This window comes from Alloiococcus otitis ATCC 51267 (assembly GCF_000315445.1).
GTDB lineage: Bacteria > Bacillota > Bacilli > Lactobacillales > Carnobacteriaceae_A > Alloiococcus > Alloiococcus otitis.
On the sequence record NZ_JH992959.1, the window covers coordinates 122,035 to 235,749 of the forward strand.

112 protein-coding genes, 5 tRNA genes, 1 rRNA gene, 1 other RNA gene, 1 pseudogene and 1 other annotated feature (1 of these 121 only partly in view) are annotated in these 113,715 nt (G+C 44.7%); of the genes and pseudogenes, 25 read left to right on the plus strand and 95 right to left on the minus strand.

Annotated features, from left to right (window positions below):
- Positions 1-360 precede the first annotated feature (360 nt).
- The 4 genes from HMPREF9698_RS05360 to HMPREF9698_RS05375 form a co-directional block, all read right to left on the minus strand.
- On the minus strand, positions 361-2,220 hold the full coding sequence (locus HMPREF9698_RS05360; RefSeq protein ID WP_003778075.1) for an ABC transporter ATP-binding protein: 1,860 nt from the start codon (positions 2,218-2,220) through the stop codon (positions 361-363).
- Positions 2,220-3,938 (minus strand): ABC transporter ATP-binding protein, encoded by a 1,719-nt coding sequence (locus HMPREF9698_RS05365; protein ID WP_003778077.1) that lies wholly within the window; start codon positions 3,936-3,938, stop codon positions 2,220-2,222. The genes HMPREF9698_RS05360 and HMPREF9698_RS05365 overlap by 1 nt, the downstream gene beginning before the upstream one ends.
- On the minus strand, positions 3,938-4,561 hold the full coding sequence (locus HMPREF9698_RS05370; RefSeq protein WP_003778079.1) for a TetR/AcrR family transcriptional regulator: 624 nt from the start codon (positions 4,559-4,561) through the stop codon (positions 3,938-3,940). The genes HMPREF9698_RS05365 and HMPREF9698_RS05370 overlap by 1 nt, the downstream gene beginning before the upstream one ends.
- A 171-nt stretch (positions 4,562-4,732) precedes the next feature.
- On the minus strand, positions 4,733-5,887 hold the full coding sequence (locus HMPREF9698_RS05375) for an AI-2E family transporter (RefSeq protein WP_003778080.1): 1,155 nt from the start codon (positions 5,885-5,887) through the stop codon (positions 4,733-4,735).
- 127 nt (positions 5,888-6,014) lie between these two features.
- On the opposite strand from HMPREF9698_RS05375, the gene HMPREF9698_RS05380 reads away from it, so the two are divergent.
- The gene (locus HMPREF9698_RS05380) at positions 6,015-7,049 is read left to right on the plus strand and encodes a lactonase family protein (protein WP_003778082.1); all 1,035 of its coding nucleotides are present in this window, start codon (positions 6,015-6,017) and stop codon (positions 7,047-7,049) included.
- Positions 7,050-7,122: 73 nt separating this feature from the next.
- Here the strand turns inward: HMPREF9698_RS05380 and HMPREF9698_RS05385 are convergent, their stop codons facing one another.
- Positions 7,123-7,653 (minus strand): PTS sugar transporter subunit IIA, encoded by a 531-nt coding sequence (locus HMPREF9698_RS05385; protein ID WP_003778084.1) that lies wholly within the window; start codon positions 7,651-7,653, stop codon positions 7,123-7,125.
- A gap of 192 nt (positions 7,654-7,845) precedes the next feature.
- Here HMPREF9698_RS05385 and HMPREF9698_RS05390 point away from each other — a divergent pair, with 192 nt between their 5' ends.
- Complete coding sequence (locus HMPREF9698_RS05390; protein ID WP_003778087.1) at positions 7,846-8,670, plus strand: undecaprenyl-diphosphate phosphatase; 825 nt, start codon at positions 7,846-7,848, stop codon at positions 8,668-8,670.
- Between the two features lie 73 nt (positions 8,671-8,743).
- On the opposite strand, the gene HMPREF9698_RS05395 is transcribed toward HMPREF9698_RS05390, so the two are convergent.
- On the minus strand, positions 8,744-9,988 hold the full coding sequence (locus HMPREF9698_RS05395) for an NCS2 family permease (RefSeq protein ID WP_003778089.1): 1,245 nt from the start codon (positions 9,986-9,988) through the stop codon (positions 8,744-8,746).
- 293 nt (positions 9,989-10,281) lie between these two features.
- On the opposite strand from HMPREF9698_RS05395, the gene HMPREF9698_RS05400 reads away from it, so the two are divergent.
- From HMPREF9698_RS05400 to spxA, 4 genes are all read left to right on the plus strand, one after another.
- Positions 10,282-10,899: an NfeD family protein gene (locus HMPREF9698_RS05400; protein WP_003778091.1), complete on the plus strand. Its 618-nt coding sequence runs from the start codon at positions 10,282-10,284 to the stop codon at positions 10,897-10,899.
- A 3-nt stretch (positions 10,900-10,902) separates the two neighbouring features.
- Positions 10,903-11,892 (plus strand): flotillin-like protein FloA, encoded by a 990-nt coding sequence (gene floA / locus HMPREF9698_RS05405; RefSeq protein ID WP_003778093.1) that lies wholly within the window; start codon positions 10,903-10,905, stop codon positions 11,890-11,892.
- Positions 11,893-11,900: 8 nt separating this feature from the next.
- Positions 11,901-12,317, plus strand: coding sequence for a hypothetical protein (locus HMPREF9698_RS05410; protein ID WP_003778095.1), 417 nt, complete (start codon positions 11,901-11,903; stop codon positions 12,315-12,317).
- A gap of 603 nt (positions 12,318-12,920) precedes the next feature.
- Positions 12,921-13,331 (plus strand): transcriptional regulator SpxA, encoded by a 411-nt coding sequence (gene spxA / locus HMPREF9698_RS05415; RefSeq protein ID WP_040292658.1) that lies wholly within the window; start codon positions 12,921-12,923, stop codon positions 13,329-13,331.
- 664 nt (positions 13,332-13,995) lie between these two features.
- Here the strand turns inward: spxA and HMPREF9698_RS05420 are convergent.
- Positions 13,996-15,177 (minus strand): MalY/PatB family protein, encoded by a 1,182-nt coding sequence (locus tag HMPREF9698_RS05420; RefSeq protein WP_003778100.1) that lies wholly within the window; start codon positions 15,175-15,177, stop codon positions 13,996-13,998.
- Positions 15,178-15,367: 190 nt separating this feature from the next.
- On the opposite strand from HMPREF9698_RS05420, the gene HMPREF9698_RS05425 reads away from it, so the two are divergent.
- Positions 15,368-15,452: transfer RNA gene (locus HMPREF9698_RS05425), tRNA-Leu, on the plus strand.
- Between the two features lie 162 nt (positions 15,453-15,614).
- On the opposite strand, the pseudogene HMPREF9698_RS05430 reads toward HMPREF9698_RS05425, so the two are convergent.
- A pseudogene (locus tag HMPREF9698_RS05430) lies at positions 15,615-17,781 on the minus strand (Tex family protein).
- Between the two features lie 188 nt (positions 17,782-17,969).
- Here HMPREF9698_RS05430 and HMPREF9698_RS05435 point away from each other — a divergent pair.
- From HMPREF9698_RS05435 to HMPREF9698_RS05445, 3 genes are read left to right on the plus strand one after another with little or no spacing between them, the layout of a single operon-like run.
- Complete coding sequence (locus HMPREF9698_RS05435) at positions 17,970-18,884, plus strand: efflux RND transporter periplasmic adaptor subunit (protein WP_003778106.1); 915 nt, start codon at positions 17,970-17,972, stop codon at positions 18,882-18,884.
- Between the two features lie 51 nt (positions 18,885-18,935).
- A complete protein-coding gene (locus HMPREF9698_RS05440; RefSeq protein ID WP_003778108.1) occupies positions 18,936-19,649 on the plus strand; it encodes an ABC transporter ATP-binding protein in 714 nt (237 codons plus the stop codon).
- On the plus strand, positions 19,646-20,866 hold the full coding sequence (locus HMPREF9698_RS05445) for an ABC transporter permease (RefSeq protein WP_003778110.1): 1,221 nt from the start codon (positions 19,646-19,648) through the stop codon (positions 20,864-20,866). Before HMPREF9698_RS05440 ends, HMPREF9698_RS05445 begins: the two co-directional genes overlap by 4 nt.
- A 73-nt stretch (positions 20,867-20,939) precedes the next feature.
- On the opposite strand, the gene gorA is transcribed toward HMPREF9698_RS05445, so the two are convergent.
- Positions 20,940-22,298: a glutathione-disulfide reductase gene (gorA, locus tag HMPREF9698_RS05450; protein WP_003778112.1), complete on the minus strand. Its 1,359-nt coding sequence runs from the start codon at positions 22,296-22,298 to the stop codon at positions 20,940-20,942.
- Positions 22,299-22,467: 169 nt separating this feature from the next.
- On the opposite strand from gorA, the gene HMPREF9698_RS05455 reads away from it, so the two are divergent.
- Both HMPREF9698_RS05455 and HMPREF9698_RS05460 read left to right on the plus strand, forming a co-directional pair.
- Positions 22,468-23,031 (plus strand): chromate transporter, encoded by a 564-nt coding sequence (locus tag HMPREF9698_RS05455; protein WP_003778114.1) that lies wholly within the window; start codon positions 22,468-22,470, stop codon positions 23,029-23,031.
- Positions 23,028-23,591, plus strand: coding sequence for a chromate transporter (locus HMPREF9698_RS05460; RefSeq protein ID WP_003778116.1), 564 nt, complete (start codon positions 23,028-23,030; stop codon positions 23,589-23,591). Before HMPREF9698_RS05455 ends, HMPREF9698_RS05460 begins: the two co-directional genes overlap by 4 nt.
- A gap of 211 nt (positions 23,592-23,802) precedes the next feature.
- On the opposite strand, the gene HMPREF9698_RS05465 is transcribed toward HMPREF9698_RS05460, so the two are convergent.
- The 6 genes from HMPREF9698_RS05465 to HMPREF9698_RS05490 form a co-directional block, all read right to left on the minus strand.
- Complete coding sequence (locus HMPREF9698_RS05465; RefSeq protein WP_003778118.1) at positions 23,803-24,870, minus strand: RnfABCDGE type electron transport complex subunit D; 1,068 nt, start codon at positions 24,868-24,870, stop codon at positions 23,803-23,805.
- Between the two features lies 1 nt (position 24,871).
- Positions 24,872-26,206, minus strand: coding sequence for an electron transport complex subunit RsxC (gene rsxC / locus HMPREF9698_RS05470; protein WP_003778119.1), 1,335 nt, complete (start codon positions 26,204-26,206; stop codon positions 24,872-24,874).
- A 381-nt stretch (positions 26,207-26,587) separates the two neighbouring features.
- Complete coding sequence (locus HMPREF9698_RS05475) at positions 26,588-27,694, minus strand: RnfABCDGE type electron transport complex subunit D (protein WP_003778121.1); 1,107 nt, start codon at positions 27,692-27,694, stop codon at positions 26,588-26,590.
- A 2-nt stretch (positions 27,695-27,696) separates the two neighbouring features.
- A complete protein-coding gene (gene rsxC / locus HMPREF9698_RS05480; RefSeq protein WP_003778123.1) occupies positions 27,697-29,025 on the minus strand; it encodes an electron transport complex subunit RsxC in 1,329 nt (442 codons plus the stop codon).
- A gap of 220 nt (positions 29,026-29,245) precedes the next feature.
- Entirely contained in the window at positions 29,246-31,048 is a 1,803-nt protein-coding gene (gene pepF / locus HMPREF9698_RS05485; protein ID WP_003778125.1) for an oligoendopeptidase F, read from the minus strand.
- A 10-nt stretch (positions 31,049-31,058) separates the two neighbouring features.
- A complete protein-coding gene (locus HMPREF9698_RS05490) occupies positions 31,059-31,985 on the minus strand; it encodes an NAD(P)-dependent oxidoreductase (RefSeq protein WP_051011797.1) in 927 nt (308 codons plus the stop codon).
- 230 nt (positions 31,986-32,215) lie between these two features.
- Here HMPREF9698_RS05490 and HMPREF9698_RS05495 point away from each other — a divergent pair, with 230 nt between their 5' ends.
- Positions 32,216-32,689: a hypothetical protein gene (locus HMPREF9698_RS05495; RefSeq protein ID WP_003778129.1), complete on the plus strand. Its 474-nt coding sequence runs from the start codon at positions 32,216-32,218 to the stop codon at positions 32,687-32,689.
- Between the two features lie 135 nt (positions 32,690-32,824).
- Here the strand turns inward: HMPREF9698_RS05495 and HMPREF9698_RS05500 are convergent, their stop codons facing one another.
- The 12 genes from HMPREF9698_RS05500 to ffs all read right to left on the minus strand — a co-directional run bounded on the left by HMPREF9698_RS05500 (position 32,825) and on the right by ffs (position 41,282).
- Positions 32,825-33,523, minus strand: a complete 699-nt coding sequence (locus HMPREF9698_RS05500; RefSeq protein ID WP_003778130.1) for a hypothetical protein — start codon at positions 33,521-33,523, stop codon at positions 32,825-32,827.
- A gap of 18 nt (positions 33,524-33,541) precedes the next feature.
- Complete coding sequence (rsmI, locus tag HMPREF9698_RS05505; RefSeq protein WP_040292662.1) at positions 33,542-34,417, minus strand: 16S rRNA (cytidine(1402)-2'-O)-methyltransferase; 876 nt, start codon at positions 34,415-34,417, stop codon at positions 33,542-33,544.
- Positions 34,418-34,456: 39 nt separating this feature from the next.
- On the minus strand, positions 34,457-34,768 hold the full coding sequence (locus tag HMPREF9698_RS05510) for a GIY-YIG nuclease family protein (RefSeq protein WP_003778135.1): 312 nt from the start codon (positions 34,766-34,768) through the stop codon (positions 34,457-34,459).
- Positions 34,761-35,516 (minus strand): tRNA1(Val) (adenine(37)-N6)-methyltransferase, encoded by a 756-nt coding sequence (locus tag HMPREF9698_RS05515; protein ID WP_003778137.1) that lies wholly within the window; start codon positions 35,514-35,516, stop codon positions 34,761-34,763. The genes HMPREF9698_RS05510 and HMPREF9698_RS05515 overlap by 8 nt, the downstream gene beginning before the upstream one ends.
- Positions 35,517-35,635: 119 nt before the next feature.
- On the minus strand, positions 35,636-36,022 hold the full coding sequence (locus tag HMPREF9698_RS05520) for a DNA replication initiation control protein YabA (protein ID WP_003778139.1): 387 nt from the start codon (positions 36,020-36,022) through the stop codon (positions 35,636-35,638).
- A 107-nt stretch (positions 36,023-36,129) separates the two neighbouring features.
- Entirely contained in the window at positions 36,130-37,119 is a 990-nt protein-coding gene (gene holB, locus HMPREF9698_RS05525) for a DNA polymerase III subunit delta' (protein ID WP_003778140.1), read from the minus strand.
- Positions 37,120-37,145: 26 nt separating this feature from the next.
- Entirely contained in the window at positions 37,146-37,475 is a 330-nt protein-coding gene (locus HMPREF9698_RS05530; RefSeq protein ID WP_003778143.1) for a cyclic-di-AMP receptor, read from the minus strand.
- Positions 37,476-37,522: 47 nt separating this feature from the next.
- A complete protein-coding gene (gene tmk / locus HMPREF9698_RS05535) occupies positions 37,523-38,167 on the minus strand; it encodes a dTMP kinase (RefSeq protein WP_003778144.1) in 645 nt (214 codons plus the stop codon).
- A 16-nt stretch (positions 38,168-38,183) separates the two neighbouring features.
- On the minus strand, positions 38,184-38,780 hold the full coding sequence (gene recR / locus HMPREF9698_RS05540) for a recombination mediator RecR (RefSeq protein WP_040292664.1): 597 nt from the start codon (positions 38,778-38,780) through the stop codon (positions 38,184-38,186).
- Between the two features lie 115 nt (positions 38,781-38,895).
- On the minus strand, positions 38,896-39,216 hold the full coding sequence (locus HMPREF9698_RS05545) for a YbaB/EbfC family nucleoid-associated protein (protein ID WP_003778148.1): 321 nt from the start codon (positions 39,214-39,216) through the stop codon (positions 38,896-38,898).
- Between the two features lie 14 nt (positions 39,217-39,230).
- A complete protein-coding gene (gene dnaX / locus HMPREF9698_RS05550; RefSeq protein WP_003778150.1) occupies positions 39,231-41,003 on the minus strand; it encodes a DNA polymerase III subunit gamma/tau in 1,773 nt (590 codons plus the stop codon).
- Between the two features lie 187 nt (positions 41,004-41,190).
- Positions 41,191-41,282, minus strand: an RNA gene (ffs, locus tag HMPREF9698_RS08670) — signal recognition particle sRNA small type.
- Positions 41,283-41,598: 316 nt separating this feature from the next.
- On the opposite strand from ffs, the gene HMPREF9698_RS05555 reads away from it, so the two are divergent.
- Positions 41,599-42,357, plus strand: a complete 759-nt coding sequence (locus HMPREF9698_RS05555) for a hypothetical protein (protein ID WP_003778153.1) — start codon at positions 41,599-41,601, stop codon at positions 42,355-42,357.
- Between the two features lie 175 nt (positions 42,358-42,532).
- On the opposite strand, the gene HMPREF9698_RS05560 is transcribed toward HMPREF9698_RS05555, so the two are convergent.
- The 8 genes from HMPREF9698_RS05560 to HMPREF9698_RS05595 all read right to left on the minus strand — a co-directional run bounded on the left by HMPREF9698_RS05560 (position 42,533) and on the right by HMPREF9698_RS05595 (position 51,654).
- A complete protein-coding gene (locus HMPREF9698_RS05560; RefSeq protein ID WP_003778155.1) occupies positions 42,533-43,834 on the minus strand; it encodes an ABC transporter permease in 1,302 nt (433 codons plus the stop codon).
- Positions 43,831-44,727 carry an ABC transporter ATP-binding protein gene (locus HMPREF9698_RS05565; RefSeq protein WP_003778158.1) on the minus strand — a complete coding sequence of 299 codons (897 nt, stop codon included), beginning with the start codon at positions 44,725-44,727 and terminating at the stop codon, positions 43,831-43,833. Before HMPREF9698_RS05565 ends, HMPREF9698_RS05560 begins: the two co-directional genes overlap by 4 nt.
- A 64-nt stretch (positions 44,728-44,791) precedes the next feature.
- Positions 44,792-45,283, minus strand: coding sequence for a tRNA adenosine(34) deaminase TadA (tadA, locus tag HMPREF9698_RS05570; protein WP_003778159.1), 492 nt, complete (start codon positions 45,281-45,283; stop codon positions 44,792-44,794).
- Between the two features lie 39 nt (positions 45,284-45,322).
- Positions 45,323-46,165: an aldo/keto reductase gene (locus tag HMPREF9698_RS05575; protein ID WP_003778161.1), complete on the minus strand. Its 843-nt coding sequence runs from the start codon at positions 46,163-46,165 to the stop codon at positions 45,323-45,325.
- 154 nt (positions 46,166-46,319) lie between these two features.
- Positions 46,320-46,640 (minus strand): hypothetical protein, encoded by a 321-nt coding sequence (locus HMPREF9698_RS05580; protein WP_003778163.1) that lies wholly within the window; start codon positions 46,638-46,640, stop codon positions 46,320-46,322.
- Positions 46,641-46,710: 70 nt separating this feature from the next.
- Positions 46,711-49,221 (minus strand): ATP-dependent Clp protease ATP-binding subunit, encoded by a 2,511-nt coding sequence (locus tag HMPREF9698_RS05585; RefSeq protein WP_003778165.1) that lies wholly within the window; start codon positions 49,219-49,221, stop codon positions 46,711-46,713.
- A 21-nt stretch (positions 49,222-49,242) separates the two neighbouring features.
- Positions 49,243-49,716 (minus strand): CtsR family transcriptional regulator, encoded by a 474-nt coding sequence (locus HMPREF9698_RS05590; RefSeq protein WP_040292627.1) that lies wholly within the window; start codon positions 49,714-49,716, stop codon positions 49,243-49,245.
- Positions 49,717-49,944: 228 nt separating this feature from the next.
- Positions 49,945-51,654 carry a catalase gene (locus HMPREF9698_RS05595; protein WP_003778169.1) on the minus strand — a complete coding sequence of 570 codons (1,710 nt, stop codon included), beginning with the start codon at positions 51,652-51,654 and terminating at the stop codon, positions 49,945-49,947.
- A 651-nt stretch (positions 51,655-52,305) separates the two neighbouring features.
- On the opposite strand from HMPREF9698_RS05595, the gene HMPREF9698_RS05600 reads away from it, so the two are divergent.
- Positions 52,306-52,671, plus strand: a complete 366-nt coding sequence (locus HMPREF9698_RS05600; RefSeq protein WP_003778170.1) for a BlaI/MecI/CopY family transcriptional regulator — start codon at positions 52,306-52,308, stop codon at positions 52,669-52,671.
- Between the two features lie 243 nt (positions 52,672-52,914).
- On the opposite strand, the gene HMPREF9698_RS05605 is transcribed toward HMPREF9698_RS05600, so the two are convergent.
- Positions 52,915-54,084 (minus strand): uroporphyrinogen decarboxylase/cobalamine-independent methonine synthase family protein, encoded by a 1,170-nt coding sequence (locus HMPREF9698_RS05605; protein ID WP_040292628.1) that lies wholly within the window; start codon positions 54,082-54,084, stop codon positions 52,915-52,917.
- A 37-nt stretch (positions 54,085-54,121) separates the two neighbouring features.
- Positions 54,122-54,871 (minus strand): cyclase family protein, encoded by a 750-nt coding sequence (locus HMPREF9698_RS05610; RefSeq protein WP_040292665.1) that lies wholly within the window; start codon positions 54,869-54,871, stop codon positions 54,122-54,124.
- A gap of 73 nt (positions 54,872-54,944) precedes the next feature.
- Positions 54,945-55,186 (minus strand) — a binding site (T-box leader).
- Between the two features lie 263 nt (positions 55,187-55,449).
- Between HMPREF9698_RS05610 and HMPREF9698_RS05615 the strand changes: the two genes are divergently transcribed.
- Both HMPREF9698_RS05615 and HMPREF9698_RS05620 read left to right on the plus strand, forming a co-directional pair.
- Positions 55,450-55,689, plus strand: a complete 240-nt coding sequence (locus tag HMPREF9698_RS05615) for a hypothetical protein (RefSeq protein ID WP_003778176.1) — start codon at positions 55,450-55,452, stop codon at positions 55,687-55,689.
- Between the two features lie 370 nt (positions 55,690-56,059).
- The gene (locus HMPREF9698_RS05620; protein WP_003778179.1) at positions 56,060-56,257 is read left to right on the plus strand and encodes a hypothetical protein; all 198 of its coding nucleotides are present in this window, start codon (positions 56,060-56,062) and stop codon (positions 56,255-56,257) included.
- 98 nt (positions 56,258-56,355) lie between these two features.
- Here the strand turns inward: HMPREF9698_RS05620 and HMPREF9698_RS08495 are convergent, their stop codons facing one another.
- The 40 genes from HMPREF9698_RS08495 to HMPREF9698_RS05810 all read right to left on the minus strand — a co-directional run bounded on the left by HMPREF9698_RS08495 (position 56,356) and on the right by HMPREF9698_RS05810 (position 86,944).
- Positions 56,356-57,297, minus strand: a complete 942-nt coding sequence (locus tag HMPREF9698_RS08495) for an N-acetylmuramoyl-L-alanine amidase (RefSeq protein ID WP_003778180.1) — start codon at positions 57,295-57,297, stop codon at positions 56,356-56,358.
- On the minus strand, positions 57,291-57,524 hold the full coding sequence (locus tag HMPREF9698_RS05630; RefSeq protein ID WP_003778182.1) for a phage holin: 234 nt from the start codon (positions 57,522-57,524) through the stop codon (positions 57,291-57,293). The genes HMPREF9698_RS08495 and HMPREF9698_RS05630 overlap by 7 nt, the downstream gene beginning before the upstream one ends.
- A 14-nt stretch (positions 57,525-57,538) precedes the next feature.
- Complete coding sequence (locus tag HMPREF9698_RS05635; protein ID WP_003778184.1) at positions 57,539-57,835, minus strand: hypothetical protein; 297 nt, start codon at positions 57,833-57,835, stop codon at positions 57,539-57,541.
- 21 nt (positions 57,836-57,856) lie between these two features.
- Positions 57,857-58,264 carry a hypothetical protein gene (locus tag HMPREF9698_RS05640; protein WP_003778186.1) on the minus strand — a complete coding sequence of 136 codons (408 nt, stop codon included), beginning with the start codon at positions 58,262-58,264 and terminating at the stop codon, positions 57,857-57,859.
- Entirely contained in the window at positions 58,257-58,598 is a 342-nt protein-coding gene (locus HMPREF9698_RS05645) for a hypothetical protein (RefSeq protein ID WP_003778188.1), read from the minus strand. The genes HMPREF9698_RS05640 and HMPREF9698_RS05645 overlap by 8 nt, the downstream gene beginning before the upstream one ends.
- Before the next feature lie 12 nt (positions 58,599-58,610).
- Entirely contained in the window at positions 58,611-60,506 is a 1,896-nt protein-coding gene (locus tag HMPREF9698_RS05650; RefSeq protein WP_003778191.1) for a gp58-like family protein, read from the minus strand.
- Between the two features lie 15 nt (positions 60,507-60,521).
- A complete protein-coding gene (locus tag HMPREF9698_RS05655) occupies positions 60,522-62,258 on the minus strand; it encodes a hyaluronate lyase N-terminal domain-containing protein (RefSeq protein WP_003778193.1) in 1,737 nt (578 codons plus the stop codon).
- Entirely contained in the window at positions 62,259-62,525 is a 267-nt protein-coding gene (locus HMPREF9698_RS05660) for a hypothetical protein (protein ID WP_245530966.1), read from the minus strand.
- A 38-nt stretch (positions 62,526-62,563) separates the two neighbouring features.
- Positions 62,564-64,405, minus strand: coding sequence for a phage tail spike protein (locus HMPREF9698_RS08500; RefSeq protein ID WP_003778197.1), 1,842 nt, complete (start codon positions 64,403-64,405; stop codon positions 62,564-62,566).
- Between the two features lie 3 nt (positions 64,406-64,408).
- Positions 64,409-65,170: a distal tail protein Dit gene (locus tag HMPREF9698_RS05670; protein WP_003778199.1), complete on the minus strand. Its 762-nt coding sequence runs from the start codon at positions 65,168-65,170 to the stop codon at positions 64,409-64,411.
- A gap of 12 nt (positions 65,171-65,182) precedes the next feature.
- Positions 65,183-68,746 (minus strand): phage tail tape measure protein, encoded by a 3,564-nt coding sequence (locus HMPREF9698_RS05675; RefSeq protein ID WP_003778201.1) that lies wholly within the window; start codon positions 68,744-68,746, stop codon positions 65,183-65,185.
- A gap of 3 nt (positions 68,747-68,749) precedes the next feature.
- Complete coding sequence (locus HMPREF9698_RS05680; RefSeq protein WP_003778202.1) at positions 68,750-69,067, minus strand: hypothetical protein; 318 nt, start codon at positions 69,065-69,067, stop codon at positions 68,750-68,752.
- Positions 69,068-69,087: 20 nt separating this feature from the next.
- Positions 69,088-69,471: a tail assembly chaperone gene (locus HMPREF9698_RS05685; RefSeq protein ID WP_003778205.1), complete on the minus strand. Its 384-nt coding sequence runs from the start codon at positions 69,469-69,471 to the stop codon at positions 69,088-69,090.
- Between the two features lie 16 nt (positions 69,472-69,487).
- A complete protein-coding gene (locus tag HMPREF9698_RS05690; protein ID WP_003778207.1) occupies positions 69,488-70,045 on the minus strand; it encodes a phage tail tube protein in 558 nt (185 codons plus the stop codon).
- 2 nt (positions 70,046-70,047) lie between these two features.
- Entirely contained in the window at positions 70,048-70,437 is a 390-nt protein-coding gene (locus tag HMPREF9698_RS05695) for a hypothetical protein (RefSeq protein ID WP_003778209.1), read from the minus strand.
- Positions 70,434-70,784: an HK97-gp10 family putative phage morphogenesis protein gene (locus HMPREF9698_RS05700; RefSeq protein ID WP_003778211.1), complete on the minus strand. Its 351-nt coding sequence runs from the start codon at positions 70,782-70,784 to the stop codon at positions 70,434-70,436. The genes HMPREF9698_RS05695 and HMPREF9698_RS05700 overlap by 4 nt, the downstream gene beginning before the upstream one ends.
- Complete coding sequence (locus tag HMPREF9698_RS05705) at positions 70,781-71,134, minus strand: hypothetical protein (protein ID WP_003778213.1); 354 nt, start codon at positions 71,132-71,134, stop codon at positions 70,781-70,783. Before HMPREF9698_RS05705 ends, HMPREF9698_RS05700 begins: the two co-directional genes overlap by 4 nt.
- Positions 71,085-71,420 (minus strand): phage head-tail connector protein, encoded by a 336-nt coding sequence (locus HMPREF9698_RS05710; RefSeq protein ID WP_003778215.1) that lies wholly within the window; start codon positions 71,418-71,420, stop codon positions 71,085-71,087. The genes HMPREF9698_RS05705 and HMPREF9698_RS05710 overlap by 50 nt, the downstream gene beginning before the upstream one ends.
- A complete protein-coding gene (locus HMPREF9698_RS09290) occupies positions 71,420-71,521 on the minus strand; it encodes a HeH/LEM domain-containing protein (protein WP_083861006.1) in 102 nt (33 codons plus the stop codon). The genes HMPREF9698_RS05710 and HMPREF9698_RS09290 overlap by 1 nt, the downstream gene beginning before the upstream one ends.
- A gap of 44 nt (positions 71,522-71,565) precedes the next feature.
- Positions 71,566-72,534 (minus strand): phage major capsid protein, encoded by a 969-nt coding sequence (locus HMPREF9698_RS05715; RefSeq protein WP_003778216.1) that lies wholly within the window; start codon positions 72,532-72,534, stop codon positions 71,566-71,568.
- A gap of 3 nt (positions 72,535-72,537) precedes the next feature.
- Positions 72,538-73,089, minus strand: coding sequence for a DUF4355 domain-containing protein (locus tag HMPREF9698_RS05720; RefSeq protein WP_003778218.1), 552 nt, complete (start codon positions 73,087-73,089; stop codon positions 72,538-72,540).
- Positions 73,090-73,179: 90 nt separating this feature from the next.
- Positions 73,180-74,181 (minus strand): minor capsid protein, encoded by a 1,002-nt coding sequence (locus tag HMPREF9698_RS05725; RefSeq protein ID WP_003778219.1) that lies wholly within the window; start codon positions 74,179-74,181, stop codon positions 73,180-73,182.
- Entirely contained in the window at positions 74,141-75,622 is a 1,482-nt protein-coding gene (locus HMPREF9698_RS05730; protein WP_003778221.1) for a phage portal protein, read from the minus strand. Before HMPREF9698_RS05730 ends, HMPREF9698_RS05725 begins: the two co-directional genes overlap by 41 nt.
- Positions 75,623-75,636: 14 nt before the next feature.
- Positions 75,637-76,935 carry a PBSX family phage terminase large subunit gene (locus HMPREF9698_RS05735; protein ID WP_003778223.1) on the minus strand — a complete coding sequence of 433 codons (1,299 nt, stop codon included), beginning with the start codon at positions 76,933-76,935 and terminating at the stop codon, positions 75,637-75,639.
- Positions 76,910-77,359 (minus strand): terminase small subunit, encoded by a 450-nt coding sequence (locus HMPREF9698_RS05740; protein WP_040292631.1) that lies wholly within the window; start codon positions 77,357-77,359, stop codon positions 76,910-76,912. Before HMPREF9698_RS05740 ends, HMPREF9698_RS05735 begins: the two co-directional genes overlap by 26 nt.
- Before the next feature lie 192 nt (positions 77,360-77,551).
- Positions 77,552-77,977, minus strand: a complete 426-nt coding sequence (locus tag HMPREF9698_RS05745; protein WP_003778227.1) for a sigma factor-like helix-turn-helix DNA-binding protein — start codon at positions 77,975-77,977, stop codon at positions 77,552-77,554.
- Entirely contained in the window at positions 77,974-78,483 is a 510-nt protein-coding gene (locus HMPREF9698_RS05750; RefSeq protein WP_003778229.1) for a hypothetical protein, read from the minus strand. The genes HMPREF9698_RS05745 and HMPREF9698_RS05750 overlap by 4 nt, the downstream gene beginning before the upstream one ends.
- Positions 78,484-78,495: 12 nt before the next feature.
- Positions 78,496-79,065: a helix-turn-helix domain-containing protein gene (locus tag HMPREF9698_RS05755; protein ID WP_040292633.1), complete on the minus strand. Its 570-nt coding sequence runs from the start codon at positions 79,063-79,065 to the stop codon at positions 78,496-78,498.
- Complete coding sequence (locus HMPREF9698_RS05760; protein WP_003778233.1) at positions 79,055-79,288, minus strand: DUF3310 domain-containing protein; 234 nt, start codon at positions 79,286-79,288, stop codon at positions 79,055-79,057. Before HMPREF9698_RS05760 ends, HMPREF9698_RS05755 begins: the two co-directional genes overlap by 11 nt.
- A complete protein-coding gene (locus tag HMPREF9698_RS08970) occupies positions 79,285-79,461 on the minus strand; it encodes a hypothetical protein (RefSeq protein WP_003778235.1) in 177 nt (58 codons plus the stop codon). The genes HMPREF9698_RS05760 and HMPREF9698_RS08970 overlap by 4 nt, the downstream gene beginning before the upstream one ends.
- A 2-nt stretch (positions 79,462-79,463) precedes the next feature.
- Positions 79,464-79,778 (minus strand): VRR-NUC domain-containing protein, encoded by a 315-nt coding sequence (locus HMPREF9698_RS05765; RefSeq protein ID WP_003778237.1) that lies wholly within the window; start codon positions 79,776-79,778, stop codon positions 79,464-79,466.
- Positions 79,778-80,131 (minus strand): hypothetical protein, encoded by a 354-nt coding sequence (locus tag HMPREF9698_RS05770; RefSeq protein ID WP_003778239.1) that lies wholly within the window; start codon positions 80,129-80,131, stop codon positions 79,778-79,780. Before HMPREF9698_RS05770 ends, HMPREF9698_RS05765 begins: the two co-directional genes overlap by 1 nt.
- Before the next feature lie 351 nt (positions 80,132-80,482).
- Positions 80,483-82,777 (minus strand): phage/plasmid primase, P4 family, encoded by a 2,295-nt coding sequence (locus HMPREF9698_RS05775; RefSeq protein WP_003778241.1) that lies wholly within the window; start codon positions 82,775-82,777, stop codon positions 80,483-80,485.
- An 11-nt stretch (positions 82,778-82,788) separates the two neighbouring features.
- A complete protein-coding gene (locus HMPREF9698_RS05780) occupies positions 82,789-83,325 on the minus strand; it encodes a DUF669 domain-containing protein (RefSeq protein WP_003778243.1) in 537 nt (178 codons plus the stop codon).
- Positions 83,326-84,750, minus strand: coding sequence for a DEAD/DEAH box helicase (locus HMPREF9698_RS05785; RefSeq protein WP_003778244.1), 1,425 nt, complete (start codon positions 84,748-84,750; stop codon positions 83,326-83,328).
- The gene (locus tag HMPREF9698_RS05790) at positions 84,743-85,426 is read right to left on the minus strand and encodes an AAA family ATPase (protein ID WP_003778246.1); all 684 of its coding nucleotides are present in this window, start codon (positions 85,424-85,426) and stop codon (positions 84,743-84,745) included. Before HMPREF9698_RS05790 ends, HMPREF9698_RS05785 begins: the two co-directional genes overlap by 8 nt.
- A 12-nt stretch (positions 85,427-85,438) precedes the next feature.
- Positions 85,439-85,915, minus strand: a complete 477-nt coding sequence (locus HMPREF9698_RS05795) for a siphovirus Gp157 family protein (protein WP_003778249.1) — start codon at positions 85,913-85,915, stop codon at positions 85,439-85,441.
- Between the two features lie 61 nt (positions 85,916-85,976).
- Positions 85,977-86,186, minus strand: coding sequence for a hypothetical protein (locus HMPREF9698_RS05800; protein WP_003778251.1), 210 nt, complete (start codon positions 86,184-86,186; stop codon positions 85,977-85,979).
- 194 nt (positions 86,187-86,380) lie between these two features.
- Complete coding sequence (locus HMPREF9698_RS05805; RefSeq protein ID WP_003778253.1) at positions 86,381-86,671, minus strand: DUF771 domain-containing protein; 291 nt, start codon at positions 86,669-86,671, stop codon at positions 86,381-86,383.
- 30 nt (positions 86,672-86,701) lie between these two features.
- Entirely contained in the window at positions 86,702-86,944 is a 243-nt protein-coding gene (locus tag HMPREF9698_RS05810) for a helix-turn-helix transcriptional regulator (RefSeq protein WP_003778257.1), read from the minus strand.
- A 156-nt stretch (positions 86,945-87,100) separates the two neighbouring features.
- Between HMPREF9698_RS05810 and HMPREF9698_RS05815 the strand changes: the two genes are divergently transcribed.
- The 5 genes from HMPREF9698_RS05815 to HMPREF9698_RS05835 all read left to right on the plus strand — a co-directional run bounded on the left by HMPREF9698_RS05815 (position 87,101) and on the right by HMPREF9698_RS05835 (position 90,583).
- A complete protein-coding gene (locus HMPREF9698_RS05815; RefSeq protein WP_003778260.1) occupies positions 87,101-87,541 on the plus strand; it encodes a helix-turn-helix domain-containing protein in 441 nt (146 codons plus the stop codon).
- 4 nt (positions 87,542-87,545) lie between these two features.
- The gene (locus tag HMPREF9698_RS05820; protein ID WP_003778263.1) at positions 87,546-87,944 is read left to right on the plus strand and encodes an ImmA/IrrE family metallo-endopeptidase; all 399 of its coding nucleotides are present in this window, start codon (positions 87,546-87,548) and stop codon (positions 87,942-87,944) included.
- Between the two features lie 12 nt (positions 87,945-87,956).
- Positions 87,957-88,532, plus strand: a complete 576-nt coding sequence (locus HMPREF9698_RS05825) for an Ltp family lipoprotein (RefSeq protein ID WP_003778265.1) — start codon at positions 87,957-87,959, stop codon at positions 88,530-88,532.
- A gap of 237 nt (positions 88,533-88,769) precedes the next feature.
- Positions 88,770-89,309 carry a hypothetical protein gene (locus HMPREF9698_RS05830; RefSeq protein ID WP_003778267.1) on the plus strand — a complete coding sequence of 180 codons (540 nt, stop codon included), beginning with the start codon at positions 88,770-88,772 and terminating at the stop codon, positions 89,307-89,309.
- A 152-nt stretch (positions 89,310-89,461) separates the two neighbouring features.
- Positions 89,462-90,583 (plus strand): site-specific integrase, encoded by a 1,122-nt coding sequence (locus HMPREF9698_RS05835; RefSeq protein WP_003778269.1) that lies wholly within the window; start codon positions 89,462-89,464, stop codon positions 90,581-90,583.
- 95 nt (positions 90,584-90,678) lie between these two features.
- Here the strand turns inward: HMPREF9698_RS05835 and HMPREF9698_RS05840 are convergent.
- The 4 genes from HMPREF9698_RS05840 to rrf all read right to left on the minus strand — a co-directional run bounded on the left by HMPREF9698_RS05840 (position 90,679) and on the right by rrf (position 91,041).
- Positions 90,679-90,752 (minus strand) — tRNA-Arg (locus HMPREF9698_RS05840).
- Between the two features lie 13 nt (positions 90,753-90,765).
- Positions 90,766-90,838 (minus strand) — tRNA-Lys (locus HMPREF9698_RS05845).
- 8 nt (positions 90,839-90,846) lie between these two features.
- Positions 90,847-90,919, minus strand: a tRNA-Val gene (locus HMPREF9698_RS05850).
- A gap of 6 nt (positions 90,920-90,925) precedes the next feature.
- Positions 90,926-91,041, minus strand: a 5S ribosomal RNA gene (rrf, locus tag HMPREF9698_RS05855).
- A gap of 261 nt (positions 91,042-91,302) precedes the next feature.
- Between rrf and HMPREF9698_RS05860 the strand changes: the two genes are divergently transcribed.
- Positions 91,303-92,631, plus strand: a complete 1,329-nt coding sequence (locus HMPREF9698_RS05860; RefSeq protein ID WP_003778271.1) for a C1 family peptidase — start codon at positions 91,303-91,305, stop codon at positions 92,629-92,631.
- A gap of 75 nt (positions 92,632-92,706) precedes the next feature.
- Here HMPREF9698_RS05860 and HMPREF9698_RS05865 read toward each other — a convergent pair whose 3' ends face one another.
- Entirely contained in the window at positions 92,707-93,192 is a 486-nt protein-coding gene (locus HMPREF9698_RS05865) for an ECF transporter S component (RefSeq protein ID WP_003778273.1), read from the minus strand.
- Between the two features lie 168 nt (positions 93,193-93,360).
- Here HMPREF9698_RS05865 and gpmA point away from each other — a divergent pair, with 168 nt between their 5' ends.
- Entirely contained in the window at positions 93,361-94,041 is a 681-nt protein-coding gene (gene gpmA / locus HMPREF9698_RS05870; RefSeq protein WP_003778275.1) for a 2,3-diphosphoglycerate-dependent phosphoglycerate mutase, read from the plus strand.
- A gap of 77 nt (positions 94,042-94,118) precedes the next feature.
- On the opposite strand, the gene HMPREF9698_RS05875 is transcribed toward gpmA, so the two are convergent.
- The 13 genes from HMPREF9698_RS05875 to HMPREF9698_RS05935 form a co-directional block, all read right to left on the minus strand.
- Positions 94,119-94,207, minus strand: a tRNA-Ser gene (locus HMPREF9698_RS05875).
- A 192-nt stretch (positions 94,208-94,399) separates the two neighbouring features.
- The gene (locus HMPREF9698_RS05880; protein WP_040292637.1) at positions 94,400-95,590 is read right to left on the minus strand and encodes a thiolase family protein; all 1,191 of its coding nucleotides are present in this window, start codon (positions 95,588-95,590) and stop codon (positions 94,400-94,402) included.
- 52 nt (positions 95,591-95,642) lie between these two features.
- Complete coding sequence (fadB, locus tag HMPREF9698_RS05885) at positions 95,643-97,928, minus strand: 3-hydroxyacyl-CoA dehydrogenase/crotonase FadB (protein WP_003778279.1); 2,286 nt, start codon at positions 97,926-97,928, stop codon at positions 95,643-95,645.
- Between the two features lie 44 nt (positions 97,929-97,972).
- Positions 97,973-98,620 carry a 3-oxoacid CoA-transferase subunit B gene (locus HMPREF9698_RS05890; protein ID WP_003778280.1) on the minus strand — a complete coding sequence of 216 codons (648 nt, stop codon included), beginning with the start codon at positions 98,618-98,620 and terminating at the stop codon, positions 97,973-97,975.
- Positions 98,621-98,622: 2 nt separating this feature from the next.
- Positions 98,623-99,279 (minus strand): CoA transferase subunit A, encoded by a 657-nt coding sequence (locus HMPREF9698_RS05895; RefSeq protein WP_003778282.1) that lies wholly within the window; start codon positions 99,277-99,279, stop codon positions 98,623-98,625.
- Between the two features lie 1,082 nt (positions 99,280-100,361).
- Positions 100,362-101,552, minus strand: a complete 1,191-nt coding sequence (locus tag HMPREF9698_RS05900; protein WP_003778284.1) for a thiolase family protein — start codon at positions 101,550-101,552, stop codon at positions 100,362-100,364.
- A 54-nt stretch (positions 101,553-101,606) separates the two neighbouring features.
- Entirely contained in the window at positions 101,607-103,892 is a 2,286-nt protein-coding gene (gene fadB / locus HMPREF9698_RS05905) for a 3-hydroxyacyl-CoA dehydrogenase/crotonase FadB (protein WP_003778286.1), read from the minus strand.
- Between the two features lie 27 nt (positions 103,893-103,919).
- The gene (locus HMPREF9698_RS05910; protein WP_003778287.1) at positions 103,920-105,215 is read right to left on the minus strand and encodes an acetyl-CoA hydrolase/transferase family protein; all 1,296 of its coding nucleotides are present in this window, start codon (positions 105,213-105,215) and stop codon (positions 103,920-103,922) included.
- A 138-nt stretch (positions 105,216-105,353) separates the two neighbouring features.
- On the minus strand, positions 105,354-106,559 hold the full coding sequence (gene fadE / locus HMPREF9698_RS05915) for an acyl-CoA dehydrogenase FadE (RefSeq protein ID WP_003778289.1): 1,206 nt from the start codon (positions 106,557-106,559) through the stop codon (positions 105,354-105,356).
- A gap of 791 nt (positions 106,560-107,350) precedes the next feature.
- The gene (locus HMPREF9698_RS05920) at positions 107,351-108,640 is read right to left on the minus strand and encodes a hypothetical protein (protein ID WP_003778291.1); all 1,290 of its coding nucleotides are present in this window, start codon (positions 108,638-108,640) and stop codon (positions 107,351-107,353) included.
- Between the two features lie 254 nt (positions 108,641-108,894).
- A complete protein-coding gene (locus tag HMPREF9698_RS05925) occupies positions 108,895-110,850 on the minus strand; it encodes a purple acid phosphatase family protein (protein ID WP_003778293.1) in 1,956 nt (651 codons plus the stop codon).
- Between the two features lie 197 nt (positions 110,851-111,047).
- Positions 111,048-111,914, minus strand: coding sequence for an NAD(P)H-dependent flavin oxidoreductase (locus HMPREF9698_RS05930; protein ID WP_003778295.1), 867 nt, complete (start codon positions 111,912-111,914; stop codon positions 111,048-111,050).
- A 124-nt stretch (positions 111,915-112,038) separates the two neighbouring features.
- Positions 112,039-112,971 (minus strand): NAD(P)H-dependent flavin oxidoreductase, encoded by a 933-nt coding sequence (locus tag HMPREF9698_RS05935; RefSeq protein ID WP_003778297.1) that lies wholly within the window; start codon positions 112,969-112,971, stop codon positions 112,039-112,041.
- A 649-nt stretch (positions 112,972-113,620) separates the two neighbouring features.
- Here HMPREF9698_RS05935 and HMPREF9698_RS05940 point away from each other — a divergent pair.
- Positions 113,621-113,715, plus strand: partial view of an MFS transporter gene (locus HMPREF9698_RS05940; protein WP_003778299.1) — the start only. 1,204 nt of this gene lie beyond the right edge of the window; only the first 95 of its 1,299 coding nucleotides appear in the window; the start codon lies at positions 113,621-113,623; its stop codon lies beyond the right edge, outside the window.

Here is a 113,715-nt window from a genome sequence, read left to right on the forward strand (position 1 = left end):
TATTGTCCAGTTTCAGCTTCAAAACTTCCTTATTCTGATTTATTGTCCAGTTTCAACTTCAAAACTTCCTTATTTTGATTTATTGTCCAGTTTCAACTTCGAAACTTCCTTATCTTGATTTATTGTCCAGTTTCAACTTCAAAACTTCCTTATTTTGATTTATTGTCCAGTTTCAAGTCCGAAACCACTCTATTTCTAGTCAATCGCTAGCTTGCTTCCAAAGTGGACAAGTCATTCCTAAAGGCTTTCAAATTTAGTTAGGACTAGATTTTTCATAATTCACTTCAAAATCTCTGCATCAAAAAAGGGCAACTTTAACAAGTTACCCTCAAAAAACAATTTCCCTACTGCTTCAATTTTTTAGCTATCCCAAGCAAGGTCGTCTGCTTGGTCATCTGAAGAGGCAAATTGGGCGTAATAAAGATCAGCGTAAAAGCCTCCCTGGTCTAGGAGTTCTTGGTGGGTGCCTGTTTCGATAACATCGCCGTGGTTCATGACAATGATCTTGTCAGCATCCTGGATGGTAGACAAGCGGTGGGCAATGACAAAGGAAGTTCGCTCTTGGATAATATTTTCCATGGCTTCTTGGATTTGTTTTTCAGTCCGGGTATCAACACTGGAGGTGGCTTCATCTAAGATTAAGATCTCAGGATCTGCCAAGAAGGCCCGGGCAATGGTGATCAATTGGCGCTGGCCTTGGGAAACGTTGGAACTTTCCTCGTTAATCACAGTGGAGTAGCCCTTGGGTAGGCGACGGACAAAGTCGTCTACATTGGCCGTTTTAGCAGCTTGGAGGATTTTTTCATCGTCGTCGGCATACTTGTCGTTGCCGTAAGCAATATTTTCCCAGATCGTACCATTAAACAGCCAGGTATCCTGAAGGACCATGGACATGTGTTTGCGCAGGTCTGACCGGTTAAAGTGGCGGGTATCTACCCCGTCTAGGTAAATACTACCGCCCCTGACATCATAAAAGCGTTCCAAAAGGTTGATCAAGGTCGACTTCCCGGCCCCAGTTGGTCCAACGATAGCCACCATTTCACCTGGTTTCACCTGCAAGTTAAAGTCATTCATTAAGAGGTCGGCCTCTGGGTCATCCGCATAACCAAACTGAACGTGTTCGAATTCCACCTTGTAGGGAGTATCTTGCTTGTCCGGGACATCGACTTCCACTTTTTGCATAGGCTCTTCATCAATGATTTCAAAAATCCGCTCAGTAGAAGCAATGGTAACCTGGATGGTATTGGAGAGCTGGGCAATGAAGCGGACAGGCTGGGAGAATTGGTTGACATACTGCATAAAAGCTTGGACGTGGCCGATGGAAATGATCCCGTTAATAACGCCCCAGCCACCAAAGACACCGATCCCAAAGTAACCCAGATCCCTTGCAAAACTAACCAAAGGCATCATGATAATGGACAAGAACTGAGCCTTGGTGGAGGCATCATTTAACTTGGCACTTTGGTCAACAAAGCGGGCATTTTCATCGTCTTCTCGGTTGTAGGTCTTGACAATCGTGTGGCCGGCATAGACTTCTTCCACCTGGTCTGTCAAAATCCCTAACTCTTTTTGCTGGCGGGCAAACTGCTTCTGGGCCCTTGGTGCAATAAAATAAATACAGCCTGCACTGATTGGGAAGGTTAGTAAAACAACCAAGGCTAGCATCCAGTTGACCATAAACATGATCACTAGGACGGTCACAAACATGATCACCCCGTTCACCAATTGGATTAAAGATTGTTGGAGGATGTTAGCGATTTGGTCCATGTCGTTGACGGCCCGGGACATAATGTCCCCATTCCCGTGGGTATCAAAGAACTTAATGGGCAGGGTTTCGATTTTTTCTTTTAGGTGCTCACGCAAGTCGTAAACAGTCGCCTGAGATAAAGCAGCGAGTAAAAAACTTTCTAAGTAGCGCAAAAGTGCTTGGCTGAGGTAAATAATGACGATGGCTATAATGATTTGGATAATTAGGTCATAATTGATAGGCAGGTTGGTTAAGGACAGGTTGTCGCTCATTGCCTCTTGAAAGGCCCGGATGACTTCATTGGTGGCCATAGCCATGACAGAGGGGGCAATGGCATTGAGGATAATGGCTGCTAGCCCGAAGATGACAGCAAAGATGAAGATTCCCTTCCGGCGAGACATATACTGGACTAAGCGCCATACTGTCCCCCAAAAGTCATCAGCGTGGCGTTTTCTGTGGGCTTGTCTGGCCATTAAACTTCCTCCCCTCTCATTTGTGACTGGATAATTTCTTGGTAGACTGGATTCGATTCTTTGAGGTCTTCGTGCTTGCCAGCCCCCACAACTTTACCGTCTTCAAGGACAATAATCTCGTCAGCATTGACAACCGTACTGATTCTTTGGGCAATGATCACCACTGCCTTGTCCCGAGTCACTGGTGTCAAGGCTGCCCTTAAGTTAGCATCGGTTTTAAAGTCTAGGGCGGAGAAGGAGTCATCAAAAACCAGCAAGTCGGCATCGGTTACCAAGGCCCGGGCGATACTCAAGCGTTGGCGCTGGCCACCAGAGAAGTTGCCCCCGCCTTGTTCTACCTTGGCATCTAAACCGTCTTCCAAACCTTCCACAAAGGCCTTCCCTTGGGCGATTTCCAAGGCCTCCCAGAGCTCTTGGTCACTGGCGTCTGGGTGGCCGTAAGTGAGGTTTTCTCGGATGGTACCTGAAAAAAGGATGGCCTCTTGAGGGGCAAAACCAATCCGGTCTCTCAAGTCTTCTTGACTAATGTAGCGGATGTCCTGGCCATTCAGCTTAATGGAGCCAGATTCCACATCGTAAAGGCGGATCATAAGGTTGGCGATGGTAGATTTACCAGACCCGGTCCCCCCAATGATGGCTAAGGTCTGACCAGCCTTGACTTCCATGTTAATCCCTTCTAGGGCTAAATTGTCTGTGTTAGGGTAGCGGAAGTCGACATCTTCAAAGGCAAAATCAATAGACTGGTCGCTGACCTGGTCTGGGTGGTCGTCATCCTTGATAGTAGATTGGTGGTTCAAGATAGCCAAAATCCGTTCAGCAGCAATTTGCCCCCGAGGAATAAATGACAAGACTTGGGCTAGGAGCATAATCCCCATCATGATCAAGCCGGCATAGGTTAAGAAGGCAACTAGGTTCCCTACCTGCATCTGACCAGACCCTACTAGGTTAGCCCCAAACCAAAGGATCATGATATTGGTCAGCATGATAACGACCAAGAAGACCGGCATCATGAGGGCCATGCGGGCATATGCCCCGATGGAAATAGACTTGAAGTCCTGGTTAGAAGAAGCAAAGCGGTCTTCTTCATATTGACTCTTGTTAAAGGCTCGGACAACCCGAACACCGGTCAATCCTTCTCGGAAGATCCGGTTAATTTCATCCGTCTTTCTTTGCAAGCGGCGGAAGAGGGGCTGGGCTGACCGCATAATCAACCAGATAGCTAAGCCCATTAGAGGAGCTGTAATGATAAAGACAAAAGCCAACTGGGGTTCCCGAGTAAAGGCCATAATGGTGGCTCCCAGGATTAAAAAGGGGTCAACCCCTAGCATAATAACCACCTGGAGCATGACAAATTGTAGCTGCATCACATCATTAGTGGTTCGGGTAATCAAAGAAGCTGTCCCGAACTGGTCCAGGTCTTCTTTGGAAAAGTTGACAATTTTTTTAAAGGCCCGGTTACGGACCGTCTCCCCCAATTTTTGGGTTTCCCTAGCAGTAAAAACAGAACTTCCTACCGCAAAGGCTATAACTAAAAGGGCTACACCAATCATCAATAAACCTTGCCTAATAATATAGTCCATATCTTCTTGCAAGACACCGTAGTCAATAATATCCGCTGTCATGGTCGGCAAGAGAATCATGCCAAAAACCCGGCAGGCTGATAAGAATATGGATAGAAGGACATACTTTGTCTCCATCTCTTTAAACAAACGGAACATTAACAATTCTCTCCTTTATCTACTCGGCTAATCCCGTAAAAGACCCAGTCTAGCCGTTTAATAAAATGGTCTTGGGTCACTTCAACCGGTGCATTCTTCCAAAAACCCTCCATAATACTATTGTTCAAAAGTTCGTGGAGAAACTGCAGGACTTCTAGTAACTCAGCCTTAGTCGAAATCTTCAAATTATCTAAGCGAACAACTTCATATAAGGCACTTTTGTGGCTATCCGTAAACATTATGTTGATACTTTCACGGTTTAGAGAATAGTTCATGTTAAGGTATAGTTTTTCAAAAAAGCCAAACTTCTTAGACTTGGTGATATTGTCAATATAATAACGACTATAACTTTTATAAGAGGCATAAAAGTCTCCTTGGTTCTTTTTAAAGCAAGTCATCAGCAAGTTATGGTAGTTCCGCTTAAAAAGACCAATCAAGTGGAGGTACAAGTCTAATTTATCTTCAAAGTATTGGTAAAAACTCCCCCGGGAAATACCAGCCTGGTCCACAATTTCGGCAACAGAGGCCTCATTGAGGGCCTTGGTCGAAAAAACAGCCATAGCCCCTTGGATAATCCGGTCTTTCTTTTCCTCGGGAAGGTTAAAAAAAGTTTGTCTTGGCATGTTTGCCTCCCATCATGACAAGCTGTCATTTTTTATAAGTAATTCCTATTATAGATGACAGTCTGTCACCTAGCAAGGCCAAAAACTCATTATAAAAGAAGCATATAAAAGAGCCTTGCAGTTTAGATTAGACTGCAAGGCGGTTAGGATTGATATTTTGAACGTTCCAGCCTAGTCCTGGTCTTTCAAAACGGCTGCTTGACTGGCATGTCCTTGGTCCTCATGGTACAAGTCCGTTTCTTCTTTGACGTATTCAAAGGCCATGCTGACCACAATCTTGATGATGGCATAGGCTGGCACCCCTAAGAGGAGACCCAAGACACCAAAGAGACTACCGGCGATTAAGAGGATAAAGAGAATGGTAATGGGGTGAATATTCAACTGGCTACCCAGAATATAAGGTTGGATAACCCGATTTTCCAAAATTTGTTCAATGATAAAGAGAATAGCTAAGTAAACGAGGAGGATGGGGTCTTGGAATAAGGCCACTGCTGCAGCTAGTAGGCCTGAAATAAAAGAACCCAAGTAAGGGACTAGGTTAAAGAAACCAGCGATAATAGCCAAGACCAAGAAATAGTTGAGGCCGATAATGGCATAGCCGATTAAAAAGATAATGGCAACGCAGATGGCAACAAAAATCTGGCCACGGACATAAGTACCCAACTGGAGGTTAACATTGGACAAAAATTTACGGACAGTACTCTTCATCTGGGTGGGGGTAACTTTGACCAGTCCTCGGGCAATTTTTGACCCATCAACTAACATAAAGTATAGGATAAAAGGAACGGTAAAGATAGTGATGACCACCTGGGCGGTGACGCTGATCACACTCCCGATCCCACCCAAGGTTGCTGATAGGACGGTTTGAAACTGGTTAGCAGCATTTTCTAAAATATTGGTTTGGGAAACTGTTTCTAAGATTTGGGCCACAAAGTCAGCCCCAATTTCCTCTTCAAAGAAATTAACAGCCTGCTGCCAGTAGGATGGGAACTCTTGGATGATGGCTTCGACCTGGTTGTTGATAATCGGGACAATAAAGACAATGGCCCCGCCAATCAAGGCCAAGATTGCCAGGAAGACAATGATAACGGAAGCCGCCCGGGGTACACCCTTTTTATTCATAAAATCGACAAAGGGTTTAAAGACATAGTAGGCAATGACCGAGGCAATCAAGGGTGCAGACACAATCTGCAAGGCTTGTAAAATCGGACTCAAAAAAGGCCTCATTTGTAAGAGTAGGAAGAGGTTTAAAAGAACCAAAAAAGAGACCAACAGGAAAAAGATAAACTTGTGGTTTTTTCTAAACTGACTTAGACTAAATTTCATTGTCTCACCTCATTAAAAATATTTTAACATATTTTTCCCATTCTGGCGGAACTTTTCGTTCAATACATAAACTAGCCTGGTTTTGTTATAATGACAAGTAGTTAAATGGATGAGAGGAGTAGGAAAGATGATTAAAAAAATTTTACTGGGAACTTACACGAGAGGGGAAAGTCAAGGCATCTACCAAATTGAGCTTGATCCATCCCAAAAAATATTAAACAATTTGCAGCTAGTCCAAGAAATAGACAACCCAACCTACTTAAGCTTAAACCAGGATAAAACCCTCCTATTTTCAGTGGTAAAGGAAGGAGACCAAGGCGGAGTCGCCTCTTTCAAGAAGGAGAGAGATGGTTCCTACCAATTACAAGATAAGGCCCTGCAAAAAGGCCCTGCCCCCTGCTATTTGGCCTATGACCAAGACCGGCACTTGCTTTATTCAGCCAACTACCACCTGGGCAGTCTCCAAGTCTACCGTGTGGACCCCCAGGGGCATATTGGCTTGACCGATAGCCTAAGCCACCAAGGATCCGGACCCCATCCCAACCAGGAGGCACCCCACGCCCATTATTTCGACCAAAGTCCAGACGGCAACTACCTAATCTCTTGTGACCTGGGAACAGACCAGGTCCAGACCTACCAAGTCAACCAGGAAGGAAAGATTAGCCAAATTGCCTGCCTAGACCTTGAGCCCGGTTCTGGCCCCCGCCACTTAGCTTTTCACCCCGATGGTAGCCATGCCTACTTGTTTACCGAACTAACCAGTCAAATTTACCTCCTGAATTACCAATCCGACCAGGGCAGTTTTAAGATTTTAGACCAAGTCTCCAGCCTGCCTGAAGACTTTGAGGGAGAAAATAGCGGGGCTGCCATCAAGCTGACCCAAGACGGTAAATATTTATATGCCTCCAACCGGGGCCACAATTCCCTAGTCGCCTACCAGGTCCAAGACAACTACACCTTGACGGACCCCGCTTGGACCCCAACTTATGGACAAACCCCCAGAGACTTTACCCTATCTCTTGAAGAAGACCTAGTTCTCGTGGGCCACCAAGACCAGAATGTCCTGACCCTCTTTGAAAGAAAGGCCAAGGATGGTCGCTTGAGCCTTCTTGAAAAAGACGTCTACGCCCCAGAAGTTGTCTGCCTCAAATTTTTAAATTAAATCAAATGAAGTTAAAAAAGCTAGCTAGGTTTCTCACTACAAGAAGCCTAGCTAGCCTTTTAACTACCGATCTTTATTCACCCTTGCTGGTCACTTGGCCAAGTTCAGCTCCCTGGCTAGTCTTGCCGGTCACTTGGAGGTCAAAGCCTTCTACCTTATCCATATTGGTAAAGACCACAATAATGGTGTCGTCCTTGCCAGACTTTTCCAAGCCTTGTAAATCGACTGTGGAAATTAGGGTGTCTGGGGTTACCTCGTCGCCTTCTTTGACCACTGTATCAAAAGGGCCCCCATCTAATTCGACCGTATCGATGCCAATGTGGACCAAGACTTCAATGCCATTTTCAAACTCTAAACCAACGGCGTGCTGGGTAGGAAAAACGGATACAACCTTTCCTGTTCCTGGGGCATAAATTTCCCCACTTTCAGGACGGACCCCATAGCCATCCCCCATCATTTTTTGTGAAAAAACTGGGTCATCTACTTCTTCAATGGTTACAACTTCGCCTTCTACTGGGTTGGTAAAGGTTACGGTTTTGGTCTTTTGAGGGTTTTGGTCCTGGTCTTTGCCTTTGTCACCTTTTAGAAAATCAAATAATCCCATTCTTGGTCATCCTTTCCTAAGTTTAAGGAATATCGTGCATAATATAGTTCAATTCTAGCACATCCGGCCATCACATGGATAGCCATCCTACCATTTTCTCTTATTCTTTAATAAACTTTAATCCCCAAGCCTTGTCGATTTGGGGAAATTTTTGTAGAATGCTAGGGTAAATAAATTGGATAGGAGTTACATATGTTTATTGAAATTATTAAAACCATTATCTTAGGTATCGTCCAAGGTATCACAGAATGGCTCCCCATCTCTAGTACCGGCCACATGATCCTAGTAGATGAATTGATCACCTTAAACGTCACCCCCGAATTCCGGGAAATGTTTCTGGTGGTCATCCAGCTGGCCTCCGTCTTGGCCGTCATCCTCCTCTACTTCCATGAGCTTAACCCTATCGCCTTCAGCAAGTCCAAGGACCAAAAGGAAGAGACTTGGAATATTTGGTTCAAGGTTATTGTAGGAGTTATCCCTGCTGGGGTCATGGGCCTGCTATTCGACGATTTGATTGACCGCTACTTCTTCAACTGGTTGACGGTTGCCATCATGTTAATTGTCTACGGCATTGCCTTTATCATTATCGAACACTACAACAAGGGCCGGACCTTCCCTATCCAAACTTGGGAAAGTTTATCCTATAAAACCGCCTTCTTGATCGGGTGCTTCCAAGTCCTCGCCTTGATTCCAGGGACATCCCGGTCTGGGGCTACCATTGTGGGGGCCCTCTTGATCGGAACCGCCCGACCCATTGCCGCTAAATTCTCCTTCTTCCTCTCTATCCCGGTCATGCTAGGGGCCAGCCTACTGAAACTCTTGGGCTTCGGCCTGTCTTTCACCACTGGAGAATTAACCATCCTCCTAGTGGGTTGCCTGGTCTCCTTTGCCGTTTCCGTTATTGCCATTAAGTTCTTGATGGCCTACATTCGCCGCAATGACTTTACCGCCTTTGGTTGGTACCGGATTGTGGTAGGGATTATCGTCATTGCCTACTTTGGCTTTATAGCCGCTTAAATATAGAGATAAAACACAACCACCCCTCCCTGGCCTACAGGCAAGGAGGGGTGGTTTTTTGTGCTTCCTTAGCTTAGAGGAAAATTTCAACGACTAAGAGGAGTAAAAACAAGAAGGAAATGGTCAGGTTGGTGGGGTTCAAACGACCTTTTTGGCCGAAAACAGAGGCAATGATGGGGTAGAGGACAAAGCCATAAGCCATACCGGACACGATACTACCAGTCAAGGGGATGCTTAAGATGATCACAATGGCCGGCAGCCACAAGGACCAGTGGGGCACTTCGATGCTGGTGATAAGTTTGCCCATGGATAAACCGGTAAAGACAATGACCGGGCCTGCTGCAACTGCTGGAATGTAGGAGAAGAGCGGAGTGACAAACAAGGCGACTAGAAAGAGTAAACCAGCCACACTGGTGGACAGGCCAGTCCGTCCCCCTTCTTGGATCCCAGCCCCATTTTCGGACAAGGTAATGGCAGGACTGGTACCGAAGACACCAGAGAGGACACTCATGACTGAAACGACCTGGTAGCTTTTTTTCGCCTCTTCACGGTCTTCCACAAAGGCCTCTACAATGCCCAGTGCTTGGAAGATTAAAAGCATGACAAAGGAAAAAATAGCAATCAGACCATTGATGGAGATCATGTTGGAGAACTGAATGTCTAAGAGGTCAAAGTAGTTGCCAAGTTCCAACAAGGCATTGGTGGAAGAAACTTCCAAGCCATCCGTGAAAATCCAAAAGATAGCCGTAATCAAGGCAATGGCAATCAAGAAGGCCCCTTTAACCTTGAAGAGGGTCAAGACTAAGACGATTAGGAGGCCAATAAAACCAAGCCAAGACCAATTAAAGCCGTCTTCAAGGAGGAAGCCGGCATTCTCAAGCCCTATCCGGACTAGGAAGAGGCCAATCCCAATAGTAATGGCCTTTTTGAGTTCTAAGGGGATGGACAGGCGGAATCTTTCAATAACCCCGGTAAAGGTTAACAAGACAAAGATTAAACTGGAGACAATGGTAATCCCCAAGCTTTCCTGCCAGGTAAAGCCCAACCCCCCAACTAGGGTATAGGCAAAATAAGCCGTCATCCCAAGACCTGGGGCCATGACCAAGGGGGTATTGGCATAAAGTCCCATGGTTAAACTGGCCACGATAGCAATAAAGATAGTGGCCAAGAGACTTAAGACCTGGGGCACGCCAGCTTCGCTTAGCATAACGGGGTGGACAAATAGTATGTAGGAAGAAGAGAAGAAGGTAATCAAACCAGCCAAGATTTCGGTTTGAATACTAGTTCCTTTCTCACTTAATTTGAAATATTGATCCATAAGATCCTCCTTAATAGAAAATGTTAACCCTATCCTACCACATTTAACTGGGGAAATATAGGTTGTTTCCGAACAATCATAGAATTAATTATTCTATCGTTCAGTTTTTACAGACCTAGACTAGGATATTGCGGATTTTCTTGGCCAAGTCCCCCTTCCCTAGCTACAAAGGGCTGACTTGGCCCTATGCAAGGATGGTCGGCTAGAAATCAGTCTCTAGAAGGAGGGCAAGTGGACTAGCAATATGGTAAAATAAGGATAGCTATCGTAAGGGAAAAAGGAAGGAGGATAATATGGAAGGGATTACACTCACCTTTATCTTTATGGGCCTGGCCATAGCGGTCATGACTTCCCACACCAAGGCAGGCATTTTACTATCGGGGTTAGCGACTTTTTTTTACTTCTATCTTGTTGATTTTAACAGCTGGATTCCCCTTGTTCTATTCATCCTAGGCCTACTTCTCATTGTGACGGAGATCTTGATACCAGATTTCGGCTTGATTGGACTCTTAGGGATCGCCTCTGTTATCGGTGGTCTCTACCTTACCTTGGGCGACTTGGGTCAGACCATCCAAGATATGAGTATCGCCATTGTCATTACTGCAGGCTTAGTCCTCTACCTGGCTAAGCAAGGATACTCCCTGGCCAACTTTAGCCGCTTTGTTTTAACCTCATCGGAAGAAAACCAGCAAAGCAAGAAAAAAATCAACCGCAAGTTGCAGGAAGGAAATGAAGGCATTTCAGAAACGACCTTAAGACCATCTGGCAAGGCTATCTTTAATGAAGATGATGGACTCATCTATGATGTCCTTAGCGCAGAAGGCCACATTTCCAAAGGCACCCCTATTGTGATCGAAAAAATAAGCGGAACGAAAATACTCGTCCGTAAATTAAAGCAAAAAGGAGACTAGCTCATGGATTCTACACTTATTGGCGTCATTATTGTTGCACTTCTGGTCATTGTCGCTTTGGCCCTCTTCCTCCGTTTTGTCCCCATCGGCCTGTGGATTTCGGCCTACTTCTCCGGGGTTAAAATTTCAATTGGAACCCTTGTGGGGATGCGGTTCCGTCGAGTCAAGCCCAATTCCATTATCAACCCCTTAATTAAGGCAACCAAGGCCGGCCTAGTCTTAAACACTGACCAGCTGGAGGCCCACTATTTGGCAGGTGGTAGCGTGGATGATGTCATTGACGCCCTCATTGCTTCCCAAAGAGCCAACATCGACCTAGAATTTGAAGAAGCTGCCGCTATTGACCTGGCAGGCCGTAACGTCTTTGAAGCGGTCCAAGTGTCTGTTACCCCGAAAGTTATTGTCACACCAAACATTTCAGCCGTTGCCAAAGACGGGATCGAAATTATTGCCAAGGCCAAAGTCACTGTCCGGGCCAATATTGAACGCTTGGTTGGTGGGGCTGGTGAAGATACCATTATTGCCCGGGTCGGCGAAGGGATTGTCACCACTGTCGGTTCAGCTAATGAACACAAGTCCGTTTTGGAAAACCCCGACTCCATCACCAAGACCGTTTTGGCTAAGGGGCTGGACTCTGGTACCGCCTTTGAAATTCTATCCATTGATATTGCTGACTTAGACGTTGGCCGTAACATCGGGGCCAAACTCCAAAGAGACCAGTCTGATGCAGACAAGAACATCGCCCAAGCCAAGGCTGAAGAACGTCGGTCCATGGCTGTTGCCGAAGAACAAGAGATGCGGGCTGAAGTCCAAAAACAACGGGCTAAGGTTGTGGAAGCCCAAGCCCTAGTCCCACAAGCCATTGCCCAAGCCTTGAAGGATGGCAACTTAGGCGTTTTAGACTACCTCAAAATGCAAAACTTGAATGCCGATACCGACATGCGCCAGGCTATCTCAGGCAAAGACGACAACAATCCACAAGACGGAGAGTAGGGGTTTAAATGCCATTTTTTTACCTCTTTAGCCTCATATTTACCCTCCTGCCCTTTTTGGTCATCGGCTTCATCGTCTTGATTATCGTCCAAGCCACTAGCAAGTCTCCAAAAAAAGTAATGGGTAGGGGCAAGCCCAAGCCTTCCTCCCTACTAGAAAAATACCAGGCTGATTGGGCCAAAAATGCCCAAAACCAAGAAAGACCTAAAGTAAATCCAAGAAGGTCTCCTCATGCAAGACTCGATCAAGACCAAAAAGAAAGCAGGAAGAAAAGAAGTCAAAAAGAAAAGCAAGCTAAAAGAAAGGCAAAACAATCCGGCAAGAGACAGACAAGTCAGCAGGCTGCAGAAAAAAACGGGCCAGACAAGGGTCTAAGACTCAGAACCAAACCAATGGCAACAGCTCGCAAGCAAAATCTGATCTAGACTGGTCTGGTGAAAGTAATTCCAAATCAGGCAACCGGATCTATCAAAGAGAGATTCAGTCAATCTTTGATAAAGAACAAGATGATCATCGGCAAAACTTAAACCAAGGTCAAATTTTAGGCCAGCAACTGGCTAAAAACTTGAAGCGAGACCAGCTGAAACAGGCGGTGATCTACAAAGAAATTCTTGACAAACCCAAGTCCTTATCCGATGATTTGTAAAAGAGTCCGGTACAAAATATGATAAAAATCCATAACAACCCCACCCAGCTTGGTCTGGGATGGGGTTGTTTGACTTCATTGAGTCAGTGCACTAGGGGCGAATAGCTTACAAAGAATAAGTAAAATAGAAACAAAATTGTTTATTATTATCACTAGAAAACCCGTAAATCACTTCATATGTTTTTAATAAATGTAAAAAATTAACTAAAAACCCCTCTTGTGTGAAAATAATGTTAATTTTACCTTATAGACCTTGTGGAATGTGAACTTTACTACTACAATTGATATATAAACTATATAAATAGACTTCTAAGGATACCGACTAATGTCTGAGAAATTTGCAATAGAGATTATCTTTTACACATCAGAAGGGAAGTATAAAATGATTAATCTATTCACATCACCAAGTTGTACGTCTTGCCGTAAAGCCAAGGCTTGGTTAGAGGAGCAAGGTCTAGACTATAAAGAGAAAAACATCTACCATGAACCTTTAACCAGAGATGAAATTAAAGAGATCTTGATGTTGACCGAAGAGGGAACAGACGAAATTATTTCATACCGGTCTCAGGCTTATAAAAACTTAGAAGTTGAAATCGAAGACTTGTCTATGAACGAGTTGCTCGATTTATTCATTAAAGAACCCAGTCTTATCCGCCGGCCTATTATTATGGACGACCGAAGACTGCAAATTGGTTATAACGAAGAAGAAATCCGCACTTTCCTTCCTCGTGAAGCAAGAGAAGTCGAGTTGAGCGAGATCCGCATGAAACTTGTTGAAGACGAAATTGCATAAATCTCTGTCGGTGTTATAACTGGTAAAAGCAAGGGCCTTTCCCCTTGCTTTTATTTTGGATTAAAAAAGGTCCATTCCAAGCTTGATAGCTGGGGATGGACCTGTTTGCATCCAAGCCGTAAAAAGGCCTTGGAGAAGTTGGGTGTTCACATCACCCAGCTTCCGACACACGCTTCCCGCGCTGTGCACTCAAGCACGGTGTCTTGCTTAGATTTGCCTACATCAGTCATGTAGGCGCCTCGACTCATCGCATGTCCTCAAGTCTAGCTTATCCTCGTGTAAAATGCAAGTTTCTTTCCTTATATCTTCCAGATGACCTCTACAATCCTTAGTTAGTAGTTTCCGATGCCACTACTAAAATTACCATTCTTGCCATTATCATTATTGACCTAGTAGCCCTCGCAAAAAAGCCTACTCCCTTTTTGACCGCTTAACCCAACCCTGTCCGAGGACTTGGGTAAAAAATTTTACGAAAATGAAAACGCTTGTTGACAACGCTTTCTGTTTTGCTATAATAAAGTTAAAGAAGCGATAGTGAATGCTTTTACCTTCGTTTTCTTTATATTTTAATCATCTCCTTTCTACTAGGAAAGACCCTTGACCTCCCGTCAAGGGTCTTTCTTATGGGCTTTTTCCTATTTAATGGCTGGTAGTCTTGGTCTCCCTATGTTTTTTTATCAAAGCAAGACTTGATCCGGTTAAGACCTTCTTGGACATTTTCCCGGCTAGTAGCAAAGTTAAGTCGCATCCAAGTTGGGGAAGTTTCGCCGTAGTTTAGTCCATTCACCAAGGCCACTTGCCCTTCTTGGGTGAAGAAGTCTTCTAATTCTTTCCCTTCTAGACCAATATCTTTGGCGTCAAACCAAAACAAGTAAGTAGCTTCCGGTTTGATAAAGTCCACTTGGGGTAAGTTTTCTTGGAAAAAGTCAACAATCAACTGGCGGTTTTGGTCCAAGTAAGCCAAGAGGTTCTGCTGCCAGTCTCGGCTTTGGGCAAATGCGGCCTGGGTCGCCACCAAACCAAAGCTGGAGATGGCCGAATGAGCCAGGAGGGCTTGGGTAGATTGGATCTTGTCTTTCAATTCTTCGTTTTTGACAAAAATAGCTGAACACTTGACCCCGGCAATATTGAAAGTCTTGGTAGCTGAGTGGAGGACAAGTAGCTGGTCAAAGTATTTTTCATCCAGGGTATAGGCTGAAGTGGCCTTGTTTTCCGGATAAGTTAAGTCGATGTGAATTTCATCTGATATGAGGTAAACACCATATTCTTGACAGAGGTCAGCCAATTTCACCAGTTCTTCTCTAGTCCAGACCCGGCCCCCTGGGTTGTGGGGATTACTGAGGACAAAGAGTTTGACCTCACCCTTTTTAAACTCAGCTTCAATTTGGTCATAATCCATGACAAATTTGCCAGCTTCAATAATCAGAGGGGATTTAACTATTTTACGCTTGTTGGCCTTTAGAATTTTGATAAAACCATTGTAGGCAGGGTCATGAATCATCACCCCATCATCCTTGCCAGTCACTGCTTGAATAACAGCTCCAATAGACCCCACTACTCCAGGAGATAGGAGGATGTCTGATTTTTGCAAGTCCACCTGGTGGCGGTCTTTGTACCAATCGATCTGACTTTGGTAAAAGTCATCGGATGGAATGGTATAACCTAAGACATGGTTGATAGCTAAGTCTTGTAAGCTTTCTTTGATGGCCGGTGCAGGGTCAAAGTCCATGTCTGCCACCCACATAGCTAGCAAGTTAGGGTCATTACTTCCAAAGCGGTCGGCTAGCCCATCCCACTTCGCTGAATTGGTCTGGTGCCGGTCTCTTACATTATCGAAATTTGTCATTTGCTTCCACCTCTCTATTTTTCACTCTCTTCCATCATACCACAAGCCAAAATCATAAAGGATACTTTTCCCTAGACCAGGCTCTTTTCTTAATAAAAAATAATGGATGCCTAGCCTAGATTTTCCTCTTTTTAAAGTTAGTGTTGACAGAGTTCCCCATTATCTGTTATTATTAACTTTGTGTTAACAGGCGCACATGGTGGAACGGTAGACACGCTACCTTGAGGGGGTAGTGGGCTTAAACGCCCGTGGAGGTTCAAATCCTCTTGTGCGCATAGATCGATGCCAAGAAATCTTAACTTAGCAAGATTTTCAATATAAGCATGCAAAATAAGTGCAAAAAGAGCAATAGTCCGAAAGGCTTTTGCTCTTTTAGCATACAAATAAACCAATCTAATCTTTACTGTTTGTAAAGACTAGATTGGTTTTATTAAAGTCTAACCCTTGTCTACCATGGTTAAGGAAATCCGGCCCTTGTCTAAATCGACACCATCAATCCATACCGTGACAATGTCCCCAACCGATACCCGGTCTCTGGGGTGGTTGGTGTAGTCTTTACTCATTTTAGAAATATGAACGAGGCCATCTTCTTTGACCCCAATATCGACAAAGGCACCAAAATCAACCACATTACGGACGGTCCCTTCTAATTGCATCCCTTCCTTGAGGTCTTCCATCTTAAGGACGTCTTGGCGAAGCAAGGGGGCTGGCCGGTCGTCACGCATGTCACGGCCAGGCTTAACCAAGCCCTGGATGATATCCTGGTAGCTTTCCCGTCCTAGTCCAGTTGCCTCAAGCAAGGCCTGGTCGTCAGCCTTCTTGACTTGGTCAGCCAAATCTTGTGACCCAACCTGGTCCTTACTAAAACCTAATTCTGTCAAAATGATTTCTGCTTCCTGGTAGGATTCAGGGTGAATGCCGGTCTGGTCAAAAGGTTCAGCCCCATTCGGAATCCGTAAAAATCCGACTGCTTGCTGGTAGGTTTTGGGGCCTAGCCGTTTGACCGACTTAATTTGTTGACGCTCGGTATACTGGCCTTTGTCTTCCCGGTAGGCTACAATATTTTGGGCTGTGGCCTGGGTCAAGCCGGAAACGTGTTCCAAAAGACTAGCCGAGGCTGTATTGAGGTTTACGCCAACTTGGTTGACAGCAGTCTCCACCACAAAATCCAATTGGTCAGTCAACTTGGCCTGAGATAGGTCGTGTTGGTACTGGCCTACCCCAATGGACTTCGGATCAATTTTAACCAGTTCAGCCAAGGGGTCTTGCAGGCGGCGGGCGATGGAAACGGCGCTTCTTTCCTCAACTTGGAGGTCGGGGAATTCCCGTCTGGCCTCATCGCTGGCTGAGTAAACCGAAGCCCCCGCTTCACTAACAATGACGTAGGCTACAAATCGGTCAAGGTCTTGGACCACTTCACTGACAAATTGTTCCGACTCCCGACTAGCTGTCCCATTCCCGATGGCAATCGTGTCAACTTGGTAGGTTTGAACCAAGTCGGTCAATTGGAACTTAGCTTCCTGGTATTTTTTTCTTGCTATTGTGGGGATAAATGACCTTAATGGCTAAGACCTTGCCTGTTTTATCCACCACGGCTAGCTTGCAACCAGTTCGAAAGGCAGGGTCTAAGCCCAAGACAACCTGGTCTTTAAGAGGTGGTTGCAAGAGCAAGTTCCTCAAATTGTCGCCAAAAACCTGGATGGCCTGGTCTTCTGCGGCTTGCGTCATATCGGACCGGAGTTCTCGTTCAATCGCTGGTTGAATGAAGCGTTTAAAGGCTGCATCAATAGCCTTCTTGACTAATTGGCTAGCCGGGTTATTAACTTGGGCCGGAATTTCTTGCTTATAAACATAGTTTTGCACCCGGCTAGGGTCGCAGTCTAAACTTACTGATAGGACCCCAGCTTCCTCTCCCCGATTCAAGGCCAAAACCCGGTGGTGGGCAATGGTTCGGTAACTTTCTGAATAGTCGTAGTAATTCTGGTAAATACCCTTGGGGTCGTCATTTTCATCCTTGACCTTGGAGGTATAAAGGGCATTATAGCGCATAAAGTCCCGCAGACGCTTGCGGTATTCCGGCTTGTCGCCTACTGCTTCTGCAATAATCTCAAAAGCCCCGTCTAGTCCAGCTTGGCTGGAATCGACTCCCTTATCTGGGTCAATAAAATCCTGGGCCTTGGTCTCTATATCCTGGTCGGAGAAGGTCAAAAGCCAGTCTGCCAAGGCTTGTAAGCCGGCTTCTTTAGCCTGGCTAGCCTTGGTCCGACGTTTTTTCTTATAAGGGCGGTAGAGGTCTTCCACTTCCTGAAGCTGGTTTGCCTGCAGGATTGCCGCTTTTAAATCCTGGCTCAACTTGCCTTGGCTGGCAATAGACTCCATCACAGTTCCTTTCCGGTCTTGTAAGTTTTTTAAGTAATGGTAGCGGTCTTGAATGGTCCGGATTTGGACTTCATCTAAGGCCCCCGTTTGGTCTTTCCGGTAGCGGGCAATAAAAGGGACCGTATTCCCTTCTTCCAAGAGGTCCAATACACTGGTGACTTGCTTGGTCGTAAAATCACTCAGGTCTTTTAACAAGTTTGCTTTAATTGATTCTTCAATATTCATATACTGCTTCTCTATTCCTTTCCATCAGAGGTCAACGTTTGTATTTTACCAAATTATTGATGAGGGGGGCAATGAAGTTGCTAGGACTTTTTGAAAGGGGTTTTTCTAAAAAATAAAAGCTGACCAAGCGACTAAACCCTTAAATTTGTTATAATAGTAGTAAGAAAATCGGTAAAGGAGATAGGACAATGAATTGGAAAAAATGGTTGGGCTTAATTGTCGTCCTAGCCCTAATTGTTTTTGTTGGCTATTCTTTAGTAACCAGTGGCCAAGAGGATGGGGAGGGTTTTGAGGTTCGGACTGACCAAGTCCAGCGGTCCTCTATCAGTGAAGAAGTGACGAGTCAGGGTCTAATTCAAGCCGTTGACCAGCAAGAAGTTGTGGGAACCGGTTTGGTCGAAGACCTTCATGTCGCTGAAGGAGACCAGGTTGTTGAAGGAGATCCCCTAGTGGATTACCTTGAAATGGGCGAGGTCACAGCTGACTTTGACGGAACTGTCACCCAGGTTAATATTGAAGCTGAAACAGCAGACAGCAATGCCCAACAAGGCCAACCCTCTATATTAGTTGAGAGTTTGGATAATCTAGAGGTCAAGTTAGACTTGTCCCAAAACGATGCCCAAGACATCAGCCTGGAAGATTCGGTCAGCTTAGACTACCATGGCCAAGAATTCCAAGGCCAAGTCAGCTACCTAGCCCCATCTGCTAGCAACCCTGGACAGGAAAGCCAAGCTGCCTTGTCTGGCCAACAATCCAGCAACACCCTAGAAGCAAGGGTTGCCTTTGACGACGACCAGGACTTAGACCCCTTGGTGGCTGGCTTTGAAATTGACCTGGCCATCACCGTGGACGAAAAAAACGATGCCCTATTGGTTCCCATTGAAGCTGTCATATTTGACGACCAGGGCCAAGCCATCCTCTTTAAAGTAGAAGACGGCCAAGCCAGACAAGTCCTTATCGAAACCGGGCTCCAATCAGACTTATACATTGAAGTTGCAGACCTGGTTGAAGGCGACCTCCAGGAAGATGACCAGGTGATTTTATCACCTGAAGAAGGCTTAGCTGACGGCGACCAAGTCCAAGTCCAAGAAGATGCAAACTAAGATGTTAAGCTGAGTCAAGCTACTAGCCAAGGAAGACAAGGAGTCTTTAGCATGATAAAGATTGAAGATATCGTGAAAAGCTACCAAACCGGTCAAGAAATCGTCAAGGCGGTGGACCATGTCTCCTTGTCGATCGAAGCGGGTGAGTTTACGGCTATTATGGGCCCCAGTGGGTCGGGCAAGTCCACCATCATGAATATTTTAGGGCTTTTGGACAAGTTCGACTCCGGGTCTTACTCTTTAAATGGGATCGATGTGACTGACCACGACAAGGATGAGTTGGCCCGGATCCGGAATGAAGAAATCGGTTTTGTCTTCCAATCCTTCAACCTCCTACCCCGAATGAACCTCTTGGATAATGTCATGCTCCCCTTAGTTTATGCCAAAGTCCCTCTCAAGGAACGCCAGGACCGGGCCAAGCAAGCCTTGGACCGGGTAGGTTTAAGTGACCGCCTCTACCATGCCACCAATGAAATCTCAGGAGGGCAAAGTCAACGAGTCGCTATTGCCCGAGCTATCGTCAACAATCCTTCTGTCATCATGGCCGACGAGCCTACCGGTAACTTAGACTCCAAGACGACCAAGCGGATTATGAAGCTTTTCCAAGACTTGAATGAGGAAGGAGCAACCATCATCATGGTCACCCATGAGCCTGAAATGGCTGTTTATACCAAGCGGATTGTCCACGTCCGGGATGGCCAGGTGGAAAAAGATGAAAAAATTAACCAAGAAATCCTGACCAGCAAGGAGGTGGGCGACCTATGATTGTGGAAAATTTTAAAATGGCCATGGATTCCATTGTTGCCAACAAGATGCGGTCCTTTTTAACCATGCTGGGGATTATTATTGGGACTGCCTCTGTTATCTCAATTTTATCAGTGGGGAATGGGGCTACTGAAGAGATGACCCAGACCTTTGCGGATATTGGGGCTACAACAATCAGCCTGGCTGCCGATCCTGACCAGGAAGAGCGGGACTTGATCACCCTAGAAGATTTAGACTTCCTCAAAGAAAACATTGATGAAATCGAGCACCTGTCTCCCCCCAACCAAATAAACGGTCGTATTTCATCCAACCAATCCGGCAACCAATTCGGTTTTTTGACTTTTGGGACACCCGACCTCCAGTACTTAAATGCCCAAATGGAAGACACTATCGTGCATGGCCGCTACTTCAACCAGAATGACCTGCAGGTTGGCAATGATGTGGCAATCGTCGATTCGGACACGGCCCAGCGACTCTTTAACCAGACAGATGTTGTTGGGGAAAGTATCCAATTCACTGCTCGCGATACCACTTTAAACTTCACAATTATCGGGATAATGGAAGGCCGGTTCTCAGAACTACAGGGGGAGTTTGCTGAAGAAGGCATGCCTGTTTTTGTCGCCGCCCCCCTGTCTACCATTGAAAATTATTTCCCTATCGAAAGCCGGATTAATAATGTCTTAGTTCAAGTGACCAATACCAGTGACATTGGGCCTGTCTCCAACCAAATGGTCCGACTCTTGGAGCTCCGCCATGACCAGGCTGGCCAAGATGCTTATACAGCTACTAACTTTTTAAATGCCCTCAACCAGCTGGAAGGCTTACTAGGCCTCTTTATCAACTTTATCGCAGCAGTTGCTGGGATCGCCCTCCTGGTTGGTGGAATCGGGGTCATGAATATTATGCTGGTCTCTGTAACCGAACGCACCCGGGAAATCGGAGTCCGTAAGGCTTTAGGAGCCACTACCGGCAATATCTTGGGGCAATTCTTGATGGAATCCTTGATTATCAGCCTCTTGGGCGGTTTAATCGGTTTGGTAATTGGCATTGTCGCCTCCAACCTGATCGCTTCTGCCTTAAACATTACGACCAGCTTAACCCTAGGAGCTGTCCTCTTAGCCCTTGGATTCTCCAGTGGGGTCGGTATCTTCTTTGGCTACTACCCGGCTAGAAAGGCCGCCAACCTCAACCCGATAGATGCCTTAAGACATGAATAAAGGTAAATAGACAAAAAATCGGAAGATCCTGTATGGGATCTTCCGATTTTTCTTTATCCTAGCCCTTTTAAACTTAGCGCATGGTTACAAATTCTTCAGCTGAAGTTGGGTGGATGGCAACAGTATCATCAAGGTCTGCTTTGCTTGCCCCCATCCGGATAGCTACCGCAAAGCCCTGGAGAAGTTCATCCATCCCTTCGCCAACCCCGTGGAGGCCGACTACTTTCTCTTCTGGACCTGCAACTACTAACTTCATCCAAGCCTTTTGCCGGTGGTCGGCCAGTTGGGAGTGCATGGCATTAAAGCCATTGGTGTAGCACTTAACCTGGTCCTTGCCATAATGGTCGATGGCCTGGGCTTCGGTCAATCCAACTGTCCCAATCGGTGGGTGGGTAAAGACAACCGTTGGAATATTGACATAGTCCAAGTGACGGTCAGGCATATGATTATAGAGCCGGTCGGACAACCGTCTTCCTGCGGCAATAGCAACAGGAGTTAATTGGATAGCCCCGGTCACATCCCCGATGGAATAGATGTGGTCATCAGTAGTTTCCTGGTACTTGTCCACCTTGACATGACCTTTTTTGTCAAGTTCTACCTGGGTGTTTTCGAGGCCAAGATTTTCCGTATTGGGTTGGCGACCGGTGGCCCAGATGAGGGTGTCAGTTTCGTGGCTGGACCCATCATTAAAGTGGAGAAGCAAGGACCCATCGTCTTGTTTTTCTACTTCCTTGATCTCCTTATTGCCGTGAACTTGCAGGCCGTCAGCCTTGATGATTTCCGTATATTTTTCCCGGATAAAGTCATCGAACTTGGTTAAGGGAAGGTCTCTGCGGAAGAAAAGGTGGGAATCTGACCCCAGGGAATGCAAGAGGCCGTGAAGTTCCACCCCAACATAGCCAGCTCCATAGATAGCCACCCGGTCTGGCAGGTCGGTCAGGTTAAAAAAGCCGTCTGAGTCAATACCGTATTCACTACCCGGTATGTCTAATTTTTCAGGCCGGCCACCAGTCGCAATTAAGATCCGGTCCCCGGTGTAGGTTTGACCATCCACATCCAGGGTCTGGCTGTCAATAAAACGAGCAGTCCCGGTGATGTGGTCAACCGAGTTACTGTCTAGTCCATTTTGGTAGGACTGGTGGAGACGGTCAATATATTCTTCACGATTTTTGACCAATTCAGCAAAGTTCAAGGACTTGTCTTGGATCGAAATCCCATAGCCTGGACCATAAGCATCCAAACCGTGGTAAGTCTTAGCTGCATACCACATAACTTTTTTAGGGACACAGCCACGGTTGACGCAGGTTCCCCCTAACTGGTTGCGTTCAATTAAGGCAACCTTGGCCCCCCGTTCAGCTGCCCGGTTTGCAGAAGCAATCCCGCCACTGCCACCGCCAATTACAAGGTAATCATAATGGTTTGTATCAGTCATAATGTCGCTCCTTTTACTATTTTCTTATTCAATTTATCATGTATGGGGTAAATGTCAATCCATTTAACCTAGACACCATGCCTCACAAGGTTAGGTCCTAGCTGAGGTTTTGCTTTATCATAAAAGTTCCGCTATACTACAAGCAAATAACTTAGAAAAGAGAGAAGCCATGCTTGATGCAAAAGAATATTGGATTTTGTTCAAATCAACCTTTACCCTCAGTGCTTTTAGCTTCGGGGGAGGCTATAGTATTGTTCCCTTGATGCAAGAACAGTTTGTTGACAAACTTCACTGGATTGATGAAGATGAAATGCTGGACCTGGTTGCCCTGGGTCAATCCGCTCCTGGTCCCATTGCTGTCAATACTGCTATTTTGATCGGCTACCAAAAGGATGGGGTCTTAGGAGCCTTGCTTTCAACTTTGGGAACAGTCCTCCCACCTCTAATTATCATGACTTTGGTCTCCTATATCTATTTTTTTATCCGAGACAATGCCTTAATCAATAATATCCTGATGGGCATGGCCGGTGGGATTGCAGCCATTATCGTCAATGCTGTTTACAATATGGCCAAACAAATAGTCGTCCGGCGCAATCTTGTTCAAATTATTGTGATGGTCCTGGCCTTGGTGGCTGCCGTTATTTTCCAGATTAATATCATTTATATATTAATTCTAGCCGCAAGTGTAGGCCTAATCACCAGCCTGGTCAAGGGCAAAGGAGGTCAGGCATGATCTACTGGCAACTTTTCATCACCTTTATGAAAATTGGGGCCTTGAGCTTCGGTGGCGGTTTAGCCGTCTTGCCTTTAATCGAAGAAGAACTGGTCCAAAACTTGTCCTGGCTCAGCCTGGAGGAATTTGTCGATGTCCTGACCTTGTCTGAAATGACCCCGGGACCCATTGCCATTAATGCTGCAACTGCAGCTGGCAATAATGTGGCTGGGGTGACAGGGGGCATTGTAGCCACTATTGGGGTCGTCCTCCCCTCCCTCTTGATTGTTATGGTGCTGGCTTATATCTACTTTAAATACCGCAATCTTTCCCTCTTCCAGGGAGCGATTGCAGGACTCCGGCCAGCGGTAGTAGCCTTGATTGCCTCTGCTGGTGTCACCATTTTCATGACCGCCCTCTTCAATACTTCTTCATTTGACGTGAACTTAGCCGACCTCAACCTCATTAACTTGGCTATCTTCTTTTTAGCCCTCTATGGCTTGCGAAAAATCAAACTGACCACCATCCAAACCATTATTTTGTCTGGCCTGGTCGGTGGTATCCTCTTCTCCATTTTGTAGACGACTACAATTTATAAATGAGTCGGTCGACTTTCTTGACGGTTCCATTATCAAAATAATCGAACTTGACCCAGAACCGAATCAAAATTTTATCAATAGTGTTAGCTTGTCCTTCAAAAGCCCAGCATCTCACCCTTTAAATCCAGCAGCCAAAGCAAAAAAGCCCTGAACCCAGCCTAACAGCCAGGTTCAGGGCTTCTACTATTTAGTTTTATTTATCTAAAGAATCTTTTTGACGGTCAAAGACCACATTCGGTCGTTGGTTGTGACCATAGATTTTTGGCATAAATGCTCGGTCAATAAAGGGTGCACAGATGTTCATAATAATAACAGAAATACCGACTGCACCTGGGAAACCGACTGCTATCCGGAGTATGACTGTCAAGGCACCGGCACAGAAGGCAAAGATCGACTTCCCTTCTGGTGTTAAACAGCCTGAACTGTAGTCCGTTACCATGTATGTAGCAACAAAGAGGAAGGTACCAGACAAGACGTGGGTCAAGCTGAAGAATGGGTCAAAGTTACCCCAGAAGGTTGCCACTAAGAAGCCACCTAGGATAAAGAGGAGGGGGACTTTAGGGTTGATAACCCGTCTGACGATCAGGTAGATCATCCCAATTAAGATAGCCAGCTTGGAAGTCTCACCAATGTTCCCACCAACGTCAATCCCTAAGAAGAGGTCCCACAAGTCGGGTATTTGGCTGGAAATTTCAGTTGCCCCCCGGTTCAAGTATTCCAATGGGGTAGCAGTTGCCACCGCATCTACACCAAAGCCACCATATGGACCAGAGAAAAATCCATTGGGTAAAATCCAGTTGGCAAAGGCTGGTTGGAATAAAATCTTGGCAACAACCCGGGCAGTCAGGGCTGGGTTTAAGTAGTTACGGCCCAAGCCACCAGGTCCAAAGCCAAAGTTCCAATGCTTGACAATTAAAACGGCTATCAAGGCCGCTACAGCAACGACCCACAAGGGGGAAGAAACTGGGAAGGACAAGCCCACCAAAAGACCGGTAACGAAAACACTGCGGTCATAAAGGGTGACCTTCTTGTCAGAAAATTTCTGGTAGCCGTACTCTGCCAAGGCAGCCACGGCAACCGCTACAGCGATTTGAACAAAGACCCACCAGCCAAAGAAGTAGGCTGCTGCGATAATGGGTGGGACAAGGGCAATCATTACGTCAGTCATAATGTCCCGGGACCGACGCTTACGCCGGATGTGGGGGGAGGGAGAGGATTGGAGTTGCTTTTGAACTTCTTCAATACTAATTGACTGCGACATGTTATTCCTCCTCTTCTTTTTTGGCATTAATGGCAGCTTTTGCGCCACGGATATTGTCAAGGAGTGGGATGTTGGATGGGCAGATGAAGGAACAGTTACCACATTCGATACAGTCCATAGCTCCAAGTTTCTCAGCTTTATCAATCTCACCGCGTTCGAAGGCTTCCGAGATCAAAATTGGTTGCAGGCTGACTGGGCAAACGTTGAGACACTCAGCACACATAATACAGTCTTCCCGTTCTTCGACTTCAGCTTCTTCCTTGGTTAAGATGGTTAAAGCAGTCATCCCTTTGGGAACTGGAACGCCTAAGTCGGTGATAACTTTCCCCATCATAGGACCACCAGATAAAATTTTACCCGGGTAGTCAATGAAGCCGCCACAGTCATCAATGATGGAGTCCATTGGGGTTCCAATTTTGACTTTTAAGTTTTTGGGTTCTTTAAGAGGGGCCCCAGCTACAGAAATAACCCGTTCAGTGAGGGGTTCACCTAACTCACAAGCCCGGTAAATCGCCCGACAAGTAGACACGTTGAGCAAGATAATATGTTTGTCTGCTGGCAATTCATCTGGTTTCACTTCCCGACCAGTGAGGTTTTGGATCAAGTTTTTCTCAGAACCTTGTGGGTACATGTGGGGTAGGGTGCGGACAGTAACCTCATTCATGTGGCTGGTTTCATTTTTCAAGACTTCAATAGCGTCTTTTTTATTGTCTTCAATCCCAATATAAGTTTTGGTCAGTCCTGGATATAATCTAGAGATAATTTCTAGTCCCTTAACCACTTCCTGGGCATAGTCTAACATAACACGGTGGTCTGAAGTTGAGAAGGGTTCACATTCAGCCCCGTTGAGGATAATGGTATCAATGGTGGTTCCTTCTGGTGGGTCGAGCTTGACAGCTGTTGGGAAAGTTGCCCCACCCATCCCAACGATACCAGCCTTCCGTACGGTATCTAAGATCTCATCATTGGACAATTGATGGGAACGACCGGGTTCGATAATGGGATCCGCCTGGGTATACTTGTAGTCATTTTTGATAATGATACTTTTAACAGTCCCACCACCATCAGAAGGTCGGTCTTCAATGCCAACGACCTCACCGGAGACACTAGAGTAAACGTGGGCTGAGACAAAGCCGCCTTCTTCTGCGATCATTTGCCCTGCTTTGACTTCATCGCCAACTTCTACAACTGGTTCTGCTGGAGCCCCAATGTGCATTGCGATGGGGTAAACCATTAATTTAGGAACACTAGCATCAACAATTTCCTTGTGCTCCGTGTACTGTTTATTACCATCAGGGTGTGATCCCTTTTCTTTATGCATAAAAGAAAACGCCATGATAATTCCTTCCTTCCGCTTGTTCTTCGCTTAACAATCGCACCTGTAGCTCGCTACAAGGCCAATATTATTTATGTAAATAATACCTTTAGCTAGAGTATACATTATTCTCATTCTTAATTAAAGGCTAAAGTTTAGCATTTTCACTTTTATTTTCAGCAAAAATGACTGGATTTTTTATCTGTTTATAATCATTATAAATTAGCTTTTCTTATAAGTCCAAACCTAACAAGTAAACGTGCCATATTTTAGGAAAAACTAAATATGTAAGATCTTAAACAAGATAAAAACCTACCAGAATATCAAAAAAAGGCAACTTGACCAGGATGTGGTCTTGTCAAGTTGCCTAATGCAGTGAGATTGTTCTCACTTAATAAAATTTTATCTTTCTGCTAATGGATCTACTTTTTTAAAGGGTTCTCGGTCATTGTAGCCCATACCCAAAAAGGGACGGTCGGTATGACCGTATACCTTGTTGAAGGCTAACCGGTCCACATATGGAATGACGGCATTCATGGTTACTATGGCCAAGCCCACACCTTCTGGGGCAAAGCCCTGGGTCCTAAACAAGCCCACCAGAAGTCCAGCCCCAATGGGAAAGACAATTTGACCAATTCGGGTCAGGCCAGCTGTTGGGTAATCGGTCACCATAAAGACCCCTGCAAAGACTAGGGACCCACTCAGTAAGTGGTAGGTCATAAATTCCAAGTCCATGACTCCATAAAAATACATAAAGAGTCCCACAGTCGCGATGAATAAAACAGGCTTATACCAAACAATGACCCGTCTTAGGATCAGATAAACCATAGCAATCAAGATCACCAGGGTGGACGTTTCCCCCATGGCGCCGCCCCAACCACCAGTATTGCCAATAAAAAGGTCCCACAAAGGAGGTGCGCCGGAAAAGTCGCCCCCGCCACGGAAATTAAAGATCAGGGGAGTTACCGTGGTATAGGCATCTGGCCCTAAGTTAGGGACATAGGCTTGGAGGGAAGCCGTCGAAACCTGGTCCAAGGATAGGCCAAAGAAATCATTTAGCCAGCCGACAAATTGGAAGTTAAAAAACCAAGGGAATAGTAAGTGGATGACCCTGGCTGTCACTGCTGGATTAAAGCGGTTGGACCCCATCCCACCAGGGATCAGCTTGATTAAGATAGCCAAGAGGGCTACAAGGCCAGTAGTGGCGTAGAGGGTCCCATTGGGCATGGACAAGGCTACTAAGATCCCAGTGATAACTGCCGACAGGTCACGAATGGTCGACCGCTTGCGAACGGCCCGCTCATAGACCCACTCCACTAAAACGGTCACTGCCACAGCAATAGCCACATGGATTAAAACAGTCGGTCCAAATAGGATAGCCCCTGCTAAAGTCGGTAGCATTAGGGCCAGGATAACTTGCAGCATTTGCCACTGGCTATCCCAGCCTTCAAAGATATGAGGCGATTGATCCGTTACTAAGTCATAATCTGCTAGTCTAGTCTTAGCCATTTTTATCCCTCTCTTTCCCGGATGGTCACTTTGGCCTTACGGATATTTTCTAAGAGAGGGATGTGGGATGGGCAGATATAAGAGCAGTTACCACATTCAATACAGTCCAAGGCCCCTAATTCCTGGGCTGCCTGGATATCCCCTCTTTCATATGCATTGCTGATTAAAATAGGTTGTAAACCGACTGGGCAAACATTCAGGCACTCAGCACACCGGATACAATCCATCCGGTTCCGCTGGTCGACTTCATCAGCCGCCAGGAAGGTTACATGGGTTGTCCCTTTGGAAATCGGAATGCCCCCGTCATTAATAGCTTGACCCATCATCGGGCCACCTAAGATAACCTTGCGTGGGGCTTGGTCAAAACCGCCACACTGGTCGATCAAGTCATCCACCGGTGTCCCAATCCGGACTAGTAGGTTTTTTGGTTCTTTAATGGGACTTCCGGTTACGGTAACCACCCTTTCAGTTAAGGGCTTGCCCAGCCGGACAGCCTGGTAGATGGCCACCAGGGTCCCAACATTTGAGACCAGGCAACCCACATCTTTAGGTAGGCCACCTGATGGGACTTGAAGTCCCTTGCAGACTTCAATCAATTTCCGTTCAGCCCCTTGGGGATACTGGGTTGGCAGTAGTTTCACCTGACATTTACTATAGCCAGTCTGGGCTATTTGCTTTTCTAAGACTTGGCTAGCTTGAGCCATATCCTTCTCCAAGGCAATAGTGATGGTTTTGACTTCAAAAACCTGGTCAAGCAAGCGGATCCCTTCCAGGATTTGCTCGCTCTTTTCGAGGATAGTCCGGTAGTCAGATGTAGCATAGGGCTCACACTCGGCCCCATTGACAATCAAGTGGTTGATTTTTTCGCCCTCGTCTTGGATCAATTTAACTGCCGTCGGAAACTCGGCACCCCCCATTCCGGCGATACCAGCCTGGCGGATTAAGTCTATAATTGTTTCTGGGTCAAGGTCCTCCCCAAAACCAGTTAGGGCTGGGGCCTGGTCATCTTGATAATCATTTTTGACAATGACACATTCTAACTGGCGGCCGTTGAGCATACGGTTTTCGACCGAAACAACTTGACCGGAGACCGATGAAAGAATGTTGGCTGACACATGACCCTGGGCTTGGCCCAAAAGACTGCCAATCTTAACCGAATCACCGACCTTAACAACTGGCTTAGCTGCTTGGCCAATATGCATGGTCATTGGAAAGACTAAAATCCCTGGTGCCTGGGCCTTTGTGATAGCCTGGTCTATGCTTCTATCCCTGTTGCCTTCTAAAAAGGTCCCCCCATGATAACCCTTTAAAACAAATCGACTCTCAGCCATACCCAAATCCTCCTTTATTATAGTCATTCTCAATAGTCTTATAATTTTAAGGAAAACGCTTATAAATTCTACTTATAATATACCGAAAAAAATCTTAGCTTGTAAAGGTTTATTCCCAAATTCCTCTGCTTTTTAGGCGAAAAGTTGAAACCAGGGCTTAAACTGGTGAAAACCAAGCAAAAAGAGTTGGCCAAGTTGCCAACTCTTTCCTGACTTTAAACTATTCGATTTCCTGGCTTAAAGCAATCATCCGGTCCACTGCTTGGTCTAAGTAATGGATGGTGTCCGCCAGTGGTTTTTCAGTGTCGAGGTCAACGCCAGCTACCTTACCCGCTTCGATCGGTTTTTTAGTCCCACCGAGCTTCAAGAAGTCTAGCCAGGCCGAAACATCAATGTCGCCTTCTTTGATTTTCAAGAAGGCCTGGGTAGCTAAGGTGAGTCCTGCTGAATAGGTGTAAGGGTATAGACCCATGTAATAGTGGACTTGCCGCATCCAGGTTAATTCTGCTCCTGGTTCAATTTCCACAGCATCGCCCCAGAAGTCTTCTAAGACCTGTCTTTTAATTTGACTTAACTTGTCAGCATCAAAGCCCTTGCCTTGGTCAATTAACCGGTAGACTTCCCTTTGGTAGGCCGCTTCCAAGAGATGGGTGACAAAGTTGTGGTAGTAGGTCTTGGAGATCATTTTGGAGATAATGGACCGCTCTGCTCTTGGACTAGTTGCCTCCTTGCGCAAGTAGTCTGACAGGAGCAATTCATTAAAGGTGGACGGTGCCTCAATTAAGTAAGTGGAAGGTCTAAAGGCGGTCTGGACTTGGTTTTGGGCTGCCAAGTAACCCTGTCCAGCATGGCCCAATTCGTGGATAAGGGTGTAAGCATCACTTAAGATACCTGACCAGGACAACATAATGTAGGGGTGGGAGGCATAGGCTTGAGAGCAAAAGGCCCCGGACCGCTTACCAATATTGGAGGCAAAGTCAATCCACCGGTCTTCATAAGCCTGGTCCATAATAGCTACATAGTCTTGTCCTAAGACTTGGGTTGCTTGCTTAATCAAGTCCCTGGACTCGCCCAAGGTTAAGCGTTCGGTGTAATCCGGATCCAAGTCCATCTTCAAGTCGGCATAGGTTATCTTGTCCAGGCCGTTGACTTCCTTAACATGGCTAATGTATTTGCGCATGACAGGGGCAAAGTCCTCCATCAACATGTCGATTTGCCGGTGGTAGAGGTCTAAACCCACATCTTGGTCCTCTAAGAGGTAGTCAAAGACTGAGTCAAAGCCACGGAGGTTTGCCATAATCTTGTCTCTTAAGACATGGTTGTAGTAGTTAGTGGCAACCGTATTTTTATACTGGCCTAAGACCTTATTAAACTGGTCATAGGACTTCCGTCTAACTTCTTGGGATTCATCGTAGGCATAAACTTCCTCATAGGAGACAAAGTTTAGGGGGTATTCCCGACCTTGGGCTAGGAAGGAGCCATAATCTGCATCAGCAGACCGGGCCTGTTCATAGATTTCCTCAAAAGAATTTAAAACAGGACTTAAGCTGGCCAGGGTCTCTTCTACTTTCGGGTGGAGTTGGTGTCGTTTTAGTTTAATGATATTCTCCACAAAGGTTTGGTAGTTGGGGTCCAAGTCTGCCACTTTTCTTAAAACTTGGTCATCCAAGAGGGTCAACTCTGAATTGTAAAAACTCAGTTTGGTCGACACTTGGGCAACAATGGAAGAGGTTTTTTGAGACCGGTCCTTGGCTAGGCTGTCGGTGATGTCAACAGATACAGGTAAGTAAGAGTATTGGTGGATGTCTTGCAAGCGGGCTAGGATGGCCTCTAAGTCTTTAACTGAAGTTAGCACATCTTCTGGGTCTTTTAGCTTGCCTTGGTATTTTTGGACAAATTGGTCAACGTCCTTGACGAGGTCTTCCAAGGCCAAGTCAAAATCTGCTTCCGTTTGAAATAATGAAGTAAGATCCCACTTCAGACCAGGGTCTACTTCAGATCTTTTGAATAATTTATCTGACATAACGATCTCCTTAATATTCTTTTTGGTAGTCAATTTTGTTGAGGGCTACATCCTGCTGGTTGATATAAGAGGACAAGTTTGCTTCAATAATAGGGAACAAATGAGCATTGTAGTCAGCCATTTCGCCAGCAATATGGGGGGTGATGAGGACATTATCCATCTCCCATAGGGGACTGGTTTCCGGTAAAGGCTCTTCTTCAAAAACATCCAAGCCGCAAAAGGCGATTTTCCCCTCATTTAAAGCTGCCACCAAGTCTTCTGTGACCACACTGGGCCCCCGCCCCACATTGATAAAGACTGACTGGTCCTTAAAGGCCTGGAAGCACTCAGCATTGTAAAGGCCCCTTGTTTGGTCGGTTAAGGGCAGGATATTGACCACTATATCTGCCTGGCCTAAGACCGAATCCATTTGATCTGACGGATAAATGGCGTCAACCGGTGCATCCGTTGTCCCCGACTGGTTCACACCGACCACTTTTAAGCCAAATGCCTGGGCAATGTCAGCCACTTTTTGGCCAATATTGCCTAGGCCGATCACAGCCAAAGTCTTCCCCTTCAGTTCAAAGAGGTCGACATCCTCTTGGCCCCAATACTTGTGTGCTTGATAGTGGCGAGATTGGAAAACTTGGCGTGCGTAGCCCAAAATCATGGCAAACACGGTCTCCGTAATAGCTTGAGCATGCATGCCGGAAGCAGACGTTAAGATAATTCCCTGGTCTGCTAATAAGTCCAAGGGCAGGTAGTCGACCCCAGCGGACTTGGCTTGGATCCACTTGATTGAATGGTCACCCCGGGCAATAATATCTTCCAGGTCCGAATCCCAGCCCAAGACAATCTCAACCTGAGAAAAGTCGGCCTCTTCCAAGGACTGGATTAGGTCATAGTCCTGGGCTAGGTCCTGGATCCTGTCTAGGTAGGCCTTATCATAATCAACCAATACTAAAATTTGCTTAGTCAGCTTTAAAACCTCCTTTTTTATATTATGACATATTGTCATATTTTTTGCTATTGCTTAAGATCCTCGAAATCATTTTCCACCTAAAGTTAAAGGGGACAGATCCTGTATCCTCCCTATTGGCTCAACTGGCCCAAAGCCTGGCTTATCGCTTGCTGAGAATTATTTTTTTGGTAGAATAAAAGTTACAAAGAATAATGGAGGTTATGCGTATGTCAGAAGACAAAGACCAGTTAGAACCAAGAGGCAGCCAGCCCAAACACCAGACCCAAGCCCATGAAAAAGGCCAGCATAAGTGGCAAGTTTACGATATCCTATACTTAATCTCTGGCATTGTGGGCATTATTGCCCCCTTTCTACCCTTTGCCCAAGTCTCTGCTTTTGGTTTTTCCGAGTCCACAAACCTAATGGTCGCTAACGGCAATATTGGAGACGGCATTTTTTACATCATCTTATTTATTATCGGACTTGTCCTCTTCTTTTTTAAGAAAAAACTGGGCATGCTGATCGTTGCAGTCTTAACAACCCTTTTAGGAGTAATCACTTTCGGTCTGTATCTCTACAACATGAGCCAAGTTGGACAGATAAGTAATTTAGTTAGCCTACAAATTGGCGCCTACCTCCTACTCCTATCCATCATCGTTTTCTTGGTTTCTGCCTTCTTGTCCTATAAAAACCGAGTTTAACCTACTTAAACCAAGCTTGAGCCGGCCCCCCGTTATGGTGGCCGGCTTTTTTGCGTAAAGACCCCTCTAAAACCCAAGCCTGCTAAACAAAAACCACCCTGCCAGATGGCCTGGCTAGGGTGGTTTTTTGATTTTTTATTCGACGGCTTGGTAGACTCCTGTAATGAAGTCAAAGGCCTCGATTTCCCCGCTTTCAAGGTTGCGACGGAAAAGAGCCACCAAGTTGGTATGGTCTTGGCCCGGCATGTTTTCTCGAACTTCTACCTGCAACCACTGGCCATCTTCTTCTAAGTGGGTTAAGTAGAGGTAGTTGTCGGTATTACCGTCCAGGTAGGGCTGGACGGCTTCAATGGACTGGTCAGCCTGGTCTTGGCTGACGTCTTCTTGTCCGTCTGGGTTAGGGTCTGCTTCAGCTTGGTTGTTTTGGCTTGCTGGCTTGCTTTGACCAGCCTGGCTGGATGAAGCCGACTGACCTGAATTTTTGCCTTGACCAGGTTGGTTAGAAGTAGAGGCAACTTGGTCACCACTTCCTGACTGGGATTCTTGATCCTGGTCGTCTCCAGCTTGGGCTTGGTCATCTCCTCCGCCATCCTGACTGTCTTGGCCGTCACTTGAGTCTGGGTCAGACTCTTTTTGGTCAGAGTCCTCTTGACCAGTGTCTTCTTGGTCTCCAGACTGGTCCTCATTAGACTGGTCGTCCGCGGAGTTTTGACTTGCTTCTTGGCTCTCCTCTTCTACAACCGGGTCTTCAGCTTCCGGTGCTTTGGCTTGGTCATCGTTAAAGCAAGCAGTTAATAAAAAGGGCACAGTCAATAGGTATAAGTACTTTTTCATCAAATGGCCTCCTTAGGGTCAGTCTAGGTCGTGGTAGGCAGCGTAAACCTGCCGCTTGGAAATCTGGCGGATCTTGGCTACCTCTTTAATAGCAGCCTTGCTGGATAAGTCTTGGTCTGCCATGATCTTGGCCACATGGTCTTCAAGGGAATAAGCCTGCCAGTCTTGTTGATCCTGGCTTTGTGGATTGTCATTACCTGCTACTATTATAACAAATTCTCCCCGCAATGGGACGGTTTCCAGGTAATTTAATATTTCTTTTAGCTCTCCCCGAATAAATTCTTCGTACTCCTTGGTCAACTCCCGGCCTATAACCAGGTAACGGTCGGGACCAAAGACCTGGTTCATGGCCTTGAGACATTTTTTGAGCCGGTGGGGAGACTCATAAAAGACCAGGGTCTCCCTTTTGTTCACCAGGTCTTGTAAACAATCTTTCATCTGCGACTTACCCCTGGGCAAAAAGCCATGGAAGTAAAAGGGTTGGGGCGGGATACCGGAAGCAATTAAGGCAGTCAGCCCGGCATTGGCCCCCGGCAAGGGGATCACCGATATGCCTTGGTCAAGGGCGGCTTGAACCAATTCCATGCCTGGGTCGCTGATGGAAGGCATACCGGCATCTGAGACTTGGGCAATGGACTGGCCAGATTGGAGGATGTCCACCAATTCAGCCAGCCTGGATTGGGTATTGTGTTCGTGGAAGCTGATCTTTTTGGTGTCAATGCCAAAATGGTTGAGCAACTTTTGGGTATGCCGGGTATCTTCAGCTGCAATGAAGTCCACCGACTTCAGGGTTGCTACCGCCCGGAAGGTCATGTCGTCTAAGTTACCAATAGGGGTGGGAACGAGGTAGAGCTGGCCGGCATGGTCATCTGGTCCCTTAAAACTTCTTTGGATTTTAACTTCTGCTTGGTCTTGACTGGGCTTGGCCACGCCTTATTCCTCCTCATCTCTGATAACGCTCTTCCGCCTTCTGTCAAAGGGAATCCTTACCCCTTTTTGACCTAAAAATGCTTCCTTTTTAGGCCGGGTTAATTGCTTAAAGGCATACTCTGCCTGCATAGCTAAACTCTTAGAAGGATAGGTCTGGGCAAAAAGGAGCTTGACCGGTCGCCTAGACTGGGGTCTGGTATACTTGGCCCCCACACCAGCACTATGCTGACTCAGGCGGCGGCTTAAGTTTGTAGTATAGCCCCCATACAAGCTGTCATCCTTGCATAAGAGGACATAAAAATAGCTTTTAACCATTTCCCTTTAACACCTGGATCATTTGGTCGGTATACTTGCTTTTGTCGTCCATAATATAAAAAGGTGGATCCAGCTGAAAGCCGGCTTTGGAACCTTGCTTAATCAGTTTCACTAAAAAGAACTTAGAAGGTCTATTGAACTTCGGATAAACCAGTTGGACTTGCTTGGGGACTAGGCTATAAGTCAAAGACTGGTCGATCAATTCGACGAGTCGGTCCGTCCTATAAACCAGGTAGGCAAGACCCTTGTTCTTCAAGAGCCGGGACACCGCCTCAAGCAAGCTGGCCAGGTCTAAGGTTACCTCATGCCGGGCCTGGGCATAGGCTGCCAGCTTATTTTGCCTGGTCTTGCTTGACTGAAAGTAAGGCGGATTACAGGTCAGGCAGTCCACGCTTCCGGCCGGGACTTGCTGGCTGTAATCCACCAGGTCAGCTTGAAGGAAGTCAACCTGGTCACTTAAGCCATTTAAACTGGCTGACCGCCTGGCCATGTCAACCAGTTTTTCCTGGATCTCAACCCCTACCAGCTTGGCGGAAGTTTGGTCAGCTAATAGGAGGGTAACGGCACCGTTACCCGCACAAAGGTCTAAGAGCTTGGCATGTCTAGACTTGGGCAGCTTTGCAAAGTGGGCTAGGAGGATGGCGTCAACGGAATAGGAGAAAGTCTTTTTGCTTTGGATAATCTGACGCCGGCTGGGATACAAGAGGTCCACCCGCTCGCCAGCTTTTAATGAATTGTCACTTGCCACCTAAGCTCCTCCTAGCCCTGCACTGCTTACCCCCTGACTATTTGCTTTGTCTAGCGGGGACTAGCTTGTTGGTGAGACCAGGCAAGCTAAGAGCCGGTTAGGGTAGGGTCCACCTTGCCTTAGTCTTGTTTTTGGTCTCGGTCACCGTAGATAACTTCCAGGCAAAAGGCACAAGGGGAGTCTCCTTCCCGGCGCTTGCCAAAGAAGAGGTTGCAGACATGGAAGCCATCTTCATAAATATTTTCCAAGTTTAGCCGGGACTTGGTTAAACCAGATGGGTTGTTGGGGTCTGCCGGTGGAACTTGGTCTGGCACCTGGCTGTCAGGGCTTTTTTGGCTCAATTCCGAATCCAGTCGGTCCCTCAGGTATTGGTTTTCCATCCGGAGGGTGTGGTTTTCTTGGGTCATTTCGGATACTTCTTCTTTAATACCAGCTAATTGGTCAGCCAAGTCCTTGGCCTGGTTCTCTAAATTGAGGATGGTATCATATAGGCCTTTTTTATCCATAAGTCACCACTCTCTTAACTCCTTGTTCAATCTTGGTGCAAGCCTGAAGCCAATCCAGTTTCCTTGCCTTAGCCCTTGCTTGACAGCCTCCAGCAAGCTTAAAACGCTTAACCGATACTTTCCTGCAAGTCCAAGGTCAAGCCTTCTAAAACAGCCTGACTCGCCACATTGTGGTCCACTTCTCTTTTAGCTTGCAGGGTAGCTTGCATGGCATAAGACACTTGCTTGATCGAAAGCCGGTCCATAAAGTAGCGGAGGTCACTTTCATGACCTACAAAGCAGGCCGGACTATCTAGGTGGTAGTGCAGGTGGATCAGGTCTTGGAAGAGGTATAGGATTAGGTCACAAACCATTTGGCAGTCATCCCGGTCTTGGATATAGACCATTAAGTCTCTTTGGACTAGGATAAAGGCTAAATCGTTTCGGTTCACCAGATAGCTAAACCACTGCCAAATTTTTTGGCTGACTGACAGCAAGTCGTCTTCCTCAATGAGGGACTTAGCCAAGTCCAAGTCTTGGGTAAGGTGGCTAGCCAAGTGAGCCTCTTCTTGGGACAAACCGGCCTCCACTAAGTCCATAATCCGAGTCTTTAAATCCTGCTTGGCAAACTGGATAACCTGGCAGCGGGAAACAATAGTCGGCAAAAGATTTTGCCGGCTAGCAACCAACAAGAAAATCGTTACATCCCCAGCTGGGTCTTCCAGGAATTTAAGCAGGCTGTTGGCGGCACTAGGGGTCATTTTATCAGCCTGGTTAAGGATAATCATTTTCTTTTGACTCTCCACTCCAGACTTGCTTAGGGCATCCTTGACCTGTCGTACCCGGTCTACCCTGATCGACCGCCCCTTGCCCTCAGGGGCTATCTCTATCACATCAGGGTGTTGACCCTGGTCAATGCGCAAGCAGGTGGGGCAAACTTGGCAAGGCTGGCCCTGGTCTTGGTTAGGGCAGAACCGTCTCTTGGCAATATACCGGCTCATCTCCAACTTGCCGACTCCGGACAAGCCTTCAAAAAGATAGGCATGCTTGAGGGCATGGTTGGCCAGGATTCGGTCGAAAAGTTGGTAGACTCCTGCTTGTTTTTCTGCTAAGTCCATCTTATCCCACCTTGTGGTTGACTCGGTTAAAACTGTTCAAACTGGTCAATTGGGAGGACGAAGACTGTCGCCCCGCCCACTTCAACATCGATTGGGAAAGACAGGTCCGATTCTAGGGTAAAGTCATAAGAAGGCGGGTTGACCATTTTTTGTTCCCTTGTTGAACAATTTTCTTGGATGATATTTAAGACAAAATCAATGCGGTCGTTATCTGCACCCACAATAAATGTTGTGTTCCCTGCCCGTAAAAAACCACCAGTCGATGATAATTTGGTAGCCCGGACACCATTTTCTACAAATTGGTCTGATAAACGTTTACTGTCCTGGTTTTGGACAATGGCTACGACAAGTTTCATTTTGCTTCCTCCTCATGATGGGACTATACTGCTAGTTTAAGTTTAACTTAATTTCTTAATTCTGCAAGTCGTTCCCTTACTGCCTGCCAAGCTAAGTCGGCCACCTGGTTAAGCTCTTGGCTAGCATCAATAACAATAAAGCGGTTGGGGTCACGGGCAATTAGACTATGATAGCCCTGGCGGACCCGGTTATGGAAGTGAATATCTTCCAACTCCAAGCGGTCCCTGACCCCTCGGCCATTTTTTGAGGCAATCCGGTTGAGTCCCGCCTGGGCATCTATGTCCAAATAGAGGGTAAGGTCAGGCATAAACGACTGGATGGCAAAATGGTTAATGGACCAAACCACCTCCAGCCCCAACTGGCGTCCTGCTCCCTGATAGGCCAAGGAAGAGTCCACATAGCGGTCCGATACAACCACCGCTCCGGCCTCCAACTTGGGCAGGATAGTTTCGACCAGGTGCTGACGGCGGGAAGCGGCCATGAGGAGCGCCTCTGTCTTGGGGTCCATTTCCTGGTGGCTGGTGTCTAAGATCAGTTGGCGTATGTCTTCCGCCAATGGACTGCCACCCGGTTCCCGGGTCTGGATAACCTCTCTATTGAGGTAGGCCCTGATCTTGGGCACAAGCACTTGAGTCAAGCTGGACTTGCCCGACCCATCTGGCCCCTCTAGGCTAATAAAAATCCCTGGCATCTTATCCTCCTAACTTCTACATCTCTCGTCTGCCTTCAACCGCCTTGAGCAAGGTGATTTCATCAGCGTATTCAATATCACTACCGACCGACAGTCCATGGGCTAGCCGGGTCACCTTGATGCCAGAAGGTTTGATCAAGCGAGACAGGTACATGGCGGTTGCCTCCCCTTCAGCTGTGGCATTAGTGGCGATAATGACTTCTTCAACTTCATTTTCCTGGAGACGTTTAATCAAATCAGCAATATTAATGTCTTCCGGACCCGTCCCTTCCACCGGGGACAAGATGCCGTGGAGGACATGGTAAAGCCCTTTGTATTCAGACATTTTTTCCATGGAAAGGACATCCCGGGCCTGCTCGACCACTAAAATAGTGGACTGGTCCCGGCTGTCATCACTACAAATACTGCAGGGATCCTCTTCGGTCATATTGCCACAAATGGAGCAGTAGGTCAGGTCACGCTGGACGCTAATCAAGGCCTTGGCAAAGTCAGTCACGTCCTCTTCCCGCATCTTGACGGTGTAAAAGGCCAAGCGCGCTGCGGTTTTCTCACCGATTCCGGGTAGTTTCATATAACTGTCCATCAAGCGGGCAATGGGTTGGGGGTACTGCATCAAGTCACCTTCTCTATCAACTTTCCTTAAACGTTGAAAATCAGAGTGGTTCACCACTCTGATACTTCCTAACTTGCCTTCATAATAACTTCTCTATAGCCAGTCAAAAGTCTAACTAAAAGCCTGGTAAACCGCCTAGTCCTTTGGTGTACTTGCCCATGACACGTTCAGTTTCTTGGTCTACCTTGTCCAAGGCATCGTTCATGGCTAGCTGGACTAAGTCCTCAATGATTTCCTTGTCCTCTGGGTCCACAATCTCTTCTTTAATGGTCACAGCTTGGACCTTCTTTTCTCCATTTAAGGTAACTTGGACCAAGTCATTGTTAGCTGAACCAGTAAATTGGCTTTCGTTCAACTTAGTCTGAGCCTCTTCCATCTCCTTTTGCATCTTCTTCATCTTCTTCATCATACCTTGCATATTTCCCATTCCACGCATATAGTATAAACTCCTTAATCTTTGATTGTAATATTGTCTTTACCGAAAAGTTCCACAGCCTTGTTAAGGGCCTGGTTGTCTTCTTGACCAGGGTCATCATCTTGGTCATCGCCGTTGGCTTGGCCATCTTTGGAACTGCCATCTTCTTTTTTCATCTGTTTGATAAAATCTCGGCGGATAGTCGGCCACTTATCTTCAGGCACACAGACCAGTCTTGGACGGCGGCCGATAATTTTTTCGATGTAATTGCCGATAGCCGTTTGCAAGGTCTCATCAGACTCTGCTCTCTCACATAGAATATCATATTCAAAGGTCACCACCAAACCCTCTGGACTAGCAGCAACTGGTTTGGAATTGTTCAAGATAGCCTTTTGACTAATGGTCAGTACATTGATCAAGTCTGGCCAGAGGTCTTGGAGGTCGTCCAAATCCTTACGAGTCGCCTGGTCCAGGATAGAGTAAACGGCTTTCCGGTTAACCTTGAAGCCTTGCTGGTGGCGGTGGGGTCTAGACTTACCAGGGCCAGATTGCTTGGAGCCAGCTTTTGACTTGGCTCTTTGCTTAGGACCTTGTTTGGCTCCTGCTTGTAAGTTTTGAATACTTTGCTGGAGGGACTTAACCTGGTCTTTAAGTTGGACAATCTCTTCTTTATTGTCCTGGTCCACCATATTGACTTGACTGGCCTGGATGGTCTGGACGGCGGATGAAGGCTGGCTGAGCTTGACAGTAGCTATTTCCAAATAAACTTCACCGTGGTTACTTAAACGGAGGTCATCCTGGGTTTGGTTAAGGACATCAATAATATGGTAGGCCATCTCCTTGTCCAAGTCTCTTGCCAGGTCTTTAAACTGGTCGTCTAACCGAGCCAATTTAGGAACAAAATTATCGCCTTGGCTGGTTTGGTAAAGCAAGAGGTCCCGGGTTATCATAATAGCGTCTTCCACAAACCGGCTAGGGTCCTTGCCTTCCCCTAAAACTTCTTGCAAGAGCTTGAGTCCTTCTTCCGTCTGGCCTTGGCTAATAACCTGCAAGTATTCAAGCAAGAGGGACTGGGTAATGCTCCCCGTAATCTGGAGGGCGACTTCTTCCGTTAACTCATCTGTCATAAAGCTTAAGGCCTGGTCCAGCATGCTTAAGGCATCCCTCATCCCACCTTCAGCTGCATTAGCTAGGTTTAGGACGGCTTCTTTGCTGTAGGCCACCTGGTCTGCTTCTAAGATATAAATTAAGCGGTCAATAATGTCCTGGTTGTCAATCCGCTTAAAATCAAAACGTTGGGTCCGGGAGATAATGGTAGCGGGAATTTTGTGGGGTTCGGTCGTTGCTAAGATAAAGACTACATTGGCTGGTGGCTCTTCCAGAGTTTTCAAGAGGGCATTAAAGGCCCCAGAGGATAACATGTGGACCTCATCGATAATATAGACCTTGTAAACGGCCGAAGTTGGGGCATAATTGGCCTTTTCTCTAATATCGCGAATCTCTTCCACCCCATTATTGCTGGCCGCATCGATTTCGATGACATCGCCTAGACTACCCTGGGTGATCTCCTGGCAAATCTGGCATTCATTGCAAGGCTCCCCGTCATCCGAGTAGGGGCAGTTAATTGCCTTGGCAAATATTTTTGCCACACTGGTCTTGCCCGTCCCCCGGGGTCCAGTAAATAGGTAGGCATGACTGGTATTATCATTTTTTATGGCATTCTTTAGGGTCTTGGTGACCACATGTTGGCCGGATACATCTGCAAAGCTTTGTGGCCGCCATACCCGGTATAAGGCCTGGTGGGTCATAGCTCTCCCCTCCTAAAACATCGTCACTTTATTATATAAGAAATTCTTTCTTAATTATAGCCTGAGCCACAAGAAAATCTGTGCCCAAGATTGACCAAATATTGGATAAAGTAAAGAGCCAGCAGGTCCACTTCCCACTGACTCTCTACACTATGAATATAAATAATTGCTTTAAAAGCACTATGTAATATGTACGCATGACACATAACGGAGCAATACTTAGTGCTGCTTCTTTCCAGACCTGACACGGTTCATATGTCCGCTATTGTCCTGCGCTAACTACATAGTAACATAGCCCCGAAAAAAAGACTAGGAAAATTCGCAAATAATTCCAAATAAATTCTGGTATTTTCTTTTTACTTGGTCGGCTAACTTGGCTTGTCCTGGCTGGTGCCAGTTACGACAAGGCCTATCCTTGTGATTGTGAAATATTTCATATTTAAATAAGGGACGGCTTGAAAATGGCTTAATGTAAGCTTTATAGCAAGGCGATTAGCTGAAAACACTTACTTGAAAATTTACGTGAATTTGTGTTGACTTCACAAAATAAGGGCGTATAATCGGTCTCGTCAGTGATAAGAAAGAAGGTATCGGAATGCACTATACTAACGCTATTGTAGTTGTTGGTTTTACATTTATTCACTATTTTTCGAAATTTTTCCATTTAAATAAACATTCTTTGATTGCTAAATTTTCCTCTCTTGTCGGTGGGGTTTCCATTGCCTATGTCTTCTTCCACCTTTTGCCAAGCTTAATCCACTACCAAGCCGATATTTCGACTGCCTACAACCTATCGGCTACTGGTGCCTTCCAACTTTTATTTGCCACCATCTTACTTGGCTTAATTGTTTTTTACTTCTTGGAAGTGGCCATGGAGTCTAGTCGTTTAACCATGACTATCAGACGTATTAACAACCAGGACATGTCTGATGCTAGTTTTGAAGAAGCCCACCAACGTGTCTTTTGGGCCCACATGACACCCTATGCTATCTACAATATTATCATCGGTATCCTCCTAGCAGACCAAAGTTTTGAATCCACCGCCACTGCCTTGATCTACCTCCTAATTATTGGCTTGCACTTGTTTACTAACGATTGGGTTTTACGCCACCACTTCACCCAGCTCTATGACAAGTTCGGCCGTGGGATTATCACCTTCACTGTTTTACTTGGTTGGACCATTGGCTTTGCCTTCCACATCAATCACATCTTTATCGCCCTATTAGAAGCCTTTGTAGCAGGCGGAATTATCCTCAACGCTATCAAAGATGAACTACCTGAATGCAAGGGAAGCAACTTCCCACTTTTCTTAATGGGAACTGCAGCTTATTCCCTCTTCTTAATTTTTATTTAAGGCAACAACCATTTCCTTCCTTGGTTAAATCAATCAAGGAAGGTTTTTTACTGGCCTAGGGAAGTTTCCCTAAAAAACCAGGCCCCACCTATCTCTTTAGGAGGAGCCTGGTTTTTATTTAACAAATCATCTTGGAGGGGGCAAATCCAACAGACAAAATAGCTTCTAGTGTTTTTTAACTATTTTTAGCCTTGCGGTTGCTCCGCATCAAGGACCAGGACCGCTTGATTTGTTGGATAAAGTTTTCAGAAGAGTAAACCAAGACATTGCTACGGTAAAAGACTAAAGATAGCCAGGTAAGGAGGATGAGGAAGACCATATTGCCCCCGATTGACAAGGCTAGCTCCAAGCCCCCTACCGTCCCCATGGCCATGCGGAAGGGCATAATGTGAGGCATGAGGAAGGGCAGGTGGGAGAGGACATTGACCAAAAGCCCATCTTCCAAGACCCCACTTTGGATGAAGAAGCCCAAGTAAAAACCAAAGAGGGCTAGGAAGACAAGGGGAACCATAACCTTGTTGGCATCCTCTGTCTTGGTAACCAAGGACCCAAGGAAGGCCGAAATAACAGTATAAGACAAGACCCCTAAAACGACGAAGAGGACTGACAAGGCTAGCACACCTTGAACACTTGCCAGGGACTGGCCAATAAATTGCAAGATGATGTCTAACACTTCGTTCTGGCGGAGGAAAAAGAAGCCTACTAGGGCTAAAAGGAAGTAGATGGCCAGGTGGACAAGGAGGGTAAAGGCTACGCCCAAAAGCTTGCCAAAAAAGTGTTGGCTTGCGGTGATACTGGAGAGGATAACTTCCATGACCCGGGACCCTTTTTCATTGGCGATCTCTTCACAGATCATACCACTATAAAAGAGAATGAAAAAGAAGGTCACTAGGTTGACCAAGACGGCCAAGACCATTTGCAGCTCTGAAGCGCTGAATAGCGCAGGAGCAGTGTCATCTTCAGCTAGGAAATACTGGTTATCTCCTATGTCAACCCCTTGTGTCAAGGCAGTCAAATCTTCTTGAGAAATGGCCAGCTCGGCTGCCCTTGCCTGGGCCTGACTTTGACTCAATTGACCTTCAAGGTAGGGGAGGGCATAAGACAAGTTGCCCTCATGGTAGAGGGTGGCTTCAACCTGGTCCCTTTGCCCGCTGATTTCTAAGATGCCGTCTATCTCGCCATCTTGATAGGCTTGCTTGGCCTGGTCTAGGTCGGGATAATCTTGGGTAAGCTTTAGGGAGGCCTCTTCTTGGCCTTCCCAGGTCTCATCCCCTAAGAGGTCACCTGGGCTAGTGACCAGGGCTATGGTGTCCACATTTTCTGCCCCCGTACCCGAATCAGTCGAACTCGATATAAAGTAAGAAATCAGACCAATAATCAGGGGAAAGACAATCGGCATGAAAACCATAATATAAAAAGACCAAGATTTTAAATTCTTTAACAGCGACTGCCAAGCAACGATTAGTATTTTGTTCATGACTTGCCACCTACCATTCCCTTAAAGATCTCTTCCAAACTTGGGGGCTGCTGGCTAAACTGGTAAATGTAGCCACCAGCCGTAGCCAGGTCAAAGACGGCCTTGCCTGCTTCTGGGTCAGTCAGGTAGACCAACTTCTTGTCCCCTTTTAAGTCTAGGACCCGGCTAACCCCTGCTAGGTCACTGAGGGCCTGGCTGGTAACCGGTGCTTCCAGGTAAACCTTGGTCCGACCAAATTTTTGCCGGATGGAATCCAAGCTCCCACCCAAAACACGTCTACCATCTTTAAGCATGACCGCAGAGTCGCAAAGTTGCTCCACATTGTTCATATTGTGGCTGGAGAAGATAATACAGGCCCCACGGTCAGCTGCCTCCTTAATGCTGTCTTCTAATAGACCAGCATTCACAGGGTCTAGGCCAGAAAAGGGCTCATCTAAGATAATCAGGTCGGGCTCATGGATCAGGGTGGTCATCAATTGAACTTTTTGCTGGTTACCCTTAGACAACTCCTTCACCTTGTCTGTCCGCTTGCCCTTGACTTCAAACCGGTCCATCCAGCGGTCAATCAGGGGTTCAATTTCTTTTTTCTTCTTCCCTTTTAACCTGGCAAAGTAGTAAACCTGGTCTTCAATGGTCCGCTTGGGGTAGAGTCCCCTCTCTTCAGGTAGGTAGCCAATATGGTTGTGGATCGACTTGTCAATGGCCTTCCCCTTCCACTTCACCGACCCCTTGTCGGGTATGAACAAGTCCAAAATCAAGCGAAAACTGGTGGTCTTCCCTGACCCGTTTTGGCCAATTAAGCCCATGATCTCGCCTTCTTTGATGGTAAAAGACAGCTGGTCTACTGCCACCACTTCCCCGAAAGTTTTCCTTAAATCCTTCACTTCTAACATGCTGTGTCCTCCGTTACTTGTTGAAATTTTTAGTCGCTTAATGCAAAACCTCCTTCCAGGACAGCTATTCTTGCTGACGGTCTTGCTTTTCTTTTTTCTTACGGGCCCTTAAGTCTTTAAAGAAACTTTGCAGGAGGTCTTGGCAGTCTTCTTGGAGGAGGCCTGGAATCACCTCTGTTTGGTGGTTGAGTCGGTCATCTTGCAATAAATTCATCAAGCTCCCCGCCGCCCCACTCTTGAGGTCATGAGGGCCATAATAAACCCGGCGGATCCGGGACTGGACAATGGCCCCAGAGCACATGGGGCAGGGCTCTAAGGTGACATAGAGGTCACAGTCTTCCAGCCGCCAATTGCCTAAAGTTTGGTTGGCCTGGCGGATAGCTAGCAACTCAGCATGGAGGGTGGCATCTTGAAACCCTTCCTTTTGATTGTGGCCCCGGCCGAGAACTGTGCCATCTTTGACTACCACAGCACCGATGGGAACTTCCCCCTTGTCTTTTGCAAGACTAGCTTCCTTGAGGGCTTCTTGCATCCATTTGGTCGAATCTTCCATCATTTCAATCCATCCTATTTCTACTGGCTATTCTTACATGACTTAGACATATTCTTCGTAAATATCTGGGTGCTGGTTTTCCACCCGGCCGGCCTCGCCTTGGTCTAAATTATTGAGGGCCTTGATATCATCAGGGTCCAATTTGAAGTCAAAAGAAGCCAAGTTGGCCCGAAGGTGGTCCTCTCGGTCAGCCCGGGGGTTGGACAAGATGCCAGCCTGGTAGTTCCAGTTTAAAATCACCTGGGCGGCTTGCTTGTCATACTTACGGGCCAGGTCTTTGACCCTTTGATTGTTTAAGACATCATTTAAGACCCCCCGGCCAAAAGGAGACCAGGCCTCCGTCACAATGCCTCGGTCCTGGTTGGCTTGGACAACTTCTAAGTTATTAAAGTAGGGATGGCGTTCAATTTGATTGCTAGCCGGGGTCACCCCAGTCTCTTTGATAAGTTTGTCCAGGTGGTCAGGCTGGAAGTTAGAGACTCCAATGGACTTGATTAAACCATCTTTTTGGGCATCAATTAAGGCCTGCCAGGCTTCCACATACAAATCTTGCATGGGGAGGGGCCAGTGGATTAAATACTTGTCAAAGTAGTCCAAGCCCATGCGGAAGAGGGATTCTTCAAGGTATTTAATGGCCTTGTCATACTGGTGGGCAGCCCCGGGTAGCTTGGCTGAGATAAAAATCTCTTCCCGAGCCAAGGGTGATTGGCGGATGGCCTGGCCCAGCATGCCTTCGTTGTAATAATTCGTAGAAGTGTCAAAGGCCCGGTAGCCAAGGTCCAAGGCCTTTTGGATAGTCCCTAGACCCTCTTTCCCTTGGATCCAAACCGTTCCCAAGGCCAAAGCTGGATAGCGGTTGCCATCATTAAAGCTAAAGTATTCCATTATCGATCATGATACCCCTTTCTTCAACTTGTCCTTATATTAGCATAAAAAAGACCTTAAAGGTAAATTCCCCCCTAAAAAAGCAAAACTTTACATAAATAAAACAGGCAAAGGCACGGCTACCTCTGCCTGTTTGACGATGTTCTTCTTGGCTTTACTTAACTGCCTTTTTTAGGAAGTTAACAGCATCACTGACTTTGTCCTCTAATTGGTCTTCTAGGTCATTCACACTGTCAAAGGTTGACAGGAGGTTATTGACACTAGAGTCATCCAACTTGTCAACAGCCTTCAAGACTTTATCGTTCCCGTCTAATTTAGTCCGGACAAGGTATTTGGCCCGTTGCCGGTTGACAAGGGCTTTTGATTTTTCTTGAACTTCTTCAGAAGACAAGAAGATAGCAAATACGCCTAGGCCGACTGCTGCAGCTGCTCCTAAACCAATTAAGATTCCTTTGTTATCCTCTAATTTTGACATATGAATCAGTCCTTTTTTATCTATTAAGGTTATTTTAACATAAATGGGGAGTCGGCGCATCCCATTCCCTTTAAGCCTTACTGGTTTCGGCTTCTTGACTGCGTTCTCTTACCTTCAAGGTAATAGTCCCCTTGCTAGCTCCAATGGTTACCTTGTCTCCGGCAATTATTTCACCGCTGAGCAAGGCATCACTGAGCCGGTCTTCAATTTGGGTTTGGAGGGCCCGCTTAAGAGGTCTCGCACCATATTCCGGGTCGTAACCCTTATCCGCAATAACATCAATGGCGGCTGGGGTAATCTTGAGGTCAATGGCTAAGTCAGCCAAACGCTTGATTAAGTCTTGGGCTAGCAAGCGGACAATGTCATGCAAGTGGTCTTTGTCTAAGGTGTGGAAGACAATGGTTTCGTCCAGGCGGTTGATAAATTCAGGTCGGAAGTAATCTTTGAGCTCATCCAACATCCGTTTGCGCATGGTGTCATAGTCAAATTTCAAGTCCTGTTTACCAAAACCGACTTCCTTGTCGTCCCGTAAGCTGGTAGCCCCAATATTGGTGGTCATAATTAAGACGGTGTTTTTGAAATCAACCTGGCGCCCTTTACCATCTGTTAGCTGACCATCATCTAAGACTTGGAGCAACATATTGAAGACATCTGGGTGGGCCTTTTCAACCTCATCAAAGAGGACTACCGAATAAGGGTTGTTACGGATTTTTTCTGTCAATTGGCCCCCTTCATCATAGCCAACATAGCCTGGAGGGGAACCTGCTAGACGGCTGGTGGAGTGTTTTTCCATAAATTCAGACATGTCAATCCGGATCAAGTCATCTTCTGACCCAAACAGGGTAGCCGCCACGGTTTTAGCTAATTCGGTCTTGCCAACCCCGGTAGGCCCTAGGAAGATAAAGGATCCAATAGGACGGTTAGGGTCTTTTAAACCAGACCGGGCACGGCGGATGGCTTTGGAAACAGCCTTGACTGCCTCTTCTTGACCTACCACCCGTTCATGGAGGTTGTCTTCAAGTTGGAGTAGGCGCTGGCTTTCTTCTTTCTTCATTTCTTTGACCGGAATGCCAGTCCATTGGGCGACAACATCAGCTATATCCTCGCCTTTAACCTTAGGCCGGTCAGCTTGGCCTTGGTCTTGTTTTTCCTTGTAAAGCTTTTGGACCTTGTTTTGTTGCGTCATTTCCTGTTTGCGGATTTTAGCCGCCTCTTCAAACTCTTGGTTCTGGATTAGACGGTCTTTTTCCTTGTAGAGGTCATTGAGCTTCTCAGTTGCTTCATTCAAGTTAGACTGGCCGTCTGTTTGGTCTAATCTAACCTTGGCTGAAGCCTCGTCGATCAAGTCAATGGCCTTGTCTGGCAACTGCCGGTCTGTAATATAGCGGATGGACAACTTAACAGCTTGTTCAACCGCTTCTTGGCTAATCTCCACGCCATGGTGGTCTTCATACCGGTCTTTCAAGCCATTTAAAATTTCCACTGTTTCAGCCTCGCTCGGTTGCTTGACCAAGACTGAAGCAAAACGCCGCTCGAGGGCTGGATCTTTTTCGATGTGTTTTTGGTATTCATCCAAAGTAGTTGCCCCAATGGTTTGGAGTTCCCCACGGGCCAAGGCTGGTTTGATTAAGTTGGAAGCATCAATGGCCCCTTCAGCACTTCCAGCCCCGATCAAGGTGTGGAGTTCGTCAATAAATAAGATGACATTGCCGTCATTATAAATTTCATTAATGATTTTCTTCATCCGGTCTTCAAATTCACCCCGGTATTTGGTACCGGCAACCAAAGACCCCATATCTAAGGTCATCAGTCTTTTATTTTGCAAGACAGGCGGGACTTCCTTGTTGACAATTTTTTGAGCTAGACCTTCTGCAATAGCTGTTTTCCCAACCCCAGCTTCGCCAACCAGGACCGGGTTGTTTTTGGTACGCCGGCTTAAGACCTGGGTAATCCGTCTAATTTCCAAGTCCCGGCCCACAATAGGGTCTAGGTCCTTCTTAGCAGCCATGGCTGTCAAGTCTCGGGCTAGGGCATCCAGGGTTGGCGTTCCTCCTGCTTCCTGACTGTTGGCCGGGTGTCCTCCCATACCTTGCTTACGGCTCCGGGTCCGTCTTTGTCCCTGACGGCTAGCCTGGTCGCTGATGCCAAATTTTTCTAAGACCAATTGCCGGACAGAAGACAAGTCTACAGCTAGGTTCTCTAGTAATTTTGCAGACAGTAATTTATCATCTCTGAGCAAGCCAAGTAGGAGGTGTTCTGTCCCTACTTTTTTGCGCTGCATTTTCCGGGCTTCATCCGCTGCATACTGGACAACCTTTCTAGCCTTGTAGGAATAAGGTAGGATGGCATTGGAGGGCAGTTTAGAGTCTTGGGCAAAGGTGACAAAGCGTTCCAATTCATCTCTTACATCTTGGGTGGTTAAATCTAATTCCCGTAAAACCTTGCCTGCTATTCCTTCTTCTTCCTCAATCAAGCCGAGCAACAAGTGCTCTGACCCAATGGAATAGTGGTTATAGGATTTGGCTTCTTTTTGGGCTATGAGTAAGACCTCTTTGGCCTTGTCCGTGAATAGTTCTTCCATCTAATCATTCTCCTCCGTTCGTCAATGATTAGTTTTTTCATATCGTAATTCTTTTAGCATGGATTTTAAAATATTGGCCCTGAGTAGTTCATCAACGGCCAAGTCACCAGTGTAAAGCGTTTTCTCCATAGCGACCAACATCAACTTGGCTTCCCGGCGACTCACAATCTGCTCTTCTAATAGTTTTTTGACAATCGAAACAGCATCACGTTCACTGATTGTCTTTCCGATGATGGCTATCATCTTATCAATAACATCCGCTTCTTCCAAGATTTTAACCTTAGAAATCCGGATAAAACCTCCCCCGCCCCGTTTGCTTTCCACCAGGTAGCCCTGCTGGACGGTAAAGCGGGTGTTGATCACATAGTTGATCTGTGAGGGAACACAATCAAACCGGTTAGCAATTTCACTACGCTTAATTTCGACTTCTTCTTTGTTACTGAGTACTTGTTTCAAATAGGCTTCGATAATATCTGACATATTTTGGTATCCCATTTTCTTCTTTCATTTAAGGTAATTGTTGGAATCATACAAAAAATGACCCGACAATTCAAGTTAAACGAAGGTTCCCTCCTTTATTTCTGAAATTTTGACTATATTTGACCTTAATTCATTATAGCAAGTATTTGCCTTTTTGGAAAGTTTTTAATATAACTTGCAAACTAAAAAAGCACCTAAAGGCAGCTGCCTTTAGGTGCTTGCTTAACTGAGTCGAGTTGACGATTAGAGGAAGTATGGGTCATCGTCAGCATCGATAACTGAAGTGATTTCGTCATAGTTGGTGTCCCGGCCTTCTTCCGGCAAATCTTTAGCCGATTCAGGGTCAGCCGGTTCAGTCGGCACGTTTTTATCTTCAAAGTCCCGGTCGTTGGATTTGGCTAGGTTCTCTTCTGTATCCTCTGGCCAACGTTCCAAGTCCACATCATCAATGTCAATTCCCAGGGCTTCAGCGACACCTTCACCATATTTAGGGTCAGCAAAGTAGCAGTGACGGATGTGACGGTGTTTAATTTGGAGGGTTGAGTCACCCATGTTACGGGCAGTGTTTTCAAACAAGACCTGTTGTTGGTCTTCAGTCATGCGGTTGAAGAGGATACCAGGTTGGGTGTAGTAGTCGTCATCATCTTCACGGAATTCGTGGTAGTCTACCTCGCCACCTGGGAATGGGGGTTCAGCGTTTTCGGGGTGGTCGACCCAGTTACCATAGGAGTTCACTCCATTGTGGATTTCAGAACCACCATTGCCGTCTACCCGGCCTTGACCGTCCCGGTGTTGGGTGTGGAAGTCTTTAACACCTTTCGGCTGGTTGACAGGGATTTGGTTGTGGTTGACACCCAGACGGTAGCGAGCCGCATCGCCATAAGCAAAGACCCGGGTCATCAACATACGGTCAGGCGAAATACCAATTCCTGGTACTTGGTTGGCTGGGGAGAAGGCGGATTGCTCAACTTCCGCAAAGTAGTTTTCTGGGTTACGGTTTAATTCGTATTCCCCAACTTCAATCAATGGGAAGTCTTTCTTGTACCAAGACTTGGTTAAGTCAAATGGGTTGTAAGGTAGGTTTTTGGCTTCTTCTTCAGTCATGACCTGGATGTACATTTTCCATTTTGGATACTTGCCTTGTTCAATGGCATTGTACAAGTCGACCTGGTGGGATTCCCGGTCCATCCCTACAACAGTTTCAGCTTCTTGGTCTGTTAAGTTTTGGATCCCTTGTTGGGAACGGAAGTGGAATTTAACCCAAACCCGCTCATTATCTTCATTAATTAAGCTGTAAGTATGGGAAGAAAAGCCATGCATATGGCGGTAAGAGGAAGGGATTCCCCGGTCACTCATGGTAATAGTGACTTGGTGAAGGGATTCAGGCAAGCGGGTCCAGAAGTCCCAGTTGTTGTTAGGCGACCGCAAGTTAGTCCGAGGGTCCCGCTTAACAGCCCGGTTTAATTCGATAAAGTGTTTAGGGTCGCGGATGAAAAAAACAGGAGTGTTGTTCCCCACTAAGTCCCAGTTCCCTTCTTCAGTGTAGAATTTAAGGGCGAAACCACGAATGTCCCGTTCAGCATCTGCCGCACCACGTTCCCCGGCTACAGTGGAGAAACGTTGGAACATTTCAGTTTTTTTACCAACTTCAGAGAAGATTTTTGCTTTGGTGTACTTAGTAATATCATTTGTTACGGTGAAAGTTCCATAAGCTCCAGAACCTTTCGCGTGCATCCGGCGTTCCGGAATAACTTCACGGTTAAAGTGGGCATGTTTTTCGAGCAACCAGTGGTCATTTAAGACACCTGCACCCCGCTTACCTGCTGTCATGGAGTTGTGGTTACTGGTGACTGGAATTCCAGCCGCATTTTGCAAGCTTGGATTTTTACCGACTCGTTGATTCCGGCTTGCTTCCGGCTTGCCTAATCCATTTTTGTCCATTGGATTTTTCATAAATCATAACCTCCGCAATTTAATAAATTAATACTTGTTAGCTTTATGTTACCCTATAATGCTTGCGGTATCAATTTTTTAGCGCATTTACTTATTAATTATATTTATTACTCATCTGGCTTCAGACCAGAAAGTCGTAGTTGATTTCATTTAATTCTGTGGTGTTAAAATCCTTTTTTACCGTGTGATTAGTCACGTAGATACATATGGATCACGCATCCTTTCTATTGGATAAGCTCACAAACGCTCACTACTCGGTCAACTACCATTCGCTCACCACCTTAGCTAAATAAAGCAAAAAAGCACAAGGCCACCCTTGTACTTGCTATCCTGGCCTTTAAAGAAGTGAGGTTATCCTATTGTTGGCGCTATGATGTAACCCAATCACTTGTAACCACCTTCCTTACCAGGTTCTTGCTTTCTTACCCACACTATAGCATGCTGTAAGCCCCCTGTCATTTGCTAAGAACTGGTCAGGGGCAAACTTAACACTGCTTTTACAATCCAGTTTTAAACGGGGCTTCCTGCTAGTTTGCTGGCTAGTTGGAGTGCCCAATCCACCGCCAAGGATTAATTTGGAATGGGATATTTCTTGTGTTTTTTACCGGAATTTAATATAATGAGGTATATTTGAGGGGGGACCCAGCCATTATGCTGAACAAAAAATACACTAAACGAGAAGTTGATATCTTAGAAACACTCTGGGACGAAGGCAAGCCCTTATCCGTTAATGAAATTGCCGACACCAGTGGCATTAGCAAGAATACGGTTGCCCCGATTTTAAAAAAATTACTAGACAAGCACTATATCAAAGTCGAAGAAGTCTTTTATTCTGCCAAGTCCCTTACCCGGAAGTTCCTTCCCCTTATGGACCGGGAAAAGTTTATCTTAGACGCCTTTCAAAAAATACATATTGATAATTTTCTAAACCACTACTTAGACCGCCACTGCGACCAGGAAATCCTGGACAAGCTTGAAGCTATTATTCAGGAAAAAAGGGATAAACTTCAGGCTTGAGGTCAAGTCTATGCTCGAGCCAACACAAAAAAGGACGATCACTTGTGTCACCGTCCTTTAAGAGGGAGAGGAAGTCCTAGTTCCCCTCCCTATCCCTAGCACAAAACAGGAGGAAAAATATGTTTTAGATGCTAGCAATCTTTATTTTGCTATAAAATCTAATCGATTGAAAAATTTAAATGAAAACCTGCTTGGCAAGTTCACCCTACAAAATTGCTAGGCAGGTTTTTACTTGCTTTGGGACTAAACTAAGTTATTCCCCCAGAATTTATGGGCAATTTCTTGTCCTTGCTTGATTTTAGCCCATTGTTGGTCGATGGTTAACTCATTCCCGATATCGGTCGAGGCAAAGCCACACTGGTGGGACAGGTAGAGCTTATCCTTGTCCACATACTTGCTAGCTTCCTCAAGGATCGACAAGGCCCGGTCTTCGTCATCCAAATGGTCGGTCTTACTAGAGAGAAGGCCTAGGACCACCTCGGTATCAGGTCGGTCACTGAAAGCTTCTAAGGCAGTCAAGCTACCAACCCGGTCTTCATCGTCCCATTCTAAGAAAAAGCGGTCATAACGGAGATTTTTTAAGAATGTATCAGAGATAGACTCATAAGTCCCATCCGAAAAACTTCTCGAAGCGTAATTGCCCCGGCAGTTATGGGTATATACTTTTAGGCCTAAATCATGGCCATAGTCAATAATTTCATTGTTGAGGTCAATAAAGTCTTCTGGTCGGACTTCAAAATTATCCTTGTTTTTAATAAATGGGTGGTCTTGTTCAGCAAAGAGCTCCCAAAGGCAGTCATCCAGTTGAATGGTCTTGCCACCAATTGCCTTGTAGTCATCTAAGAAGTCTTTATAAGCTTGGGCCAAATCCTTGCGAAATTCCTCTTCCTTCCCTTCATAATAGCTACCCTGTAGTTGGTCAAAAACGATATTCTCGCCATAAATATGAGAAGGAGAAGGAATACTGAGCTTCAAGTCAGCCCCATCTGGTGCAAGTTCGCGTAGACGGCGGTAGTGGTCCAAGAAAGGATGGTTTTTCCCATCAATGGCCTGGTCAAAGGTCGTCCCAATATCGCGCCGGGTTTCATAATTGGACTCCTTATTGTCTTTGTCCCGGAAGTAGTATCCATGGTCAGTGATATAACGGCGAGCCCCATTTAAGCCCCAAACAAAGTCTGTATGCCAGAGTGATCTGGGGTATTCCCCGTCTGTCAATTCTGGTATTCCGACTTCCGCTTGCTTGGCTACAACTTCTTTAACGGCCTGGTCTTCCACTTCCTTGTAACCATCAAAGTAGTCATAAAATGGATAGGAAATATCCTCGGCTACTTGGATTTTATCCCTGTATTTGAGTAATTCTTCTGGTCTGAGCAATGATCCGACTGTTAAAAAACGGTTCGATGTGGTCATCATTGATTCCCCCTTACAAGTTGATTGACTTGCTTATCAACTAGTCAGCTTCACCTGGCAAAATAGCAAAAACTTCTGCATTAAAACCAGTCAAGCCAACAATATTTGGTACAGCAATATGGATCAGGGCACCTGTAGCCGGTAGGTCAGCCAGTCCCTTGATCACTTCCACTTGGTACTTATCTTGCTTGAGCCAATATAATTCCCCGGGATTGGCTCCAGTTTCTGCAACGGCAAGACCAGTGTCTGTGTTTAAGGTTTCATGTCCGATGGCAGTGACATCTCTTTCCTCATGAAGGAATTGTAAAGCCTCAATGGACCAGCCCGGTGTGTGCTCTACCCCATCGCTATCACGGTTATAGAAGCTTTCCGGCTGGTCAAAACGATCTGACCAGGCTGTGGCCAAAGCGACAAAAGACTTGGCCGGGATCTTGCCGTGTACTTTTTCAAAATCCTTGATATCCTCAACCCCGAGTGTGTAATCGGGATTTTCTCGGACGGCTTCCTCCTTGTGAATCACATAGAGTGGCAGGGTACGTTCTTTTAAGCTTAAAGCAGCTAATTCACGCGTCCCTTTAGCGAAATGGTTGGGTGCATCCACGTGGGTCCCGTATTGAGTCCCAATTTCGACTTGTTGGCCCCAAAAACCATCTTCATCGATGGTGGCAAGGGTTGTCACTTCTATCGGACTAAAAGCTGAAAAATGTGGGATAGTCGAATCAACCGGATGACTCAGGTTGACCCACTTCAGGTCTTTTAGTTGCCCTAATAATTGCTGTAAACTTGTCATAATCATTCATCCCCCCTATTATCATTCTGGGTATAAAAAAATACCCATCCCTTTGCTGACTACTAGTAGTCAACAAAGGGACGAGTATCTTTCGTGGTACCACCCTACTTCACGGTTACGATTAAGCCAACCGCCTCTTCAGCACATAACCCCCTAAGGAATTATAAGCCTAGCCAGATAACGGTCGCAGCCGTCTAGCCAGCGTGAACCGACTAGATTACCAGAGCTCATCTTCATTTGTTTTACTGCTTTCCCTTCTCACCAAACGGGAATCTCTGCTAACAATGCCACAAACTACTCTTCTCTTAAAGTTCTTTGATTTAGCTTTGATAACAATATATAGATAAAACCATTAAATGTCAAGGGGAAGGCTCATTTTAAAGATATATTTTTTCATTTTTTGTTTGACAAGTTAATAATTCATGCCATCCAAGCAAGAAAAAAATTGCAAGCATGCATATAAATGAATGGTATAAAACGAATATTTACATAATTAGGTTCATTTTGTATAATTTTTACAGAAACAACTATTGTAGATATCTATTTTAAGTAACATTAAAACACTAGGAGGAAAGACCATGACCAAAGAATACCATGATGAAGACGGGAATACACTTGTTGTAAAGGAAAAGAAGGGTGGATGTCTAAAATGGGTCCTTATCATCCTAGCCATCATCCTATTTGCCCTTCTTGCAGTATACTTTACCAACCCCGAAGCCGTTGAAAAGCTCTTTTCAGGGGAAGAAACGGCTCAAGTTGAAAATGTAGAGGACTCTAACATTGCTATAGATAGTGCAGAAGAGACCTGGGTCTCTTAACACGGTCTAACTTGCCCCATCCCAAAGCTATCCAAAAGAAAAACCAGGAGGACTAATGATTAGTCCTCCTGGTTTTTTAGCGCACCGTATAAGATTTAAATTAGCTTGAAGAATGTTGTCATATCAGGCTTTACAAGGGGTACACTATAGGCAGTGCATAAAGAGTGCATAAATGTATTTTTATAACGATATTAACATAAGCATAGGTTAAAAAACCTATGCTTTAGAATTATTTTCGATTGAATTTATATGCCATAAGTGATATAATATATTATAGCAGGAGGGATGACATGAATGCATTCATATTTACACTAATATGCTTTTTGATTACGATGCTTTTTTACCACAATATAGATAAGGACTAGATAAAATGCATGCTGACTCTGAAAAGATCAAAAAACTATTAGAACAGAACAGTCAATATCACATTTCAAAAGAAACAGGCGTTAATCAATCCATCTTGTCTAGAGTTGTGAGCGGCGAACGTAAGATAGAAAATTTAACCTTTAGGGTGGCTAGCGTTCTTACGGAATACGCTGAAAAAATTGAGAAAAAAGAACAATCTTAAGCACGAAACTATTTTTGCTAAAGTAAAGCGGGCGGATCACACCGCCCCTTTTCTATGTAAATAGGCAAGGCTCGTAAGCCCTGCCCTTGGTCCTATTCTTATGGTCGTTCGTCGTGGAAGGTTCCCCACGCTTTGTTTCCTTTACCACTTTCTCGGTAAGGCAAGTAGCGTACACCGTTCTCGGTGTGGTATCTGAGCCATTTGTATCCGTTGCCTTCATACACGGCGAAATAGTGGATGCTTTCGCCTTTAGGAAGGGTGCCGGTGTGCTTGGCGCTTGTAGAAGGTTTGTTTCTGACTTTAATCTTTTCGTTCGATTTGAAATACGCATTTTCTTCCTTCACCAGCTTCGCGCCGGCTACTTCTTTAGGGAAGCCAGATGTTTTTTCTTGAGTGCCTTCCGTAATGAATGCATCGCCCAATTTTTCTTTGGCTTTTTTCAATTCTTTTTCAGCATTTTTCTTATCTCTAAAAGCACCAGTTTGAACTCGGTAAACTTTTTCTTCAGTCGACTCGTCTTCTTCCACAGTGGTGGATCCACTTGACTTGCCTGCTAAACGATTTTTAAAGTCCTGCCAAGTAATTCCTTTGTTACCATTTCGCAAGAAACGTGGGCAATCTTTTCCAGACCAATGATTGTGTTGAACTACTTTGTCATTTGGAATATTATGCCGCTTTTGGAGTTCTTGGACTAATTCCACCAAATTTTGAATGGTTTTCTCAAAATTTCCATCTGCGTTCACGCAAGTTTCCACACCAATACTGTGGAGGTTTCCTGTTCCATTGCCGCCGTCTCCAGCATGCATGCCAGAAGTTGTATCCAGCAAGGATTGAACGGCTTCTTTGTCATCTACTTGGTAATGCCAAGAGGCGCTACGGTTGTTCCCGTTCCGTTGCAATTTAGCATGCATCGCAGCGTTAGCCCCGTTGCTGGTGTTCGCTGTTTCATGAATCGTAATGTATTCGCAACGGTTATTGGTGCCTAAAATGACTTTGTTCGCAATTTTATTTGGAATAAGGTCCTGTCTAATGGTTACCATTCAACATCTTCCTTTCGCTCTTCTTGCTTATCTTTGTCGTATCGATACTCGCCAGTCTTGAAGATGGTGCCTAAGAAAGTTTGAAAGGCTGCAAGAATTGTTAATATGGTTCCTCCATAGGCAATACCAACAGCTTCAAATACAACGCCTAAAAACGTAATAAAAGCTGGTAGCACGATCGCTATCAGCCACTTCAGGATTTTATAGGTTCGGTCACTTAATCGCACCGTTTCACCTCCTTTCAATTTTCCAATTTGTTTTTGTTTTTTTCGATTCGTTCACCATGCCGAATAATATTGTCTTCATTCCGGCCAATGCGAACTTCATGATTGTCAATGATTTTTTTCATGTTTTCCGTTTCTTTTCGACTTTCTTGCATATCTCTCGCTAAACCATCAATACTCTTCTTTAACGTCCACATGGTTTCATCATTTCGTCGCATTGTTGTACGGAAGGGTTCGACAACTAATTTTGCGAGTGACACAATCGCAATAACTGCGCCAGCAATGGTGCCGATGCTCACGATATCGATTTCCAAATGTCTCCCTCCAGAAATGAATTAGTCATCTTCTTCAGTCTTGTCTTGGCGGTCAGGTTCTTTTGAAGGGGTGTCATCTTTACCAAATTCCACACCGTGGAAAATTTCGCCTCTAGGTTGAGAGTAAGTTTTATAATTTGTGTTTACTTTATTATTGCTTTTTGCATCTTTTGATTTTCCGGCTTGAATTCGATCGATCAGTTTACTTTCATTTTCGCCTTGACGTTGGACAAATTCCACATAAGCTTCGTGAATTTCTTCGTGGTATTTTTGATAATCTTCTTCGGTTACATCAGGCGTTAGCCAAGCGTTATAAGTCGGTAAGTTAGTTCCATTAACGCTAGCTGAAAAGCGGGCTATCTGACGTCCGTCAATATATAATTGGGCTTCTTGACTGTGGTTTGGATTTGCATATTGTAAATTACTCATTGAGAGTTTCCTCCTTCACTAGTGGTAAAATTCCTTCGATGACATAGCCTTCAATGTCGGGTAAGTCATCCAGGACTAATTGTTTTTTAAAGCTATAGTCTACCTTTTCGTCCAATATTTTACTTTCTTCCTGGCTGATCAATTGTTTTTGAGTTTGCTGCGGTTGGTCATCGATTTCATTAGCATATTTCTGAAGGGATTCAACCGCGCTTTGTACATACGGTTCTAAGTCTTTCTTTGCTCGAATAATTTTGAACGATACTTGTGGGTTCAGCTTTTTCTCTAGCAATTTATTCAAGCAATTATTAACATCAACTATTTTTCTTAATTCCACTTTTAACCATCCTTAATTGAAGCCTGGAGTCACTCTATTAAATGATCCTTGTGTATTTCGAACAAAGACATAGCCATTATCAGCAAAGAATATACCTGCTTGGTTAGCGTTATTAAGCCATAAAAATAAACCTTTATATCCGCTTACATCCCCTTCAACGAGTTCCAATCCTCTTTGTCCGTCTATAGAAGATCTAGTGCGCCATGTTTTGAATAACAAGGTGTCCCCTAAGATCTCAACTTCTCCTTGATCAGTGAGCATAAGCCCGTCATTGTTGTTAGATAAACTATTTTTAATAGTGGGTCCTCTTCTACCATCAGACAAAGTATGAGTAAATTTAAATCCCATTTCATCGCCAGAATTGGGATACAAATTATCCATTATAATACGACCTGTTTGACCATCTACCCCTAGCGCTCGGTAGAATTGGTCGCTTCCTTGTGGACTAAAAGCTAAACTAACATAAGCTGTATGTTCAGCTGCCAAAGAAACGGAATATTTCCCTTGAAAAATACCGTTATTATCGATTGATTGTAAAGTACTCATTTGGCCGTGATCGTTACCATCACGCCAAAACTCAATACCTCTTTCAGACAAAAGGTTAGACCGTGATCCGTCGTTACGGTAAATGTGAAGACCTTGCCCATTTAAGTCAATGTTCCGGTTCAAGCCTTGAATACCGAGTTGAACGAACCGTCCCTTGTCACCGGTCAAGCTATTGACATCAAGGTTGATAATTCTAACTTGATTGGCGTTAATTTCACCAGACGTCAATTTATTAGCGCTAATATTGTTGGCCAGCATTTCATTTGTGATGATGCCACCCTCAATAACCGTTTGAGCTGACACGTGGAGGTTTTCGCCGCTAATTCGAACGCCACTTGGGGAGAGGTTAATTTCTGATACAATGTCTTCCCCGTTCATCTTGCTGTTTTGCGCCGCATTTTCCACGCGATCGCCGACTGCGAGCCAAATGCTATCGCCTGAACTGCGGATGATAGAGTCCATTTCACCCCGACTAACTTTCGATTGAATTTGGCCAGCGAGGTTTCGGATTTCAGTTTTAAGGGTTCCGTTCGCGTTGTGGACATCGTAACTTAAGCCGTTAACGGTTTGGGTTAAGCGGGACACATCGCCGTTGACGTTGCTAATCCGACTATCCAAAGCATCGACGGTTTGCGTGATTTGCGATTGATTGCCTTCCACGTCTGAAATGCGGGAGTGAGCCGAGTCAGCGCGCTGTTCTATACTATTAATATCGCCTTGCGCGCTAGTGATTTGAGCGCCGTGGCTATCCAATGTTTGCCAAATGAGTGAGTTAGCCCCGGTGGCACTCTCCACGGTGGAAGCAATAAGCCCCTCTAGCTGAGTTTGTTGGCTTCTCAACTGCCCTTCGACTGTTGACTGAAGACCGTTGACCAGTTGGACGGTTTGACTAAAGTTTTCTTCGTCGGTGTCTTCGATGAGGGTGATTAAGCTATCAGATGTCTGTTGCATAGCCGAACGCAAGTTCTGTTCTGTATCTTCCAATTGGTTTTGCCAAATATCGGCCGTGGCAATCAGTCGACTAGTCAAACCTTTTTGCGTGTCCTCAATCTGTTGCTCTAAGCCAGATTGATTGATTTTAATTTGTGTTTGTAAGCCATTCTCGGTATCGTCAATTTTTAAATTCAAATCTCGCAAGTCTTTAAAGATACCGGAAATATCATTTTCAAACACTTTCGGCTCTGTGTAGGGGGTGGCTCTAAGGCCTTCTTCTAGCTGGATGTCATCCACGTGAAGGGCGCCAATGCAGTCACTGGGGATGATGACCCGATTCGTCTCTTCCGTGGCTCGAAAAGTCGCTTGGAGTCGTCCATCTGGCCCTTCTCGAACAGGAACAGATTGGTTACCAACGATAACCTCCACCTTGTGGCCTCCTTTCTAATCTTTGAGGTAGATGATAACTTCATCACCTATATTGGTTTGCTGTAGCCCTAGAGTTCCAATCTGTTGCTTAAATGCGATGTCCCGTCCATCGTTTCTAATTTCTTCAATTTCACTACCGTCAATAAATACGCCATTGATTTCAATTGAGGCAATCTGATCTTTAGGCTCTTTAACTGGGTCATTTAAATAGATTACTTTGCCTAACGGGAGCGTTTCAGATCGGATCGTTGTAGTATAGTCAGCCGTATGGGGTTCAGTTGGTGCAGGTTCTGGCGGAGGTGTTTGGCCTGAGTTACTTTCTAAAGCTTTAATTTTTTGTTCTAATTCAGCAATTTTGTTTTGTAAACCCGAAATGTCAGCAATACTGTGCGTGTGGTCTTTAAGAGCAACTAAACTCCCATCTGGATTGCCAAACCATGATCCTGCTCTGTGATAGAGAACCGCACCGCCGCTATCAACTTTGACACTGTCGACTTTGTCCGCTATTTCAACTGTCAAACCATTCACATCGCTAATGTCATGTGTGTGGTCTTTCAAAGCAACCTTGTTTTCATGGTTCCAAAAGTTCCAATCATCATCGGGTTCATCGCTTCTCCGGTAAATGACTCGCCCATCGTCTGCAACACGAACGACGTTCACTTTTTTGTCTAATTCATTTTCTAAGCCAACCACATCACTTAGGCTGTGGCTGTGTCCTTTATCAGATTTGCCGGCCAAGTCAGATTTTGTGGCGTAACTGGTTAAATCAATACCTAAATCGTCAATATCGTCCACGTTAGCCTTATTGTCTAAGCTAGTTTGTAAGCCGGTGATATCTGAAATCGGGTGCGTGTGGTCTTTGAGCGCCACTTGTTCGCTCGAATCATCGGTTTGCCAGATGTAATCTTCTGAATTATAGTACTGAATTTCGCCATCATCATTGGCTCTTGCTTTGGTTGCTTTTGTATCCACTTTCGCTTCTAATCGTGCTAGGTCACTGGCGCTAGCCCCAATGTCAATGTTGGCCAAGTCGGACTTACTAGCTTTACTATCCAACTGGTTGGGCAACCCTATCACGTCATAAAGGCTGTGATTGTGATCTTTATCAGCCTTGTCGTCAAGCTTACTATCCAGGCTAGCGAATCCTTCCACTAAAGCTGATTGTGTGGCAAAATCGTCCAAGTCTTCTTCTTTGACATATTCGGATAGGTCTATACCAGCATTGGAAATTTCAACTTTTTGTTCTTCGGTCAGGTCGTCATATTCAAAGGGTTCGCCTTTGGGGCCTCTTGGACCACGCTCACCTTTCGGCCCGCGATCCCCTTCAGGCCCTTGGAGTTGAGCCAGTTGGGCTGGTGTAAAATCTTCATACGTAAACGGTTCGCCTTTAACACGACCTAAATTCTGTTCAGTCTGGCCTTCTAGCTTCACGTGGAGGTCTTCGTCGTCAAGGCGGACCCATTGAATGGAGTCCCCTTGTTCACCCTTTTCGCCTTTGTCACCTTTCGGGCCTTTTAAGGCGGCTAGCTGTGCGGGTGTAAAGTCCTCATACTCAAACGGCTTGCCTTTCGGCCCTCGCTTCCCTTGATGGCTTTTCAGGTCTTTCCATTTCTTCTGACCATCGCCAACCTTGATAACTTGCGTGTCACTGGCAACGCCAATTTCGCCTTCCAGTAAGACAATATCACTCGCCAACCATTCTTCTTCGGTTTTGGTGACTTGCTTGACACGTCCTTTTAGCGTTTCAACCATCTAAATTTCCCCCTTCCATATAAGGTCTGGATCAGTTGAGAATTGAAAGAGTCGGTCACTATTTGGATCATCTTCTAATATTTCTCGATAAGCTAAGCTGACATCCACGCGGTTAATTTCCTCTAAGGCTTTGACGGGTAACCTTTCCGTTTGATACCAATCGCTCCTAATTTCGGTTTGGTAATAGTCTGGATAAACTTCTAGCTTATGCGGGGTCGTTGTCGTGGTGTCCGTCACTTCGGGAAATTCGTCTTGCGTTGGTATCATTTTAATGGTGACTTCTTTCAAGCTTCATCACGGCCTCCCTAATCTGGTGCGTTCAAGTTAAAGACAACAGTGTTTTTATCCATTGGCTCACAATAGGCGTCAAAACTAATGGTATACAGCTGACCGGCTTTAAAACCTGGGCCATTGTGATAAACCTCGATTGGATCGCCACGGAACTCGATTCTGCCGCTGGTGTCGCCTTCCACGCGGTTTCGGCTGTATCGAGTAATACCATCGCTTCCAATCATGTCAAGCGCCAATTCTGCGCTGTCTGACGTTTCCGCTAGTTCTTTTTCAATAATATTAATTTGGCGTTGATTGAAGCCAGCTTGGCGAATGGCCTTGTCTATTTTGTCGGTGTCAATGCCGCTTTCAGCAAGATCATCAATATCTTCCCGAATGCCTGCCAAGTAGTCTTCAAAATTGTCTAATTCTTCTTCATTCCGCTTTTGAAGTTGCGACCACTTGTATTCAAAGGCTTGAAGTTTTTGTTCTGCTTCTTTTAGCCCTTGGTTAATCGCGGCTTCATCAATCAGCAGTTCCCAAGCTTCTCCATTCCATATCAGCAGTTGAGTTTCCCCTGGTATAGAAGGGTGATCACGGTACCATAAGTCCCCGGTTCGCTTGCGTTCAGGCTCAACGTTGCCATAAGTAATGCTATTGAAGCCATCAGCTGATAGAAGGGTATAGGATAGATTAGCTTGACTTTCTTGAATGTCGGACACGTTTCGTTCGATGTTGCGAATATTGGCTTGTCGTTTTGTACTTGGAGTATAAACTACGTCCCCCAACTCAACTTGAGTTTTATTATCGTTTAATTTATCTCGCACAACTTTCCGAACACGTGTTTGATAGTGAATATCTAAGTCATGGCGGTGGATGGTAACGGTGTCCCCAATACCAGTCGCGCCAATGTTCGCCACGGTGGCTTTAAAGAGAACTTTCGGACGGGATTGCACTTTTAGTTGCTCGTAAGTGAGTTCTAATAAGCGCTCAGGGTCTTCCTCGTCGTCAAAACCGACGATCCCAATACGGGGCGCTTTACTTCCTTCGATATACGGGATGCCAAATCGATCGGTTGCGGTTGGGTCTTCTAAGTAAATTTGGCCTCTTGGTTTGTCTAGCGGGTCTCCGTTTGCGGTGGACCATTCGACACCGGCAAACGTTAGTTTACGGCCATAGCCAGCTTGCCCACCGTCATTATCTTCCCCGCTTGATGTCTGTTCACCTTTGCCGCGTCCAATCAAAGCGGTATAGATTTCATCGCGTTGGGTTTCTCGGACTACTGTTAAGGCGTTGGACCCGTACGAGTAGCGTTTTTGAGTTTTCTGCCCCATTTCTTGATAAGCCTCAACCCACTTGTCCGTGATGGATTGGCCGGATATTTCAACTTTAAACACAAACTCCACGCCGGTCAGATTTTGCACATGCTTTAAGGCTTCCTTAACACTGGTGTAGTAAAACTGTGTAGTAACGCTTGGTAAACCATCATCTACATAGCCAGCTTGCCAATCAGTGTTCTTGAGAAGGTTGCCTAGCACCTCTTTCAAACTTCTTCCACGTGGACGATAGTCCTTGATGATTTGGCCTTCTAGTTCATACACTGCCAGCTGAATCCCAACAAATTTCATTGTGTAATCTGGGGTTGTTTCACTGACGATTTGATACATATCAAAAGACTGTTCATTTCCGCGGTAAGACTTCACGGCCATGTATTGGGCGTTTGTGAGTTGTTTATTGCCTTGCACCGTAACTTCTAGGGTGTCTTTTAAAAGGCCACCATCATCCGGCAATTCTTGCGTTTGAATGGCTGAAAAGGTGGCTGTATCTGGCACAATTTTTAGCAAGTCTTGATTGTGATCAAAGAAGTAAATTGCCATACTTTATAGCCACCTTTCTCTAACTTTTAATTCAACTGATCCTTGTGGACATCGAACAGTGTTTCCTTGCGTGAGTTGAAAATTTTCAAAGTCGCTATTTAAATCGATCATATAGGTTGCTTCTTCGCCAGCTACCGTCAGTGTCATAGCCTCACGATCAAAGCGAAAAATAGCATCATTGCCACCGTTAAAAGTTCCTGTGGCGGTAATAGTATAGTTGCCATCGGTTACTTCTAATTTATTTGTTGTGTTCGCCACGGAAACTTTGATTTGTTCAGGCGGGGTTGGATAAAAAGTATCAATGGTAACTTCTCCGTCGGTGGTTTGAACTGGGCCAAACTTGTAAGGATCAGGACAATATAAAACAAATGTTCCCACTTTATCATTCGTATGATCAGGCGGGGCTTCCATTTCGCTTAGCAGACCAAGGTAGTATGTCTTCGGTTCATCGCGGAAGCTGATGACTAAACGGCCTGATAAGTGCTTTCTTAGTTTTTTAAAGCGTTGCTGGAGAGTGGCTCCATCGTCAGCTTTTAAATTGTAGGTCACCGTTATTTCTCGTGCTGGTAAGCGGCTGTTCAGCACCAGCGTACCAGTTGGAACCTCTTCAGGCTGAACCTCTTGACTGAGCGTTTCCCGTCCGCTTACTTTTAAAGTTCGATAGCCTTCAATCACTTGGTCTAAGGTTTGGCCGTTGAGGCTAAGCGCTACAGAAGATAGGCCCGCTGGTTGAGTTGAACGATCGGTTAAACTGGTGTAGTCCATGCTAGGCCTCCTTTAAAATTGTAATTCCAGGTCGGTTTGACGTCCTTGTTCTTGAGAAATATTGTCGACAAAAGCTGTGAAGTTCTGCCCACCAATCGATAAGTTCACTTGCATAGGCTGTTTGTCTAACTCAATGTTTGAAAACTCATGATTGATGTGGCTATTAACTTGAGCATTTGCATTGTCCACAGCGTTGCGTAAGCCTAGGTCAGCGTTTAATTGACGGTGGTTTATTATGCCCTGCGCACGATCTAATGCACTAGACGTTGCGGAAGCTAGTTTGTCTTCATCACGAGTAATCCCTTTGGTGATTTGTCTGATAATACCATTTTTCTCAATTCCCACTAGTGGACTTGATTTGTCTTTAGGAGGGGAGAACGGGAGCAAATCACGAGCTTTATTCAAGACACCTTTAATACCATCGACAACTAAACCAGCAGCGCCTTTAATACCATCAGCTATACTTTTAATAATATTTTTCCCAGCATCTTTAAAACTGCCGAAGAAACTTTTTACGGCGCTAAGCGCGTTTTGCATGCCGTTTGATACCGCTGATTTAACTTGGTTAAAGGTTCTCGATACAATCCCTTTGAAACTGTTGAAGATATTGCTAAAGGTATTTTTAATCTGATTGAGGATAGAGGTGATGGTAGATTTAATGCTATTCCAGACCTGTGAAGTGATGGATTTGATATTATTCCAAATCGTTGTAACAGTCGATTTAATGGAATTGAATACTTGGGTAATCGTTGATTTAATACTATTCACAATCTGGTTAATCGTTGATTTAATATTATTCCAAACTTGTGAGGTAATAGATTTAATATTATTCCAAATGTTGGTAATAACAGATTTTATAGCATTAAACACACTTGTTATAGTTGACTTGATAGCATTAACAAGTTGAGTAATGGTGCTTTTAATACTGTTCCAAACTTCAGATGTTTTGCTTTTAACGTTATTCCAGATCTCTGTAATTTTCTCTTTGATTGCGTTGAAAACGTCTGATACTTTATTTTTGATACTTTCCCATTTATCCGAAAGCCAGTTTTGAATGCTGGTCCAAATTTCAGATGTTTTGGATTTGACATTATTCCAAATTTCGACAATCTTTTCTTTCATAGCAGTGAAAACATCGCTGACTTTTGATTTTAAGCTATCCCATAAGCTAGATAAGGTATCTTTAATGTTATTCCAGACTTCTGAAGTCTTCTCTTTAACGTTAGTCCATATCTCGCTAATCTTATCTTTTATAGCAGTAAAGACTTCTGTTACTTTTGCCTTGATACTTTCCCATTTTTCGGACAACCAGTTTTTAATGTTGGTCCAAATCTCGTTGGTTTTTGTTTTAACATTAGTCCAAACTTCTACAATTTTTTCTTTAATTGCTGTAAAGATTTCCTGGACTTTAGTTTTTATGCTATTCCATTTATCAGATAGCCATTCAGTAATGTTAGTCCAAATTTCAGATGTCTTCTCTTTTACCTTGGTCCACGCTTCATTTATTTTATCCTTGATAGCTGTAAAGACCTCGATAACTTTGGTCTTCAGGCTTTCCCATTTCTCGGACAACCATTCTTTAATGCCGTTCCATATTTCAGATGTTTTTTCTTTGACAAATTCCCAAGCGCGACTAATCAAATCAGCTATTTTTTCAAAGATTTCATTAGCTTTTTCTCTAATGATTTCCCAAATCCGTTTGGCTGTTTCTTTGATGGTTTCCCAAGCCGCTTCCCAATCGCCATTGATAATGTGCATAATAGTGGTAATGATACCGAGGACAAGTGTTAAGGCAATTTCAATAATTCCTTTGATCTTGGACCAAACAACGCTAGTGATAGTCTTGAGAACTTCCCAAGCGCCTTTAACTAGCGGGACAATAACAGCTAAAGCGGCTTGGAAAATAGCGGTAATAGCTGTCCATACCGCTTCGAACACTGCTTTAATAGCGTTCCACACTGTTTCAGTTACTTGGCGAATGGTTTCCTGGTTTTCCATGTACCAATCGGAAACAGCTCCCCAAATATCGCGGATAAAACTACTAATTGCTTCAATTGCATTGCCGATAGTGTCTTTAATGGCGTTCCAAGCAGTATCAATAAAGTCTCTTACTGTTTCATTTGTATGGTAAAGATAGATCAAGACACCAATAAAAACAGCAATAGCAGCAACAGCAATGCCAACTGGACTAGTTAAGAAAGCGAATGCCGCTTTTAATAGCCCCAGTGCTTTAGTAAGCAAGCCACTCATTACGCCACCGGCTTGAAAGGCTCCGGCTAATTTCATCACTCCGCCTTTAACGATGCCAAAGCCGGCGGATAAGTGTGGAAGAACAATTAAAAGCTTCCCTAATAGCCAAAGAACTGGCCCAATAGCAGCCGCTAAACCGGCCATTTTGACAATGTTTTTTTGAGTTCCTTCGTCAAGGTCAAGAAAAGCATCTAGTGCTTCTGTTGCACTATCAATTAAACTTCTTAAAGATCCTTTGATTAAATCAAATATGGTTAGAGCAACTTCACCCAAGGATGATTTAAACTCTCTAAAAGACCCCGCTAGATTATCTTCTACTTGACGAGCAAATTCCTCCGCGAATCCAGTAGAATTTTCAAGTTCATTTTGAAATTCACCTAAAGCATCAGAACCAGCATTTACCAATGCGGTCCAACCAGTAACAGCTTGCGCTCCGAATAAAGTTGCTAAAGCAGCTGTTTTCTGTTCGTCCGACATGCCAGCTAGGCCAGTTTCTAGCTCTCCCACAATTTCTTTCATCGGTTTCATTTGACCATTTGCGTCAAAGAAGGAAAGACCTAATTCATCCATTAAAGCTTTTTGCTGAGAAGTCGGGTTTGCTAAGTTAATTAATCCACGCCGTAAGACATTTCCAGCTTGGCTTGCATCAATACCAGCATCCCCCATAATACCTGCAGCCGCAGCAACTTCTTCAAAGTTTAAACCAAGACTTGAAGCAACGGGGGCAACATACTTAAAGGTTTCGCCTAAGCCAGAAACAGTTGTATTAGAATCAGCAGCAGTTTTAGCAAGAACATCCGCCACACGGGATGCATCAGAAGCTTCTAAACCGAACCCCCGAATAGTCCGAGCAGTAATGCCAGAAGCTTCATCCAGTGAAATAGCCCCAGATGTCGCAAGGTCTAAGGTAGATCCTAAAGCATCCATAATTTCACTCGTATTAAAACCAGCACGTGCTAAGTTTTCTTGTGCGCCTGCTGCTTCAGTTGCACTATAACGGGTTGTTTGTCCCATCTGACGAGCCGAATTTTCCAAAGCTTCCATTTCAGAAGCGGAAGCATTAGTGACAGCCCCAACTGTGGACATCTGTTCTTCGAAGGAGGACCCCAAGGCTACACTGGCACCAATTGCACCAGCTACTGGCACCGTAATGCCAGTGGTCAAGGCTTTCCCAACGCTTGATACAGCATTACCAATACTGGTTAAACTGTTTGCTTCATTCTTTAGGCCTTTTATGGCATTAGAAGCACCTTTCATGGCTTGATTAAAAGAGCCAGTTTTAGCACTTAAAACAGCTTGGATATCAAAACTATTTCCAAAGGCCATTGGTTACCCCCTTCCTTTCGCGTTTAATTTCATATTCAAGTCCGCCAAGCTTTCCGTTTGTTTTGGTTCAGTTGATTCTGGCGGGTCAAAGACCTGCTCAAAGTCTTTAGAGTAATTGTAAAAATCTTCAAACTTCTTGAAAGCCGGCCGGACATTTTTGCCTTTTCCTTTGGTCGCTTGTACGGCTTGATTTTGCCACGCAAGGAAGGAAGCACGATAGCGCCATTCTTGCATCTTTAAGCTATAACTAAGCGCGTATACTTCAAACTCCTTTAGTGTTGTACGTCCAGCTTCCACAGGAGAGAGATTATGACGGGCCATGAGAATGGCCTTCAACTCTTTTATGCTCCGCTGCGGTTGTTCGCTTGATTGAGTCTTTGTTGTGCTTTTTCGGCTCGTCTCAAGGTTGAATTCTTTCCCATTTCTTCTAGAATATCATCATAAAACTGAAAGAATTCATCATCAGATAAATTATTAAAGTGCGTTTCAATCTCACGGCGGTTCAACTTTTTAGGGCCGGTAGTGGTGCCTGCTACCAAAACATCAGCTAAAGCAGATTGGCTGTATTGATTCATCTTAGCTTCTAAAATTGGGAGTCCACCAGTTCCGATCTTAAATTCTTGGCCTTCTGCTTCCATGGTCGGCGAGTGTTTACGCTCAATTTCGTCTAAGAAATCTAAGCCAAAGTATAAATCGTAATCTTTATTGTTTACGGTAACCTTCATCTTGTCCTCCTATGCTTTATTGGCCTGGAATAGTAGGGATGTCTGTTTCATCATTCTGACCATCAGAAGTATCGGTCTCATTACCGACTACAGAACGATATTCGCGATCGCTGTTGACCAGTTGTAATTGCTCTTGGGTCAAGCTTTCGACACCTTCAATTGGGTTACCATCAATAGTAAATGAATAAGACAATTCAACCTGTCCTTCTGCGTCAGCGGATAATTCAAAAGAATTTAGGTAGCCCGTTGCGTATTCTGCCCGTTGGTATTCGCCAACATTATACACAATCCAAGCTTCCATATATTCTTGGTTTCGACGGTAGCGTTTCAGTTGGTGCCAACTTTCGGTTGTTTCTTTGTCGGAAATGTAAGCAAGTGAGTTAAACTCAATAGTGCTTTCGCCATCCGAAACAGTATTGAAAATACCGTCAGTGGTAGCAGTTCCTTCCACGTCTGTTTCTTCTGATAGAGAAACTTCTGATTGGAAACGAATCCGGGTGCCATCTTCTTCGTCACGGTTTTTGTATGGTCTTAAAAAGACTAAAACATTCTTACCTGAAATTAATTGGTCCATATCTATTCTCCTTTATTTTCAATAACACGAAAACGAACCGCTAACACATGATGCAATAGCGGTTCTCCTGTTGTATTGTCTGGTATCGTTGAATGTGCATGATCAAGCGGATTTAAGGTATAAGCAAAAGCCAAGCGTGGATGTTTTAGCTTGTCAGCCAAAGCTTCTAACCAGTAATCTAGCTGGTTACGATCAGTACGCTTGCCCCAAAGATGAACAGTTTGCTCTACATCTTCCACACGATCAGTATTGAACTGATGATCACTTTCATCTTCGCCAATGTAAATGAAAGGATAATGCGCGCTAGCATCCGGCAAGTAGTCATAAACGTTGTCCGTTATGTCCTGCGCTGTGGCAAATACATAACGAAAAACAGCATTAGCAGGTGTCATGCAAACGCCCCTCTCATTACATCCATCAAGTCTTTTAGTAGAATAGGTTGCAATTCAGTCATCATGGGCCGCATGAAAGGCTGAGCAGACATAAAGCGAGTCCCGAATTCTTGGTAACCTGAGTAACCTGCTCGCGCGTGGATGATCGCTTCCTTAGGTTGGTATTCAGTCACGATATTTTCTTTCAAGAACCTCGTATCCACGGGGGCTTTTTGTTTGGCAATCGCCATGCCTTTTTCAGCGTTATTCTTTATCACTTGGTTGGCTTGCTTTGCTGCTTTCCCGCCAGCTTGATCGAGGATGTTAATGAGTTCATCGGCCCCTTTCAGATCCATTTCGATCTTCATGGCGAAACCTCCTTCAAGCGAACGGACCCTTTCACGGGTGCGTCAATGGCTTCAATCGGCTTAAAACTCCGGCCGTCGTAAAAGGCTTTGGAAAAAGGCGGTTGCTCTTGCAAAAAGCGAGCCACTAAAATACGATCTTGACGATTGCCATATTGCTCATACACGACTTCTTGCGTGACGTAATTGGCCAAGCAAGGTACGTGGCGGGTGTCGGGTTTTGGCTCATCGTATTCGCCTGTCACCGGGTTGAATTCAGCCGGTTGATCGTCACCTAAGACCAGTTCAATCATGTTTGGTGTTTTAATAAAAGACCACCCGCCCTTGTCGTTCTTGGCCGGATGGTTCTTCATTCAATTTGAAATCGCGTTCCAGGATAGGCCAAAACTCATCATACAGACCCGCTACATATTTTACGCTGTAGCCATCTACATTCTCGCTTTCCATGCCTTCGGATCCTCTGCGGTTGTAAAGTTTAGCAGCGACTTGCACTACCATGAAATTATATTTTTCATCGATCGTATTTGTCCCTGTGATGACTTTAAACGCGTTTTGAGCATCTTCTAAGACATCTTTCAGAACCTCTAAATCTGGCGAGTCATCGGAAATCCCTAAACGACGTTGGAGCTTTTGAAGCATTAATCTTCACTCCCTTGGGCCAGGTCTATTAAATTATCCTTGCGGGCGTTGGCTGGATAATCTACACCACGATCATCTAATATTTCTTTCAGTTGCGGAATAGTGTTGCCTCGGTAGTCTAACGGGGCTTCAGGGGTCCCCGGCTTTACTCCCCCGCTTCACCTTGGCTTGAGCCTAAAGATGCTTGAGGTTGAAGAACAGCAAAGTCTTTCGCACCTTCTGGAATTGCAACAGCAATTTCAAAGACAGCTCTTAGAGCTTGCAAGTCTTGTTCAAAGAGGTGAACATCGCCTAGGCTTTCATTATCAGCATTTTGAACGGTAGATAGAGTCGCTTGGTCCGCAATTTTAAGGCGTAAGCTGGCCCCATTTGGCACGCCGTATTTCAATCCATTAAAGTTACCAGTAAGAAGAGTACCTTCAGGGTAGTCTTCTCCTTTAGATAGTTGTAGAGCGTGGTAAGGCAAGCTATCCAAGACACCAATACCATTCTGACTAGTTGGGCGCTCAAAGATAAATTGACCGTTAACACTGTCAGTATCTGTAAGTGTTCTAAGTCCACGATTTAGGGTACGGTGACCAACAAAAGCGGTTGGTTCGTTTGGAGTGGTAGCACCTAAGTCAAAGATGTTTTCAGCGGTCAAGTCACCCGCCACAATATTACCGGAAGCTTGCGCTTGGGCTAAAACAGAATTACCAAATGGATTGTTGTGGAGGCCTAAGAACGCCGCCCCATCAATTTTCTTATTGAACTTATCTGCAATGACCGGCACAATTTGACTGAAATATTGGCTCCAGGTGTAATTTAGAAACTCTTCCGAAACGGGAAGGATGACCCCAATTTTCTTGGTTTCTAAAATGTAGTCGCTGCCTTCAACTTTTGCAGTTGAGATTTTTTCGCCTTCGTCGACAAAGTAAGCATCAGACAATTCTCCAATGCCACCATTACGACGGACAATTCGTTGATTGCCCATGTCCACGCGTTCGCCTAGTTGGATCAGCTTGGATGTACTAACGAGTTGATTTAAAAAGGCGTTGGTGAACGGTTGGGCGGATACTTCACGTCCTAAAGTGTCGGACAATAGAACGTTATCGGGTTGGAATGATTGGGCCATGTGTTATCGCTCCTTCGCTTGGTCTAAAATGTCAAACATGTTTTGATCGCTGTCATCTGCTTCAGTCCCGCCGCTGACTTTGGGCGGTTTGCTAGTAGCGTACTCGCTCTTCACGGCACTGATCACCTTCGCCAATGCGTCAGCCCGGCTACTCATGCCGTCTAAGCTGTCCGCCTGCACCAAATCAAGCGTTGATTGGTTAACGGGAATGTTCAGTTCATCTAACTTTTTAATGGACTCATCATGAATTTCCCGTTGTTTTTCCCGCCGTTTGTATTCTGCGATTTGCTCTTCGTATTTTTGTCGCTCTTCTTCTTGCTTGCGTTCAGTTTCTTTAATACGATAGTCAGCTAATTCATCGGCGGACATCTTCGCTTCTTTTTGGGCCTGCTCATACGCTCGCTTAACAGCTTCTTCTTGGTTTTCTTTGAGTTCGTCAATTTGCTTTTGGTATTTATCTTGTTCTTTTTCCAAACGGCGTTTCATTTCCGCTACTTGAACGGTTTTCTCTTCTTCCGCTTGGGTTTGGTCTTGCTTTTGTTCTTCGTCTGCCATATTTAAAATCCTTCCTTACGCTTTCTACGTGCAACCTCCACGATCTCATGCATCTTTTTCCGTCGTTAAGCACGGTTTGGACAAATACCCTTAGGGCTCATAGTCTTTGTATTCATCTAAGTTTGTACCGCCATCCACATAGTCCATTTTTATTTGCATATAACTGCTACATTTACAGTTCGGATGCATCGGGTAAAAGTTTTCCCCAACGCGGATATCGTCTAACGGAATAGCGGTGCCATCTAAGTCCGCACAAACATCGCAAGCCGTTGGTTCCGCCACGTAAATGGCGTGTGTGAACCCGTTGGCCTTGCCACTTTCAATTTGGGAGTCGGCTCGCACGCGAGCCATTTCCGTCTTGAGCAGTCGCATGGCTTCGTTCTCGCTGGCATTAAATTTAGCCATTAATCGGTCCCGCTCTTTGCGGTAGCCCATCATGTCTGTAAAAATATTGGCTAAGCTATTGAAGACATCGCGTTGCATCTCTTGATAGTGACCGGTTCGACCCCAAATACGTTCACTGAAGTCCGCGCCATAAAAGTCCGCTTTAACAATATTTCGGTAATCTTGGCTGGGACTAACAACAGAATTGCCAAGAATACCCGCTTGCTCTTTGTTTTCACGGATAATTTCCCGTTGGCGCTCCATTTCATCTTCAACTTCGTCCAGCAAGGATTGCTCAATTAACCCTTCTTCGTCGTCGTACATTGTCAATAATTCCAAATTGATTTCAGCCTTTAAGACTTCTAGGCGTGACGTTCGCATTTTCAAATTGTAGGTGCGTAACCATTCATTAGCTTCCGGGCTAAAGTCTTTTTCGGCCACAGCTTTGCGCGCTTTGTCAAAGTATTGTGTAACATCAAAAGCGCTCGCCTTTTTCTTCGCTTCTTCCACGCTTAGCCCTTCGCGTCCTGCATAGCGACGGTAAAACTCATCGATCATATTCCCCACGCGTTCAGCAGCCGCTTGGTGGATGCCTTTGATCAATTGCTCTTGGTCGACATCTTCCATAATCCATTCAGCTATCTTACGCCGTTCGCGGTTGTAATTTCTATTCGCTATCTGTTGCTGGCGGGTCTTGGTCAAAACCATAACGACGTTCCTCCTCACTCATGTAAAGCTGAGCGGGACTCTCGCGGGTCAAGCGTTCCACTTCAGTGGCTTCGTCAGTAAAGGAGGCTAATTCTCGTAAAGTAGCCTGACTCAATTCCCCGCCTGCTTCGATAAAGTTCCCGACTTCTTCCCAAACATCTTGCGGGAGGTTGGGGTGAAACGTGAATTTCAATTGATCTAAATTAATCGGCGTGTCGTTTAATTCTTCATGGATATTGGCAAGTAACTTGTACCGACGGCGTAAAGCCTTGGTAAAATAACGTTCTTTAATAACTTGAATTTGACGTAAGCCAATCAGCTTGTACTGGATCGCAATACCCGATTGCTGCCCGCTGAAATTTTTGTCATCCAAGTTCGGGATGTTCGCCAGTTTAAAAATATCGTTCAGCAAACGGTCTTTGTATTTTTCAGTTCCCTGCACATCGTACTGTTTGTAAATATATTCGGCCTTGCCTTGTGTAGAGGATCCGTTAGCCGTAACGCCATTCTCCAACACAAAAATGTTGGCGTCCGCCATAGCTTCGGCTCCTTCGCGTCCGCCTATGCTGTCTATGTCATCCACGGAAAGTACTAATGTGGCATCATTCAGATCGGACATATAATTAGCTGTGTCAGATTGTGCATTGTCATAGGCGTTGATTTGGCTCAATACGGGTTCAAAATCACCTGTACGGAATCGGTTATTCCACCACTCAACAACAGGGACAATCCCATATTCATGGCGGGTAACGTCAGGGCTATTAAAGTTGATGTTCTCGTAAGCTTGCGGTGGGTAAGTATAAATATAATTGTCCGTGTAAATGGTGATATGCATTTTTCCGTTGTAAGTCGGACAATGCACCGCTCCAATAATGGGATATTTAACGCTCGCTTCCCGAATCACAAATAACTCGCTTGGATCAATGATTGAAATATTATCTAGCCCATCGCTGTCGCGGTAGTGCAATTCATAAGCCCGGCCAAAGCGGGAGGCATCATAGCCTAAATCATAATTCAGAGCATCAATATCGTTGTTTTCGTGGATGTCAGAAAGGTTTTCTTCATCTAAGGTGATCGGGTTCCCAAGTAGATAGCCGGTTACAAAGGAACTAATATACCCGCCAAAGTTGTGCTGAATACGGTTGTCGGCCTTATTCTTATCCACGCGGCGCTGACCTGTCTTGATGTCAGTGTTATTGCCTTTAGAATAGTCATCTAAAATGTTGATACGGTCTAGCTGTGCGCCTTTGAATTGGTTCAGCATTCGGCGCAAGCGTTTGTGGCCTTCTGCTGTGTTGAGCAAGTCATCCATGCCGTCAGCCAGAAAGTGATCATTAGCGCCATCTTGGAATTCCACGCTGTCATGTCGGTTCATCACGGTGTCCCGGTCCATGTCCCGTTCAAATTGATAGGACTTTGGTACATAGTCGCCTTCGCTCATTCTGTCGCTCCTTTCTATTGGAAGAGTTGTTTGGCTTTATGAATAGCCTTGTCAGCATTGAACTCGCCTTTGTTGAGCATGTCCTGCCCTAATGCGTATCTTGTTGCATCGATAGCGTGGTTATCTTTATCAACCAGTCTTGGTAATGGATCGCCGTAGCGGTCGGTGTCGTAATCGATGTTTTCAAACTCCCACGCAATATGAGGGGTTCGTTTCGGGTCGATACAAATAAACTCCAAATCATCAAGCCATTGCTCACCATACTCTACTGAGTCTTTGCCTTTTACAGCACCATAGACCCGCTTAATGCCGTGCTCTTTCTTCAGTTCGGCAATACTCTTCGGTTCGGCACTATCGGCCGCTATACGCTTGCTTTGGTAGCCTCTCGCATGCAAGACCTTAGCCAGCTGACGGTTCGAAATCTTTTGCCCATAATATTCATCAACTGCATAAATGCCATTATGCTTCTTGTCATAGTGCCAGCAGACAAAGGCTAGTGGATCGGTGGCGTATCCAAAGTCCACGCCGAACCGCAAGTTATCGAAAGCTTGCGCTTGCTCGTCTGGAATGGTATCAAACACCAGATTGTCAAACGGAACAACGCCAGACCCAATGGCTTCACCTAAATATTCCCAATCGTACCGGCGTTGGCTCTTTTCTTTCGTTGCTTCGGCTTCATCAATAAAGGCTTGAGCAATATAGGGGTTGTCGTGATAAGTCGAGTGATGAACATAGGTGTTAGCTGGCAAGAAATGACTATTGTACTTTTTATTGACCCAAGATTGTCGGCGTTTGGGCGGGTTATAAGAATAGAAAAACTTATAAAAAAGACCGTCCCCTAGCTCGCCCCGTAAGAGGGAGTTGGTGATGGTCTTCACTTCATCTTCTGTTTTAAACTCGGCTAATTCCTCGATCCAGCCAATGGCAAAGGGAAATTGACTGTCTTTTAAAGACTTAATGCGTTCTGGATTTTGCGCGCCACGAAAGACGATGTAATTCCCACGCGGAAGGTAAGTAATCCGCAACGGGCTTTTGTTGAATTTAAACAGGTGTGTAACCTTCTGCTCTTGAATGGCCCATTTTAACTGCTCATAAACGGACTGTTCTAGCGTGTTATCTGTCTTTCGTATAGCCACAGCGTTAACGGCCTTGCGCATGATTAATTGGATCAGGATATGAGCAATGTCGGATGATTTTCCCGACCCTCGGCCGCCTTTGCAAATAATGTTTAAAATGTCAGGATCTTTCGCGGCGTTCCATACAGCGTGAAATTTGGGCGGAATCAGATCACTCATCTTCAGGGTCGATGTCATCGATGAATTGCACGCCTCCTGTCAGCTCAATTTCGGAACGGTCGGTAAAGGCTCCGTGAATTTTCAAAATATGTTCCAGAGAACGCTGACGATCTTCCACGGACGGCGTGTACTGCCGTTCGGTTTCTTTGGTGACCTCATCTTTCTGCTTGTCAGTTTCCTTGAAGTGGCTGGTTTGAGGTTCGCCTCTAGCAATACTTGACGATAAAGCAATAGCTTCTGCAACCGACATGGCTTTTTCATCGAACAGTTGTTCGGTTCGGCGTTTGATTGCTTGTGATATTTTAACATTATGCAACAAACGCCCTGCTTGCGCTCCAGCTGTTTTCTTGCTGTAGCCCGCGTTAATGGCTGCTTTTGTAGCGTTCCCATGGATGATGTACTCATCCACAAATTTTCGTTGTCGTACATTTAATTTATCGATTTTCCATCACCTCCTAAAATATGTAGAAAGAATGCAAGCTAGGCGGAGGAATATTTCAGAATGGCAATGATACGTTAAAAAGAGTAGGACACTTTGATATGCACCGCGTCAAAAGTTGATCGGACTTTTAAAAGTATGGACACCTTTCTTGCATTCTTTCTATACTACCACTTTACACCTGATAGAGGTGTCTTAAAAGGTCCTCATAAATTTGTGCGGAAAAAGTTTTTCAAAAGCTCGCAAGGCTTGCTCATGTAGCTTCCGCACCCATCGGACGCTGTAGTGGTGCTGTTGGGCAATTTGCTCAAAGGTCTTGCCTTTAAAATAGCGTTCAGATAATACCATACGGTAACGGTCATCAGATAGTTCATTCACTTCCATGGACAGCTTTAATTTATAATCAACTAATTCATCAACTTGTTTGTCCACGTCGTCATGAAGTTTAAAGAGTCGGTGCAACTTATCTTCGTGCGTACGAGTCGGGGATGACTGAACATTCACATCACTAATCTTACTGGCTGATAAAATGCTCGCCTTGACCAATTCGTATTGATTTTGCTTTTCGGTTACGGCGTGATCGAGCGTTAGGCATTGCTGAAAGTACTCCCTTGGCGTCATTCACTCACCTCTTCCAACTTGTCCATATAGCGGTTATAGGTCTGCCGCTTAACCCGTCCGCCATACTCCATATGACGAATGACACGGCTCCCCATGGATAAATCAGCTTGCTTCACGCCTTTCCGCTTCCGCTTTTGTTTTATCTTTTGGGCCTCTTCGGGCGTAATAAACAAGTATTTTGTATGCCCTTGTTGGATTTCATCATCAATCATTTCTTCAATGATCGGTAAATCGTTGACATCAACGTCATCTCTAAAGAGCGTCAAGGCCTCTCTCGCCCGTCGCTCACTCATCTGAAGGTATTTCGCCACGGGGGCCAAGTTGGGTCCATAATAGTTAATTTTATCTCGTATAGTGGCCAAGTCTTGAGGAGAAGCAGGGGCCTTCACTGAAGCGTTAAAGTATTCTTGAACCTGCTGGAGGCGCTGATCATCATCGGGGCAATCGCTAACATGACCATATTCATTTTCGATCGATCGAATAAGGTTAATAATGCGTTCTTCCACGCTAGACCTCCTTTATACGGTGCTCGAGACGACGTTTAAGTCTTCTTTGATCGCTTCTAATCGTTCATCGTCTTCCGGTACGAGCGATAGCTGCCCAAATTCATCTTCGAGTTCAGCAACAAGGGTATAATTGATCACGCCACCAGCCCCCACTCGATCCTTTTCGTCTAAATAACTCGCAAGGCCCCAGTTCGGTTTTAACAGCATGCCTTCCATTTGTTCCAAATGATGAGGCGGAACCGTTTGACGCCCCGAAACATAACTACCAAAATCACTTTCAGCAATGCCCATATAATCCGCTATTTGTTTGTGCGATATTCCCTCTTCCAAGCTTCTGAGCAGTAGCTGACGCAACACCACAGGCTTATCGGGTAAATGGAGCCACGGTTCGACTTTTTCAATTGGCCAGCCAAGTGTCATAGCAACTTGGTAAGCGGAACGAGGGCGTGGCACCACTTTGTCTTCTTCCCACTTGGTATAAGTTTGGCCAAACGTCCCGAGTACACCTTGAATTTTATAACGACTTAGTCCTCGCTTCAACCGTTCCTCTCTGAGTAAAGCGCCAAACGTTTTAGGCATCATAGGTCTCCTCCTTCACCATATTGCGGCGTAACCGTCTTAACGTTTCAATTGCTTTGTCAATATCTTGAATAGGGTTATCTTTCTCACGCTTCATATACCGCTCAGCAATGCAAACCATGACCGTTTTGTAGTGCTGGAAGGGTAGCGTTGCATACCAGGCATCAAACAAATCTAGACGGCCTTGTTTGTAGTGGCCGGGCTTGATTGGATTGCTAGACTTCATTGCCAAACCTCCTCACTTATTACTCGATCCACAAGCACATAAGCACTAGGCTCTATATCGAACTTTTCCTTGAACAATTGGATAGCCTGTACTCGGCTTTCGGACTGAATCACATCACCATAATAATTTCCAGATTGATCAATATAACAAAGGCGATAAACATTCTCCTTCATGCTCAATCCTCCTCAATAATTTGAAAAGCTTCATCCACGCTGTGTGCCACCCCATATAGGATCGGTTGCGTCCGGGCAAAATCCCGAAATTGCTTTTGCTCAGATCGTAAACGACCGGACTCATTTTTGACCTCAATCGCAATAAATTTTCCGTCGCCTTTCCGGTAGCCAACCGTATCGGGGAAACCCTTCGGAAAGAGTTTCACCCATTGGCCAAAATTTGTTTTAATTTTGCCGGCATTGCTGCGCCATAAGCGATGACCTGCTTGATTAACGGCCAGCAAAATATCATTTTGGACTTTTGCTTCAGATGCCATTAGCGCAACCCCTTTTCGATCAGAAAGATAGCGGCTTGATTGTAGGACTGGATATTGTTGCGTTTACGGTACTTTTCAATTTGATCATTTAAAGGCGCTGGTAGGTTGAGTGATGTTTGCTTCACGCCAAAGCGGTTATGAGTTCGGCGATTTTGCTTCAAATACGTCTTCCACAAAGGGACTAGAGCATTGACCTGGTCAGCCGTATACCGAGGGCTATCAGTCATATATTGGCTGATATCGTCCAATTCATTAGTACGGGGAAGATCAGGATCTGACTGAAGGGCATCCGCCAGATTGTCTAAGCTCGTATTGGAGGTCAAGCGTTCATCCAAATAGTCTTGAAATAACATCTCAAAATCCTTTCTTTAAAATTTGTCGAGTAGAGAAGTCCACGCGGGAGCTTCCATTTTTTGTTTATTTGGGCATTCATCCACGGGGTGTATACCTTGGTGTAGACCTATCAACCCCCTCTAAACCCTATCAACAAAGCATATTCAAGCTTGTTTTTTCACACGGTGTATACCTCCTAAAATCATTACCTCTTTTATACCCTTTCTTATTATTATTTTCTTTTCCTATACTACTTTTTAAAGGAGGTATACACCAATAAATATAAATAGTAATAAAGCACTGATATGATAGGATTCAACAGATGTTATTTATTTTTATAAGGTATACATCGGTATACACCAGGGTCTACATCAATGAATATCGTGGAGTCCAGGATATCTTTCTCTAATAACTAAACCTTTATAAAAATTACCTTTCTTAGTTCGTTTCCGACTGAATTTTTCTCTCATTTTCTTCCCAAAAGTATTCTTATTCATTTTGTACTCTCCACTATCATCAGCCCACTTTTTGTATAAGTTATACAGTCGACTAGCAGGGGCCAAGCCACCTTCAACGCGTTGGCATTCATCCGCAATAAAGTGTTCTAAAACGTCCATATCTTGCCGGTAGTCCTGGCTCGCGTGGACAATTTTATGTGGTGGTTCTAATCCTTCTTCTTGCCATTGAATGGTTCCCTCAATGAGCCACTCAAGAATAGCGGACGCTTCTCTTAGAAGCTTGTATTTAAGGTCTTTGTCAACTTTATCTTTTGGGATCTGCACATCAAATGGGATGAGGATCAGCCGGCGCCAGATCCCGTCATCCGTCCCTCTAACAATCGGTTTGTGGTTAGTGGACACCCATAGCTTAAATTTAGGGCTATACTCAAAGTCTTCTCCATATAGGAAGCGGGCGGTGACTTTATCGCCACCAGTCAGTTGTTTGATCAGCCCCTCATCAAAGCGAAACCCTTCATTCGGTTCACTAGAGGTCACCATTCGGGAACCTTGCAAAGCGGCAATGTCGTTATTGACACGGTCATTTCGTTTAACCATTAAGCTATCAGCTCGAACGGTTTTGGCATAATTGCCTAAGATTTCCGAAACGGTTTCGATAAAGAGTGATTTCCCGTTATTCCCTTTTCCGTGGAGAATGAACATGACTTGTTCACGGGTACTCCCCGTCAAGGAATACCCTAAGGCTTTCTGGATATAATCGATGGTGGCTTGGTCGCCGTCGAAAATATCATTTAAGAAATCAAGCCAAGTGTCTGGGCTGTCTTTTTCGGTGTAATCAAATTGTGTGATCTTGGAAAAGCCTTTGGCGCTGTCGTGATCGTGTAATGTGCCATTTGATAGATCAATAAAGCCATTCTGGACATTGAGCGTCATGTTATCTTGATCAAAAGCATCCGTGGATATGGGAACGCGGTGCTGGATTTCTTTCATCACAGCATCCTTGCGCTGCGTTCCGCGACTGGTCTTAATGAACTTCCGGAATGCTTTCTGCGCTTCTTCTTCATCCATATCTTCAGGGACGTCGATCGTTTCGTTTTTTAAGTCATCAATCATAGCGTCCACTAGCTGCCGAACTTCCCCCATGTCGTCAACTTTCCAGCGTGTGCCGTCGTACACATAAAAACGATTGTGGACGAACGAGTAACGGACAATATCACCGTAACGATCCATGAAACGGTCAGCGTTGCCGGTATCATCCCATGATCGGGCCGGGTAGCTTTTATCGCTCGATTGGCTAAAGTTGAAGTGGTATTTCAGCGGTTCTTTCTTGTGTTTATCCGGCTCATAAACGTTCTGTGTGTCGTTAATCGCCCGGTGAAGGGTAGCACTCCCGTAAGTGGTTTTCCCACGCTTCGCGTCCCATTTTGGACGGTATAAGCTAGATTGACGAAAGATACTGTCCATCTTCTCATAGTCCTTGGCGCACCAGAAGGCTAATATATTGGCTAAGGCGATGTCGGCTTCTGATTGAGAAGGATAATCTTCCTGCCAATGGTCATTCATCAGCTTCTTGAATAAAGGACCTTGCTTACTGGTTAAAATCCGGTTGATAATCTCCCTTTCGGACAAGTCGTGTACCGTGGACTTGCGAAACTTATGATGAACAATTTTATTTTGGTTAGGTTGAATATAACGTTCGTACAGGCGGTTAAAGGCCTCTTGGTCGGGCTGGTTAATCGTTTGATAGCGCCCTAAACTATCGCCTGTCATGGTGAAAAATCGGCCGCTGTCGTACATTTCCACATTGCCTTTACGCTTGGCATCGCCGGGTACTTTACCCTTTAAAATAATGTGTATCCCTTGGCCAGATGGACTAATCTCACCATAGCTTTCCAAGCCGTGGTAAAATTTCGACACTAAATTGTCGGTATGGTCCCCATTTTTAAAACGTTCCAAGTCGGTGGCAATATCATCTAGATCGATTCCCATGTATGGCGGTTGGAAGAAAAAACCTAGACCGTCGGCGTCTGTTTCTTGAAAAGCCGCACGGGCGGTTTGAAAGTCCGCCCATGTGCTTGCATTATTGCTCTTCGCGTTTTGGTATGTCTTGGGGTCATACGGTATTTTGGTTCGTTTGCCGTTTCGCTCCTCATACTTCCACACGCACCATTGCTTCAATTCTTTGAGTTCTTCGGGTATCATTGCCATTACTCCCCTCCTTAAAACGGTATGTCGTCTTCGTTAATGGTAATTTCATCGTCGTCATCATCAGCTGGTGAACTGGCTGGGGTTCCATCTTTCCAGGTGTGATTAACGATGGGGTAATGACTTTTCCCATAATTCCACGGCGCCACTTCATTCACGTCTTCTTCGCGGTAGTCGGAATATTCTTTTTTCACGTAAACACGAACCGGTTTACCAGTGATCGCTTGGGCGAAATCATCCATTGAGTTTATTTCGGTCCCCTCCGGTACTTCAGTCGCCATTAAAATATATTGAAAGTCATCAACGGGGTATTGGCCTGCGTTTGGCCCATTTTTTCGTTTCCAATTGTCGTTAAAGATGTGGCGGTTTTGATAGCCTTTGTTTTCTTGAATATCGTTTCGAACGACAAGGTCAATCTGGAAGGTTTCCGCACCGTTTGGGGTAGCATTTTCGCCTGCTTTTTTAATGATCATTTCGTATTCGCCGGTGGGTAAAGGTTCAAAATCTTTATTGCCACTGTTGAGATTTGAGTAGTCTGCTTTAAATAACATCTAAAAAACTCCTTTGTATTTTTCTTTATAAGGGTGTATGGTTTGGTAAAATTGAGGCCATGATAATGGTTTAAGAGGTTGATAATGGTACTTAAGCCAACCATCTTTATAGCCTCGGGACTTGGCATAACAATACCAATCTTCTAAATTTTCTAAATCGGATTGGTTACGTTTAAGGTAATCTTGCTGCAATCGTACTTTGCGGTAATCCGCCTTAAAGCTCGGCTGGTCGACTTCCACTAAGTCGGCATCCACCTGCTCTAAATCATCCTGACCGCTGTTGGCTTGAATGCTTTGCCCGCACATCGGACAAATGGTTTTCCCACTTGGAATAACCGCAAAGCAGTGTGGGCATTCCGTCACGCTGGGGACATCATCCCGGGGCTTGGCCTTCGCTTGTTTCTTGCGACCGTGTAGTGACCAGTCTCGTTCAGTGTTGGGAAGGCCGTGTAACTCATAGTTGCCAACGTGGTCAATAATGGTGGCGATTTTGTTCGGTCGGTAGCGCATGCTACGCATGGATTGCTGGATGTGAAGCACAAGGCTTGCGGTTGGGCGAACTAAGATGACACACTGGCAATCGGGAACGTCAAAACCTTCACTGATCAAGTCGACATTACACAAGATTTTGAGTTTCCCTTGCTTGAAGTCGTCCATAATTTTGGCTCGCTTTTGCTTCGGCGTGTGGCTGTCCGCGTGAGTAGCTTGAATCCCCTCGGCCCGGAACGTCTTTGCGAGTTGCCGACTTGCTTGAACTGAGTGGGCGTATAAAATGGCTTGCTGACCACTGGCTAACTTCTGGTAGTGCTGAACGACATCCCCAAAGACGGCTTTCTTCATCGCTTGATCAATCGATCGCTTGGAATACTCGCCCGTGGAGGACTTCTTCAGCTTGCTTAAATCTGCTAACTTTGGGGCAAAGTAACGATAAGGAGCTAAAAATTCATGGTCAATGAGCCATTGAACACTAGGGCCTTCCACCATCTCGCCATAGAGATCATCAAATCCACGCCCATTTAAGCGCCACGGACTTGCTGTAAAGCCCAAGCGGTAAGCCTGATCAAAATAATCGTAAATGTCTTGATAGCTTTTAGCTCGGCTGTGATGCGTTTCATCCGTGATAATCAAGGACGGTTCGGGCAATTCAGCTAACCGGTTCGCGGCTTTGCGAACGGTCATAATCGTGACATAGGCCATGTCCACACGGTTTTGTTGAAAGCTGGCTTCAATTTGGTCGGCTAATTCTTTGCGATGAACGATGAATAAAATGGGTCGTTGGTTCTGTGTCGTCAGACGAGCAATTTCAGCGATGACGACTGATTTCCCGCTTCCTGCTGGGCTCACCACTAAAACACCTTGGTGGCGTGTCAGAGCCTTTCTTGTTTGTTTAACAAGCTTTTCTTGATAGTCATAAAGCTTATACAACGAGTTCACTTACCTTAGCCCCAGTGCGGTCATCTAATCGATTTTTAGCGATGACCTCAGGAGTCGGCTGGAGTAGGAAGCCACGGACTTGCTCATTGTCACGCTGAACAATAATCAAGCGTGCGATCACGTCACAAAGCCCCATGAAGTTTTCAGCAATTGAGTTCCGTAAATCCGGAAAAGCACGGTTAAAGGTTTGCCCGCTTTCATGTTCGTACTTATCGGTTTTCTCCCAAGCGGTTAAGATCAGGCGAACATCTAAGGTCTGTAAGCCTCTTAACGCTCGCATGATCATAAAATCGACAATCTGGTAATCGGACATAGCCGGTACCCCTTTTTGGCTTGCCTTGCCCCTTTTCCCAAGATTTTCAAGAGAGGATCGGAACAATTCGCTGATATTGTCAATCACGATATTGTCGTATTTTTCTTGGTAACTTTTGTCGGTAATCAATTCTTTCGCAATATTATTCCACTCTTCCCAAATATTGCTAGTATCGATAGAGGCCACGTCAATAGCTTCTTCTCCTTTAAGAACTCGACTGGACTTATCAATATCAATCACTAATGTTTTGCCGGGCAAGTATTTCAAGGAACTTGTTTTACCAACTCCTTGACCACCATAAATAAGATAGGTCGCATTCTCTTCCGTTAAATCAGTAGCGCTTTTAATCTCCATCTTGTTCCCTCCTTATCGTATGCTTAAGCTTTCGCCTTGTTTGAGTTCTACGCCGTCTAAGCCGTATTCTTTAACGTATTCTTTGAGTTTTTGCTTATCGAGTTTCGGCTTTTGTTCAATGTAGAATTCAGCCGGGATAGCTTCCTCACTGTGGATAGCCAAAGCAGGCGGGTTCTTGCGAATGGAAATATTGAAGAGATCAGATTTGATTTTGTCTTTTTGGGTTGCTTTCATATTGTCATAAATATAATCTTTCAAGCTTTGGGCTTTGTTCTCTAGTGTCTTTTGCCGTTTCCCCAATCGTTGCTTCTCTTCTTTCACGGCTTTGGCATCCGCTTCAAACGATTTAATCATTTTCACGGTGTTAATCGCTTTGTTTTCAAAGCTGTCATTGACTTCATCTAAAGCAGCGGCAATGTCTTCGTCCTCCATGTCTTCCAAAATGTTTTGGAGTTGAATATAGCTACCACTCAATTCATATAAATTCATCTCGTTAGCTCCTCCTATTTGTGTTAAACTAGGCTTGTGTTTTTATGGAAGAGGACTGTTTTTACAGTTCTCTTTTTTTGTAGTCGGCGTATTTACGTCGTCTTTTTTCGTTTTGTTGTATTTCGTGGCCAATCAACCAGAAGAGGAAGACCAATAGCGGCACGGCGAATTCACCCCCAGGGGCGTAATTCGGTCGGTGAGGCAATTCAAAAATGTACCACATCAATGTGACATTCAGCGTGGCTAATGCGACAATAATTTTCTCTTTCATTGGCGTATCATCCTTACTTTGTCTTCAATAATCTTTAGCATTTGCACCATGAGTGTTTCTTTTTCGGCGTCCGTTAAAGCATAGTCTTCAAAGACGGTTTTCCTTGCTTTTTCGAGCGGTATAGAATGCGTAATCATCATTTCATAGTCCATGAAGCAATGCTTTAACATCGCTTGTCGGTCTGCTTGGCTGATTTACATTACCTCCTCTAAATGATCTTCCAGCCATCGGCTCATCTGCTTAGCCCCAAACTTCCAGCGATCCCCCTTTCCACGTGGGTATTTGACAAAGGCTTCTAAGTCAGAACGGTAAGGGTAAAGAATATACTCTTTGAGCCAATCAGCACTTCGCCGCGTGGCTTGGCTTAAGTCTTTCATTTCCCAAACCTTCCCGGTGAGGTCATTGTTTTTTAATTCATCAAGTTCCGTTCGCTTAATGAGTACATGATCCTCCGGTACTTGAACTTGAATGTCTAAGGTTTGCATTGTATCACCTCCTTATTAATATATTCCTTTCTATACTTCTTGTTTTCTTTGTTCACTAAAAGTGAACTTTGGAGGTAAAAAAATTTCTTCTAGTGTCTTTCCATAGTACTTAGCGATTATAAACATTTCTGTTGCTTTAAATTCTGTATCACCTTTTTCTTTATTTCTAAAAGATGTAGTATTTATGTTTAGCAGATTTGCTATTTGCTCTTGTGTGTCACCATTTAACTCTCGTAACTCCTCTAACTTCCATTGTCTTTGGTGCTTTCTCACATCGATCACCTTCTTTCTTAACTTTCTAAATTAATTGTACACGATTAGTGAACTATTGTCAATAAAAAAGTTTGCTTTTCGTGAAATAATTATTGCAATGTTCACGCGGCGTGTGTATAATATAGGTAGAAAGTAATTGGGAGGAGGAAAAATAAAATGGATTTAAGTTCATACATTGGCAATAAATTGCGTTACTACAGAAAAGAAAACAAAATGACCCAAGATGAACTAGCCAAAAAATTAGGGTTGGGGAAAGGCACTATTTCAAATTACGAATCGGGATACCGAACACCTCAAGAGCATAGATTATTTGAGCTGGCAGAGGCTCTGAACATAAGTATTAATGATTTGTTTCCGCCCACTGCTAAAACTGATGATATAGTGAAGAAGATAGCAGAAGTTTCTACTCAACTCGAAGAGGTTCGCCAACAGAAAGTCTACAACTTCGCTGAACATCAACTTAAACAACAAAATGGCGAAATTGATGATACTATTCTGTTCGCCGCTCATACTAAAGATGACTTGACAGATGAGGAGAAACAACAAATTAATGACTTTATTGACAAAGTACGAAAAGAAAAAAAGGAAAGTAGGTGATTAAATGGACAGACTAGAAAAGTTAATTGATGAATATCATGATGAGTTATCTTTTGAATTTAGATCAGATATGCCTGATAGTCTGTCTGGGTTAATTGTCGATAATAATGTTTTTATTAATTCGAACATTGATAGAGACCAAGCATACATAGTACTAGCTGAAGAAATTGGACATTATGAAACATCTTCACCAAAAGACATTACTAATTATAAGCTACATCGTAAAGAAGAAATTCAAGCTAGACGGTGGAGTTATAAGAAAGTAGTGCCAGTACACTACCTAAAAAAGTATAGTGAAGCAAAGGATAAGGTTTATTTGTACCAGATTGCTGAAGAATTAGATTTGCCAGAAGATGTTATCGAAAAATCTATTGAAGTGTATAAATTAGAAGGGAAACTATAAGGAGGAAACAAAATGGCTAAAGAACAAAAGAAGTATTATGATGAGAACGGTAACGAAGTCACTGTTAAAAAAGAAAAACGTGGAGGTTGCATGAAATGGGGTTGCGGAGGTCTGATTGGTTTAGTAGCGGTCCTTGTAATCGGGGGAGCATTACTTGATGACGGAGAAACTGAAACGGCTACAGACGAGCCACAGACAGAAGAGGCGGCCACAACAGACACTGAACAGACAGAAACTTCTACTGATGAAGCGTCTCCTAATAATGATTCTATAGAAGATGAATCTACTGATGAAGATCTTCCACGAGAACATAAGAATGCCCTGACGTCTGCTGAAAACTATTTAAATACAGGTATGGGCTTTTCGGAAGAAGGATTGAGAGAACAATTAGCATTTGAAGATTACGGCGATGAAGCAATTAATTACGCTATGGAAAATATCGAAGTTGATTGGAACGAGCAAGCCTTGATGTCTGCTCAAAACTATGAGAATACCGGCATGGGTTTTTCTGATCAAGACATGATTAATCAATTGATGTTTGACGGCTACACAGAGGAACAAGCACAATACGCCCTCGATAATCTTTAAAATAAAAAAAACACACCCACTCTCGCCAAAGAACTAGGTGTGTTAGGAAGTAAAGAAAGCCTCCAAAAGAGGTCTCTTTATATTATTTTAACATATTAAGGAGGACATTCCAGACATAGCAGATGATGTGAACTTCCTACTAGACTCATAAAATTATGCTTCATATTTTATAGCGCTTACGTTATACTGGCCGAAGGCGTAAAAGCTTAAAAATAATTCAATGGAGGAATGTTGTGTATGAAACGCCAACTCATTGCAGCTCTTAGCTTATCCACGTTAGCCCTTACCGCTTGTGGAGGAGATGCCGACAGTCAACCACCTGAAGAGGAAATGACGGAAGAAACGGCTGATGAGGAAGAAGCTGAAATGGAAGATGAGGAAGCGGACGTGGAAGAAACAACTGAAGTCAATGAACAAATCGTAGATGATGAAAATGTGACGGCTGAACTTGTCGATATTGATTACATCTATGATGAATTTTGGGAGGAAGAAAAATACGAAATAAACTTTGATATCACCAACAATACCGATAATACCATTACCGCCCAAGCCCGTGACGTGTCCATTAACGACACGATGGTTGATGAAGGCTTACTTAGTATGAGTCAAGATATAGCAGGAGGCAAAAATGCAACCGCCACTTTAAGCATCGGAGGCCTGGGAGGGGATGAATTGCCCGAACTAGAAGGGAATTTAGAAATGACCTTGCACGTCTTTAACGAAGCTGATTTTGAAGATATCGGCGACTACCCGGTTTCAGTGGACTTAAACGAATAACACATACAAAAAAACCGCACGCTGACTTCTGGGGAGAATGGAACGTGCGGTTTTATAAGGGGTTGATGGGGATCATATATGGATGGTTTCCCCCAATTCCTTATTTTAGCATTTATGCACTCGTTATGCTAGAAAAGTAAGGAGTTTTTGAAATGGCTTTTTTGAAGAAAGTAAAATCGGGTTGGAAATATCGCATTTCCTACAAGGATCCAATGACACAAGAACTGAAGCAAAAATCGAAAAGTGGCTTTGCCACTAAAAAAGAAGCCCAACTTCACGCCGCAAAAACGAAAGAGAAGTTGGAGCAAGGATTGAACTTCAGCAAGGATATTTCTTTTATTGATTACTTTGAGGAGTGGTACAAAACATACAAAAAAGATAAATTTTCACCTAGCTATAACAAAGACGTGGAAACAGCTATCGAACAAGCCCGCGATTATTTTGGGCAAATGAAATTAAAAAATATAACAAAGCACGTCTATCAGAAATTTCTTAATGACTTTGGCCAAGGCCGTACAACTTCCACGGTGAAAAAGAAACATGTTTTTATTGGGGAATGTTTAACCGACGCCTTTCATGAGGGCCTGATTCCCAAAGACCCGACTTATAAAGTAACAATTACGGGAACGAAAGACCGTTACGAAGAAGCGGACATGTATCTCAATTACAATGAAGCAATCAAATTGTCCGAGCAATTGAAGCAAAACCTCAAACCAACTTATACTTCAAGATATATGATCTTGCTAGCGCTAGCGACTGGTTTACGGTTCAGTGAAATTGTTGGACTGGCTTGGGACGACATTGATTTTGAAGGACATACGCTATCGGTCAATCGTATGTTTGATTACCGGACAAGTCAGAAATTTCAGAAACCGAAGTCCGAAAAGTCCAAGCGAACCATTGCGCTGGATAAAGCAACCGTCGCATGGCTCAAGCGCTATAAATTGCAAGTCCAGAAGGATTACCCTCAATATATCTTCATGGACAAATTCGGCCAACACGTGTCCAATAGTGGCGTGAATAAGGCATTAAAAAAAGCCTGCTCAAAGGCAGGCGTGAAAGAGATCACCTTCCACAAATTACGGCATACACACTGCTCTATTTTGCTGTACAAAGGAATTAACATTAAGTACATCTCGAAAAGATTGGGCCACTCATCTACCCAAATTACTTATGAGGTGTATGGTCATATCCTAGATGAGTTGGATCAGCAAGAAGCGCAGCGTGTGGATGACATCATGGCAGAAATTACATCTGCTGGAGTGCATAATTAGTGCATAATTTTTATGCATTGTTATGCATTCTGTCGTTTTCCATTTTCAGGAATGCCGTCATATCAGTGTTTATGGCTTCTCTTGTTTTCTGAAAACGCACCGTATAGGATTCGAACCCATAACCCTCTGATCCGAAGTCAGATGCTCTATCCAGTTGAGCCAACGGTGCAAGATGAATAAAATGAGCCATGCTGGATTCGAACCAGCGACCCTTTGATTAAAAGTCAAATGCTCTGCCGGCTGAGCTAATGGCCCCTCTTGAGTGGAGGTTATAGGACTTGAACCTATGACCCTCTGCTTGTAAGGCAGATGCTCTCCCAACTGAGCTAAACCTCCATGATCGCCTAGCAAGGTCCGGCTTTCACACAGGGAAACCCTGCATTATCCTCGGCGCTCAGAAGCTTAACGACTGTGTTCGGCATGGGAACAGGTGGGTCCTTCTGGCCATTCTCACTAGACATCATGTTTAATTAACAACTTCTTTAGTCTACTATCAATCCAATAACATGTCAAGCCATTTTGGAAAATTAATTGTCTTGTTCTTTCCTACCATAGAACTTGGCTAGCAGGAAGATACAAAATAATTTATTTTGTATAGGCTAAAATATTAATTAATTAACGCTAAACTATTCCCTTGAAAAAATCCCCTATTACGCTATAATTTAAACTATAATCACCTTTTTACATAGAAGGTAAATTTAGAGAGATGAGGAATTTTAATGGAAATTAACCAGCAATTTTTAGACAAGTCTAGACAGTCCTTTGCCAATGACCGTGCTTTCCGAATTGCTCAAAGAGCTGCTACCAACACTGGTTTGTTGGAGTCTAGCATTAACCGCAGTGAAGATGAGACCAACCGTCACACCTTTAATATTGACCTAACCGAAACCGAAATCCGGTCCCAAAACCAGTCAGGACGTTGCTGGATCTTCGCAGCCATGAACGTCATGGAATACAAGGTGGCCCAAAAATTCAACCTCAAGGAATTTGAAATTTCCCAGTCCTACATCTACTTTTACGACAAGTTAGAAAGATGTAACTACTTCTTTGAGTCTATCCTAAACACCCTAGACGAAGACTTGGACAGCCGACTCCTTGCCCACTTGTTAACCGACCCAATGGGAGATGGCGGTCAGTGGGACATGGTCAAGAACATCATCAATAAATACGGTATTGTCCCTAAAGCTGCCATGCCGGAATCCAAAAACTCTTCAAACTCTGACCAGATGAATAACTACTTGACTAAAATCTTGCGGATGGATGCTAAAAACTTGCGCCAAGCCCACGCTGAAGGCAAGTCGATCGAAGACTTGCGCGACTTGGTCCAAGCCTACATGGTGGACATCTACAACGCCCTTTCCATTTCTTTAGGCACCCCCCCTGAAAAAGTGGACTTTGAAACCCGGGACAAGGACAACAAGTTCATCTCCTACAAAAACATCACTCCTAAAGAATTCTTCGACCTCCTAGACATGGACTTGGACGACTATATTTCTATCATCAATGCCCCAACCAAAGACAAGCCTTACTACAAGTCTTACACAGTTGAGTACCTAGGTAATGTGGTAGAAGGTGAGATTGTTCGCTATGTCAACCTGCCAATTGACGAAATGAAAAAAGCCATCTTGAAACAATTGCAAGATGATGAACCTGTTTGGTTTGGCTGTGATGTTGGCCAGTTCTTCAACCGGTCTGGTTCCCGCCTAGACTTATCTACAGCTAATGTCTTAGACCTCTTCAATGTCGACTACGACTTTGACAAGGAAGACCGGCTTGACTACCATGAATCCCTTATGACCCACGCCATGGTCTTTATGGGAGCTGACTATGACGAAACCAGCAACAAAATCAACCGCTACAAGGTCGAGAACACTTGGGGTAAAAACTCAGGCCACAAGGGTTACTTGGTAATGAGTGATGAATGGTTCGACCAGTACATGTACCAAGCCCTCATCCACAAAAAACACCTGCCACAAGAAGTTATTGATGCCTACCAAGAAGAGCCTATCAAGTTGAAACCATGGGATCCAATGGGGTCACTGGCTTAAAAGACTGATGATAGATAAAGCCAGGAGCGAGCTCGCTCCTGGCTCTTTTTTATATTAAGTATGCTAGTCACTGCCTTAATCTAGGAATTTTTGGGCTGGCTTTTCCAAGCGGCGGCTCAAAGGGTAGCCTAGGATAAGACCAATCGCTGTCTGAAAAATATTTGGTATTAAACCAGCTATACCAGTAGCCAAAGTCCCATACAGGATAATATTACTGATAAAGTAGCCCACTACCATAAAGACGGAGGAGGCAATTAAAAGACCTACTTGGTCCTTAGTGGCCCTGCCCCTAGCCAAACCAACAATATAGCCTTGTAGGCCGTGGACAAGGGCTGAGAAAGGGATCCACTGGGCATAACCGGACAAGAGGTCAACCAAGGCTCCTGACAAGGCACCAATAGCCAGGCCAGGTCCCGGACCAAAGAGGAGGCCCATAACGACAATCCCCGCATCGATCAAGGAAACGAAGCCATTAGACCCCGGTACCGGGATCAAAATTAGCAAGGAGAGAGCCACAATCAAAGCCGTTGCCACCGCATAAAGGGGTAGCCTACGCTTCATGAAAACACTTCCTTTCTTTACCCCTAGTATAGTCCTCAAATAGTTAAGTGGCAAGAAGTCCACTTGGCTAGCTAAAGGGACAAGCTTACAAGACTTGGCAAATATTGACTATTTATTTCAATAGGGTTAAAGTATATTTTAGGTAAACTAAATAAAAGGAGGAAGAATATGAAACTAGTTTTTATCCGCCATGGCCAAAGTCAACTCAACCGGGCCAATGTTTTCACAGGTTGGTTGGACCCCAAATTGTCTGACCAAGGAGTAGAAGAGGCCCAGCTAGCTGGCTTGAGCTTGAAAGAAACAGGGATCCACTTTGACCGAGTCCATACCTCAGTCTTAACCCGGGCTCTTGAGACCAGTTATTATGTCTTAGACCAACTGGACCAGCTCTACCTGCCCATCCAGAAAAGTTGGCGGTTAAATGAACGTCACTATGGTGCCCTACAAGGCTTAAACAAGGCGAAAACTGCTGAAAAATACGGGCAAGATCAAGTCCACACCTGGCGCCGGAGCTATGCCACCCGGCCACCCCAAGGTCAGGGCCAAGGCTCCTTTGACCGGCGTTACAAGGATTTAGACCAAGACTTACTGCCAGCTGGAGAATCACTCAAGGATACCTTGAAACGGACCCTACCCTACTGGGAAGACTACATCGCCCCTGACTTAAAGGCTGGTAAAAATGTCCTCGTCGTCGCCCACGGCAACAGTCTACGGTCTTTAACCAAGTACTTGGAGAATATTTCCGATGAGGCTATTGCCCAACACGAAATCGCAACGGGTCAACCCATTATCTACAAGCTAGATGACCAATTCCACATTAAAAACAAGCAGGTCTTAAGCAAAAACTAGGGTCGACTGTAATCAATAGCTAAAAAACCACCCCAGCCTACTAATTAGACTTGGGGTGGTTCTCAACTGATAAGACAAGGAGAAGATGGGATTCGAACCCACGTGCCGGCTAGACCGACAACTTGATTTCGAGTCAAGCGCGTTATGGCCTCTTCGCTACTTCTCCGTGAATATCTTCCATTTTATAAAAAATAAAACTAAATTTCAATCTCCTTACCAAGAAGGACAGACCGGCACCGAATCAGAAAGCTCTTTTTGATCCAGGAGTAAAGCAAAAGACCCCCAAAACTCAGCAAATGGGCTAAGTTTGAGCGGGGTCTTTTTGTTATCTAGTTATGGGTCTTGCAGTGGAGATGGCTTAACGCTCACCGACGTATTCAAAGATACCAGCGGCACCCATACCCCCACCGATACACATGGTAACGAGGCCGTATTTACTTTCTTTGCGACGTTTCATTTCGGAAAGCAATTTAGCAGTGACGATAGCACCGGTTGCCCCAAGTGGGTGACCAAGAGCGATGGCCCCACCGTTAACGTTGGTGACTTCTGGGTTCATGTTTAATTCCCGCATGGAAGCAACAATCTGTGCTGCGAAAGCTTCGTTAAACTCAATCAAGTCCATGTCTTCCAATGTTAGGCCAGTTTGTTTCATAACAGCAGGAACTGCTTCTACTGGACCAATCCCCATAATTTCTGGTGCTACACCAGCTACCTTGTATCCAACAAATTTGGCTATTGGTTTGACGCCCAATTCTTTAACCTTGTCACCTGACATCAAGACAACGAAACCAGCACCGTCAGTAATTGGTGAAGATTGACCTGGTGTAACAGTACCGTTACGACGGAAGGCAGTTGGCAATTTGGCTAGGGTTTCCATGGTAGTGCCCCGTCTGACCAATTCATCAGTGTCGAAGGTTTCAGTAGTCATTTCAACACCATTAGCAGTGTATTTAGGCTTTTGCACTTGGACCGGGACAATTTCGTCAAACAAGTTTGCATCTTGAGCTGCTGCAGCCCGGCGGTGGGATTCAACCGCAAAAGCATCTTGGTCTTCCCGAGAAATGTTGTATTTGTCTGCTACGTTCTCAGCTGTGATCCCCATTGGAACCCCAGTTTTAGGACCTTCATCTTGAAGAGTTGGGTTGTTGGTCGGTTCATTCCCACCCATTGGCAAGGAGGACATAAACTCAACCCCACCCGCAGCGACAATATCATTTTGACCAGCAATAATGGAGTTGGCTGCAGTGGCAATAGTTTGCAAGCCGGATGAACAGAACCGGTTAACAGTTTGTCCAGGAACTTTTTGGGATAAGCCTGCTCTTAAGGCAATGGTTCGGGCAATGTTAGTGCCTTGAGGGCCTTCTGGAGTAGAACAACCCACAATCACATCATCAATGGTATCAGGGTCAAAATTCCCTTCAATCCGGTCAATGGTCCCTTTTAAGACTTGGGCTGCGATGTCATCAGGTCTTGAGTAGAAAAGGGCTCCTGACGCTTTCCCTTTAGCAACAGCAGAACGGCCGTAAGCAACAATATAAGCTTCTTGCATCCTCATTCAAATCCTTTCATATTCCTAATCTAGTTTGTTGTGGTCAAAATCATTAGTTCCGCAATGGTTTGTTGGTTTCTAGCATGTGTTTAATGCGGTCGTAAGTTTTTTCTTCTTTGCTGACAGCCACGAAGTTGTCCACCTCAATTTTGAGGAGTTGGTCTTCATTGACCACTGTTTGGCCAGGGATATTGCCACCAGCTAAAACTTCAGCAATCTTAGTTCCAACTAAGACATCGTGGTCAGATGCATTGTTCCCATCACGCATGGCTTCTAAACTAGATTGGGCTAAGGCGATAAAGTCACGTCCTAGAACACTGTAGTTGGCTTTAAATTGTGGAATGTAGTTGTACTTGCTTTCTGAGCGAACTTTGTCGATCGCTGCAGCTACAACCAAGTCTTCATTTTGGACAATTTGGTCAGTCTCACGTAGGAAGCCTTTTTGAACAGCATCATAAGCATTCTTAGACAGGCTACCTGTTGCAATGGTTGTGAGGGTTGCGGACAAGCGGGCGATCTTCTCTGGTTTAGTCAAGTTTTGACGGTAGATACGGTCAGCTAATTCCACTGTTCCTGCTCCACCTGGAATTAAGCCGACCCCAACCTCTACTAAGCCAATATAGGATTCAGCAGCGGCTACTACGAATGGGGTGTGTAAGAGAAGTTCTGCTCCCCCACCTAATGCCCGACCCGAAACAGCTGCGACAACTGGTTTCGCTGCGTATTTCAAGCGAGAAACGGCTTGGTGGAGTTCTTCCGTTCCTTGACGAACTTCAGTATCTTGAGCCTTGTTGTCGATGGCTTCTTTCATCAAGTTAAGATTAGCCCCGTAAGAGAAGTGAGGACCAGGTGTGTGAAGGACCAATCCTTTGTAGTCTTCCTCTTCTAAAACATCGACGGCTTCAATAATATCTTTTTGGAAGTCGCTACTCAAGGTGTTGTTCGGTGTTAGCATTTGTAGGAGTAAGACACCATCTTCAGTCACATCTAGACGGCTAGATCCCTCTTTTTCCCAAAGGGTCTTAGCGACGAAGCTTTGAACTTCGGCAACATTGGAAATGCCTTCGCCTTCTTTGTAGAAGGGCTCAGTTCGGCCTTTCACCCATTCAGGCAATTCAGTGTCACTGCCTGGAATGTCGTCAATTTCGTCTTCAATTCGTTTGGCTACGCGCTCAACACCAATTAAGTCCCAAGCTTGGAATGGTCCAACTTTCCAGTTGTAGCCCCAAACCATTGCTCGGTCAATGTTTTTGTATTCGTCAGTGGCTTTACCCACGTTAATAGCAGAGTAGAAGAAGAGGTTACGCAAGCTTTTCCATAGGAAGAGACCAATTTCGTCTTTGGCTTCAAAGATAGTGTTGAAGTTGTGTTTTAAGTCCTTGTCTAGGTCGTTTAAGATGTCAAAGTTAACGTCTTTCGGTTGGACATAGTCTTTTTTCTCTAGGTCAAAGATAAGTTTGGACCCGTCTTCTTGTTTTTTGTAGAAGCCTTGGCCAGACTTGTCACCCAACCAACCTTGGTCAACCAAGTATTCAGGTGTTTGAGGAAGCTTGAAGTATTCAGCTTCTTCTGGGTCATCTTTAAGACCGTGTGAAACGTGGTAACCGATATCGATCCCGACAAAGTCAGAGAGGCGGTTGGTTCCCATGCGAGGTCGACCAAGAATTTCACCAGACAGGGTATCGACTTCGTTAACAGCCAAATCTTCTTGTTCTGCCCGGTAGGCAATGTCCATACCAGTAAAGGTTCCAATCCGGTTGCCGACAAAGCCTGAAACGTCGTGGCAGATGACAACCCCTTTACCTAGGGTGTAGGTTGTAAAATCGGACAACTCTTGGACATATTTTTCATCAGTTCCCTTGTGTTTGATGATTTCAACCAATTTCATCACACGGACTGGATTGAAGAAGTGTAGTCCCAAGAAACGTTTTTGGAAGTCTTGGTCAAAAGGTTCCGCAATGTCAGCTATGGGAATACCAGAAGTGTTGGTAGCTAGGATAGCTGAATCTTTAGCGACTTTAGCGACTTTCCCCCAAATATCGTGCTTAATGTCTAGCTCTTCGCTGACCGCTTCAATATAGAGGTCAGAATCGTTTGCCTCTTTGAGGTCATCTTTAAAGTTCCCAATAGTTAAGTTAACTGCCAGGTTGTTATCATAGAGTAAGCCTTTTTTACGGTGGGTAATCCGTCCTAAAGCATCCTTAGCAAGTTTGTTGGAGTTATCTTCGTCCACTACGATATCCAGTAATTGAACTTTCAAACCAACATTAATGAGGTGGGCAGCAATTTGGCTTCCCATTGCACCGGCACCTAAAACTGTAACTTTATTTATACTCATTCTTTTACCTCCACTGTAGTCTAACAGGTCTTGTTAGCTTATCTTTATTCAAAGATCAATTCTGCTTCTGTTGCTTCTTGAATTTCTTCGTTAGTAAAGTCAGGGTTGGTTTCAACAACAACTAAACCACGTTCAGTCGGTTCAAAAACGCCCATTTCAGTTACAATCAAGCTGACCCGACCTTCACCTGTCAGCGGTAAGGTACATTGTTTTAGGATCTTGTGGTTCCCTTTGTTGGTGTGTTCCATGGCCACAATAACTCGCTTAGCACCCGCAACTAGGTCCATAGCGCCCCCCATCCCTGGGACTAACTTGCCTGGGATCTTGTAGTTGGCGATATTTCCTTTTTCATCGACTTGGAGGGCACCTAAGACGGTAATATCAACGTGTCCTCCTCTTACTAAACCAAAGGAGTCAGCACTGTGTAAGAAGGCTCCTCCCACATCCACGCTAGCGGGTTGGCCACCAGCATTGATAATGTTAGGGTCAACTTGGTCTTCAGCAGGGCTACCACCCAAGTTGAGGATCCCATTCTCAGAGTGTAGGGTGACATCGATATCACTTGGCACATAGTTAGCAACCAAGGTTGGCACCCCAATACCCAAGTTAACGACGTCTCCACTTTGTAACTCTTTTGCTACTCGTTCTGCAATAATATTGTTTAGTTCTTCTTTACTGAGTGCTACGGCCATAATTAACCCTCTCCTTTAACAATGTAGTCAACGTAAACATGAGGAACTTTAATGTGGTCTGGGTTGAGTTCCCTTTCTTTAACAACTTCTTTGGCTTCGACAATAACTTCTTTACCAGCTGCTGCCATGACAACGTTAAAGTTAGGTGTCACCCCGTGGTAGTCCAAGTTTCCTTTTTCATCAGCCCGGTCAGCATATATCAAGGCATAGTCAGCAAATAAAGGTTTTTCAAGGATGTAGTCTTTGCCATCAATGTTAAAACTATCTTTATCTTCAGCAACCTCTGTTCCGACACCAGTTGGGGTTAAGAAACCACCGATACCGTAACCTGCCGCCCGAATTCGTTCAGCTAGGGTCCCTTGCGGAATAAGGGTAACTTCCATTTCCCCTTCGTTCATCTGACGAACAGATTCTGTGTTGGTCCCAATGTGGGTAGCATTTAAAGTTTTAACTTGCTTGTTGGCTACTAACTTGCCCACACCGATTTCAGCAGTTGCGGTGTCGTTAACAATCATGGTAATGTCTTTTACCCCTTGTTCGATTAACTCGTCTATTAACTGGTAAGGGCAACCAACTCCCCCAAAACCACCGATCATGACACTAGAACCGTCTTTAATTTTTTTTATCGCATCTTGCTTTGAAATTACTTTATTAGTCATATTGTATCCACCACCGTTTTTCCCTTTCAAATTCCTTTTCTTTTTCAATCTTTCTTGGTCAGGTCTATCTTTAAAAGCAGACCTTATACGAAACACTGTCTTTTGTTCCAAAGCTAAAGTAACTTCCGGCTAGCAGGGAAAGCCTAGTTTTAAACGAGAATGTTATCGCTTTCATAATAAGCAAATTCTTACTGCCGAAAAAATTTTACTGGGCTATACCACAGGAGCAGATCTGACTCGTCTTTCTTTCTTCTTCCAAATTACTTTGAGTCAAAAATATGTTAGCACTTGTTGCAATGCTTGGAGGAAAAGAAATACCGCGTAAGATTTCGAGCGCTTCATTCTGTCTACTTACTAAAGCTCGATTTCCTAGTAAAGTAAATCGGAAAGACCTGGTCTCTTATCCTGGACGTAAGAGCTAGAATCACACCTTTCTAAAAAAATGTTAACGGTTACAATATATGTAAAAATATAGGTCGTCTAAGTCACCGACCCGGTCTAAGGTCTTAACTAGAGCCATCAAATTGAGTCGATATTTAGCCATCCTAGTCGCCCTTTAGACTTGGGGCCCCAATAATGACTTAAGTTTTGGAAAGGTTTACATATTTATTGTATCCGCTTTCTCATTTATCATAACAAAGTCTTGTATTTTTGACAAGTGGATTTTTAAAATAAAATATTATTTTTTTGTAAACTTTGTTAATTACCCGATTAAGCCCATCCTTATAGGAATAACCAGGATTTTCGGATTTATTTAAGAACAATAATGTTTTTAAGCTGACCAAAAGAAAAATGATAAAAATATATTTATAACTAATTTAGTCATTTGTGCCTTTTTTCGTTTGGATGGTTTTATTTTACTTGCTTAGATTTGATTCTTACTGGTCAAATACTTTGGACTAGCTTGTCCTACTTACTGGCTAGTCGCCTTGGGCTTTGCTTGGAACTTGACGTGCTTCCTTATAGCTCAAACAAAAAACTCCCCCCCAGACAAGCCCTTGACTTGCCTGAAGAGAGTCAGTTTTTATTCTTTTGCGTCGTGGCTGGGTGGTATCAGCCAAAAAATTGTCTAGAACTTCGCCTTACCGTTCACCAACGTATTCAAGGATACCCGCAGCACCCATACCGCCACCGATACACATGGTGATCAAGCCGTATTTGCTGTCTTTACGACGTTTCATTTCTGAGAGAATTTTAGCTGTCATGATAGCACCGGTTGCCCCTAGTGGGTGACCAAGAGCAATCGCACCACCGTTGACGTTGGTAATCTCAGGGTCCATGTTCAATTCACGCATGGAAGCAATGATTTGAGAACCAAATGCTTCGTTAAATTCAATCAAGTCCATGTCTTCCAAATTAAGTCCTGTTAATTTCATAACTGCAGGAACTGCTTCTACTGGACCAATCCCCATGATTTCTGGTGAGACACCAGCAACTTTGAATCCAACAAATTTAGCAATTGGTTTGACGCCGAGTTCTTTGACCTTATCACCAGACATCAAGACCACAAAGCCAGCACCGTCAGTAATGGGTGAAGATTGACCAGGTGTAACAGTACCGTTGCGACGGAAGGCAGTTGGCAATTTAGCCAAGCTTTCCATGCTTGAGCTAGGACGAATAGTTTCGTCTTTGTCAAAGACGGTTGTTGTCATTTCCACACCGTTTTCAGTGTATTTAGGGGTTTGGGCATTGACCGGGATGATTTCGTCGAATCTACCAGCCTCTTGAGCAGCAGCTGCTCGGCGGTGAGATTCAACCGCAAAGGCATCTTGGTCTTCACGAGAAATGTTATATTTGTCGGCTACGTTTTCAGCAGTGATCCCCATTGGGATACCAGTTTTTGGTCCTTCTTCTTGAAGGGTTGGGTTATTGGTCGCTTCGTTCCCACCCATTGGAAGGGAGGACATAAATTCAACCCCACCAGCAGCTACAATGTCGTTTTGGCCGGCAATAATAGAGTTAGCTGCTGTTGCGATGGTTTGTAAACCAGATGAGCAGAACCGATTAACGGTTTGTCCAGGAACCTTTTGGGAAAGGCCAGCTCTTAAGGCAATGGTTCGGGCAACGTTAGTCCCTTGTGGGCCTTCTGGAGTGGAGCAACCGACAATGACATCTTCAATAGTAGTTGGGTCAAAGTCCCCTTCAATTCGGTCAATAGTTCCTTTTAGAACCTGAGCCGCAATGTCATCTGGTCTAGAGTGGTAAAGGGCTCCTGATGGTTTCCCTTTGGCAACGGCAGAACGGCCATAAGCAACAATATAAGCTTCTTGCATCCTTATTCAAATCCTTTCATATAGCTCATTTAGCTGATGATCTTGTCAAAATGATTAGTTACGCAATGGTTTGTTGTTTTCTAACATGTAAGTGATACGGTCGTAAGTTTTGTCTTCTTGACTAAGGGTAACAAAGTTGTCAACTTCGACTTGAAGCAACTGGTCTTCGTTAACGATAGTGTGGACTGGTACTTGGCCACCAGCAAGAACTTCCGCAAGCTTAGTTCCAACGAAGACATCATAGTCAGAAGCGAAGTTACCGTCGCGAGAGGATTCTAAGTTGGATTGTGCTAGGGCGATAAAGTCGGTACCTAAGACACTGTAGTTAGCCTTGTATTGTGGGATGTAGTTGTATTTGCTTTCTGAGCGAACTTTGTCGATCGCCGCAGCAACAACCAATTCTTCATTTTGAACAATTTGGTCAGTCTCACGTAAGAAGCCTTTTTGACGAGCATCGTAAGCGTGTTTAGAAACACTGCCGGTAGCGATAGTTTGAAGTAGGTTTGACAAGTGTTTGATTTGTTCAGGTTTGGTGTAGCCTTTACGGTAGATACGTTCAGCGAGTTCAACTGTACCTGCTCCACCTGGAATCAAGCCAACGCCAGCTTCAACTAAACCAATGTAGGATTCAGCAGCGGCTACTACGTGGGTGGAGTGGAGTAGTAATTCAGCACCACCACCAAGTGCCCGGCCAGATACAGCTGATACAACTGGTTTAGAAGCGTATTTCATGCGAGAAACAGCGTAGTGAAGTCCTTCAGTTCCTTCACGGGTTTCAGTGTCGACAACGCCACGATCAATGGCATCTTTCATGTCGTTCAAGTTAGCCCCGTAAGAGAAGTGTGGACCTGGTGTGTGAAGGACTAAGCCTTTGTAGTCTTCTTCTTCTAAGACATCAATTGCTTTGACGATGTCTTTTTGGAAGTCAAGGGTTAGGGTGTTGTTTGGAGTAAGCATTTGAAGGAGTAGGACACCGTCTTCAGTTGTATCTAGACGACTAGAACCTTCATTGGTCCAAAGGTTTTCGTGGTAGTAAGTTTCTACTTCTGGCACGCTAGAAATACCTTCGCCTTCTTTGTAGAATGGCTCAGTTCGACCTTTCACCCATTCAGGTAAGTCAGTGTCACTGCCTGGGATGTCGTCAATTTCCTCTTCAATTCGTTTGGCTACCCGTTCAACACCGATTAAGTCCCAAGCTTGGAATGGACCAACTTTCCAGTTGTAGCCCCAAACCATTGCCCGGTCAATGTTTTTGTATTCGTCAGTGGCTTTACCCACGTTAATAGCAGAGTAGAAGAAGAGGTTACGCAAGGTTTTCCATAGGAAGAGACCAATTTCATCTTCGGCTTCAAAGATAGTGTTGAAGTTGTGTTTCAAGTCCTTGCCTAGGTCGTTTAAGATGTCAAAGTCCACGTCTTTTTTCTCAACGTAGTCTTTTTTCTCTAGGTCAAAGATAAGTTTAGACCCATCTTCTTGTTTTTTGTAGAAACCTTGGCCTGACTTGTCACCCAACCAACCTTGGTCAACCAAGTATTCAGGTGCTTGAGGAAGCTTGAAGTACTCAGCTTCTTCAGGGTCATCTTTAAGACCATGGGAAACGTGGTAGCCAATGTCAATCCCAACGAAGTCTGATAGGCGGTTGGTTCCCATACGAGGACGTCCCAATACTTGTCCGGATAGGGCATCGGTTTGGTTGACAGCTAGGCCTGCTTGTTCTGCCCGGTAGGCAATGTCCATACCCGTAAAGGTTCCAATACGGTTACCGACAAATCCTGTGACGTCATGGCAGATGACAACCCCTTTACCTAGGGTGTAGGTTGTGAAGTGGGATAGGTCTTCCACTACTTTTTCATCTGTTCCTTGGTGTTTGATGATTTCAACCAATTTCATAACACGGACTGGGTTGAAGAAGTGCAGTCCTAAGAAACGTTTTTGGAAGTCTGGGTCAAAAGGTTCCGCAATGTCAGCTATGGGAATACCAGAAGTATTGGTAGCTAGGATCGCTGAGTCTTTAGCGACTTTTGCCACTTTACCCCAGACATCGTGTTTAATTTCAAGTTTTTCACTAACTGCTTCGATGTATAAGTCAGAGTCGTTTGCCTCTTTGAGGTCATCGTTAAAGTTTCCGATGCTTAAGTTAGCTGCTAACTCATTGTCGTAAAGGAGACCCTTTTTGCGGTGGGTAATACGGCCCTTAGCCTCTTTTGCTAATTTATTTGGGTCGTCTTCGTCAACCACAATATCTAACAATTGAACTTTCAAACCAACATTAACCAGGTGGGCTGCAATTTGGCTTCCCATTGCTCCTGCACCTAAAACTGTAACTTTATTTATACTCATTCTATTACCTCCACTTATGATTTTATATTACTCTGAAATATATCCAACTTTTTTAGCTTGTTCAGTTAGTTGGTCACGTACTTCTGGGTGGGCAATTGCAATCAGACGGCGGACACGTTCACTGATACTTTGGTTTTTCAGGTGGGCAATACCATATTCAGTTGCAATGTAGTCTGTTTCAGAACGTGGGATAGTGACTGGAGTCCCTTCTGGCAAGGCGAATTTGATGTTGGATGACAATTCACCTGTTTTCTTGTCCTTGTTGACAGACCGGACACAGAAGAAACTTTTACCGCCTTCTGAAATATTGGCTGCACGGGCAAAGTCTAAGGCCCCACCTGTCCCTGCGATAATCCGGGTGCCGGCCCCTTCAGAGACAACTTGACCCGTAATGTCTACCATTAGGCAGGCGTTAATCGAGATCAACTTGTCTTTTTGGCCAGCCTGGTAGGGGTCAACCACGTCATAAACGGGTTCAATGGAGATCTGGTCACTTTCGCCGGCAAAATTGTACAAGTCTTTGGACCCCATGGCAAAGCCACCAACGATATCTCCTGTGATGACTCCTTCTTTGGCAAGGGTCATCATGGATTGGGTAATCATTTCAGTGTGGACAGCCAAGTCTTTCTTGTCACGCAAACCGTATGAAACAGCTCCAGACAAGCCGCCGACCCCAATTTGAACAGTCGACCCGTCTTCAACTTCCGGTAAAATGTGGCTAGCAATTTGCTTGTCAATTTCACCAGACTCTAATTCGGGGATTTCAGCTAGCGGCTCATCTTGCTCGAAAATCAAGTCCACATCATCGATATGAAGAGTGGTAGACTTCCCTTTGACTGGGGGCACATCCTTGTTCACTTGGATAATGACCCGGTCAGCCACATCAGCAATTAGCTTCCCTTGGGCAACTCCCATAGGTCCCAAGTTAAAGTTCCCATCTTCATCCATGGCAGCAGCTGTTGTCACAAAGACGTTGGGCTTAACCACATTTTTGATAAAGTCTTCTGTATTTGAAAAGTTAAATGAAGTCACACTGAATAATCCATTCTGAGCATATTGGCGTTCAAGGGCGCCAACAAAGAATGAATTGTAGTGGACATGGGCCGCTACTTCCGGTTCAGTTAAAAAGCGGAAGGGAGTGGTTAAAAATGATGAAAAGATTTCAACATTGTTCAATTCCTCGTAGCGGTTTTCAATTTTTTTAAGCAAGTCAACGGGCATAGCTGCCACTGAGTTAGCCGCTATCCGGTCCCCATCCTTAATGGACTGGGCTGCTTCATCGATTGTGACTTTCTTTTCCTGGTATTGGTCTTGGTAGGTCATAAATTCATTTCCTCCTCTTGTCAGAACACCGGCAAGGCTGACTAAACCCTGCCGGGATAGCTATTAGCAATGGTCTTTATCACTAACAGCAAGCTGCAGTAGCAAAGACATTTATCAAAGATGGCTAATGGCTGGTTCTTAAACAAAAGCAGAGTGACCAGTTAGGCTTCGGCCAATAATTAAAGCGTTCATTTCGTAAGAACCTTCGTAAGTGAAGATGGCTTCAGCATCTGCAAAGAAGCGGGCAATACCTTTTTCAAGGGTAATACCGTTCCCACCACAAGCAGCACGACCAGCTGCAACTGATTCACGAAGTCTTTGAGAAATAAACAATTTACCGATCGAAGAGTTTACCTCGTCAAAGTTGCCTTTTTCTTGTTGTTTAACGATTTGGTCACATAGGGCCAAGCTTGCAGTTAGGTTGGCTTTCATCACAGCGATTTTTTCTTGGATCAATTGGAATTTAGCAATTGGACGGCCGAATTGTTTCCGTTCTTTCACGTATTTCAAGGTTGCTTCCAAGGCACCAGCCATCATACCAGTTGCAGAGAAAGCAACTCCTGATCGAGTGATGTAAAGCACTTTCGCAACATCTTTAAAGCTGTTGATATTTTGCAGGCGGTTTTCTTCTTTGACTTCAACATTGTTCAAGGTAAAGTCAGCGTTTTCGACCATACGGAGAGAAATTTTACCGCCAATTTTTTCGATTTCAAGACCCTCTTGGCCTTTTTCAACGACAAAGCATTTAACGTCGCCAGTGTCAGCATCTTTGGCAAAGACGGGGATAATGTCAGCAGTAGTTGCCCCTCCGATCCAACGCTTGTGGCCGTTTAAGATCCATTTGTCGCCATCTTTTTTGGCTACTGTTTCAAGACCACCAGCAACGTCAGAACCGTGTTCAGGTTCAGTTAGGGCGAAACAAGTCTGGAGTTCGAAGTCCAAGATTTTTTCACACCAACGTTCTCGTTGTTCATCATTACCACCAAGTAAGAAGGTGTAAAAACCTAAACCAGAGTGGACACCAGAGAAGGTAGAAATGGAAACGTCAAATCTAGACAGTTCGTAAGCTAAGAAGAAAGTATAGTATTGACTTGTATTGAAAAGACCTTCTGTTTGGTAAACGCGGGGGTCTTTTAAGTAGTTAACATCATTAACCACTGCTTTAAATTGTTCGAAAGGTGTTTCACCTTTTTCCCAGTATTCGTTAATAACTGGCCGAAGGTGTTTTTCCAAAGATTGGCGTAGTTCATAAAGAACTTCAACTTCTCCATCTGTTAGGTTATCACCAATGTTAAAGTTATCTTCTGGATAAAGCTCTTTAAGTAACTCAGCTTTGTCTGCCATAATAATTCCTCTTTTCTAATTTGTTTGGATCCCTGACTACTGACGTTAAATTAAACTGTGGCAAATTTCAGGTGGTTAATAAACTTCAACTTCAAAGAACAAATTTGAAAGTCGAGCTGGCTTTCCTTTCCAACATCAAAAGAAGCAAAAGGGTTAAGCTACCGTTAAAGAAGGGCTTTGGACTCCCATATTGCCACAGTTCTCCTCATCCTGTTCCTAGGATGAATACCCCTTGATGTTTGTGTTAGGAAAGAATCCATGTGCGACTTTTACTGTTAATGTTAAACAAACTAGCAAGTCTTCAAAGCAATTCAGCTAGCTTGTCCATCTTCAAAATCTAAGATGGTCTTTTTTGTTGAAAGTCAATGACCTAACCTAGTCCAGTGAAGGAAGCACTCGGCTATCCCTCAGTCACCATCCCTCCTTTGACTTTGTGATTACATCATATCAAGGAAAGCGGTAACGGTAAAGAGAAAACATTTTGAAAAAAACAATAGTGAAAGAGGTAACTTCATATTAAATCTCTTATAAAAAATAGCTATAAGGATTTATACGGGCAAATCTTATAATGAGAACATTTTCAAACTTTTAAATCATTAATAAAATGTAAAGGCTTTTACATACGCTCAAACTTTGTGAATAAAATAATTTATTTAAAGCGCTTTATTAGCCCCGATTGACAATCCATAATAAAAAGTCCCACCAAGCAAACTTTTGACTACCATCAAAATTTGGGGTGAGACTAAATTAATTTTTTAAGAAATTAAACCGAGGATTTTTCCTTAGCTAGATTAATTATCTTCTACCTGGTCTGCTTGGTCTTCCTCTTCCTGGTCATTATCGTCTTCCTGACCCTCATCTGACTCCCCATCCTGGTCTGGGCTATCGACCAGTTCATATTGGGGTGCCAAGGCTTCTTCTGGGTCTAATAGTCGCTCAAGGGCAGGACGAGAATCTTCAGGTATGTCAACCAAGATAGGGGTCAAGCTATTGGCTTCTACTTGCCCATAATCTTCAGCAGACAAGTGGAGCTCTTCCTGGTCTAGTATGACTTGGTCGTCACTGTTGGCAAAGTCTAGGGTCAAGTTAAAATCGCTGTAAGCCTGGTCGGTCCGGTTAGCTAACATGAAAATAGTTGTCTCGTAGTTACCTGTTGCGATCCCGGTCCAGTAAAGGGTTAGCTGGCCATCTAGTGAAAAACCGGCAGCTGGGTTGACAATATTTTCATCTTGGACCATGGCCATGATATCATCGCCTTGGGGGTCATTGGCAATAACGGGTGGAGTAGTGACAGCAAGGTCTGGAACGTCCCCACTTTCAATATCAGCTAATAATTCCTCTTGTTGGCGAACAGTCATCACATAAGTTGGGTTGTAGCCCACATTGTAGCCTTCAGGAGTTTGATCTTCTTGGTCATCAGTCTCTTCTTCCTGGTCATCATCGGCTACTTCTTCCTCTTCGAGCCCGTCAATCAAGTCATCTTCAGTATCAAAGTTCAAATTGGCTAAAGTGATCTCCCCGTCCTGAAAACCTTCCCCATCAATGGCTTCAGGATCATCTAGGGGGAGTTCGATATAAACCGGCATGGCTGTCCCTTGTTCTAAGACACCGAACATGTCACTGCCCAAGTAAAGGGGGTAGTTTTCCAAGACTGCCTGGCCTGCTGAATTGTAGTGGGTGACTTCAAAGGACAAGTTGGTCATGTCCAAGTTCAGGCGGTTAGTTAGGAGGTAAACCCCGTACAATTCCTCTTCTGCACTGAGGTAGATACCAGAGTAGTCCAGGGTTAATTCGCCTACTTCCCCAATCTCCCCATCTTCGTCTGCTTCTACCTGCTCAGATAAGAAGGCAAGGGCATCATCGTTAAAGGGGGATACTTGGGCTAGGCGGTCGGACTCTTGCAAGACAAAGGCCAAGTCATTACTGTCCTCCTCACTTTCCTGGCCCTCTTTTTGACTGTCCTCCCCTTGACTAGCTTCTTCTTGGCTCGCCTCTTCTTCTTGGTCTTCCTCATCAACAGTATACATGGAGCAGGCTGTTAACAAGCCAGCTCCAAGGATTAATAAAGCTTTTTTTAGCATGAACAAATCTCCCAATTCTCAGTTTTAAAAAAAGTATACACCCTTAAATTATATCAAGGGTCTATCCATATTTCCATTACTCTTAGCTTATTTTCCAATGTTGCAAAAGATTTCGTCTCCCTTTTAATTGCGTAAAAGCAAATTCTCTGCAATTCTAAGAGCCACAAGCGCTAGTTAAAAACCACTAGACCCCGAAAGCTGGGTCCAGTGGTTTTCGTAAGTTCTATCCATTTGTCGCTAGGATAGGCGTGCCTTTAGTCTTTGGTAATTTCAAATTCGTGGGCTAGTTCAACACTACGGTCTTCCCCTTCAAGCAATTCACCTTCGATTTGGTAAATTTCAACAGCAATTCGGTTGCTTTCGACAGTGTAAACCGCAAAGTTTTGAATAGCGGAGTCACGGGCATTGGAGTGGGATTCTTCAAACTCAGGAGCATCTTGAGGCTGTTCACCAAATTCAAAGAGGTTGTTCCAGTATTCCACGTCTTCTTCTGTCAACCAGTCCAGTTTAGGTCGGACTTCGTGAAGGCGGTCGATATTTTTGCTGTAGATGTCGTCGTAAGCCTTGGTCCCCCCATTGTTTGGTAGAACAAAGACTGTCCCCTCAGGGTTGGTGTAAGTCTTAACTCCATCTTCTTCAGTAATGGATTCTTCATCAACCTCCGCATTTGAGAAGCTGACATCACTTGGAACGAAGGTTAGGGGTTTGGTTTGGGAAATAACGTGGTCATGACCTTGAAGGGCCAGATCAACGTCTAAGCGGTCAATTAATTCCATAAATTCTTCTCTGACTAATTGCACATCCTCATCTTGGAGGGAGTGGTAGGATTTAGAGAAGAGTGGCTTGTGGTAGTTCAAGATAATCCACTCAGCCCCATTTTCTCGGGCTTGGTTGATATCTTCTTCGATCCACGCCAACTGTTCATCTCCAATTGCTTTTCCGTCAGGGTTGTCGTCTGATTCCTTGTTGTCGTTAGTGTTCAAGGTAACAATGTGGGCATTGTTGTAGGTGACCGAGTAGTATGACCCACCGTCAATGGCATCGTTGGCTGCTGGCACGTTAATGTGCTGGTTGAAGGCCTCTGTTAGCATGTCGTCATCATAGGCAAGGGCATATTCATCGTGGTTACCTGGTGCAACAATGAAAGGAATTTGCAAGAAGGATTCTTCTGATTGGGTGAAGAGGTCAACCCATTCATCTTCCACTTCAGCAATCTCCACAACGTCACCTGAGTGGACTACAAAGTCTGGGTCTTCAACTGTTTCTAAGGCTTTTGCGATAGTGTCAGCCCCAAATGACGCTTCGTTACGAACATGTTCATTCCAGTAGGCGTTCTGGGTGTCTGTGTATTGGATAAAGGTAAAGGAGTCGTCATCGCCACCCGAAGTTTTGAAACTTCCGACTTCACTTTTCTCCCCTTCTTCAGATCCGACTTGGTAGTAGTAAGTTGTTCCGGGTTCTAAATCAGTTGCGACAGCCTTGTAGACATGTTCGTCGACGTCAATTAATTCTAATTGCCCAACTTCGCCACCAGTCCAGTCTTTGTTCTCAACATCGATATTTTCATCAGTGTAATAGCCATTGATAATCGGTTCGCCGTCTTCTTCAACCGGTTCCCCTTCATCGTTAAGCTCCACATCAGCAAAGATAAAATGGCCGTCTTCAGTCCGCTCACCGTAACGGTTGGTGACTTGCTCCACTTCAGCTTCAAACTCTTGGGCATCGCTTAGGTCTTCTTCGGTCGAAACCCAAACCTTAGCATCATCAAAGGCTTCGGTAGTGTACCAGTTAAAGCCCATTTGGGTTTGGGAGTCCCCGTTAAAGGTGGTGATGATACGGTTAGGAGCGTTGTTGTCTTCAACTTCTGCTACTTCTGGCTTTTCGTCTGATAATTCAACGCCAGCCACATCACTTTCTTCTCCATCGCCATCTTCTGCGTCTTCATCTGAATCGTCGTCAGATTCGCCGTCATCTTCTGAGTCCTCTTCGCCATCTTCTGAATCTTCGCCACCTTCAGAATCAGATTCTTCCTCTTCATCTTGGCCACCATTTTCTTCACCAGCAGTTTCATCCTGACTGTCTTCTTCTGCTTCTTGACTAGTCTCAGCTTCAGTATCTTCAACTTCGCCTTCATTCGGTTGGCAAGCTGCTAGGACAAGTGCTGAAGAAAAAATTAGCGATAGCTTCTTAAAATAGTGAGATTTGCTCATTAAAATAGCCTCCTGTTTTAGTCTACAAGTTGTGGGCAACGTCTACACAATTCTAATTCTACAAGGCAAATACTTTTTTCCAATAAATTACAAGTCAAGTTTTTGTAAATATTGTAAATTTTATTTTAAGAGTGTAAATAAATGATTGCTCCTCCAGGTAAGTAAAAAAGGACCGGTCACAAGACCAGTCCTCAAAGTTATTGAATTAGTTTAGCTAGGGTCGATTGGTATTGGGCTAAAAGTTGGTCCATAATTTCTTGGACAGAGGCAAGATGGTTAACCTGTCCAGCCACTTCCCCAGCATAATGGAGGCCAGCTTCTCCTTCCTTGGCCAAGAGGTCAGGGTCATCTTGAGAGCTAGCTTTCAAACTCCGAACCCGGCCACCTGGGTGCAATTCACTAACCAGGGTGTCCTGGTCCTGACAGGCCAGTAATTTTTTGCGGTAGAAGTCACTGATGGGGCATTCTTTAGCCGACAAAAACAAGGTCCCCAACTGAACACCACAAGCTCCCAGACATTCCGCTGCTGCAATGGCCTGACCCGACCCGATACCACCAGCCGCTACTACTGGAATGTCAACTGCCTGGACCACCTGAGGCAATACAGCCATGGTTGACGTCCAACCGATGTGACCACCTGCTTCCTGACCTTCTACTACGATAGCATCCACCCCTAAGGCTTCCATTTTCTTGGCCTGGCTCACTGTCGACAGGACTGGGATGACCTTAATACCTAAATCCTTTAAATCTTGGACAAAAGCTTTGGGACTGCCAGCACCGGTCATCACCACAGGGGGGTTCATTTCTTTAATGACTTCTAGGAGGTCAAAAATATTATCTTGTTGAAGCATCAGGTTGACAGCAAAAGGCTGGTCAATCTGCTTTTGGACTTCCTGGATATCCTGGCTCAACTCTTGGGGAGTCAGCCCCATGGAAGTCAAGACCCCCAAACCGCCCGCCTGACTCACGGCAGAGACCAGGCTAGGTCTAGAAATCTTCGCCATCCCGCCTTGAATGATCGGGTAGCTTATGCCCAGTAGGCTGGTTAGTCGCTCATCCATCATAGTCTACCATCTTCTTTCCATTCTTTATAAATTCCTTTTATATGATATACCAGATCTCCAACAAATACTAGGGATAAAAGGAAGTTTGTCACAAATGGAAAGCCCCTTTTGAATGAAAGGCATTTTAACTCTGAAACTTGGCCACGGTTTCCTGGTATTCAGCCACGAGCCGGTCAATGATTGCTTTAGCAGTAGACTTGGCTTTAACTTGACCTGCTACTTCGCCAGCCTGTATGGTGCCTTGGTCAATTTCTCCGGCAATAGCCCGGCCATAAGATCCTTGGGTTCTTTCCAAAAAGACTTTAGGGTCTAACCCTTTTAATTCATCAGACAAGAGTTCAGCCAAGAAGGGAGAGGCAACGGACCTGACCCGGCCACCGGTACTGATTCCAGTAACAATGGTATCTTGGTCGCCGGCATCAATGACCTGCTGGCGGTAGGCCTCGCTAATGGCACACTCTTCTGCTGCCAAAAACAGGGTCCCTATTTGTACCCCGCATGCCCCTAAACATTCTGCTGCAGCAATGGCCTGGCCTGACCCGATTCCACCAGCAGCAATAACTGGAATATCAACAGCTTGCACCACCTGGGGCAAGGTGGCCATGGTAGACGTGATCCCAATGTGACCACCAGCTTCTTGGCCTTCACACACAACTGCATCCACACCCAAGGCTTCCATTTTCTTAGCATGCTTGACGGCAGAGACAACCGGGATAACCTTGATGCCAAGCGCTTGTAAGTCCTGGGCAAAGTCTTTCGGGGTCCCCGCTCCAGTCAAGACAATGGCTGGTTTTTCTTCCTTGACAACTTCCAGCAATTCAGGAATATTGTCCAATTGCAACATCAAGTTGACCCCAAAGGGCTTGTCTGTCAAACGGCGGATTTCCTGGATGTCCGCCCGAAAGCCCGCTGCATCCACCCCAACCGAGGTTAAAACTCCAAGACCCCCTGCATTGCTGACGGCACTGACTAATTCTGGCTTACTAATCCGGGCCATCCCACCTTGAATAATCGGGTACTGGGTTCCCAAGAGGTCGGTTAAACGTTTATCAATCATCTTATCTTCCTCCTTGTAGTGATTTCATTTTTATCTTACCCTATCCTTAACTCGATAGCTAGTGAAATTTTAAAAATATAGGTCTAGTTTTGCCTTATTAACAGTATTTAAGAGGAAAACATTGCTCAATTATTGGCAAAATGAAATGATCACTCTTAATACTTGCTTATTTCAATGGGGTGTAGCAGTCTATTTATGGCTAACTTATAAGAAAAAATACCAGGGATAAAATCCCATGGAATCAAGCTTTCCTTAAGCCTTTTCATAAAAATTAAATACGGGTTAGTATCATTATCATAGAGCCTTTGAAATCGGTGTCACAATTTTATGAATTTACTTTGACAAGCCCCCCAATAATAGTGTATATTTAAACCAATGACAAGATTATAGATGGAGGGATGCTTTTGGTCGACCAAGTCCATACTATGATAGGTCCATTATAACTTGTAATGAGACCACTGGGCTATTGCCTAGAAAAGATTTGGAAGGATAGGCTTTTATGTCAAAAAGAAAGCGTTTTTAATCCTGTGTAGGCCAAGTCTAGGAAGGAGATTCGTACCACTTATCAATAAAAATCTATCCGTCATTTCAAGCTAAGCAGAAGATGACAAAGAGACCTAAAAATATTATTTATAAAGGAGCAATTATTATGTCACAAGATTTAAAGAAGCATGACGGTGTCTACCCAGGTTGGTGGATAGTCGTCACCGGATTCCTAGCAATGGCTATTATCTTCCCAGCCGG

Excerpts from the sequence above, each read along its gene's own strand:
- HMPREF9698_RS05710 (WP_003778215.1), bottom strand. The coding sequence starts at position 71,420 with ATGCTTCAAAAGCTCCAACGTCGTTTAGGGATTTCCGATGACTCGCCA.
- gpmA (WP_003778275.1), top strand. The coding sequence starts at position 93,361 with ATGAAACTAGTTTTTATCCGCCATGGCCAAAGTCAACTCAACCGGGCC.
- HMPREF9698_RS05735 (WP_003778223.1), bottom strand. The coding sequence starts at position 76,935 with ATGACATCGACCCTGAAGATGAGTGATCTGATTCCGCCCAAATTTCAC.
- HMPREF9698_RS05820 (WP_003778263.1), top strand. The coding sequence starts at position 87,546 with ATGGACAGACTAGAAAAGTTAATTGATGAATATCATGATGAGTTATCT.
- holB (WP_003778140.1), bottom strand. The coding sequence starts at position 37,119 with ATGGACTTAGCAGAAAAACAAGCAGGAGTCTACCAACTTTTCGACCGA.
- HMPREF9698_RS05445 (WP_003778110.1), top strand. The coding sequence starts at position 19,646 with ATGATTGTGGAAAATTTTAAAATGGCCATGGATTCCATTGTTGCCAAC.
- HMPREF9698_RS05815 (WP_003778260.1), top strand. The coding sequence starts at position 87,101 with ATGGATTTAAGTTCATACATTGGCAATAAATTGCGTTACTACAGAAAA.
- HMPREF9698_RS05375 (WP_003778080.1), bottom strand. The coding sequence starts at position 5,887 with ATGAAATTTAGTCTAAGTCAGTTTAGAAAAAACCACAAGTTTATCTTT.
- HMPREF9698_RS05595 (WP_003778169.1), bottom strand. The coding sequence starts at position 51,654 with ATGAAAAATCCAATGGACAAAAATGGATTAGGCAAGCCGGAAGCAAGC.
- HMPREF9698_RS05685 (WP_003778205.1), bottom strand. The coding sequence starts at position 69,471 with ATGAAGGTTACCGTAAACAATAAAGATTACGATTTATACTTTGGCTTA.
- HMPREF9698_RS05585 (WP_003778165.1), bottom strand. The coding sequence starts at position 49,221 with ATGGAAGAACTATTCACGGACAAGGCCAAAGAGGTCTTACTCATAGCC.
- HMPREF9698_RS05475 (WP_003778121.1), bottom strand. The coding sequence starts at position 27,694 with ATGGCTAAGACTAGACTAGCAGATTATGACTTAGTAACGGATCAATCG.
- HMPREF9698_RS05880 (WP_040292637.1), bottom strand. The coding sequence starts at position 95,590 with ATGCAAGAAGCTTATATTGTTGCTTACGGCCGTTCTGCTGTTGCTAAA.
- HMPREF9698_RS05695 (WP_003778209.1), bottom strand. The coding sequence starts at position 70,437 with ATGACACCTGCTAATGCTGTTTTTCGTTATGTATTTGCCACAGCGCAG.
- HMPREF9698_RS05520 (WP_003778139.1), bottom strand. The coding sequence starts at position 36,022 with ATGGATAAAAAAGGCCTATATGATACCATCCTCAATTTAGAGAACCAG.
- HMPREF9698_RS05580 (WP_003778163.1), bottom strand. The coding sequence starts at position 46,640 with ATGTCAAAATTAGAGGATAACAAAGGAATCTTAATTGGTTTAGGAGCA.
- HMPREF9698_RS05745 (WP_003778227.1), bottom strand. The coding sequence starts at position 77,977 with ATGACGCCAAGGGAGTACTTTCAGCAATGCCTAACGCTCGATCACGCC.
- HMPREF9698_RS05890 (WP_003778280.1), bottom strand. The coding sequence starts at position 98,620 with ATGGCCGTAGCACTCAGTAAAGAAGAACTAAACAATATTATTGCAGAA.
- HMPREF9698_RS05790 (WP_003778246.1), bottom strand. The coding sequence starts at position 85,426 with ATGGAGATTAAAAGCGCTACTGATTTAACGGAAGAGAATGCGACCTAT.
- HMPREF9698_RS05560 (WP_003778155.1), bottom strand. The coding sequence starts at position 43,834 with ATGAACAAAATACTAATCGTTGCTTGGCAGTCGCTGTTAAAGAATTTA.
- floA (WP_003778093.1), top strand. The coding sequence starts at position 10,903 with ATGGATTCTACACTTATTGGCGTCATTATTGTTGCACTTCTGGTCATT.
- fadB (WP_003778286.1), bottom strand. The coding sequence starts at position 103,892 with ATGAGTATAAATAAAGTTACAGTTTTAGGTGCAGGAGCAATGGGAAGC.
- HMPREF9698_RS05465 (WP_003778118.1), bottom strand. The coding sequence starts at position 24,870 with ATGTCGCAGTCAATTAGTATTGAAGAAGTTCAAAAGCAACTCCAATCC.
- HMPREF9698_RS05440 (WP_003778108.1), top strand. The coding sequence starts at position 18,936 with ATGATAAAGATTGAAGATATCGTGAAAAGCTACCAAACCGGTCAAGAA.
- HMPREF9698_RS05755 (WP_040292633.1), bottom strand. The coding sequence starts at position 79,065 with ATGATGCCTAAAACGTTTGGCGCTTTACTCAGAGAGGAACGGTTGAAG.
- HMPREF9698_RS05770 (WP_003778239.1), bottom strand. The coding sequence starts at position 80,131 with ATGTTATTTCAAGACTATTTGGATGAACGCTTGACCTCCAATACGAGC.
- HMPREF9698_RS05830 (WP_003778267.1), top strand. The coding sequence starts at position 88,770 with ATGAAACGCCAACTCATTGCAGCTCTTAGCTTATCCACGTTAGCCCTT.
- HMPREF9698_RS05620 (WP_003778179.1), top strand. The coding sequence starts at position 56,060 with ATGCATGCTGACTCTGAAAAGATCAAAAAACTATTAGAACAGAACAGT.
- HMPREF9698_RS05575 (WP_003778161.1), bottom strand. The coding sequence starts at position 46,165 with ATGGAATACTTTAGCTTTAATGATGGCAACCGCTATCCAGCTTTGGCC.
- HMPREF9698_RS05910 (WP_003778287.1), bottom strand. The coding sequence starts at position 105,215 with ATGACCTACCAAGACCAATACCAGGAAAAGAAAGTCACAATCGATGAA.
- tadA (WP_003778159.1), bottom strand. The coding sequence starts at position 45,283 with ATGATGGAAGATTCGACCAAATGGATGCAAGAAGCCCTCAAGGAAGCT.
- HMPREF9698_RS05435 (WP_003778106.1), top strand. The coding sequence starts at position 17,970 with ATGAATTGGAAAAAATGGTTGGGCTTAATTGTCGTCCTAGCCCTAATT.
- HMPREF9698_RS05690 (WP_003778207.1), bottom strand. The coding sequence starts at position 70,045 with ATGGACCAATTAATTTCAGGTAAGAATGTTTTAGTCTTTTTAAGACCA.
- rsxC (WP_003778119.1), bottom strand. The coding sequence starts at position 26,206 with ATGGCGTTTTCTTTTATGCATAAAGAAAAGGGATCACACCCTGATGGT.
- HMPREF9698_RS05365 (WP_003778077.1), bottom strand. The coding sequence starts at position 3,938 with ATGTTCCGTTTGTTTAAAGAGATGGAGACAAAGTATGTCCTTCTATCC.
- HMPREF9698_RS05455 (WP_003778114.1), top strand. The coding sequence starts at position 22,468 with ATGCTTGATGCAAAAGAATATTGGATTTTGTTCAAATCAACCTTTACC.
- HMPREF9698_RS08495 (WP_003778180.1), bottom strand. The coding sequence starts at position 57,297 with ATGGTAACCATTAGACAGGACCTTATTCCAAATAAAATTGCGAACAAA.
- HMPREF9698_RS05900 (WP_003778284.1), bottom strand. The coding sequence starts at position 101,552 with ATGCAAGAAGCTTATATTGTTGCTTATGGCCGTTCTGCCGTTGCCAAA.
- HMPREF9698_RS05720 (WP_003778218.1), bottom strand. The coding sequence starts at position 73,089 with ATGGCAGACGAAGAACAAAAGCAAGACCAAACCCAAGCGGAAGAAGAG.
- HMPREF9698_RS05860 (WP_003778271.1), top strand. The coding sequence starts at position 91,303 with ATGGAAATTAACCAGCAATTTTTAGACAAGTCTAGACAGTCCTTTGCC.
- dnaX (WP_003778150.1), bottom strand. The coding sequence starts at position 41,003 with ATGACCCACCAGGCCTTATACCGGGTATGGCGGCCACAAAGCTTTGCA.
- HMPREF9698_RS05680 (WP_003778202.1), bottom strand. The coding sequence starts at position 69,067 with ATGGCCCGTCATAATCTCTCTCCTGTGGAAGCTGGACGTACAACACTA.
- HMPREF9698_RS08500 (WP_003778197.1), bottom strand. The coding sequence starts at position 64,405 with ATGGCAATTTACTTCTTTGATCACAATCAAGACTTGCTAAAAATTGTG.
- HMPREF9698_RS05655 (WP_003778193.1), bottom strand. The coding sequence starts at position 62,258 with ATGGTTGAAACGCTAAAAGGACGTGTCAAGCAAGTCACCAAAACCGAA.
- HMPREF9698_RS05545 (WP_003778148.1), bottom strand. The coding sequence starts at position 39,216 with ATGCGTGGAATGGGAAATATGCAAGGTATGATGAAGAAGATGAAGAAG.
- tmk (WP_003778144.1), bottom strand. The coding sequence starts at position 38,167 with ATGCCAGGGATTTTTATTAGCCTAGAGGGGCCAGATGGGTCGGGCAAG.
- HMPREF9698_RS05730 (WP_003778221.1), bottom strand. The coding sequence starts at position 75,622 with ATGAGCGAAGGCGACTATGTACCAAAGTCCTATCAATTTGAACGGGAC.
- HMPREF9698_RS05895 (WP_003778282.1), bottom strand. The coding sequence starts at position 99,279 with ATGACTAATAAAGTAATTTCAAAGCAAGATGCGATAAAAAAAATTAAA.
- HMPREF9698_RS05930 (WP_003778295.1), bottom strand. The coding sequence starts at position 111,914 with ATGATGGATGAGCGACTAACCAGCCTACTGGGCATAAGCTACCCGATC.
- rsxC (WP_003778123.1), bottom strand. The coding sequence starts at position 29,025 with ATGGCTGAGAGTCGATTTGTTTTAAAGGGTTATCATGGGGGGACCTTT.
- HMPREF9698_RS05395 (WP_003778089.1), bottom strand. The coding sequence starts at position 9,988 with ATGGATCAATATTTCAAATTAAGTGAGAAAGGAACTAGTATTCAAACC.
- HMPREF9698_RS05675 (WP_003778201.1), bottom strand. The coding sequence starts at position 68,746 with ATGGCCTTTGGAAATAGTTTTGATATCCAAGCTGTTTTAAGTGCTAAA.
- gorA (WP_003778112.1), bottom strand. The coding sequence starts at position 22,298 with ATGACTGATACAAACCATTATGATTACCTTGTAATTGGCGGTGGCAGT.
- HMPREF9698_RS05795 (WP_003778249.1), bottom strand. The coding sequence starts at position 85,915 with ATGAATTTATATGAATTGAGTGGTAGCTATATTCAACTCCAAAACATT.
- HMPREF9698_RS05705 (WP_003778213.1), bottom strand. The coding sequence starts at position 71,134 with ATGAAGAACCATCCGGCCAAGAACGACAAGGGCGGGTGGTCTTTTATT.
- HMPREF9698_RS05865 (WP_003778273.1), bottom strand. The coding sequence starts at position 93,192 with ATGAAGCGTAGGCTACCCCTTTATGCGGTGGCAACGGCTTTGATTGTG.
- HMPREF9698_RS05920 (WP_003778291.1), bottom strand. The coding sequence starts at position 108,640 with ATGCTAAAAAAAGCTTTATTAATCCTTGGAGCTGGCTTGTTAACAGCC.
- HMPREF9698_RS05370 (WP_003778079.1), bottom strand. The coding sequence starts at position 4,561 with ATGCCAAGACAAACTTTTTTTAACCTTCCCGAGGAAAAGAAAGACCGG.
- HMPREF9698_RS05565 (WP_003778158.1), bottom strand. The coding sequence starts at position 44,727 with ATGTTAGAAGTGAAGGATTTAAGGAAAACTTTCGGGGAAGTGGTGGCA.
- HMPREF9698_RS05410 (WP_003778095.1), top strand. The coding sequence starts at position 11,901 with ATGCCATTTTTTTACCTCTTTAGCCTCATATTTACCCTCCTGCCCTTT.
- HMPREF9698_RS05380 (WP_003778082.1), top strand. The coding sequence starts at position 6,015 with ATGATTAAAAAAATTTTACTGGGAACTTACACGAGAGGGGAAAGTCAA.
- HMPREF9698_RS08970 (WP_003778235.1), bottom strand. The coding sequence starts at position 79,461 with ATGAAGGAGAATGTTTATCGCCTTTGTTATATTGATCAATCTGGAAAT.
- fadB (WP_003778279.1), bottom strand. The coding sequence starts at position 97,928 with ATGAGTATAAATAAAGTTACAGTTTTAGGTGCCGGTGCAATGGGAAGC.
- spxA (WP_040292658.1), top strand. The coding sequence starts at position 12,921 with ATGATTAATCTATTCACATCACCAAGTTGTACGTCTTGCCGTAAAGCC.
- HMPREF9698_RS05400 (WP_003778091.1), top strand. The coding sequence starts at position 10,282 with ATGGAAGGGATTACACTCACCTTTATCTTTATGGGCCTGGCCATAGCG.
- HMPREF9698_RS05555 (WP_003778153.1), top strand. The coding sequence starts at position 41,599 with ATGCACTATACTAACGCTATTGTAGTTGTTGGTTTTACATTTATTCAC.
- HMPREF9698_RS05640 (WP_003778186.1), bottom strand. The coding sequence starts at position 58,264 with ATGAGTAATTTACAATATGCAAATCCAAACCACAGTCAAGAAGCCCAA.
- HMPREF9698_RS05510 (WP_003778135.1), bottom strand. The coding sequence starts at position 34,768 with ATGGTTAAAAGCTATTTTTATGTCCTCTTATGCAAGGATGACAGCTTG.
- HMPREF9698_RS05925 (WP_003778293.1), bottom strand. The coding sequence starts at position 110,850 with ATGAGCAAATCTCACTATTTTAAGAAGCTATCGCTAATTTTTTCTTCA.
- HMPREF9698_RS05715 (WP_003778216.1), bottom strand. The coding sequence starts at position 72,534 with ATGGCCCAATCATTCCAACCCGATAACGTTCTATTGTCCGACACTTTA.
- HMPREF9698_RS05590 (WP_040292627.1), bottom strand. The coding sequence starts at position 49,716 with ATGGGATACCAAAATATGTCAGATATTATCGAAGCCTATTTGAAACAA.
- pepF (WP_003778125.1), bottom strand. The coding sequence starts at position 31,048 with ATGTCAGATAAATTATTCAAAAGATCTGAAGTAGACCCTGGTCTGAAG.
- HMPREF9698_RS05460 (WP_003778116.1), top strand. The coding sequence starts at position 23,028 with ATGATCTACTGGCAACTTTTCATCACCTTTATGAAAATTGGGGCCTTG.
- fadE (WP_003778289.1), bottom strand. The coding sequence starts at position 106,559 with ATGGCAGACAAAGCTGAGTTACTTAAAGAGCTTTATCCAGAAGATAAC.
- HMPREF9698_RS05495 (WP_003778129.1), top strand. The coding sequence starts at position 32,216 with ATGTCAGAAGACAAAGACCAGTTAGAACCAAGAGGCAGCCAGCCCAAA.
- HMPREF9698_RS05360 (WP_003778075.1), bottom strand. The coding sequence starts at position 2,220 with ATGGCCAGACAAGCCCACAGAAAACGCCACGCTGATGACTTTTGGGGG.
- HMPREF9698_RS05825 (WP_003778265.1), top strand. The coding sequence starts at position 87,957 with ATGGCTAAAGAACAAAAGAAGTATTATGATGAGAACGGTAACGAAGTC.
- HMPREF9698_RS05765 (WP_003778237.1), bottom strand. The coding sequence starts at position 79,778 with ATGGCATCTGAAGCAAAAGTCCAAAATGATATTTTGCTGGCCGTTAAT.
- HMPREF9698_RS05605 (WP_040292628.1), bottom strand. The coding sequence starts at position 54,084 with ATGATGACCACATCGAACCGTTTTTTAACAGTCGGATCATTGCTCAGA.
- HMPREF9698_RS05775 (WP_003778241.1), bottom strand. The coding sequence starts at position 82,777 with ATGGCAATGATACCCGAAGAACTCAAAGAATTGAAGCAATGGTGCGTG.
- HMPREF9698_RS05725 (WP_003778219.1), bottom strand. The coding sequence starts at position 74,181 with ATGGTTTTGACCAAGACCCGCCAGCAACAGATAGCGAATAGAAATTAC.
- HMPREF9698_RS05670 (WP_003778199.1), bottom strand. The coding sequence starts at position 65,170 with ATGGACTACACCAGTTTAACCGATCGTTCAACTCAACCAGCGGGCCTA.
- HMPREF9698_RS05530 (WP_003778143.1), bottom strand. The coding sequence starts at position 37,475 with ATGAAACTTGTCGTAGCCATTGTCCAAAACCAGGACAGTAAACGTTTA.
- HMPREF9698_RS05700 (WP_003778211.1), bottom strand. The coding sequence starts at position 70,784 with ATGAAGATCGAAATGGATCTGAAAGGGGCCGATGAACTCATTAACATC.
- HMPREF9698_RS05805 (WP_003778253.1), bottom strand. The coding sequence starts at position 86,671 with ATGCAAACCTTAGACATTCAAGTTCAAGTACCGGAGGATCATGTACTC.
- HMPREF9698_RS05615 (WP_003778176.1), top strand. The coding sequence starts at position 55,450 with ATGACCAAAGAATACCATGATGAAGACGGGAATACACTTGTTGTAAAG.
- HMPREF9698_RS05385 (WP_003778084.1), bottom strand. The coding sequence starts at position 7,653 with ATGGGATTATTTGATTTTCTAAAAGGTGACAAAGGCAAAGACCAGGAC.
- HMPREF9698_RS05610 (WP_040292665.1), bottom strand. The coding sequence starts at position 54,871 with ATGACAAGTTTACAGCAATTATTAGGGCAACTAAAAGACCTGAAGTGG.
- HMPREF9698_RS05780 (WP_003778243.1), bottom strand. The coding sequence starts at position 83,325 with ATGTTATTTAAAGCAGACTACTCAAATCTCAACAGTGGCAATAAAGAT.
- HMPREF9698_RS05390 (WP_003778087.1), top strand. The coding sequence starts at position 7,846 with ATGTTTATTGAAATTATTAAAACCATTATCTTAGGTATCGTCCAAGGT.
- HMPREF9698_RS05600 (WP_003778170.1), top strand. The coding sequence starts at position 52,306 with ATGCTGAACAAAAAATACACTAAACGAGAAGTTGATATCTTAGAAACA.
- recR (WP_040292664.1), bottom strand. The coding sequence starts at position 38,780 with ATGCAGTACCCCCAACCCATTGCCCGCTTGATGGACAGTTATATGAAA.
- HMPREF9698_RS05660 (WP_245530966.1), bottom strand. The coding sequence starts at position 62,525 with ATGATACCAACGCAAGACGAATTTCCCGAAGTGACGGACACCACGACA.
- HMPREF9698_RS05800 (WP_003778251.1), bottom strand. The coding sequence starts at position 86,186 with ATGAAAGAGAAAATTATTGTCGCATTAGCCACGCTGAATGTCACATTG.
- HMPREF9698_RS05835 (WP_003778269.1), top strand. The coding sequence starts at position 89,462 with ATGGCTTTTTTGAAGAAAGTAAAATCGGGTTGGAAATATCGCATTTCC.
- HMPREF9698_RS05760 (WP_003778233.1), bottom strand. The coding sequence starts at position 79,288 with ATGAAGTCTAGCAATCCAATCAAGCCCGGCCACTACAAACAAGGCCGT.
- HMPREF9698_RS05500 (WP_003778130.1), bottom strand. The coding sequence starts at position 33,523 with ATGAAAAAGTACTTATACCTATTGACTGTGCCCTTTTTATTAACTGCT.
- HMPREF9698_RS05935 (WP_003778297.1), bottom strand. The coding sequence starts at position 112,971 with ATGATTGATAAACGTTTAACCGACCTCTTGGGAACCCAGTACCCGATT.
- HMPREF9698_RS05420 (WP_003778100.1), bottom strand. The coding sequence starts at position 15,177 with ATGACAAATTTCGATAATGTAAGAGACCGGCACCAGACCAATTCAGCG.